Raw genomic sequence first — 115,343 nt, 5'->3', positions numbered from 1 at the left:
TTTTCTTTTAAGTATAGGAGTATTTGAATTGGCCGGTCAATGTAGTATTTTCTCAGCTTTTAACGGAAGAGAAATTATTATTGGTCGTAATTATGATATGCTCTTTAATCTGAAGAATTTTACAGAGTCCTCACTAGTTTGTTATGGAGGCAAAAATAAATATGTAGGTCATTCAGATTGTTTTATTGGAAAAGTTGATGGTATAAATCAACATGGTTTATTTGTAGGAATTACATCAGTTCCTCATGAGGGAATCAAGCCAGGATTGAATTTTTATTTTGCTGTTAAATATATTTTAGAAAATTGTTGTACTGTGGGAGAAGGAATAGAAGTTTTAAAAAGATTTCCAAGTTCGGTAGCTAATAACTACTTGTTAGCAGATCCCTTAGGGAATATGGCTGTTGTAGAAGTTACCCCTAATGACTATCAAGTACGACTTCCTACCAATAATTATATTCATTGTACCAATCACCATGAAAGTACATCAGTATCTGAAAGCTGGAATTGGAGCAAATCAAAAGAGCGTTTTGAAACATTAGATATACGTCTTAAAGAAAACGTCAATAAAATGACTCTTTCCATTGCACAATCAATTATGTCAGAAACCAAGGGACATGTTTGTTTAAATTTAAAAGAATATAATTTTGGTACGCTCTTCTCTGTTATAGCAAACTTAAATACATTAGATATACTTAGAGCCGAAGGTCAACCAAACAAAGCAAAATATAAATCAGATAGACGATTGACAGATGCTGTTTTAAAATAAATCCCTCTTGTAAAATAATGACATTAATCAAAAATTCGAACTGGAGAGAGACAAATATGAATTCAATTCAAGCTTCTTTTTCTTATCTTGAAGGTAACAGTTATGAAATTGGTAGACGGCAAGGAGAGGAAATAAAAAAGAATCCTAATGCAATGAATGTAATTTTATCATCTGAATCAATAGATGAAACAAAATTTAAGGATACAAAAAGACTAATTGACCAATACTGTCCTGGTTTAAATGAAGAGCTACAAGGATTTGCAGATTCATTAAATGTAAAGCCTAGTTATCTTAACTTTTTTGATGAAACTTTGCTACAACCAGGGGGATGTAGTTTAGGCGCTGTATTGCCATCTAAAACAAGTGATGGTAAAACCTATGTCCTTAGAAATTACGATTTGTCACCAGCTATATCTGATATGAGACTCTGTACAACCAAGGTAAAAGGGAAATACAGTCATACCGGGTTCTCTGTTTCTTACTTTGGTCGAAGTGAAGGTTTAAATGAAGAGGGATTCTGTGTAGCTTTTGCCTCATGTGGTATTCCAGTTGGAAAACATCCGGGAATGAAAAAGCCCATCATAAAAGGACTTCAGTTTATGGTAATAGTAAGAGCTTTACTTGAAAATTGTAAAGATGTTGAGGAAGGAATTACTTATTTAGAAAATATGCCTATTGGAACAAATATGAATTTGCTACTGGCAGATGCCGGAGGTAATGTAGCTTTAGTAGAAACTTATGATGGAGAAAAGGTTGTAGAAAGGGGCAATCCCAAATCAGGATTTTTGATTGCAACCAATCACGCTGTAATGCCAGAAATAATTAAGTTAGAAAACAGAAAACTAGAGCAATCTGAGATACGTTATAATTTTTTGAAGAATAACTTAGAAAGTAATAATTTTTTAACAAAAAAAAAATTACAACAATTAATGTTTAATGAATACCCTAATGGTATAACAGTACACAATTTCGAAGAAAATTTCGGAACGGTTCATTCTATCCTATTTAATCTTAACGACAAACAATTAGATATTTCTTTTGGTTCCCCTATAAATAATAAAATCTATAAATTAAAAGTAGGAGAAACCTTATCCTTTAATGAATTAGAAGTTTTCATTGAGAACTCAAACTATGGGCCAAACTTTTGGACGTTAATCAAATAATACTATGGTCAAAAGAAAAACACTTTCAGCTGCATGATTTGAGCTGAGAGTGTTTTCTTGTTTATTCTTTATTCGATTTTACATGAGAGATTATATCCTCTACCTCGCACTCTAAGTAATCACATAATTTGTCTACCACACTCATGGAGACATTTTCCCCTTTTGCTAACTTAGCCATTGTTGCTGGAGACAATTGAAGATCCTTTTTTATTTGTTCTCTTGTTACTTCTTTATCGATAAGTGTCTTAAAAAATGGTTTGTAATCGAATGACATAACATAATCCCCTTTCTATATACATTATAAACTAAAAGTTCATAAAGTTAAACTTTTTATTCATAAATAGTTGACTTGATATTCATTAAGTTGTATTATTAGTTCACAAAGTTGAACTTATAGTTTAGAGACATTTAGTAACCATCAATGGTTAGTCGGTGAATGGACTAGAAATAGCCGACATGCTGTAAAAAAAGGAAGGAGAGATGAACCATGCGAGAACAAGCATTGAAAACCATCTCACAACGCAATGAGTACATTCACAACAAAATTAAGCAACTGGATCAGGTGAAAGATGCTCACAAGTATACACGCCGTTTAGCGCGCATTATTATGTACCACAAGCTGTTAACCGATGTTGAAGTGGCTTACATTCACCATCGCTTGCATGATGTGTTTGGAAATTTAAATTTGAAAGGAAGTGATAAGACTTGAAAGTAACAGGTAAAGAGTGGGGGACTATGTCAGATCGCAACAAGCAATTACTTTTAAATGCAGTAGCAACTAAATAAAAATTGTATAGATAGTGAATGCATGAAGCAACTAACAGACCAGGAGCACCAGCAATTAGCACGAGCAATGATAAAAGGCTATATGAAGCAACTAATACAGCAAATTAAATAGCAATAGAAAGCGAGGAATATAAGTAATGGCAACGAAAAAACCTAACTACTTTATTCGTAGCAAGTACGCAGACGGACATGTACTACTGGAAGCGGTGCACGTTGAAACTGATATAGTTTTTCATAACTATCAAATTATTGCCGAAAATGAGCAAGATGCGAATCTCACAATAGAAGCCTACAAGCGTTTTATGTCTAAAAACGACAATGCTTTACGCTTTATGGCGTTGCATTTGGTGGATATTTTAGAAGTGGATTATAAAGGAAAATCTGCTAATGAAGTAGCATTTTTAATAGTAGCTAAAATAAAAGAATCCGATATACGAGGGGAGCAATGATAATGAAATTACGGCAGTTCGTGGTAGAAAATTATCGTGTTTCGTTACATTACAAAGCTGGTATAGCAAAGGTGGCTTTAGGAAGTACGGATAACCACTTTGCGGTGCATTGCTATTGTATACAAGTAGAAGATATGCGTGAAGCGTTTATTTTGTATCAGGCATATAGTCGATTCATAGAAAGTCATTATGTTTATGTTTTACTAAATTTTGCGATACGTGAGCATTATGGGGCGGAAATAGTTGGATGTTATTTGGATGTACTAACTTCTGAAATCCAGACAGTAGTACAACAAATGAAAGAGGTGCAAGCAGATGAGAAATATTAAAAATATTGATTTTATGGAAGGTTCAAACATAGCCATTTTAGAGGAATATTGTACAGATCGTTGGAACGCGTTGGCTGAACGTACTAACACAAAGTCATTCATTCGTATGACTGGTAGACAACCGGTGAACTATGAAGAAGTGCAAATGTGGGTGAATGGATTATCAGAAGGGAAAGAAAAAGCCGCAGCGTTGGCAGACGCTACAGCTCAGAATTGATTATGCCTTTCGATAGTAAGTCGGTAAGTTTATTGTATCAATAACAAGTACTTAAATTGGAGCGTGGCGAAATGCTACGCTTTTTGTAATGGTAATTGGTGATAAAAAGTGGTAGATTTTAAAAAAGTAAATGTAGAGACTTAGATTAAATTTCTAATGATTAATAATGTGAGAAAAATAAATGCAATAAGGAAACAGTGTATACTGTATAAAATTCGACCGCTCCTATATGTTAATCATTTAGTTTGTTTTTTATTGCTTTCATGATTTGATCATAAGATATATTATTTGTTTTACATAAATTCAATAAATTATCCAATTCTACTTCAATATCTTTAGGAAGTTGTATTGAATTATAATTTATAAATTGTTCGGGTACTTCAACATCGAATTCTTTTGCTTTTTGTTTAATAGCATTAATAATTATTTCATAGTCTTGGGGACCGTTTATAACAAGAGCTCTATTAAAATCAATTAATTGATAAATCCCCTGAGTTGCTTTTATAGATTCTGATTCCTGAGGAGACGGACAAAAAAGTACACGATTTTGATTTATAGAAAATTTAATTGTATGTTGTGTACCACCTTCGATTGGAGTTTGTACTGGACAAACTGCTAAAGAAAGACCGCTTTGAATTCGGTCTCGTTGTACAAATGCTGACTTAAATGCTCTGGCACCCAGAGGATATTCAGATAATAACAAACCATTATTAGTTAGTATTTGTTGAGCAAGATGTTTGTTTTCTGCAGGGTAAATACTATCAAGCCCACTTGCTAATACGGCGATAGTTTTTCCATTAGTAGCTTCTAACGCACCTTCATGTCCAGCGGTATCAATTCCAACTGCCAAGCCACTTACTATTGTATATCCATTATTAGCAAATAATCTTGCTAATTTCTTGGCAGCCAAATATCCTTTCTTTGTAGGTTCGCGCGTTCCTATAAAAGCTACCCTTGCATTGTCCTTTAGTAATTCTTTATTCCCTTTTGCATATAAAACAATAGGGGGATCATCTATATTTCTTAAAATAACAGGGTAATAATCTGAACTTATATCAATAGGATAGATATTATTATTTAAATGATTTTCAATCATTTTTTTTGTGTTTATTTTATTTAGTTCTATTTGTTCATTGTTGAAAATTGCATCTAAAATACTACTCTTTTTAATAATTTTAGTTAAATTATCTTGGTATGAATTTATATTTTCTAAAGTTAAATCTGGACATTCTTTATATATTTTGAAAAGGGTTTTATTACCCAGTCCCTTTATATTATTCAAGATAAACCAAACTATGTTTTCCACAATATCACTCTCTTTCTACAGTTTGTCCTATAGCTAATTTAACTACATGATTAGCCCCTGCATCTAGTAATAATTGTTTACATGCATCTAAAGAGCTTCCACTAGTTGTAACATCATCTATTAATAATACTGAAGTATCCTTTATTATATCAGCATTTATTACTTTTATAGACTTAAGATGAACAGCAACATTTCTAGGTCCGCCTTCTGTAGCTTTTGGGATAGTGACAGTTCTTTTTAAACAAGAAGTTGCATCTATCCTATTATTAGCAAGTTTTTTAGCAAGAAAACGTATCCCTGTATCGATATTTTCCTTATCTGAGGAAGGAACGACACATATTGATATTTTTTTTTCTAATTTTGGATTTAATATATCATAAAAATCTTGTATTGCATTCGGCTTACCTTGTTTTAAATCCAATATTGGACCACAACCATGTTTCTTGAATTCGGGATTCACAGTACCATCGTCAAGTCTATAAGGGTAATACTTTTTTAAATGCCATCTCCTATTTAGTTTATCATTATTTTTTTTAAAAACGGCATCATAATTAGTATTTAACAAATTATCTAAGTGGTTGTTTAAAGTAGTGACATTATTAGCAGTCAATTCCGCCCCATTTTCTATATGTTGTGATTCTGAACTATCTCCCCAAGTAACCCCAATCGAAAATATTTCAGCGCGTGCTGCTGCATAAGTATCATTATAGTTATCTCCTATACAGATTGTCTCTGTAATATCTTTATCTAAAATTTCTAAACATTTCAGTAGAGGTTCTGACTCAGGCTTATGTTTAGTAGTATCGTGAAAAGCTACTAAGGCATCGTAATTAATAGAATGATATTTTAACAACTTTTCTGCATAAGATCTTGGAGAATTGGTTACTACACCAATATAATAACTATCGTGTAAATCATTAGGATTAAATATTATATCTGTTTTATCGAGGTTTTGATAACAGCTTTGCCAATCTTTTTTGTTTCTGTATTGCCTTAAATCTTCTGTGTCAATTAAGGTATTATCTAAGTCGAAAATTATAGTGCTAAAATTAGTCATAATTTACCTCCGGATATTGTTTATAACCATTTTAGTAAATTAGACTCAAAATTGGAATGATAAGTATGTGATAGATGAGATAATAAATTGCTTTTAAATAACATTTAAAAGTGGTCCTAAAGTTGAAAAGATATGATTAAGACTCATTATGACTGGATTAAGGAGTTTATAATGTAATTTATTCTTTTGTGAATGAAAGCAAAAAGTTATTGAGGTTTTGTACAGTGCTTATGGCTTATGATTAGGTGAGAGGTGAATATATTGTTATTCAAAGAATATAGACGTTCACGAATAGAAGCTTACAGTTATAACATTTTATTAAAAACACTTCAGGATTTATATGATAATGAGTTAGATGATATGTTAGTCTACCCTAAGGATATTCCGAATGAAGAATATGAGAACGGGAGATTGCTATTGATTTTTAGTGAAAAGAATCTAATTAAAGTAACTTTTAATGAAGATACTATTGAAGTAAGACCTATTAATTATGTAGATGTGAAGTATTCATTTCGTATGAATTCTGGGTTATCAAAACATGAGGAACTGGCGCTAAATATTGAAAATGAGGAAATTTTATTAAATCCATCAATTGATTTTTCACCTTATCTTCAGTCTAATCATCCTAATATTGTCATTTTAATCTACAAGTTTTTATCAACTATATAATAAATTAAAAAATTAGGTTAGGTTCAAAAATATACTTCTTTTGAGGAATTGTCCCTACTTAAGATCATATTTAATTATTTTTAGCAATAACTTATAATTTTATTAGGAATCATAAATAATTCGAAGCAGGCGGATTGATGAATAGGTTAGAATTGTATAAAGAACTATACTTTAAAGAATTAGAGCGTAAGGAACAAATATCAGCAAGGTTACAATGGATAATAAGTTTTTGGTTAATAGTAATGGGTGGAATACTGTTTAGCTTAAACAATATTCATAAAATAGCTTCAGATATGAAAATATACTTTTTTGTATTAATATTTGTTTCTTTACTGGCTATGCTAAGATCAACTTTGTACATAGGCTTTTGTCTGTGGGGCAAAACAATAGATTATTTACCCAGCCCTAAAAGTATAGAAAGAGAATACGAGAACCTGGTAACGCATTATGCCGGTTATCCAGAATATCAGGGTGAAATAGAAAAAGTGTTTGAAAAACGGATGATGGAAATATTTAATGAATGTTCAACACTTATTACTAGAGTCAACGATACGACAATTACTAAGTTAGTAAAATCCACTCAATCCATGCTTATAGCTGCTATATTACTATTGTTAAGTTTCAGTTTTATGCTACCAGACTTTTTAAAAGGTGAAGAGCCTATAAACAAAGTTGAGATAATTAATGGTTCTGATTTAAAAAGTGATGAATGGATTAAATTAAGAATAAAAAGCGAGGAATAGATTATGTCGAATAATGAAAATCGTAGCACACCACCACCACCGCCACCGCCTTCAAGTTTAAGACCAAGGCCGTTACATGAGAACGCTACAAGAGGCAGTGATAAACCAACCGGAAAGAGTCAATCTAACAAATAATTGGTTAAAAGTATATTAAAAAGCTTTTTTTAAAATAAAAGGTACCCCATAAGATAGAAACTTAAAAAAATCTATCCTATAGGGTACCTTTTATTTTAAATGGGAAAAATATTCTCAAGAGAAATTATTGAAGATGCTTGTTTAGATGTTAAATATAGCTATAAAAATAATGGAATTTATATAATAAACTGGTGAGTGTAGAAGGTTTACAACATACATGTAAACAATTTCAGGAAGACCTTCTGAATGTGAATGGTGGTCATTGTAAGAGAAATTGAAGAGATTGGAGGTAAAAAACGTTTATCTAATGCATTCACAATCTAATTGAAGGGCATTTTATGATGTATCACATTCATTAACTAGAGAAATGGCATTTGATAAAGTTGCCGCCTGCAAAGTACAAATAGTAGCTTTAACAAGTTACTTAGCTTTTATAAAATGTCCTTTACAAAATGTACTGTTTAAAAAAGAGGTTGCTTTTTAAATTTTGAATCCCATACCATCCATAGGCGTTCCCACCAGATCCTAATTTAAAGTTATGCAACATTTTAGTATCAGAAAAACTAAAGTTACTTTTGTATCAAATAATTGTCACATGTCCTTGTAAATAGACGGTATAATTTTACAAATTAGAAAATATTATAGTTCATGAAACATAAATGTATGGTATTTTCTGTGAATAAATTATTCATTAAAAAGGGGTTAGTAATTATGTCTGTAATTATTAAAGAGAGATATTTAGAAATATTAGAATTATTAGAGGGAAGGGCATTAAAATCTTTTTTAAATAAATTTAATATCAGTTGTCCAAATAGTAAAGCCGACAGAAGAAAAAAGTTGATTGAAAGTTTAGCAGAAGAAACAATTGATGGGAAAATATCACTAACAGCTTTTGAAAGTTGGATTAAAAGATGGTACATACCTGGAAACAAAAATGTATTTGTATATAGTTTAAACAATGATACGGTTAAAGCATTGAAGAGTATTGAAAATACTAAATTAATATCTGATAAATATAGAGAAAATATGGGTTCAATCGAAGATACTGAAAGACCTGAGGACCCGAAATTAATAATGTTGGAAAAACACTGTGTTGATGGTCAAGTAAATAAAATTGAATTAGGTTTTGTTCAGCTTGGGCAACTTAGAGATATTGATGAAGATAATGATACTATTAAATGGACTCCTATAAGTTATTATGTTTATGCAGAAATAAATTTACTGGAAGAACAGTTGTATATTTGGATTGAGCCAACGAAAAAACTACATAAATTAGGTCAATTAAAAAAAGGTTCTTTTCAAGAAGTTTCAGAAACATACAAGCAAATAATTGCTGCTATGTTTAATCTAAGATTTATCGATAATAATTGGATTTCAAGAGCGCTTTATTTAATGTGGGAAAAAGATGTAAAAGTGATTGATGAAAATATTCAAAGTAAATTGGAAGAATGTAGACCTGAAATTAAAAAATTGGTAGATTCTCATCTGAAAAAACTCTCAATTGATAAATTTACTGTGGAAGAAGTAGTTGAAAAAATAAGTTCTTTATATGAAGGATTATTAATTAGACAAGTTGGTTATAGTACAGATAATAAGGATGGGTTTGTCAGAAGACATAAAGTATTTGATGGAACTGCGACTGTAGAAACTTTTAATGATTTACCACTGTACAATTCCTCTTCCCATTATGGTTTACAAGTAATTGTAAACGAAGTGGGAGAAGTAAATAAACTTGAGTATGCTTGGATTAAAATGGTTGATGATACTGCAGAAGAAGTAATAACAACAATCACTGTTTTAAGAGGGTGTTTTGTTGTTAACTTTTCAGGTTATAAAGATGAGGAGGAAATTAGGCATGTATTATCCGGAATTAATGAGTATAAATCTCAATCTATCTCACGAATTTCTGGAGAAATTTGACTCTTGGATTGGGAATCGAGATTTTACAAAAAAAAGAGGATTGAAAGCTAGTCAACTTATAAGAGACTTGAAAATTGATGAGCAAACCGCTCAGGTTTTATTAATAGAGGCAACAAAATTAGGGATTTTGAAAAAAGTATTTCTTTGGAATTGTCCTTTTTGTTTGGAATTTAAACGATACAATTCATTAACTGATATACCAACTTATTTGGAATGCAATGAAACTGGTAATGAGTTTGAACTAAAAAGTTATCTAAATCAAATTTCAATTATTTTTGATATTGATGAAGGCCGAAAATAAGGGGGATTATAAGTATGGGTATTGATGAGCTTCAATCATATTTAGCAAACCCACTATTGAAGGATGAAGTGGATGGTTGGTTTTGTGATAAGTTTGATGATGAATTAGATTCTTTAATTGATTTGGTAAATGAATCATTTGATTTTTCTGGAGATAGGAATGCTGAAAAAGGAAAACGGCTTGAGAAACTTGCAACCTATATATTAAAAAAGATAAAAGTGGTTGAAGTAACTGAAGATTTAAGAACAGAAAGTAACCAAATTGACCAAAAAGTTACATTAACTGCACTTGCACCGTTGCATCCTTTTTTAAATGAGATTGGGCTTAATTTTATATCTGAATGTAAAAATCAAAAAACTAAGGTAGATGTAGGACAGGTTCAAAAAGTTGCTAATTTAATTGATGATCACGGTTTAAAGTTTGGCATATTTTTTTCTAGAGAACCAATAGCAGGAAAAGGATGGAAAGATGCAGAAGGTAAGAGACGCAAAATATTTTGCAAAAATCGATGGGCTATAATCTCCTTTACTTTCGATGAATTAGTGGAAATAAAGGACAAAAATTTAAATATAATAACTGAAATGAGAAAAAAATATGAGAGTTTAAAATTTGAAGTTGATATAGATCATGTTAGTATAGAGGAATTTGAATGGTATGAGGATGCTGAAAGATTAAAAGCAGTTATATATATATTACATAAGAAAGGAATTTTAACTGAAGAAGAAATGAATACAAAAATACAATTAATTAATTAACTTACTATGTAAAGAAATAGATTTATTCTTAACAAGAACTATTTTTAATAGAATCGCTTATTTCTATACACCCGCCGCCAAGCGATATTTATTAGCCCGCAAACTCGCCCCATTTAGCCCCAATACAATGTTATTATATGCAATATCTTGCATTGTAAAAATTGGGCAAGGTTATTTAATATATTGATACATCAACGGTTCATTAATATTTCTTATTCACCTTGCAAACCTGCCATATTAGGCTGGGTAAAATAAATAAGATTGGTTGAATGGGGTTTAGCTATGAGCTAGCCCCATTTTATATTTTTGAAATGAAGAATGAGCCTTAGCATAAAATTGAAACTTATTTTACTTTGTAGCGTAGATAAGTTAGGTAAAATGTATGTTTCTTCAATTTTAATAAAGGGAGGAGGAGTATTATGATTTGGTCACTTCTCATGAATGATTTATTCATTTTTGTCAGTACAATGGAATACTTTTGGCTATTAGCATCTTTGGTTTTAACTGTATTAAGTGTTCATTTGCATCTGTATCTCGTCAATAAAATAACCGTTCAAGATGTGAAAGACGAGGAGTTTGAAGTTGACTATACTATCACGAATACTTGGACTCCACCTATGCTAACGTGGTTTGTTCTGTGTATTAGAATGTCCGAAGACAATGAGGAAGAAAGTGTATCTCCTAGTTTGATTTAAACTTTAAAACTAGGAGGACAACCATTGTTAACATTTTTAGCACAACCTATTATTAACCTCATTCATTTCATCCATTCTTTTACAGGTAGCTACGCACTTAGTGTCATTGGTATTACGATTGCAGTCAGATTAATTCTTATGCCGTTATTTATTCGATCGGCAAAACACCAAAAGCACTCAAAAGAATTAATGACTACCATTAAGCCTGAATTAGATGCGCTTACAGATAAATATAAGAATAGTCAAAGCGAATCTGAAAAAAGAATGGTACAGCAACAAATCCAAGAGCTAACTTCAGATTCATTGAAAAGCTCTTTACTAGGTTGTTTACCAATCATTATTCAATTACCGATATTATTTTCACTGTACTACGCGATTAAGCTAGATTCAGTGATTGCCAGTGAAAATTTCCTTTGGATGAATTTAGGGACGATTGATATTGGGGTTTCGATGATTGCTTGTTTGATTTATTTCATTCAAAGTTGTATAGCCCTAGAGAAAAGTCAACCATTAAATATGAAGATAATGGTATTTATTAATCCTCTCATGATCCTCATTTTTAGTCTGTTCAATCCAGCGATTATCCCGATCTATTGGACTGTTAGTGCTTTATTGTTAATAGTTCAACAATTGATTATAAAAAAATGGTATAGATAAAATGAAATCCTCTCTTTCCGTTATTGGAAGGAGAGGGTTTTTATTTTCTCGAATAAACTTGTTGAGGAGCTTTACATCACTTCTATCTTGAAAAACCATAAGTATTCATCCTATAATAAAAAGGTTATAGTAAAAGACTAAAAAGGGGCATCCGTTATGGCGAACGAAGTAAGATCGCATGTGAACATAAAGCTCATTTCTACCATTCGTCCAAGTGATGGGGAGTCCGAAAGTTATGAAATGTGGCTCAAAGGGCAGCTACTTGAAAAGGCAGGAAGCTTGTATTTGAAATATGATGAGGTGCAGGAGGATAAAATCGTCCGCACAACGATGAAGTTAGGTCATGAGAAGGCACTAATTATGCGTGCTGGAGCGGTTAATATGCGATTACCGCTGAACATAATCGAACAACAAAAAGGGCATTATGAAAGTGAGTTCGGTTCTATGCCCCTCGTGATTGATACGAAAAATATGACGTTTACAAAACTGGCAACAAGCGGAGATTTCCATGTACAGTACGATTTACTAATGGGTGGGCAATCCGTTGGCAACTATACATTAGATATTACATTTACGGAGGTACAATGATGAACGCAGTAGAACAAGTACAACAGGCTATTAAAGCAGCGATCGTGCAGGCTGTTGAAAAAGCTGGTCTCGTTGAGGCTGGCACAGAATTATCGATTCACCTAGAAACACCAAAGGATAAAGCAAATGGTGACTATGCAACAAACATTGCGATGCAATTAACGAAGTTAGCTAAAAAGCCACCACGTGCTATCGCCGAAGCTATTTTAGAAAATCTTGATCCATCAGGCACTGATATTGAAAAGATTGATATTGCTGGCCCAGGCTTCATGAATATCACAGTGCGTAAAGATTTCCTAACAGAGGTAGTGACACAGGTGCTTGAGCAAGGTACGGACTATGGCCGCTCAAATGCAGGTGCTGGGGAAAAGATTCAAGTGGAGTTCGTTTCAGCAAATCCTACTGGAGATCTTCACCTAGGTCATGCTCGTGGCGCTTCTGTTGGTGATTCCTTATGTAATGTGTTGGATATGGCTGGTTACAGTGTCTCTCGTGAATATTATATTAATGATGCAGGTAATCAAATTAATAACTTAGCTTATTCATTAGAAGCTCGTTATAAACAAGCATTAGGAATGGAAGCTGAAATGCCAGAAGACGGCTATCATGGGCAAGATATTATTGATATTGCGGGTAAATTAGCAAAAGAGCATGGGGATGCAATTTTAGCAAAATCAGATGATGAGCGTTTTGCCTTCTTCCGTCAGCACGGTTTAGCTTTAGAATTAGATAAATTAAAAACAGACCTAGCAAACTTCCGTGTAAATTTTGATGTCTGGTATTCTGAAACGTCTCTATATGAAAACGGGAAAATCGAAGTAGCTTTAGATAAATTAAAAGCTAATGGACATGTGTTTGAAGAGGATGGTGCTACTTGGTTCCGCTCTACAACATTTGGTGATGATAAAGATCGTGTGCTAATTAAAAATGATGGGTCATTCACGTATTTAACACCAGATATTGCTTATCACGAAGACAAAATTGTCCGTGGCTTCGATAAATTAATCAATATTTGGGGAGCTGATCATCACGGATATATTCCACGTATGAAAGCAGCGATTCAAGCACTTGGTTATGATCGAGATACGTTAGAAGTGGAAGTTATTCAAATGGTTCAGCTTTATAAAAACGGTGAAAAATTCAAGATGTCTAAGCGTACAGGGAATGCAGTAACTATGCGTGAGCTTGTAGAAGAGGTTGGTCTTGACGCAGTTCGTTACTTCTTTGTAAAAACAGCTGGCGATTCTCATATGGACTTTGATCTTGACCTTGCAGTATCACAATCTAATGAAAACCCTGTGTACTATGCACAATATGCGCATGCACGTATTTCATCTATTTTACGTTCAGCAAATGAACAAGGCTTTGCTGCTACAACAGAACATCTCAATTTATTAACAGCAGAAAAGGAAATTGATTTACTGAAAAAGATTGGTGATTTCCCGAAAGTGGTAGCGGAAGCAGCGAAACACCGCACACCGCACCGTATCGCAAACTATATTCAAGAAACAGCAGCTGCATTCCACAGCTTCTATAATGCAGAAAAAGTATTAGATGCTTCAAATAAAGAGTTAACAGAGGCTCGTTTAGCATTAATTACGGCTGTCCGCACAACAATTGCGAACGCATTACGTTTAATCGGCGTATCTGCACCTGAAAAAATGTAATTAAACTTTAGGCTCCTAACATGAAAAGTGTTAGGGGCTTTTTTTAATGGATAGAAGGCTAAATATGAGAGATAAAGTTCCGAATGTGTTGGATAGAAAGACAAAAGAAACGGATAAACCGTGGGAAATTAGCTGTCCCAAACTTTATTTTTCTGTTAATTCCGAAAATTTTGTTGAAGTTTACGTTAACGTCAATGGTATACTGTTGCCAATTAGGAAAGGGGAGATGGTTTTGAAGACGATTCAGGAGGTAGCAAAGGAGTTTAATGTGTCTACGCGGACAATACGTTATTATGAGGAACTTGGGCTTCTTTGCCCCCATCGTTCATCTACCAACCAACGAACCTTTTCCAAAAAAGAATTGGCGAAACTCAAGCTTATTTTCAGAGGCAAGCGGTACGGATTTTCTTTAGAGGAAATCAAAGAGATGGTTTTACTATTTGATTTTGATCGCTCAGGAATTCAGCAATTAGAGCGAACGGTTGAATACGGGGAACAAAAAATTCAAGAGATTGACAGTAAAATAGCTGAGCTGACGCAGATGAAGCATGAGTTACAACAAATGCATGGCATGTTTAGCGAAAAATTAGCGACTTTAAAGGGAGAGATGCAAGATGAATAGTTCCAATTTATTAGCACGTAATGCCCGTAAGTATCCGAAAAATGAAGCCGTTATTTGTCATGGCAGAAGAGTAACCTACCAAGATTTAGATAAGCAGGTGACATGTTTTAGTCATGCTTTACTAGAGCAGGGAGTAAAGCAGGGGGATAAGGTTTTAATTTTTATGCCAAACGTTTTAGAGTTTGTTGTCAGTTACTTTGCTATTCAGCGTATTGGAGCGATCGTTGTGCCAGTCAATGCGAAGTTTACATTGCAAGAAGTAGAGTACGTGGCGCAGCATGCCGAGGCGAAGGCAATTGTCGTACATGAGGCTATTTTTGCAGCAGTTGAACAGCTAGCCGGTATTCCGTTAAAAATTAAAACAGGTCAAGAAAAAGTGGGATGGCATCAGTATGAATCAATGCTTCAAAATGCTAGTACACAAACAATTGATTGTCAGTTACAAGAGGATGACCCTTCCACGATTTTATATACATCTGGCACGACAGGAAAACCAAAGGGTGTGTTATTTAGCTACCGTAATATTTTAACAGTGGCGCAAATGATAGCTGTTGAAATGGAGGTAAAGCCTGAGAGCCGTATTTTGCTTATGATGCCATTAACACACTCTGCACCATTACATTTATTTTTAATGGCGGGTGTATTGGTAGGCTCAACAAATGTATTAACACCAACTTTTACACCCGATTTATTCATTGATTCCATTGAAAAGGAGAAAACAACACATTTCTTTGGTGCACCTGTTGCTTATTTATTAACGGCACAACTGCCAAGGCTACATTCGGCAGATTTGTCTTCTATGAAATGGTGGGTCTATGGTGGGGCACCGTTATCTCAAAGTGAGGTTCGGTTCATTCAGCAGGCATTCCGCACAAATAATTTGACTTGTGTATATGGATTAACAGAGGCAGGTCCAAGTGGCTCATTATTATTTGGCAAGGAGCATGAAGCAAAGGCAGGAAGTATTGGTCAGCGGGCGCCACTTGGTACAGAGTTGCGTATTGTGAATGACAGTGGAGAAGATGTAAATGTAGGCGAAGTGGGGGAAATTGTCTTGTTGGGTGAGGGCAACATGCTTGGCTACTATAAGGATGAAGTAGCTACTAATGAAGCCTTTATTGATGGTTGGTTAAAAACCGGAGATCTAGCTCGCAAGGATGAAGATGGTTTTATTTGGATCGTAGATCGTAAAAAGGATGTCATTATTTCGGGAGGTGTCAACATTTATCCGAAAGAAATTGAAGATTGTTTATTGAGCTTTGAAGGTATATTCGAGGTTGCGGTAATTGGTGTACCACATCCGCAATGGGGGGAAACTGTAAAGGCGGTGTATTCTGCTAAACAAGACATCCATGAGGAAGCTTTGAAAGCTTATTTAGAGGAGCATCTTGCAAAGTTTAAAATACCACGTATTTTTGAAAAAGTAGAAGCGCTACCACGCAATGCATCAGGCAAAATATTAAAACAAAATTTAAAGGGGCAAGAGGTGAGATAGCATGAAAGTATTACAACAAGAAGCAATGCGTACTACGAACTTTTTTACTGAAGATGACACGCTTCAAAAAATAGTGGAAATGATGTTAGATAAAGAGTTTTTATCCTATGCCCAACGAGAGTTAACAGATTTTGGTGAGCTATGTGCAGGTGATATTGATGCGAGGGCAAAGCATACAGATCGACAGGGTGAGCCTCGCCTTCAAAGATATGATGCCTATGGTGAAGAGATATCAGAGGTTTGGGTTAATGATGGCTATAAAAAAACGATTGAAGAGACATATAATACTGGGATTGTAGGTTATGTACACAAGCATATTCCGCAGCTAGGACACAAGGGGAATTATGTTTATAGCTTTGCACAAGGTTATTTGCTATCACATGCAGAGCCCGGTTTTTATTGTCCAGTAACATTGACAATGGCAACTGCCTATCTATTAGATCATTATGCAGATGAAGAGGTAAAGCAGCGTTTTTTACCACATGTGTGTGCAACAGGTGACACAGATTTATATGAAGGTGCGACCTTTTTAACAGAACGTCAAGGGGGCTCTGACGTAGGTGCAAATGTGGTGGAGGCGAGAAAGGATGGCACTGCTTATCGTCTATATGGTGAAAAATATTTTGCATCCAATGCGGGCATGTGTGGTGTAGCGATGGTATTAGCACGACTAGAAGGTGCGCCAGCAGGTTCCAAAGGCTTAACATTGTTTGCAGTTCCTTGGCGCAAAGAAGATGGAACAACAAATCATTTACGTATTCGCCGACTGAAAGATAAGCTAGGCGTTCGGGCAGTTCCCTCTGGTGAGGTAGAATTTGATGGTGCACTTGCCTATGTTGTAGGGGAGCAAAATAAAGGGATTTATTATATGCTAGAAGCACTAAATCTCTCTAGAATTTGTAATGCAGTCGCTTCAATTGGTATTATGCGTCGCGGCTTCTTAGAGGCAAAACATTATGTAAGCAATCGACATGCATTTGGCAAGCCCTTAACACAGTACCCTATGATTCAGGATACTTTAGGGAAATTTGCAGCTAAGTTGCACGTGGAAGTAGCGACAGTTTTTGATCTTATCCAATTATACGATAAAGTGACAAGTGGACAGGGAACTCAGCAAGATCTTATTATGAATCGTTTATATATTGCCATTATGAAAAAGGAAACAGCAGAGCAAGCTGTTCATTATGCTAGTGAGGCAATTGAATTACACGGAGGTAATGGCTATATAGAAGACTTTGTAACGCCCCGCTTATTAAGAGACGCCCAAGTGTTAACGGTGTGGGAGGGTACGGCTAATATTTTGGCCTTAGAACTCATTCGTTTAGTAGATAAGTTTCATGCTCATGAACTGTTTGTACAGGAGATGGAGGAACGATTAGACAAATTAGCTGACAGCTCACTAGTACAAATCGTTAAAGAACAATTGGCGAATATGTCTGTGAAACTGCAAATTTTTAGCGCTTTAGACGAGGCAACGAAAACTTTTGAATCTAAGGGTATGGCGGAAAAAATGGCTCACCTTTATGAAAGTGTCATAGCGGTTGAGTGGGCACATAAATTTGGTGGGAAATATGAAAAACTAGCGGACGTTTATTTAGAACAGACATGGTCATTAAGAGAAATGGGTGCTCAAATGAAAACAGTCCAATACTTTTCTGAAATTGTATAATGGCCGGGGAGTCGTCTTGAATGGAGGCGACTTTTTTCATTTTCATGTATAATGAAATCAACTGAATATTATAAAGGTTCTTTACTTAAGTAAAGTGAAAAGGGAAATCGGTGTAATTCCGATGCGGTCCCGCCACTGTAAGTGTGAGTTTTTTCAAATGATGCCACTGAAGATTTCGGGAAGGCTTGAAAAATCGCAAGTAGCACTAGCCAGGAGACCTGCCTTTATAACGACATGACAACCTACGAGGATAGGGTGGTGGATTTTGTATCAGTTTTTTTGGTGCGATTTTGCCCCCTCATCGATCAAAGATGAGGGGTTTTATTTTGATGTAGAATAAAGCGAAATGTCGCACGGATCAACGAAGGAGGATTCACATGAAGAAATTTTGGAAAATAGGATTATCAGCATTTTTAGCAGTAGGCTTGCTAGCTGCTTGTGGGCAGGAAGCAAAAGATAACAAGCCATCTAACGAGCAGCAAACACAGCAAGAAACAGCACAGGTGGATGAAGCAACATTCCCAATGACGATAACAGATGCCCTTGGTAAGGACATTACACTTGAAGCACCTCCTGAGAAAATTGTTTCACTTATTCCAAGTAATACTGAAATCCTTTTTGGACTAGGTTTAAATGATGAAATAGTTGGTGTTACGGACAACGACGATTATCCGCCAGAGGCAGCTGAGAAGGATAAGGTTGGCGGTATGGAATACGATATTGAAAAAATTATTGCCTTAAAACCAGATATCGTTTTTTCACACGAATCTAGCATGTCTCTTTCAGAAGAGGCTATTGCACAGCTTGAATCAGCAGGTTTGAAAGTATTTGTTGTAAAAAATGCACAAGACTTTAATGAAACATATACAACAATTGAGCAACTTGGACGTGCTACAGGGAAATTACCAGAGGCAGAAAAAATTGTCGCTAATATGAAGGCAAAAGTAGAAGAAGTTTTGTCTAAAGTCAAGGATGTTGAACCCAAAAAAGTGTTAGTTGAAGCATCAGATGAGCCAGATATTTATACAGCTGGCAATGGTACATTTATGAACGCTATGCTTGAAATGATCAATGCAGAGAATGTAGCTGTAGATGGCGATAATTGGTATAAAATTGATGCAGAACAAATTATCGCAAAAAATCCAGATGTCATCGTGGTGACATATCATTATGTACCAGATATTTTAACGAAAATACCAAAACGTGCGGGCTTTGATACGATTAATGCCGTAAAAAATAATGCGATTGTGCAGGTAGATGAAAGTACGACAAGTCGTCAAGGGCCACGTTTAGCTGAAGGTCTAGAAGAATTAGCAAAAGCAATCTATCCTGAGGTATTTAAGTGAAAAAAATAGCACTAGCCTATACATTAACATGTACGCTTCTTCTTATTAGCATCTGGTGTGGCGTAGCGATAGGCTCGGTTCATATTCCATTAGAAGTATTGTGGAATAAGGCGGTTGATGAAACAGCCGCCAATATCTTTTGGAAAATTCGTTTGCCTCGCGTGTTATTAGCGGGACTAGTAGGCGCATCTCTAGCTATTGCTGGAGCAGCTTTCCAAGGTTTATTAAAAAATCCATTAGCAGATCCATATACACTAGGGGTTTCATCAGGGGCTTCTGTTGGTGCTGTTTTAACGATCTTTTTTAGTATTTCTATACCTGTTGTCGGTTTGTATGCGCTGCCAATTTTCAGTATGATTGGTGCTATCATCACGATGGTAGTTGTTATGAGCTTTGCTAGACTCGTAGACCGCTCATTAAAAATGGAAACGTTGATATTAACAGGTGTTATTTTTAGTTCATTTTTAGGTTCCCTTATTTCATTAATGATTGCCTTATCTGGTGAAGAATTACGTCAGGTAATAGGCTGGCTACTTGGTTCTGTTTCGATGCGTGGTTGGCCATATGTCCAAATGATCATTCCATTTGTGATTGTAGGTTCAATTATGCTATGGACACAAAGACGAGAACTAAATGTTTTGTTGTATGGTGAAGAGCGAGCAAAACATTTAGGTGTTAATGTGAAGCGCAGTAAATATTTGATATTAGCAGGTGGCTCCATGCTAACTGGAGCAGCTGTAGCGGTTTCTGGCACAATTGGCTTTGTAGGATTAGTGGTGCCGCATATGACAAGGATGATTTGGGGTTCTGATCATCGCCACTTATTACCATTATCTTTTTTCAATGGTGCAACATTACTCATTATTTGCGACTTAGTAGCACGAACAATCATTGTGCCAAGAGAGCTACCAATTGGTGTTATTACGGCATTTATTGGAGCACCTGTTTTCTCCTATATTTTTTATAAGCAGCGAAGAAGCAAGGGGGTACGGGCATGATTGTTGTTGAACATCTATCAGGTGGCTATGAAGATGTACCAATCGTCAGGGACATTAGTTTTACTGTTGAAAAAGGAAAAATTCTTGGCATTCTAGGGCCGAATGGTAGCGGGAAATCCACATTATTAAAAGTAATGAGTGGTATTTTACCAGCTACTGCTGGAACCATTTCGATTGATGGACAAAATATTCTTTCTTATAATGCTCGTGCTTTGGCGAAAAAAATGGCTGTATTACCACAGCTACATGCAAATGCTTTCTCGAACAGTGTGAGAGAGGCAGTTTCACTGGGGCGCTACCCGCATCAAACAGGCTTTTTCTCGAGTTGGTCTGCACAAGATGAGAAGGCAGTTCAACATGCAATGCTTCAAACAGGTGTAAAGCGATATGAGCATACACCGATGGAATTTTTATCTGGTGGTGAACAACAAAGAGTATTTGTAGCACAAGCCTTAGCTCAAACTGCAGAAATACTATTACTGGATGAACCAACTAATCATTTAGATATTGCCCACCAACGTCAAATTTTAGATATGGTGCGGAAGGAAGCCATGGAGTGCGGTTTAACAGTTGTTATGGTACTACACGATATGAATTTAGCCTCTCTTTATTGTGATGAATTATTGCTAATGGAAAGCGGACAAATGAGAGCACTTGGTGCACCACATGAAGTATTAATTGCCTCCCAAATTGAAGAAGTTTATCAAGCACGGGTGACTACATATGCTCACCCTGAAATACCAAAACCTCAAATTACAATGATGCCCGCAGCTACAGACTATCAACAGCGAGCTGTCATCAAAAAAGAGCACTTTACGATAACTGAACAATATATCCAACTTCAATCAGAGCTTCCTCTGAAGACCGTATCTTCTGCAGTTCATAACCCAGGTATTGGCTGGCATAATTGCTTATTAAATCGCTCAGTTCCTGGTGATTATGTCATCAGCGATGTGAAACGAGAAGTTAAAGAATTTTTAAAAAGGGGAAATTTTTCACCTACAAATACTGTTGTTATGCTAACAGCAGTACCAACAGCTCTAGTGGCCATCAATGAATTTTCAGCACCTTTTGGCAGTATAATCGTAGCTGTAACTGCTGGCGTAGGCAATGCAGTTGATGTATCTCGAGTACATGAAAGACAAGATGAACCATATATTGGTACTATTAATACATGGGTTATCATTAATGGTTGTTTATCGGAAGAGGCATTTTTTCAGGCATTGATGACAGCAACTGAGGCAAAAACAAAGGCGTTGCAATCAGAAAATATTCGTGATGAGCGGAGTGGAACAATTGCAACAGGTACTGCTACAGATAGTCTGTTAATTGCTGCAACTCAAAAAGGGGAAGAAATGCTGTATGGTGGCCCAATTACGGAAGTTGGTAAAATGATTGCAAAGGGTGTCTATGAAACAACAGTTCAGGCGATTAGGAATTATAAAAACCAGTTTTAGGAGATGAGAGAAATGAAGCTTTACACGAAAACAGGCGATACGGGGAAAACAAGTCTTATTGGAGGACGGGTTGATAAAGATAGTTTACGTGTGGAAACATATGGGGCAATTGATGAATTAAATTCCTTTATTGGGAAGGCTGTAAGTGAATTAGATCAAGCGCTTTTCAAGGATATTTTAACAGACCTAGAGACAATTCAGCATGAGCTGTTCGATGCTGGTGGAGACCTTGCTAATGTAATGAAAGAACGTCATTATAAATTAACAGAGCAACCGATTGAAGTACTTGAAGCTCGTATAGATGCTTTATCAGACGAAGCGCCACCTTTACAACGTTTTATTTTACCAGGAGGTGCACCAGCAGCGGCAACTTTACACATTGCACGCACGGTTGCACGTCGAGCAGAGCGTGAAATGGTGACACTTATGAAAGAAGTCGAAGATGTACCAAAGGTTGTGCAAAAATATTTAAATCGCTTATCGGATTATTTATTTGCAGCTGCACGTGTTGTAAATGCTCGCTTAAACGTTGCAGATGTTGAATATATCCGCAGTGGGAATGTTTTTAAAAAATAAAGTTTGATTTAATAAATGTTTTTGTACAAAAAATGAATTGCCAGATATTAAGCTACGGGGCGGTATAGGTTTGTATGCAATTTTAGCAGATGTTCAAAAGTCTACTGAATATGCGACATCCCAATAAGTAAAATAGTTAAGGAAAGTAAAAAATTGCTACTTTGAAAAAATTCAGGGTGGCTTTTTTTCTTGTAAAATGTAAGAATATAAAATTATCAGAAATATTTCCGTTTTATGTTGACTGAATGCTCACTCATTTATTAGAATAGGAATATAATGATAAAGTGAAGTACATTTCTGTTTGAACTAGCAAATTCGTCACAAAGAGAGAAAATTACGACAAACTAAAGGGGGGACCAACCATGAGTCCATTATTAATTGCTAACATTGTCTTAACAGTCGTGGTTGTGCTTTATGCAGTAGGATTGTTCTTCTACCTGTTGAAAACACGCTATAAGTATGTGCAATTGGGGAAAAAGGTTGAGTTTGATGAAAGTGTTAAAGAACGACTTCGTTATATTATGGTCAATGTATTTGGTCAAAATAAGCTATTAAAGGATCCAAAGAGTGGTTTAATACATGTTATGTTTTTCTATGGATTTTTGATGGTACAGTTAGGGGCCATTGATTTAATTTGGAAAGGACTAGCACCAGAGTCACATCTGCCACTAGGCATTTTCTATGGTGTCTTTACATTCTTCCAAGAACTGGTGGTTTTAATGATTTTAATCGCGGTAGTGTGGGCATTTTACCGCCGCTATGTTGAAAAGCTAGTGCGTCTAAAACGAGGATGGAAAAACGGCCTTGTATTAATTTTCATTGGTGGGTTAATGGTATCTACATTAATCGCTAATGGTATGGGATTAATTTGGCATGGTGAGGGATTAACTTATACGGAGCCAGTTGCTTCAAGTATTGCTGCTATTTTTGGCTTCCTACCTACATCAGTTGCCGCTGGTGTGTTTTATGTAATGTGGTGGGCACACCTTTTAATTCTATTAACATTCCTGGTATACGTACCGCAGTCTAAACATTTCCACTTAATTGTCAGTCCACTTAATGTTTACATGAATCGTTTAGATCGTACGGGTACATTAACACCAATTGATTTTGAGGCCTTGGAAGAAGCTGGAGAAAATGCTGAAAGCGAAGAGGATATGCCTTCTATTGGGGTAGGACGCATACAGGACTTCACACAAAAGCAAATGCTTGATCTATATTCTTGTGTAGAATGCGGACGTTGTACAAACATGTGTCCAGCAACAGGAACAGGAAAAATGCTGTCTCCTATGGATTTAATCGTAAAATTGCGTGACCATTTAACATTTACGGGCGCAGTCGTAACAAAACAAAAACCATGGGTGCCTTATCAATTCTTTGCCAATACAAAGGGTAACCAGCTTGCAATTGCAGCTGGTGCTGAAGGTGCTGTAATTGAGGATATCTACAGCCCATCTTTAATTGGCGATGTCATTACAGAAGAGGAAATTTGGGCTTGTACGACATGTCGTAACTGTGAGGATCAATGCCCTGTAATGAATGAGCATGTTGATAAAATTATTGATCTACGTCGTTATCTAACAATGACTGAAGGGAAAGTAAATCCTGATGCTCAACGTGCAATGACGAATATCGAACGACAAGGTAATCCTTGGGGCTTAAACCGCAAGGAAAAAGAAAATTGGCGTGATCTAGATCCAACAATCCAAATTCCAACTGTAAAAGAGCTGAAAAAATCTGGCGAGGAAATGGAGTATTTATTCTGGGTTGGTTCGATGGGAGCTTTCGACAACCGCTCTCAAAAAATCGCTTTAGCATTCTGTCGTCTATTAAACGAGGCTGGTGTGAAGTTTGCAATCTTAGGTAATAAAGAGAAAAACTCTGGGGATACACCTCGTCGTTTAGGTAATGAATTCTTATTCCAAGAGCTAGCTACAGCAAATATTGATGAGTTTGAGAAAAATGACGTGAAGAAAATTGTAACAATCGATCCTCATGCCTACAATATCTTTAAAAATGAATATCAAGACTTTGGTTGGAAAGGTGAAGTGTATCATCACACTGAGTTATTAAATCAGTTGATTGAGGAAAATCGTCTAGCGCTAAACTATGAGGTTCATGAAACGATTGTTTTCCATGATTCCTGTTATTTAGGCCGCTACAATGATGTGTACGATGCCCCACGTGAGATCCTTCGAGGAATCCCTGGCGTGAAGCTTGTTGAAATGGAACGTAACCGCGAAACAGCGATGTGCTGTGGTGCTGGTGGTGGATTAATGTGGATGGAAGAGCATGTAGGAAATCGCATAAACGTAGCGCGAACAGAACAGGCTCTTGCAACAAATGCATCAGTTATTTCATCAGGCTGTCCTTACTGCCTAACAATGCTAGAGGATGGTACAAAGGCTAAAGAGGTTGAAGACTCTATTGGAACATTTGATGTTGCAGAATTACTAGAACGTTCTGTGTTCGGTGAAAAAGTAAAGGCAGTTAATCCTTCTTCCGAAGAAACAGAAGAAACATACGAAGAAGTGGTAGCGTCTATAGAAAATGTTCAACAAGACGAGAATACGGAAGCGAACGCAGAAAAATGATTGCTATTGCAGAAATATTTTAGTTATCTGAAAAATATAAATTGCACAATAAAAAATTGTTTTGTAGAATAAGATTAAATGGGAATGGGAGTTGAGATAGTAAACTCCCATTTTTCCTCGATAGAAGTCGAGCGAGCGTTCAGTCAATAATGCTTTGCAGCTTCATCGAGAACGTAAAACAAAAGGGGTGTTTTACTTGAATAGAGCTGTAATTTTAGCAGGAGCAAGAACTGCGTTTGGTAAATTTGGAGGTTCATTATCAGCATTACATGCAAGTGATTTAGGTGCGATTGCCATTAAAGGGGCATTAGAGAAGGCAAATCTTGCACCTGAGCAAGTGGATGAGGTAATTTTAGGTTCTGTTTTACAAGGGGGACAGGGGCAAATTCCTTCTCGACAGGCTGCGCTGAAGGCCAATTTACCAACAGCAGTAAAAACAGAAACAATCAATAAAGTTTGTGCTTCAGGGATGCGTGCGGTGTCATTAGCAGATCAATTGATTCGTTTAGGGGACGAAGAAGTGATTATTGCGGGTGGCATGGAATCTATGTCCAATGCACCATATTATCTTCTGAATGGTCGAAATGGTTTGCGTATGGGAGATTCTACAATGGTAGATGGCATGCTATATGACGGCTTAACATGTGCTTTCGATAAAGCAAGACCGCATATGGGAAGCTATGGTAATGCAACAGCTAAAGAGTTCTCGCTAAGCCGAGAAGAACAGGACACTTGGTCAGTACGCAGTCATGAACGCGCGTTAGCCGCAATTGAAAAAGGTTACTTTGCTGAAGAAATCGTACCAGTGGAGATTCCTCAACGAAAAGGTGCACCACTTATTGTAGATACAGATGAGGCACCAAGAGCAGGGACGTCTTTGGAAGTACTGGCGAAGCTAAAACCAGCCTTTGACAAGGATGGCACGATTACAGCAGGTAATGCACCTGGGGTTAACGACGGTGCATGTGCACTTGTCGTTATGAGTGAAGAACGTGCAAAACGTGAAGGTAGAGAACCATTGGCAATAATCATTGGTCACGAAGAACTTGCGCTTGAGCCAGAAAACTTCCCGCAAACACCAGGTCTTGTTATTAATAAATTACTGAAAAAGACTAACAAATCATTAGCAGATATTGATTTAATTGAAATCAATGAAGCCTTTGCAGCGGTAGCTTTAGTCAGCAAGCAGTTGGCAGATTTAGATGCAGAAAAAGTGAATGTTAATGGCGGTGCAGTTGCTTTAGGTCATCCGATTGGGGCATCTGGTGCACGTATAATATTAACACTTGCACAGGAATTGAAGCGTCGTGGCGGTGGCATTGGCATTGCCGCAATTTGTTCAGGCGGCGGCCAAGGTGATGCAATTATGATTGAAGTACCAAAACAGGGGGACTGAACTAATGGGAATTCAAAAGGTAATGGTTATTGGTGCAGGGCAAATGGGCTCTGGTATTGCCCAAGTTTGTGCACAAGCAGGCTTTGATGTGAAATTGAACGATATCAAACAAGAATTTTTCGAGCGTGGATTAGGGGTTATTACGAAAAATTTATCACGTGATGTAGAAAAGGGTCGTAAAACTGAAGATGAGAAGGCTGCTGTTCTAAGTCGAATTAGTATGTCGCTAGATTTACAAGATGCTAGTGATGTAGATATTATCATTGAAGCAGCTGTGGAAAATATGGAAATTAAGCAATCCATCTTTAAGCAAATTGATGGCATTGCGCCAGCACATGCTATTTTAGCTACGAATACATCTTCACTGCCTATTACAGAAATTGCAGCAGTAACAAAGCGTCCAGAGCAAGTAATTGGTATGCATTTTATGAACCCTGTACCAGTTATGAAACTTGTTGAAATCATTCGAGGCTTAGCAACAACAGATGAAGTGTACAAAGCTGTCGAAGAGATGACGGTTAAATTATCGAAAACACCAGTAGAAGTGAATGATTTCCCAGGATTTATTTCAAATCGAATCCTACTACCGATGATTAATGAAGCGATTTATGCACTTTACGAAGGTGTGGCAACAAAAGAAGCAATTGATGATGTGATGAAGCTTGGTATGAATCATCCGATGGGGCCATTAACATTGGCAGACTTCATTGGTTTAGATACTTGCCTTTACATCATGGAAATTTTACATGAGGGTCTTGGAGACAGTAAATATCGCCCTTGCCCACTGCTACGTAAATACGTTGCAGCTGGCTGGTTAGGTAAGAAATCAGGAAGAGGTTTTTACGTTTACGAATAATCCTATGGGGATGGGGTTATTTAGATGTTTCGGGACAACTTAGAGGGGTGACATTATAGATGCATTTGCAATTTACAGATGAGCAAATTATGATGCGCGATATGGTTCGTCAATTTGCTCAGGAAAAAATTCAACCATGGGTGGAGCGAATGGAAGCGGGAGAATTTCCACGTGAGCTTCTACAGCAAATGGGTGAACTTGGCTTAATGGGGATTACGACTCCAGAAGACTTAGGTGGCTCTGGTATGGATTTTACATCTTATATTATTGCGATTAATGAACTATCAAAAGTAAGCGCTGTAATGGGTGTTATTTTATCCGTCCATACTTCAGTTGGAACGAATCCAATTATTTACTTTGGGAATGACGAACAAAAGAAACGTTATGTACCAAAGCTTGCAACAGGCGAATATTTAGGCGCATTTTGTTTAACAGAACCAAGTGCAGGCTCAGACGCTGGTTCTTTACAGTCAAAGGCAGTGCGTGATGGCGATGAATATGTGATTAACGGCTCCAAAGTATTTATTACAAATGGTGGAGAAGCTGATGTGTATATTGTATTCGCATCTACTAACCCAGCTGAAAAAACAAAGGGTATCTCAGCATTTATTGTTGAAAAGGGAACACCTGGTTTAATCATCGGAAAAGATGAGCATAAGATGGGCTTACACGGCTCACGTACAGTTCAGCTGACATTCGATAATTGTCGCATTCCAGCCGACAACCTACTTGGGGAAGAGGGAGAAGGCTTTAAAATTGCGATGGCCAATTTAGATGTTGGACGAATCGGCATTGCGGCACAGGCGTTAGGAATTGCTGAGGCGGCACTAGAGGCGTCTACTGCTTATGCTAAAGAGCGCATTCAATTTGGTAAGCCGATCGCCGCACAACAAGGTGTTGGCTTTAAGCTTGCGGATATGGCAACGGCTGTTGAATCTGCAAAACTTTTAGTCTATCGTGCAGCCGATTTACGTGCAAAAGGTTTACCATGTGGAGCAGAAGCTTCAATGGCTAAACTTCTCTCATCACGAACAGCGGTACAAACGGCAATAGAGGCTGTTCAAATATTTGGCGGCTACGGCTATACGGAAGATTATCCAGTAGAGCGCTATTTCCGCGATGCAAAGGTGACAGAAATCTATGAAGGTACAAGTGAAATTCAACGACTAGTCATTAGTAAACATTTACTGAAATAAAGCCTGATATTGCGAATGGTACAAAGTGATGGAAACCGTTCAAGAGTGAGGGAAAAACGTTTATAAAGGGTGTAGAACTGCTCTGAAATAAGGCAAAACCGCTCAATCCAACCTAACAATAATCAGGTAACACAAAACAGAGTCTAACTAAAAAGGGGAAATGGACAATGAACTTTCAGTTAACAGAAGAGCATGAACAATTACGTGAAATGATTCGCGATTTTGCTATAAATGAAGTGGCGCCAACAGCTGCTGAACGTGACGAAAATGAAGAATTTGACCGTGCGATTTTCGACAAAATGGCGGAGCTTGGGCTTACTGGTATTCCATGGCCTGAGGAATATGGTGGTGCAGGATTTGATTACCTTGCATATGTCATAGCTGTTGAGGAACTTTCACGTGTTTGTGCTTCGACTGGTGTAACTTTATCTGCACATACTTCACTGGCAGGTTGGCCACTTTACAAGTTCGGTACAGAAGAACAAAAACAAAAATACCTTCGTCCAATGGCTGAAGGCAAACAGATTGGTGCATATGGTTTAACAGAACCTGGCTCTGGCTCTGATGCGGGTGGCATGAAAACTTATGCAAAACGTGATGGCGATGATTATATTTTAAATGGCTCAAAAATCTTTATTACGAACGGTGGAGTAGCAGATACATATATTGTATTTGCAGTAACAGATCCTGAAGCAAAACATGGCACATCCGCATTTATCGTGGAAGCTGGATTTGAAGGTTTCTCTGTAGGGAAGAAAGAAAAAAAATTAGGAATTCGTTCATCTCCAACAACAGAGATTATTTTTGATAACTGTCGTGTTCCAAAGGAAAATCTATTAGGGGCTGAAGGGGAAGGCTTTAAGATTGCCATGACGACACTAGATGGTGGACGTAATGGTATTGCGGCTCAAGCAGTAGGAATTGCACAAGGAGCACTCGATGCAGCAGTTGACTATGCCAAAGAACGTGTGCAATTTGGTAAACCGATCACTGCAAATCAAGGCATTTCCTTTAAATTAGCCGATATGGCAACTCAAATTGAGGCTTCTCGACTTCTTACATACCAAGCGGCATGGTTAGAATCTAATAACCTACCATATGGTAAGGCATCTGCAATGGCGAAATTAATGGCTGGCGATACAGCAATGAGTGTAACGACAGAGGCGGTTCAAGTTTTTGGTGGCTATGGTTATACAAAAGATTACCCTGTAGAACGCTTTATGCGTGATGCTAAAATTACACAAATTTACGAAGGTACGCAGGAGATTCAACGTCTTGTTATCTCGCGTATGCTAACGAAATAATTGATGACTGATAAAGATAAAAGGCCCCAAGTACAGTCAACCGTAAAAGATGAAAATCTAATCGCCATTCGTCGTGAACAAATGATTCAAGGAGCTATTAAGCTATTTAAAGAAAAAGGTTTTCACCGTGCCACGACGAGAGAAATTGCAAAAGCTGCTGGCTTTAGTATCGGTACTTTGTATGAATACATCCGAACGAAGGAAGATGTTCTATACCTTGTTTGTGACAGTATCTATCACCATGCAATGGAGCGTCTTTCAAGTTATGAGATTAAAGCAGGAACTATTGATGAGTTAAAAGAAATGATTCGGGAATACTTCCTGCAAATCGATAGTATGGTTGATGAGCTAACAATCATGTATCAAGAAACAAAATCATTGTCAAAAGAAGCACAACGCTATGTTTTTAGTAAAGAGTTTGAAATGGTTGCCACATTTGAACGCTTGTTACAGCGATGTGTCCAGTCTGGCGAACTAACTATGACAGAGAAGCAAATCCATTTAGCAGCCAATAACTTAGTTGTTTCAGGACAAAGCTGGGCGTTTCGCAAATGGGCTTTACATCGTCAGCATTCAATAGACGAATTCATTGACATGCAAATCACCTTGTTCATTTCAGGCATAAAGGGGTTTTAATATTTGTAAGGGGTTTGTCGGCAATTGCATATAGCGATATTGCAATGCCGGCTTTTTTTATTCAATAAGGGGAGAAAGTGGGGATTTCATATGACAAAGGTAGAAGTATATCGTCCAAAAAATCACGTACGTTTTGTGACAGCATCGAGTCTTTTTGATGGACATGATGCTTCAGTCAATATTATGCGACGCATTTTACAATCGAGCGGTGTAGAAGTAATCCATTTAGGTCATAATCGTTCTGTTGAAGAAGTCGTGAATGCTGCGATACAAGAAGATGCACAAGGGATTGCGGTTTCTTCTTATCAAGGCGGACATATGGAATACTTTAAATATATGTATGATTTACTGCGTGAAAAAGGAGCACCACATATTAAAATTTATGGCGGTGGTGGAGGAGTTATTTTACCTCGTGAAATTAAAGAGCTTCATACGTATGGCATTGCAGGGATATTCTCACCAGAGGATGGCCGTGTTTTAGGGCTACAGGGAATGATTAATGAACAAATTAAAGGTACAGATTTTCCTACTGCAACAGGTAATTATTTAGAGAAATTAAAGTCTTTAACGACAGAGACGCCTGAAATTTTAGCCAATCTAATAACAGCAGCTGAGTCAAATGACGATGAAGCTACGAAAGAAATGCTAGCAGAGGCAAGAAAGCTTTCAAAAGGTACGCCAGTAATGGGGATTACGGGAACAGGTGGTGCAGGGAAATCATCCTTAACGGATGAACTGATTCGCCGCTTCCTAAAAGAATTCCCAGATAAACGTGTAGCCATTCTATCAGTCGATCCAACAAAGCAAAAAACGGGTGGAGCATTGCTTGGGGATCGTATTCGCATGAACGCTATTTTTAATAACCGTGTTTATATGCGTAGTTTAGCAACACGTGGCTCACGTACAGAATTATCTGCATCAATTGGTGATGTGCTAGATGTAGTACGTGTAGCAGGTTATGACTTAATCATCGTAGAAACAAGTGGAATTGGTCAAGGTGATGCCGAAATTACTAAATACACGGATCTATCTATGTATGTCATGACAAGCGAATTCGGTGCACCTACACAACTTGAGAAAATTGATATGATTGACTTTGCAGATGTTATTGCGATCAATAAATTTGAGCGAAAAGGCTCAGAGGACGCCCTTCGACAAGTACAAAAACAATATCAACGTTCCCGCGAGCTTTGGGATGAATCACTTGATAACATGCCAGTCTACGGTACAATAGCTAGCCAATTTAATGATAAAGGCACAAATGCGTTATTCGCCGCCCTCGTTAAAATAATTAACGAAAAAACAGGTTTTAATTGGGAAACAAGCTATGAGCAATTTGCGAAAACGCAAAAGCAAGATGTTATCATTCCAAACGATCGCCGTTATTATTTACGTGAGATTACGGACACTGTCCGTGGCTATCATAAAAAAACTGAGCAGCAGGTGGCATTTGCTCGTCGACTATTCCAATTAGAAGGTGCTATTGCAGCTGTCCAAGAAAAAGCTCCAGATGATGTGCTTGTGGCATCGCTTACTTCTTTAGCAGAAGGTGTTAGAGATGAATTAACAGCAGAATCCAAGCGTATATTGGATAATTGGCAGGCATTAAAAGAAGCGTATGCTGGCGATGAGTTTGTGACTAAAGTTCGCGATAAAGAAATTCGTACCATCTTAAAAACAACTAGTCTTTCTGGCACTAAAATTCCAAAAGTAGCATTACCGAAGTTTGAAGACTATGGGGAAATCTTGCGTTGGGTTTATAAAGAAAATGTTCCTGGCGAATTCCCATATACGGCGGGTGTATTCCAATTCAAACGTGAGGGTGAAGATCCGAAGCGTCAATTTGCTGGCGAGGGAACACCAGAACGTACAAATAAACGATTCCATTATTTATCAAAAGATGATGATGCAAAACGTTTATCTACAGCTTTTGATTCTGTAACCTTGTATGGGGAAGACCCAGATTACCGTCCAGATATTTACGGTAAGGTTGGAGAATCAGGTGTATCGATCTGTACACTAGAAGATATGAAAAAACTTTACGCAGGCTTTGATTTATGTGCACCGTCTACATCTGTATCAATGACTATTAATGGACCAGCACCTATTATTTTAGCAATGTTTATGAATACAGCAATCGATCAACAAGTTCAATTACGTGAGCAAGAGCTAGGACGAACTTTGACAGTTGAAGAGTTTACCGAGACACGTGAAAAAACATTGCAAGTCGTACGTGGAACAGTACAAGCTGATATTTTAAAAGAAGATCAGGGCCAGAATACATGCATTTTCTCAACAGAGTTTGCTTTGCGTATGATGGGCGATATTCAGCAATACTTTATAGACCATAAAGTACGTAACTATTATTCTGTTTCCATTTCTGGTTATCATATTGCGGAAGCTGGAGCAAACCCAATTTCTCAATTAGCCTTCACCTTAGCTAATGGCTTTACGTATGTAGAGTATTATTTAAGTCGTGGCATGAATATCAATGACTTTGCACCAAATTTATCATTCTTCTTCTCAAATGGACTAGATCCAGAGTATACAGTAATCGGCCGTGTGGCACGACGTATTTGGGCTATTGTAATGCGTGATAAATACGGTGCTAATGAGCGCGCTCAAAAGCTAAAGTATCACATTCAAACGTCTGGGCGTAGTTTACACGCACAAGAGATTGATTTTAATGATATTCGTACAACATTACAGGCTTTAATGGCATTACAAGATAACTGTAATTCATTGCATACAAACGCCTACGATGAGGCCATTACTACACCTACGGAGGAATCTGTAAGACGTGCTATGGCAATTCAAATGATTATTACAAAAGAGCATGGTTTAGCAAAAAATGAAAACCCACTACAAGGCGCGTTTATTGTTGAAGAATTAACAGATCTTGTGGAAGAAGCGGTTCTTGAAGAGTTTGATCGTATTAATGATCGTGGCGGTGTGTTAGGTGCTATGGAAACACAATACCAACGTGGGAAAATTCAAGAAGAATCTATGTACTACGAAATGTTAAAACATTCAGGGGAGTTACCAATCATTGGTGTTAATACTTACTTGAACCCAAATCCACCTTCAGATGCTGATATAGATAATATGGAAATCGCACGTGCATCGACAGAAGAAAAAGAGACACAAATTCGTAATTTACAAGCTTTTTGGAAAGCCCATGAAGAGGAAAGTGAAGCTGCGATTGCACGTCTACAAGAAGTGGCTGTCAATAATGGTAATATTTTTGCTGAGCTGATGGAGTCAGTAAAAGTAGCAAGTTTAGGACAAATTACAAAAGCTTTATATGAAGTTGGCGGACAATATCGTCGTAATATGTAAGCAAGGTTGATCAAAACTTCTTGTTTTCTATTCAAGTATCATGCTTCTCTAATTTCTAGTGTCTAGTCTTAAGATTAGGCACTTCTTTTTATTTTCGTTATAATAGAAATGTAAAAAAAGGGGAGGCGCAGTAGAGGATGAAATCAGCTATTCACTACATAATTATATTAGCTTTAGTATTGGGAGCCTTTTTCCTGTATAATAAGCAAATTGGCGCTATTCCTTTACTACTATTATCTGTCTATTTGTTTTATCTTGGAATAAAAAAAATGCGTAATATAAAAAACAGTAATTGAAGCTAGCAAAGGGGCTAAAACTTTGTATATAATGGGTATTATGCTTATTGTATGGAAAGAACCTTTTGCGTGGCCTTTTTTGCTGCGCTTGGAGAATAAAGCACCATGTAATTTTAAAACGTCCATTGTGATGAGGGAAAGGAAGTGCACGAATTGAATTTTCGTGAAATGACAAAGGAACAATTAACAGAAGAATCGTTAATTAACTTAGCTTATGCAATTTTAAATGAAAAACGTGCCTCAGTGTCTTTTAATGATTTATTAAAATTAATTCAAGAGCTTGTGGGCTATAGTGATGCAGAAATGAAATCCCGTCTGTTACAATTTTATACAGATATCAATATTGATGGTCGCTTCTTATATAATCAAGAAGCAGGCTGGGGCTTACGTGAATGGTTTAAAGTTGAGCAAATCGAAGAAGAAACAGCTCCTTCTGTTAAGACTCAAAAGAAAAAATCTAAAGCTGCCTTTGATGATGAAGATCTTGATGAAGATGTAGACTTAGATGAAGAAGATATCGACTTTGATGAAGACTTTGAAGAGTTCATTGATGAAGAAGAACTTGATGAAGAAGATGATGAAAAAGAAGATATCGACTTTGACGATGAAGAACTAGAAGAAATTGATGAAGAAATCGATGAAGAGTTTATTGATGAAGAGGAAGAAGAATTTGAGGAAGAAGAGGAAGAGATCTAATACAGTACACTTAGAATTTTCTTTCTTTTAAGCTAGAAGCAAAAAATCTTGACTTCTATCACGGTTACGTTTAATCTTTTACTTGGGCTCCTTAAAAGAAGGAGAAAGACCGTGTATATAATACGCTCCCCCTGCAAACCTATGCAGGAGGAGCGTTTTTTTGTTTTTAACTTTAATCATTTTAGTTCTCCCATACTTTTAATACCGATATGAATATAAATGTTTTTAATTATTCATGATGTATAGTAAACGGTGACTGAAAAGTTATTAGAGTTTTATGGTTTAAAGGAAAGTGGAAAAGAGATAGAACCGATTACAGCTTCGAATCGACTACATTTTGTAGACATTCTCGGCTTTTCTTTTTTTAGGGTATTAGAATGTAAATGGTTCTGATCCCCCCTAAACGCACTAATATTTTAGAACATCATAAGGAGGAATTTATTCATGACGAAGTATATTTTTGTAACAGGTGGGGTTGTATCATCACTTGGAAAAGGGATTGTTGCAGCATCTTTAGGCCGTTTATTAAAAAATCGTGGGTTAGAAGTGACGATTCAAAAATTTGACCCATATATCAATATTGACCCAGGTACGATGAGTCCTTATCAACATGGTGAGGTTTTTGTAACAGATGATGGTGCTGAGGCTGATTTAGACTTAGGACACTATGAACGTTTTATTGATATTAACCTAGGGAAACATTCTACAGTAACTTCAGGTCGTGTTTACCAATCTGTATTACAGAAAGAACGTCGTGGAGATTATAATGGTGGAACAGTCCAAGTAATTCCTCATATTACAAACGAAATCAAAGATCGTATCCAACGTGCTGGTCGTGAAACAAATGCAGATGTTGTGATCACAGAGGTTGGTGGAACAGTAGGTGATATTGAATCATTGCCATTCCTAGAAGCCATTCGCCAAATGAAAACAAATTTAGGGCATAACAATGTAATGTATATTCACTGTACACTTATTCCTTATATTAAAGCAGCTGGTGAACTTAAAACAAAACCTACACAGCATTCTGTTAAAGAATTACGCTCTTTAGGTATTCAGCCAAATATTATCGTAGTTCGAACTGAACAAGAAGTACCACAAGAGATGAAAGAGAAATTAGCATTATTCTGTGATGTTCAACCACATGAAATTATTGAATCTCGTGATGCTGAGCATTTATATGAAGTACCATTAAACCTACATGCGCAAGATATAGATGATATCGTTTTGGATCATTTTGGTATGGAAGCTCCAGAAGCAGATATGGAAGAATGGCGTGACCTTGTAGAAAAAGTGAAGAACTTACCAAATAAAAGAAAGGTAGCATTAGTAGGGAAATACGTAGAACTACAAGATGCTTACATTTCTGTAGTTGAGGCATTAAAGCATGCTGGATATGCATTTAATTCTGATATTGAAATTGACTGGATTAATGCAGAACACGTTGATGCTAACAATGTGGCCTCGCTATTAAAAGGTGCTGACGCTATTTTAGTACCAGGCGGCTTTGGTGATCGTGGTGTTGAAGGTAAAATCTTAGCCACACAATATGCACGTGAAAATAATGTTCCTTTCCTAGGCATTTGTTTAGGTATGCAATTAGCAACAGTAGAATTTGCACGTAATGTACTTGGCCTAAAAGGTGCTCATTCTACAGAGCTTGATGCAAATACGGAGTATCCAATTATCGACTTCCTACCAGATCAAAATGATACTGTAGATATCGGTGGTACTTTACGTTTAGGTTTATACCCATGTAAATTAAAGGATGGTTCAAAAGCTAGCCAAGCCTATGGTAAAGAGCTTGTTTATGAGCGTCATCGTCACCGCTATGAATTTAACAATGAATATCGTGAGGCAATGGAAGCAGCTGGCCTTGTCTTCTCAGGTACAAGTCCTGATGGCAAATTGGTTGAAATTATTGAGCTACCAGAAAACAACTTCTTTGTAGCATGTCAATTCCACCCAGAGCTAGTGTCACGTCCAAATCGTCCACAACCATTGTTCCGCGATTTTATCGGCTCAACATTTAAATAATCAAAAAGAGTTGTCTCGTTAAATACGAGACAACTCTTTTTAATTTGCTGACTACAATTCTTCTTCATCCAACCCAAGCATTTCATCATAAGCAATTTTGACAGCTTCATATACAAAGAGTCCTGCAAGCGCATGTGGTACAACAATACGTTGACCTAGATCATTTGGTATTAAACCGCCTTTAATGCGTGTAGAAACATACGTATAGGCTAAATCAGCAAGAGGGTTATCTACACTAGCTGCTTCACTAGCTATAGCAGCAAAGGGAATAAATTGCGTATTTAATTTTTGTGCTAAGACGAGTGCTTCTTCATCATATGCACTACGAGTAAAAATGCAAACCCGATCAGCTTCTGTTAAGCTTGTGTCTGTAGTCCAAGGTGCTAACTTGCTAAAGGGTTCGACTGCTTGAAGTGCATTTAATGCCACAACCTGCATTTCTCCAAAGCAAGCAAAATAGACATTTCCTTCGCCGATTGCGGCTTGTGCTAATAACCTTGCTGTTTCCTCGATAGCATCTTCTTCATTTTGTATAATTCTTTGTAATAATCCACTTAATTGTGTTGTTAGAATTTTTGACATGTTCCCACCTCTATTCATATTATAGGGGGTAAAAGGTAGAAAGCAAAAGCAGATAATTTATAATACTAGAAGGTATTAAGCTGAAAAAGGAGAATTATACATAATAAAGAAAGTTTTTGTGTAAGAATAAAACTAAAAAGGGCGGAATGCGATGTGAAACGATTACTAATTGTCGATGATCAGCAGGGAATTCGTTTACTTTTAAATGAAGTGCTGAAAAAGGAAGGATATATTACATATTTAGCAGCGAATGGTTCAGAGGCATTAAAGTATGCAGACGAACAAGAGATGGATTGTGTTTTACTGGACATGAAAATTCCAGGAATGGATGGTATTGAAATTTTGAGACGTTTAAAAAAGAAGTTTCCGAAGCTGCCTGTTTTTATGATGACAGCATACGGAGAATTGGATGTTGTGCAAGAAGCGTTAGAATTAGGAGCCATTCGTTACTTTACAAAACCGTTTGATATTTTCGAAGTGCGTGATGAAGTAAATAAAGCTTTACAAGTTTAAAAAGCAGGCAGTGGACACACGGCCTGTTTTTTTATGTTGATTAATAGCTCCTGCTTTTCAGGTGAGAGGACTTCGTTACGTAACACTTCACTTTCGGGTAGAAAATAATAGCCCCTGCTTTTCAGGTGAGAGGACTTCGTTGCGTTACACTTCACTTCGTCACCCCTGCCGCTACGTTACACTCCGCTTTCGGGTAGAAAATAATAGCCCCTGCTTTTCAGGTGCGATGACTTCGTTGCGTTACACTTCACTTCGTCACCCCTGCCGCTACGTTATACTTCGCTTTCGGGTAGAAAATAATAGCCCCTGCTTTTCAGGGGCTATGACTTCGTTACGTAACCCTTCACTTCGTCACCCCTGCCGCTACGTTACACTCCGCTTTCGGGTAGAAAATAATAGCCCCTGCTTTTCAGGGGCTATGCAGACTGTAGACAAACTCAATGAATTTTGAGTTTGCCTACAGTCTTTTTTCTTTTACAATAAAATAAAGTAAAGCCGTTGATTTCCACTACGGGCGGACGCTTTCCGCGGGCGGGGTCGAGCTGCTTCCCTCGCTTCGCTCAGTCCAGGATCTCGACTTTCCCGCTTTTCCCGCAGGAGTCGCCACCCTTCGTTCCAATCAACTTCTACATAAATAATTCCTTATTCATCTATTGATAAAAAGTACACTTTCGAGGTGATCAACCATGATGACGAAAAATCAAATCAATGAACGTGAACAATTAGAAATGCTAACGATTGATCAATTAGTTCCCCAAGATCATTTAGTACGAAAACTAGAGGCGGCTATTGATTTTTCATTTATCTATCCTTTAGTAGAAAACCTCTACTCTGCCAAAGGACGCCCTAGTATTGATCCTGTTGTTCTCTTTAAAATGACGTTTATTCAGTACGTTTTTGGTATACGGTCCATGCGTCAAACCATCAAAGAAATTGAAACGAATATGGCGTATCGTTGGTTTTTAGGATTTGGCTTCCAGACAGAAGTCCCGCATTTCTCTACCTTCGGTAAAAATTATGTCCGTCGCTTTCAAGACACTGATATATTTGAGCAGATATTCTATCGTATATTAAAAGAGATTATGCATCAAGGACTCCTCCATGCAGACCATTTATTTATCGATTCTACGCATGTGAAAGCGAGTGCGAATAAACGAAAGTATGATAAAAAAGTTGTGCGAAAAGAAACACGGGCTTATGAAGAGAAACTTCAATTAGAGTTAAATATTGATCGTGAGGAACACGGAAAAAAGCCCTTTTCCCCGGAGAAATTTGAAAAAGAAGAATGGAAAGAAATAAAGGAAAGCACGACAGATCCTGAAAGTGGATATTACGTGAAGGATGAACGTACGAAACAGTTTGCGTATTCTTTTCATGCAGCGACAGATGAAAAGGGCTTTGTCTTAGGTGCCATTGTGACTCCGGGAAATGTGCACGATAGCCATGTATTGCAGCCACTTGTTGAAAGAGTCATTCAAAACGTTCAAAAACCAATCGCTGTTGCGGCAGATGCAGCCTATAAAACACCAGCGATTACGAACTTTTTATTAGAGAATCAAATGTTGCCTGTTCTTCCGTATACACGACCTAAAACAAAAGATGGATTCTTCCGAAAGCATGAGTATATATATGACGAGCATTATAATTGTTATCTTTGCCCACAAGGGCAGATATTGAAGTATGCAACTACGACGAAAGAAGGATATCGGCAATATAAATCGAATCCTTTGATTTGTGCGAAGTGTCCAAGCCTTTCCCAATGTACAGAAAGTAAGCATCATCAAAAACTCATTCAACGCCATATCTGGGAGTCGTATGTGGAGGAAGCTGAACATTTACGCCATTCCTATGACATCAAACAAATTTATGCAAAGCGCAAAGAAACGATTGAGCGTGTCTTTGCCGATGCAAAAGAAAAGCATGGTATGCGATGGACAACCTTAAGAGGTCTGAAAAAATTGTCCATGCAGGCGATGCTTACTTTTGCTGCCATGAATTTAAAGAAACTGGCTACTTGGACGTGGCAGGCAGCTTAAGAAGGTATCTATGCTCGAAGAGTATGTTGAATTTGGTAGTATATTACCAAATGTTAAAGATAAAATAGGAAGAAAAATGACAAAAGCCCATCGAAAGTGAACTTCTCGATGGGCTTTTGTCTACAGTCTGAATAGCCCCTGCTTTTCAGGGGCTATGACTTCGTTACGTTACACTTCACTTCGTCACCCCTGCCGCTACGTTACACTCCGCTTTCGGGTAGAAAATAATAGCCCCTGCTTTTCAGGGGCTATTATTTTTGCTATGATTGAGGAGCATGTTTATGTAGAAAGAATAGTCCTATGAGGAGGATTTTTAGTATGGCATTAGTATCTATGAAAGAGATGTTAATTAAAGCAAAAGCAGAAGGTTATGCTGTTGGTCAATTCAACATTAATAACCTTGAATGGACTCAGGCAATTTTACAAGCAGCTGAAGAAGAAAAGTCTCCAGTGATTCTTGGTGTTTCTGAAGGCGCAGGTAAATATATGGGCGGATTTATTTCTGTTGTTCATATGGTAAAAGGTTTAATGGAATCTTACGGTACTACAGTTCCTGTAGCAATTCACCTTGACCATGGTTCTAGCTTTGCAAAATGTAAAGAAGCAATTGATGCAGGCTTTACTTCCGTGATGATTGATGCATCACATCACCCATTTGAGGAAAATGTGAAAATTACTTCAGAAGTAGTAGAATACGCACATGCTAAAGGTGTTTCTGTGGAAGCAGAATTAGGAACTGTTGGTGGAGATGAAGATGGCGTAATCGGTGGTATTATTTACGCTGATCCAGAAGAATGTCGCAAAATGGTTGAACTAACTGACATTGACTGCTTAGCGCCAGCACTTGGCTCTGTACACGGTCCTTACAAAGGAGAGCCAAACTTAGGCTTTAAAGAAATGGAGGAGATCTCTAAATTGGCAGACCTTCCACTTGTTTTACATGGTGGTACAGGTATCCCAACAAAAGATATCCAACGTTCTATTTCGTTAGGTACGGCAAAAATTAACGTCAATACTGAAAATCAAATTGAAGCAACAAAAGTAATTCGTGAAATTCTGGACAACGACAAAGTTGTTTACGACCCACGTAAATTCCTTGGTCCAGCACGTGAAGCCATCAAAGCTACGGTTATTGGTAAAATTCGTGAATTTGGAAGTGCACAAAAAGCATAATTTTTGCATTTAATATGTTACAAAAGCATAGATAAATACACATAATAAGAGAAGTGTTGATGCTTTCAATCGACCTTCTCTTGTTTTTGAAATAAAGAAATTTTGGAAAATATTTAATAATATAAGAAAAATGATCAGGAGGAAATAATATGAAATTTTTCATTGATACAGCAAACTTTGAAGAGATTAAAGAGGCACATGCATGGGGTATTTTATCAGGAGTAACGACAAACCCATCGTTAGTGGCTAAAGAAGAGAATGTTTCTTTCCATGATCGTCTTCGCGAAATCGCTGAGCTTGTTGATGGCTCTGTAAGTGGGGAAGTTATTGCACTTGATGCAGAAGGTATGATTAAAGAAGGTTTGGAATTAGCTGCGATTGCGCCAAACATCACAGTAAAGCTTCCTATGACACCAGCTGGATTAGAGGCATGCCGATTCTTTGCAAACAAAGGAATTAAAACAAACGTGACATTAATTTTTAGTGCTAACCAAGCATTAATGGCTGCGCGTGCAGGTGCTACATACGTATCACCATTTATCGGCCGTTTAGATGACATTGGTCAAAATGGTGTTGAGTTAATTGAAACAATTGCAGATATTTTTACAATCCATAATATCGATACACAAATTATCGCTGCCTCTGTCCGTCACCCGCAACACGTTACAGCAGCGGCTTTAGCAGGTGCACATATTTCAACTACTCCGTTTAAAGTATTAAAGCAGCTTTTCCACCATCCATTAACTGAAAAAGGAATTGAAGGATTTTTAGCGGATTGGAATAAGAGAAAAGGCGAATAATAAGATTATAAAGTGTGCAAATTGCAAAAATACTACTTTCCAATCATGAGGGAGAACGCAAAATGGATGTTTATAAAATTACTGGCGAAAATCGTCTACAAGGTACAATTAAAGTTAGTGGCGCAAAAAATAGTGCAGTCGCCTTAATTCCTGCATCAATTTTGGCGAACTCTCCAGTGACTATTGGAGGGATACCCGAAATTTCAGATGCTTGGACGTTAAAGGCTCTACTAGAGGAAATTGGTGGAGAAGTTTCATTTGAGAATGGGAAAATGACAATCGATCCAACAGAGATGATTGCATTGCCCTTACCAAACGGCAACGTTAAAAAGTTACGTGCTTCTTATTATTTAATGGGGGCTATGCTTGGACGTTTCAAAAAAGCAGTTATTGGTTTACCTGGAGGCTGTTTTTTAGGACCTCGACCTATTGATCAACATATAAAGGGCTTTGAGGCTTTAGGAGCTAAAATTACTAATGAACACGGAGCCATTTATTTACGTGCAGATGAATTGATAGGGGCAAAAATTTATTTAGATGTGGCAAGTGTTGGGGCTACGATTAATATCATGCTTGCTGCTGTCCTTGCTAAGGGACGTACTGTCATTGAAAATGCTGCAAAAGAACCTGAGATAATTGATGTGGCGACACTTCTAACAAATATGGGTGCCAATATTAAAGGTGCAGGTACAAGTGTCATTCGTATCGAAGGCGTAGAAGAGCTACATGGTACTGAACATACGATTATACCTGATCGCATTGAGGCCTCTACATTTTTGATTATGGCTGCAGCAGTTGGTGATGGTATAACAATCGATAACGTTATTCCACTTCACTTAGAAGCAATTATCGCCAAGCTTCGTGAAATGGGTGTGAAAATTGAGATTGGTGAAGAAAGTATTTATGTACCAAAAACAGACCTCTCAACATTACAGGCAGTGGATGTCAAAACATTGGTATACCCTGGATTCCCAACGGATATTCAACAACCGCTTGCCGTGTTAATGTCACAAGCATTCGGTTCCTCAAAAGTAACAGATACTATTTACACAGCTCGTTTCAAGCATATTGATGAGCTTCGTCGTATGAATGCAGATGCTCGTGTAGAAGGAAACACAGCAATTATTAAAGGGCCGAGTAGATTACATGGCTCAACTGTCACAGCTACAGATCTTCGTGCTGGAGCAGCTTTAGTGTTAGCTGGACTCTTAGCAGAAGGAGAAACTGAGATTCAGGATATCTATCATATCGAACGTGGCTATAGCTCACTTATTGAGAAATTACGTGATTTAGGCGCTGATATTCGACGTGAAACAATTGTGGCACGTGTAGCTGAGACAAAGGAATAATGAGAGCTAAAAGTTTTCAACCAATTATGTTACAATAGAGGTAATTTGAATGTTTTGGCACGAAAAGGTGCCCATAACGGGAGGCAAAGCAACAATGGAACGTAGTTTATCGATGGAAGTAGTACGAGTAACAGAAGCAGCAGCAATCGCATCCGGGAAATGGATGGGGCGCGGTTTGAAAATTGAGGCAGACGATGCAGCAACAACAGCGATGCGCAAAATGTTCGATACAATTCCAATGCATGCTACAGTAGTAATTGGTGAAGGCGAAATGGATGAAGCACCAATGCTTTATATTGGTGAAGAACTTGGTTTACGAAATGGTGGTCCTAAAGTAGATATTGCAGTAGATCCTTTAGAAGGTACAAACATTGTAGCAAAAGGTACAAATGGTGCTATGACAGTTCTTGCTATTGCAGATAAAGGGAATCTGTTAAATGCACCAGATATGTACATGGAGAAAATTGCTGTAGGACCAGAAGCGGCGGGCAAAGTGGATATCAATGCTTCCGTCACTTATAACTTATTACAAGTAGCAAAAGCTAAAAATAAAGATATTTCTGATGTTGTAGCTACTCTTTTAGATCGACCACGTCACCAAGCGATTGTTGATGAAATTCGTGAGGCTGGTGCACGTATTAAATTTATCCAAGATGGCGATGTTGGTGCAGCAATCAATACGGCTTTTGATGAAACAGGCATTGATATTATGTTTGGAACAGGTGGTGCACCTGAGGGTGTTATAGCAGCAGTAGCTTTAAAATGCCTTGGTGGTGACTTCCAAGCAAAACTAGTACCAGAAGATGAAGAGCAATTAGAACGCTGCACAAAAATGGGTGTGGATGTTGAAAAAGTTCTTTATTTAGATGACCTAGTAAAAGGTGACGATGCTATTTTTGCAGCGACAGCAGTAACAGATTGCGAGCTTTTAAAGGGTGTTCAATATAAAGGTGCTTATGCCTTAACTCATTCAGTAGTTATGCGTGCTAAATCTGGTACGGTTCGCTTTGTTGAAGGCCGTCACGCTCTTGAGAAAAAACCTAGATATTAATGTTATTTTCTTCTAAAATATACCTAGTACATCTATTGTGCTAGGTACCTTCTTCTTTAAATAACCATCCCATATTTTTAAGGCAATGTTTAGTTATATGGTGGAAGTATTTCAATAGATATTATTAAAGGCAACCATATAAGCGTTAGCAGAGCCAATCGTAAACTTCAATGATAACCCCATTAAATTGAATTATATTTTGAAAAAGACTGGAGTTGTGCATATGTCTGCATTGACAATCGCTCAATTAGAAAACATGACGTTAAAAGAGCTTTACGCCCTTGCACGCCAATATAAAATTTCTTATTATAGCAAGCTAACGAAAAAAGAATTGATATTTGCTATTTTGAAAACGCGTTCAGAGCAAGAGGGCTATTTCTTTATGGAAGGCGTACTAGAAATTGTTTCGCAAGAGGGCTTCGGCTTCCTTCGACCAATCAACTACTCACCAAGTAAAGAAGATATTTATATTTCTGCATCCCAAATCCGTCGCTTTGATTTGCGTAATGGGGACAAGGTGTCAGGAAAGGTGCGTCCACCGAAGGAAAATGAGCGCTATTATGGCCTATTACAAGTAGATGCTGTCAATGGCGAAGATCCTGAAGTAGCGAAAGAACGAGTTCATTTCCCAGCACTAACACCTTTATATCCAAATCGACAAATTAAATTAGAAACAACACAACGCAATTTATCCACACGTATAATGGATTTAGTGGCACCAGTAGGCTTTGGACAACGTGGATTAATTGTAGCTCCGCCAAAGGCAGGGAAAACGTCTTTATTAAAAGAGATTGCGAACGCTATTACAACCAATCATCCGCAAGCGGAGTTAATTGTCCTATTGATTGATGAACGACCTGAGGAAGTGACAGATATTGAACGTTCTGTCAATGCAGATGTTGTCAGCTCAACATTTGATGAAGTACCTGAGAACCACGTCAAAGTGGCTGAAATAGTATTAGAACGCGCACGACGTTTAGTGGAACATAAACGTGATGTAATTATTTTAATGGACTCTATTACACGTTTAGCTCGTGCTTATAACTTAGTAATTCCACCAAGTGGACGTACACTATCTGGTGGTATTGATCCTGCTGCATTCCATAGACCGAAACGTTTCTTTGGTTCGGCTCGTAATATTGAAGAAGGCGGCAGTTTAACAATTTTAGCAACGGCTTTAGTAGATACAGGTTCTCGTATGGATGAAGTTATCTATGAAGAATTTAAGGGAACAGGGAACTTAGAGCTTCATCTTGATCGTCAGTTAGCGGAACGCCGTATATTCCCTGCGCTTGACATTCGTCGTTCGGGTACACGTAAAGAAGAGCTTCTTCTGGAACCAGAACAACTTGAAAAGCTATGGGCAATTCGTAAAACGTTTTCTGATGCACCTGATTTTGCAGAGCGCTTCCTGAAAAAAATACGTACAACAAAATCAAATGAAGAATTTTTTGAAAAGCTAAACGAAGATATGAAAAAAGCAACAAAGGGTAAGGGACTTTTATAAAGGGCATCACCATTGACAATCAAATTGTCAGTGGTGATTTTTTTTTGTATATGTTTATTTTATAAATGTATATTGAAATTGATAATCATTATCAATATAATGGTAAGTAAATATGTGTTCTGAAGGAGACGAAGATGAATTATGATGCCTATATGCTTCTTTGGCAAAATGCATTTATCCAGTTGAAGCAAATCGATTACATAAATAAATCAGACATTCATGTGTCAAAGGTTTTAACATATAGCTCGTTTCTTATCGTCACAGCAGGCGGTGCACAGATTGTCATTGATGATCAATCTTATCATGTGCAGCGCTTCAGTATTTTTCATCTAGGTAAATCTCAATCTCTTCACATTAGGGCACAGCAGAGTGTTAGCTATTTTCTCATTAGCTATAAAGGAGATGTCATGTACAAAGATGCCTTTATGCAGCATTTGCACATGCACTATCAACCATTCCAAACACATTTCTCTTGTGTACCCGCAAATCCGATAGTCATTCACAGCATCCTTCAGGATATGTATAGCAAATGGCAATCTGGCTCTATACAGGAGCATTTATCTGTAAGGGCATCCTTCTATGAGCTTATCTATCATGTCTTTCGAGAATTAGCAGAAGGACAAGGGAAACCACATGAAATTGATAAGGCAGAAGCCGCACGATTATTTATAAAGCAACACATTCATCAACCATTATCTATCCAGACATTAGCAGATATGCTTCAGATTAGTACACGACATTTATTACGCATCTTTAAAGCTCGCTATGAAATAGGTCCACAAATATATTTACAACAATTAAGAATAGAGCAGGCTAAGCAGTATTTATTAACCAATCAATATGGCATAAAAGAAATTGCCATATCTCTTGGATTTGAAGATGAATATTATTTTAGCCGTGCTTTTAAAAAAGCAACAAAACTGGCTCCAAGTAGCTTTAGGCTGAAATATGCATCTAATATGTCCGAAATTGCCATTACAAATGAGAATCATTTTCAATACAATAATAATCAGCTCGCGCAAGCAAAACGATTTGAGAATGGAGAAAATGAAATCATGATGAAGAAGATGATTCACCATATAAAGCTACCTTTTTTATTAAGCCTGTTCGTTTTACTGACAGCTTGTAATGAAGAGACAAGCCAATCTAAGGTTGATGAACCAACTTCGCCCGAGAAGGCAGAGACTAGAACCGTAACAGATGATAGTGGACGCGAAGTAGAAATTCCAATGCAGGCAGAGAGAGTCGTAACTGATTGGTATCTGGGGCAAATTTTAGCGTTAGATGTTGTACCAGTTGGAGGCGTAACGGCTAACCTTGATTATGCTGCTTTCTTAAAGCAACACTATAAGGATGGTGAAATTACGAATATTGGTACAGATGGTAAGGTGTCATTAGAAAAAGTTTTAGAGTTAAAGCCTGACTTGATTATTACTTGGAATATTGAAGATGTAGCGAAATATGAAAAAATTGCCCCGACAATTGTCTTCGCTGAAGATACCCATCAATCAGCGATTGAGGAGATTAAGGCAATGGGGAATTACTTAGGAAGACAAGAAGAGGCTAAGGCCTTTACAAAAGAATTTGAAGATCGGATCGCAAAAGCTAAAGAAAAAATCATGGATGTGATTCCAAAAGGATCTACATTTACTATTTATGAAATGTTTGAAAAAAATGCAACGATTATAGGGAAATCTAGTGTATCGGGCGGTAGAGCGCTCTATCAAATTTTGGGCATGAAACCTCAAGAAAAGGTGCAGGAGATTTTTGATACAAAGGAAGCAAGTAATGGACGTTATGAGATTTCCTATGAGGTAGTAGGTAACTATGTAGGTGACTATAACTTCATGATTAATTTCTTTAACAAAGATGGCCAGTTGCCAGCAACATGGACAAACTTAGATGTCGTTAAAAGTAATCAAGTATTAGAGCTTCCATCTGAATATTATTTTGCTTCTGATCCGCTCTCTGGCTTACACCAAGCTGAAGAACTAGCTGATAAAATAGTTGAATTTACAAAGGCTCATCAACAATAACTGAGATAACAGGAGAGCTATTGTAGATAGCTCATTTATAGATACGTAAAACGAGATCACGATAGGAGGCTACACCATGTTATTACGGCGATTTTTTTCATATTATAAGCCCTATAAAGGCTTATTTATTTTAGATTTTAGCTGTGCCATATTAGTGGCACTAATAGAGCTTGCGTTTCCGATTGTTTTAAATAAAGTAATTGATGATATTCTACCAGATGGGGAATTGAAATGGATTATTATGGCGAGTTTATTGCTGTTTGGATTATATATTTTTAACTCCATTCTTCATTTTATCGTTTCATATTGGGGACATATGCTGGGCATTAATATTGAGACGGATATGAGAAAAGAATCCTTCAGCCATGTACAAAAGCTATCCTTTAGATATTTTGATAACAACAAAACAGGGCATCTTGTTTCTCGTTTAACAAATGATTTGATGGATATTGGTGAACTTGCTCACCATGGTCCAGAGGATATCTTTATTGCAGCGATGACGATTATTGGAACATTTGGTGTCATGTACTATATTGATCCAACCTTTACGATTCTTATTTTCTTACTTGTTCCGATTATCTTAATCTTAACCATTATTTTCGGGAAATTAATGTCCAAGGCATTCCGTCAAATGTTTGGAGATATTGCAGATTTTAATGCACGTGTTGAAAACAATGTAAGTGGTATTCGTGTTGTACAAGCTTTTACAAATGAAGATCATGAGATTAAACGCTTTAAAGTAAATAATGAAAGATTCCGTATGACAAAGCTGTTTTCCTATAAAGTAATGGCTTGGAATGAAGCTATTTCAGGCATACTCACGAAGGTATTATCACTCTTTACTTTATTTGTTGGGGCTTATTTTGTATTAAATGGGCATTTAACAAATGGCGATTTTATCGCATTTATTTTACTTTCAGGTATTCTCTTAGGCCCAATTAACAAAATCAATATGTTTATAGAAAGCTATCCGAAGGGCATGGCAGGATTTAGGCGCTATATTGAATTCCTCGAAACGGAGCCCGAAATTGCGGACCGTCCAGAAGCGAAAACAATCGATGAAATTGATGGTGAAATTACTTTTTCTAATGTATCGTTTGGCTACGCTGCCAATAATCATGCCTTACATCAAATTAATTTAAAGGTACGTCCTGGTGAAACGGTTGCCTTAGTAGGCCCTTCAGGTGCAGGGAAATCTACCATCTGTAGCCTATTGCCACGTTTTTATGAGGTGAATGAGGGTTCCATTAAGATTGATGGTGTTGATATACGAGATTTTAAACTACAATCTTTACGTTCGCATATCGGGATTGTCCAGCAAGATGTCTTTTTATTCGATGGTACCATTCGTGAAAACATAGCCTATGGTGATTTAAATGCCAGTGAAGAAGATATTTGGTATGCCGCACAACGAGCACAACTGACAGATGTAATTAATGCTTTACCAGAAGGCATGGATACTCTCATAGGTGAACGGGGTGTCAAATTATCAGGTGGACAAAAACAAAGATTATCAATTGCGCGTATTTTCTTGAAAAATCCAAAAATCTTAATACTAGATGAAGCAACATCTGCATTGGATACAGAAACAGAACAAGCTATCCAGCAAGCCTTAAACGAGCTTTCTATCGGTCGTACTACATTAGTGATTGCCCACCGTTTAGCAACGATTAAGGATGCAGACAGAATTGTTGTGGTATCGAAAAAGGGCATTATTGAAGAAGGCACACATGAGCAATTAATGGAACGCCAAAATGCTTACTATGGCTTGTATACAGCCCAATTTGGTTTACAAATTTAAAAGTAATAGCATTCTCAAAAGTGAAAGGAAGTTAAAGATGTCAGTACTTGAAATAGATCATGTTGCGATTGGTTACTCTTCAGCGCTCATCGTCAATGATTTAAGTGTGGAGATTCCGAAAGGGGAGATCTCCACGATTATTGGTCCAAATGGTTGTGGCAAGTCTACTTTATTAAAGGCTGTAGCACGTGTATTACGCACACAAAATGGAGCTGTCTATTTAGATGGCAAAGCTATACATCAATTAAAAACAAAGGAAGTGGCCAAAAGAATGGCTATTTTACCTCAAACAGCAACAGCACCAGGAGGATTAACGGTTTTTGAACTGGTATCCTATGGTCGTTTTCCTCATCAAGTAGGGTTTGGTACATTGCAAAAGGAAGACTATGAATATATCCATTGGGCTATTGATGTTACGGGGCTAAGAGAATTTAGTGATCGACCAATCGAAGCATTATCAGGTGGTCAGCGTCAGAGAGTATGGATTGCTATGGCATTGGCGCAAGGCACGGATATTTTAGTACTGGATGAACCAACAACTTATTTAGATTTAGCACATCAGCTCGATATTTTATTGTTGCTACAAAAATTAAATAAGGAAGAAGGACGAACAATTATCATGGTTTTACATGATTTAAACCATGCATCACGGTTCTCTCATTTTATGATGGCCATGAGAGACGGCAATTTAATGGTGAATGGCAGTCCAAAAGAAGTGATGACAAAAGAAAATTTACAAAGGGTATTTAATATCGATGCAGAAATGGCTGTATGTCCCTATAGTGAAAATCCAATCTGCCTATCTTATCAGTTGTACGATATGAAAAAATAAAAGCTAGTTGGAAGTTATGAGGAGGAAATAAAATGACTACGTCGACAGGAGTAGGAGAGCTCCACGATTTAGAAGATCTACAGAAGCGATCTCATCCGATCCGTGGAGTAGTGGCTTTAATCGTAGGAGTAATTGGATTAATAGTTGCCATTGGCTTATCAATTTCTTTTGGTGCAGCAGATATTTCATTGGGTACTGTTTGGACAGCAATTACCCATTTTTCACCAGAATTAACAACACATCAAATTATCCATGATATTCGCTTACCACGGGTACTTGGAGCAGCATTAGTCGGTGCAAGCTTTGCGGTAGCGGGTGCGATTATGCAGGGGATGACACGTAACCCTTTAGCAGACTCAGGGTTATTAGGCTTGAACTCAGGAGCTGCCTTTATGTTAGCCGTATGTTTTGCCTTCTTCCCTGGGTTGCCTTATATGTATTTAATTTTATGGTCCTTTGTAGGTGCAGGTCTTGGTGTGGCCATCGTTTATGGTATTGGCTCGCTTTCTAAAGGTGGCTTAACACCTATGCGACTAGTTTTAGCAGGAGCTGCTGTTAGTGCGTTACTTGGGGCGCTCGGAGAAGGAATTGCTCTTTATTTTCGTATCGGACAAGACCTCGCATTTTGGTATGCGGGTGGGGTTTCAGGCACAAAATGGAGCCATCTACAAATCTTATCTCCATGGATACTTGTTGCGATGATAGGAGCTCTTATCCTATCACGCTCCATCACCGTACTGAGCTTAGGTGAAGAAATTGCAGTCGGGCTAGGGCAACGTACTGCTGTGGTAAAAGTATGGGGAATGATCATTGTTTTAGTTTTAGCGGGTGCAGCAGTTTCTGTTGTCGGTGCAGTTGGTTTTGTAGGGTTAATTATCCCTCATTTAACCAGATACATAGTTGGTCATGATTATCGCTGGATCATCGCTTGTTCCTTGGTATATGGAGCATTGCTTGTTGTGTTAGCTGATTTAGTAGCACGTGTTATTAATCCACCTTATGAAACACCCATTGGTGCGCTCATAGCCTTTATTGGAGTACCATTCTTCCTTTATTTAGCTCGAAAAGGAGGGAAAGAACTATGAGTAACAGCTATTTAACACCAAGTCAGCTAAAGGCGAAAAGGAAACATTTTTCCATCCTTGCTACGCTCATTGTGTTAATCGTTATTACCTTTGTCATAAGTATGAATACAGGTGTCATTAAACTGACACCAATGGAGGTTCTTCGGACTCTTTTTGGTCAAGGTGATGCACAACAGCAGCTTATCTTATATGAATTCAGACTTCCAAGAATTGTGATTGCTGTATTAGTAGGTATGGGGTTAGCTATATCAGGCGCTATTTTACAGGGCATTTCTAAAAATGCCTTAGCAGACCCAGGAATCTTAGGGATTAATGCGGGAGCAGGACTAGCGGTTATGCTCTATGTGTCATTTTTTCCAACTACGAAAGCAGCACCTGTTTATTTACTGCCTATACTGGCTTTTGTAGGAGCAGGTTTGACAGCTGTACTGATTTATTCACTTTCTTATCGACGCCATGAGGGGATTACACCAATGCGTTTAATCTTAACTGGGGTAGCTGTGGCAGCAGGGATTAGCTCGGCTATGATTGTGCTAACACTACGTCTATCGCCAGAGAATTATCAATTTGTAGCAACATGGCTAGCAGGTAGTATTTGGGGCTCAAATTGGAGATTTGTTCTGTCGTTATTACCATGGTTAGTTATCTTATTGCCATTCGTCTATTCAAAATCACGTGTATTAAACATATTGAATTTAGGCGAATTAACAGCAGTAGGACTAGGTGCCTCGATAGAAAAAGAGCGACGCTGGTTGTTGGCTGCTGCTGTTGGTTTGGCTGGAGCTAGTGTTTCAGTAAGTGGTGGAATTGGTTTCGTTGGCCTTGTTGCGCCACACTTAGCTCGACAGCTTGTTGGGGCTAAACACCAGTTTTTATTGCCAACCGCAGCATTATTAGGAGGTTTCTTAGTGTTAATGGCTGATACAATCGGTCGTTCCATTTTAGAACCTTCAGAAATTCCAGCAGGGATTGTGGTAGCAGTTTTAGGAGCACCTTATTTCTTGTATTTACTAGCACGATTAAAAGAGTAAATGGCACTTTTTCCTTTGTGTGTGAATAGTATTACCATGAGGGGAAAGAATAGACGGTTATTAGATTAATTCTTGTCAAATAATTTACGTTTGAATAGATTAGAAGGGGATGGAGAAGAGGAAATGTCAGAGGAACTATATGATGTAACGATTGTTGGCGGTGGTCCAGCAGGGCTTTATACTGCCTTTTATAGTGGAATGCGAGATTTAAAAACGAAAATTATCGAGTATAGCTCACAACTAGGTGGTCGTATGTTAATATATCCTGAAAAAATGATTTGGGATGTAGGTGGAGTAACACCTATTTTAGGTGGTCAGCTTATTAAACAACTTGTGGAGCAAGCTGAAACCTTTGATCCAACGATTGTCTTAAATCAAAAAGTGGAAAAGTTAGATAAGCAACAGGATGGAACATTTATTTTAACATCCTCTACAGGAGAAAAGCATTATTCCAAAACGGTTATTTTAGCAGTAGGCTATGGCGTCCTTTCTATGCAAAAGCTTGAAATTGAAGGAGCGGATCGCTACGAAGTAACGAATTTACATTATACAGTTCAGGAATTAGAAATCTTCCGAGACAAGCATGTGTTAATTTCAGGTGGTGGTAATTCTGCGGTTGATTGGGCTAATGAGCTAGAGTCAATTGCCGCAAGCGTCACGATTGTTCATCGGCGAGATGATTTTGGTGGACATGAAAAAAATGTCTTACGTATGAAAGAATCCTTAGTTCATGTAAAAACGCCCTATGAAGTGGTTCAATTGCATGGGGACGGTGATTTAATTCAATATGTATCTATTGTTAATAAAGATACCGATGAATTGGAACGAGTAAAGGTAGATGCTGTCATTGTAAATCATGGTTTAAAATGCGATTACGGTGCGCTTGAAGAATGGGGATTAAATATTCAGGATGGCGTAGCAATTGTTAATGAGAATCGGGAAACGAACGTAGCGGGTATCTATGGAGCTGGTGATTTTATTGATCATCCTAGTAAAGTTAGATTAATAGCTGGTGCATTTACTGATGGAATACTAGCATTAAATAGTGCAAAACTATACTTGGAGCCAGATGCACCGAAAGTAGCCTATGTATCTTCACATAATATTCGCTTTAAAGAACGAAATGAGAAAATTGGGTTAGTAGACAATGATTATCGTGAAGTTCGCGGTTAGGTATTAGGGATGGTTTGCTTTTAATATTTTTTACTTGAAAATGATAAAATGTCTATGCTATACTTCAAAAGTATGCAACGTGTACATATGTAGCTGACGTTCCACTTCGACACAACTTTTGTAGTCGACATATTCGGGCTATGTAAGGTACAGTTCGATAATACTCTGTTCCAGATGGTTCAGGGCGAGAGGAGAAAACGAATATGAAACAAGGAATTCATCCAGACTACAAAGAAGCAACAGTAACTTGCTCTTGTGGGAACACTTTCAAAACTGGTTCAGTAAAAGAAAACATCGTTGTCGAGTTCTGCAACGAATGTCACCCATTCTACACTGGCCGTCAAAAATTCGCGTCTGCTGATGGTCGCGTGGATCGTTTCAACAAAAAATACGGTCTTAAAAACTAATGTTAGTTTAATACCTGCCAAGCATGCGCTTGGCAGGTATTTTTTTCAGTAAATAATACACGTTGATGCAAGTCTTTTCAAAATCCAGATTGACACAAAGAAAGGGAGAAGACAAAATGGCACAGCTATATTTTAAACATGGTGCAATGAATAGTGGAAAGTCAATAGAAATTCTAAAAGTTGCCCATAATTATGAAGAACAACAAAAACCTGTAATGATGTTTACTTCAGGTCTAGATACGCGTGATGAGGTGGGCTTCGTTTCCAGTCGAGTAGGTTTACGACAACAAGCCATTCCTGTTTATGAAGATACAAATATTTTTGAAATAGTGAAAACTAATGCTGTCAAACCTTATTGTGTGCTTGTGGATGAAGTTCAATTTCTAAAAAAAGCACATGTTTTACAGCTAGCTAACATTGTGGATAAATTGGACATTCCCGTAATGGGCTTTGGTTTAAAAAATGATTTTCAAAATGAGCTATTTGAAGGTAGCCAGTACATGCTTACATATGCAGATAAAATTGAGGAAATGAAAACAATTTGCTGGTTCTGTCATAAAAAAGCAACAATGAATTTGCGAGTAGATGAAAGTGGAAAGCCAGTTTACACAGGAGATCAAATTCAAATCGGTGGCAATGATTCGTATTATCCTGTTTGCCGAAAATGTCATGCAAATCCACCGCTTTAAAGCTAAGTAGCTTGTTAAAGCGCTAAGAAAAAGTAGCATACATGTGAAAATTTCCTTATACTAAGTAGTGGAAATAAGAAATGAAAAAACGATTACGCCTTAGCGTAATTTTGATGAAAGCGGCTTCTCTGTAAAAAAGGAGCAATTTAAAAAACTAAATAGAGGTGAAATCCATGTTTGATCGATTACAAGCAGTGGAAGATCGTTATGAAAGGCTTACTGAGCTTTTGAGCGATCCGGATATTGTTAATGATAGTAAGAAATTACGCGAATATTCTAAGGAACAATCAGATATCCAAGAGACAGTAGATACTTATCGTGAATATAAAAGTGTTAAAGAACAGCTAGTAGATACACGAGAAATGTTAGATAGCGAAAAAGATCCTGATATGCACGAAATGGTAAAGGAAGAATTTAACCTATTAAAAGTACAGCAGGAAGAGCTAGAAGAGCGATTACGTATTTTATTAATTCCAAAAGATCCGAATGATAATAAAAACGTTATTATGGAAATCCGTGGGGCAGCTGGTGGTGACGAGGCTAATATTTTTGCAGGTGACTTGTTCCGTATGTATTCTCGCTATGCAGAAACGCAAGGCTGGAAAATTGATATTATGGAAGCTACACCAAACCCAATGGGCGGCTATAAAGAGGTAATCTTTATGATTAATGGACAAGGAGCCTATTCAAAATTCAAATTTGAAAATGGTGCACACCGTGTACAACGTGTCCCTGCTACAGAATCACAAGGCCGAATTCATACATCAACAGCAACAGTTGCTTGCTTACCTGAGGTTGAGGAAGTAGATGTTGAAATCCATGAAAAAGATATCCGTGTAGATACATTCGCATCTTCTGGTGCGGGTGGTCAATCTGTAAATACAACAATGTCTGCTGTTCGTATGACCCATTTACCGACAGGTGTTGTGGTTTCGATGCAGGATGAACGTTCACAAATTAAAAACCGTGAAAAAGCAATGAAAATTCTTCGTGCTCGTGTTGCAGATATGTATATGCAGGAAGCGCAAAAAGAGATTGATGCTACACGTAAATCAGCTGTTGGATCTGGTGACCGCTCTGAGCGAATTCGCACATACAATTATCCACAAAACCGCGTAACCGACCACCGTATCGGCTTAACGATTCAAAAGCTAGATCAAATCGTTGAAGGCAGACTAGACGAGATTATCGATGCTCTTATTTTAGAAGAACAAGCATCGAAGTTAGAGCGTTTAAATGATGACTTATAAAAATGTGATGGAGGCCCTTGAGTGGGCTTCTTCTTTTTTAGTGGATAATGGTTGTGAACAAACAGCAGCACGGATTGTTATGCAACATGTGCTTGGTACTAGTTATGGAGAAGTTATGTTGCATTTGCAAGATGAATTAACAGCAGCGCAGCAAATGAGATTTAATGAGCTCATAGAAGAACATGTCAATGGACGCCCTGTCCAATACTGTGTTGGGTATGAGGAGTTTTATGGCCGTTTATTCTTAGTCGATGAATCGGTCTTAATACCACGACCTGAAACAGAGGAATTGGTGCTTGGAACAATTAATCGACTACCTAAATTATTTACAAAGCAAACATTGAAGCTGGCTGATATCGGTACAGGTAGTGGAGCCATTGCTATTTCAATGAAGCTGGAATGCCCAGCATTAACGGTCATAGCTACCGATTTATCAGAAGCTGCACTAGCAACTGCTCAAAAAAATGCAAAGCAATTAGAGGCAGATATTGATTTTAGATTGGGAGATTTAGCTGCTCCACTTGCAGGAGAAAAATTTGATATTGTTTTATCGAACCCACCGTATATCGCATTTGATGAGGCACAAGCAATGTCAAGCGTTGTGCTAGAGCATGAGCCGCATAGTGCCCTCTTTGCCGAGGAAGATGGTCTTATTTTATATAGAAAATTAGCCGAACAATTACCAGCTTATATGAATAGGCCAGCGTTGATTGGATTAGAAATCGGTTATACACAGGGGGAGAAAGTAGCCAAATTCTTTCAAGATAGTTTTCCACAGGCGACAGTTTCAGTAGAAAAAGATATTAACGGTAAACCTCGAATGATTTTTTGTGAGCTACATGTATAAAGTTTCTTATTCTTGCCAACAATGTTGAGCAAGGAGGGATTTTTATGTTGAACGAATACAAGATTATTAGATTACCTAAACAAAATATCTTTCTAGCTTTTGCTAGACTAGTATTAATTGCGATTGTTTTACAGTTATGTGTTTTATATATCCCAACATTAGTAGGTTTGGCGAAGGAATCTTCCGGTGATGTGCAAGAAAAAGATTTTCGTATACGTGTTATTGCAAACAGTAATACTGCACAAGATCAGCTAGAGAAACAGCAGCTTGTCCAAGATTTAAAGCCATACTTTCTACAACTGGGTACGGCTGGATTTGCGGGGAATGAGCAAATTCTTTCGTTAAAACAACAAATTGAAGCTGAACTGAGCGAAAATTATCCACAATTGGATGCACAGGTTGTTGTTGGGGATAATTTATTCCCACCAAAAAGACAAGGTGCTGTACTTTATCCACAAAATGTCTATCAATCAATTGTTGTAAAGATTGGTGATGCCCGTGGAGATAACTGGTGGTGCAGTATCTTCCCATCGATATGTGAGCCTGATAAAGAAGAGGTAAAAGAAGAAGTAGAAGTAGAAGAAAAAGAACAAGTTACATTCTTTATATGGGAATGGATTAAAGGACTTTTTGAATGAATTGTGCACAAATTCAGACAACTTATACACATTTTTTATTAAGTTATAAACAATATGTGGATAATTCAGTAAAAACGAATAATTGAAGGTAGGTATTAATCATGAAAACTGTTTGTAAGGTTGTGGACAGTAATGTGAATAGTCAGATTAATTATACACAAGCTGTGGATATCTTAAATGCAGGAGAGGTAGTCGCATTTCCAACAGAGACGGTTTATGGCTTAGGAGCGATTGCCACAAATGATCTGGCAGTTAAAAAGATATTTGAAGCAAAAGGTCGACCTTCAGATAATCCTTTAATTGTCCATGTTGGTACAAAAGAGGAAGTAGCGATCTATATCGAACATATTTCTGACATAGCTAAACAATGCATGGATTTATTTTGGCCAGGACCATTAACACTGGTGATGCCAGCGAAGCCAGATGTATTAGCAAAAAGTGTCACAGCTGGGTTATCAACAGTTGGCATTCGAATGCCTGATCATCCAGTAGCGCTCGCCTTACTACAACAGCTCCAAAAACCGCTTGCTGCACCGAGCGCTAATCGTAGTGGAAAGCCAAGTCCTACAGAAGCCGTTCATGTTTTAGATGATTTAGAAGGGTACATACCTTATATTTTAGATGGAGGTTCTACAGGCATAGGGCTTGAGTCTACTGTACTAGATGTGACACATGAACCTCCAGTAATTTTACGTCCAGGTGGCATTACGAAGGAAATGCTTGAGGCTAAGATTGGTCCAGTGATTCAACCAACTAAAATAGAACAGAAGCTAGACGCAACGCCTAAGGCACCGGGAATGAAATATACGCATTATGCACCAAATGCTCCCGTGTATTTAATAGACTGTGATGTTGAGAAAGTCAACGAAGCTGTTCTGCATTTACAGAGACAAGGACATAGTGTAGCACTACTTGCACCTGAGAACTTTGAAGAAATTAAAGTGGATTTTTACTTCTCTATTGGTGAAGCAGGAAGTAAAGAAGAAATGGGTGCGGCCTTATATAATGCACTTAGAGCATGTGATAAAACTACCGCTACCGTAATATTAGCAACAACTACTTCAATAGAAGGAGTAGGTGCAGCTATTATGAATAGACTTGAAAAAGCCTCTGGAGGTAAATGGTATTCATTGTAAATAATAATAGAACAATTATAGGCAAAAGACATTGAAAAACCACATGTTTTTTGTCTTTTTTTGTCCAATTATTATATGTTAAAAATGAAAAACAATAGTAAACAGTTATGATAATAATGTATTTTCGAGCATAAAATGATAAAATATTAGGGAGCGAAGGAGTGCGTTCTTGCAGGGAATTCTTGCAGGTATATTAACGTCTGTTGATGTGATTGGTCTATATGTTTTGCTGCCAAATGTTAGATATCGATTATTTTTATCATTATGGACGGCTGCATTACATATGCTTTTTCCTTTATTAGGGTTTGAATTAGGAAGCTATTTAGTTCGATTTCTATTAGAATGGGGACAATGGATTTCAAGTATTTTATTATTTTGTATCGGGATGCATTTATTATTATTTTCTCACAGAGATGAAAAAGTAACGATTTCACCTGTACTTTTAGCAGTGACTGCAAGCCTAGACACCTTTTCAGTTAGTGTTTCTTTTGGTATGCTTAACTTAGAAAAAACGATTTTTATTATGAGTGCAGGCTTAAGTGCATTAATTTGTGCTTATGGGTCATTAGTTATAGCACGTAGGAGCCAAGTCTTTTTTGGCAATAAAATTCAAATCATTGCTGGCATTATATTTATAATCATGAGTATTCTAGCTATTCAACAATAGATAAAATTGGAGAGTGATAAGTGTGAAAATATTATTTGTTTGTACAGGCAATACTTGTCGCAGTCCGATGGCAGAAGCTATTTTAAAACATAAACAAATAAACAATGTAGAAGTGCGCTCAGCGGGTATTTATGCGATGCCTAATGCACAAATGTCAGCACATGCACAACAAGTGTTAAATGAAGCCCAAATGTCCCATCAACATTTTGCGACGCAATTATCACAAGCTGAAATGGCATGGGCAGACTTAGTTTTAACGATGACGACTGCTCACAAAGATACCGTCATTTCCAATTATCCAGAAGCTGAGCATAAAGTATTTACATTGAAAGAGTATACAAATGAGGGCAGTTTAGAAAATGTAGTGGATCCTTATGGTGGTAATAGAGCAATTTATGAAGCAACATTTGCAGAATTAAAAGAACTGGTTGATCAATTAATACAAAAACTAGAAAAGAATTGAGGGGTCCTATGAAAAAACAATTTGGTTTACGCCTAAAGTTGGTGTTATTTGTTAGTGTTCTTGCACTAATCACCTACAGTGTCAGTTTTATATTCATTGAGTTTTTACAACCTACCTTCTTCCCTGACACAAATCGAAAAGTTTTTGAAGTGATTACGTATGCGTTAGGCATAACTTGGTCAGGGATATTAGCTGCCTTTTTAAGTGTAATCCTCATCAAGCCGTTACAGCAGCTTGAACACTCAGCAACACTTGTGGCAGAAGGAAAAATAGGACAGGATGTACAAATGCCTAATACAAATGATGAGATTCGATCTGTTGCAGAGGCATTCCAACAAATGGTGTTAAACTTACGTCAAATGGTGGAAAGTATTGATCATAACTTCCAACAAACGAATCAATCGATTATCCAGCTTTCAGATGAAGCAGGAGTGGCAACAAGAAAGGCAGAAGGCATTGCATCTACCGTAAAGCATATTTCTACAGGAGCAGAAGCATCTGCAACTGCTGTACAAGATACTGCTGAAGCGATTGAAGATGTAAGAACGCTTGCAACAGAGGTAAATAGTAGGGCAGAAGCATCAGCATCACAAACTAAAGAGATTCTACATAATTTATCGACAACAACAAAAGCCATTGAAACATTAGTGAATAGTATTCAACAAATTGCGACAGGCAATAATGAGGCATTAAAAAGCATTCATGCGCTAGAAGAGAATGCTGGACAGGTAGAACGAATAATTAGCTTAGTTGGTGACATTGCAGCACAAACCAATCTGTTGGCACTAAACGCCTCTATAGAAGCTGCTCGTGCAGGAGAACATGGAAAAGGCTTTGCAGTAGTAGCTGAAGAAGTCCGTGGTTTGGCTGATGAAAGTGCAAAAGCAGTGCAAGGAATTACAGCTTTAATTCAAACCATGCAGCAAAACGTAGAGGTAGTTGTGAAACAAATGAACGAACAAGTTGCCTTTGCAACAAAGGAAGCTGATCGAGTTTCTGAAACAACGACAGCAGTAGAAAATATGGCTTCGAATGTACATGAAATGGCAACATCAATTGTTGAGATTTCTTCTTTAATTGAACAGCAAATGCATAATATTGAAACGACAGCTCGACAATCACAGGAAGTTGCTGCCATTGCGGAACAAACGTCAGCAGGTGCACAGGAAGTTCGTAGTGCTGCTGAAGAGCAAGCCTATGCAATTGAACAAGTCGAGCATCTGGCTCAAAGTTTGAAAAAGCAATCGGAAGCATTGCATAAAATGATCCAACAATTTGATAGACAAGCATAGTCCTGAAGGTTATACATAAATCCCATGAAAAATCGGATTTATGTATAACCTTTTTTATTAAAGGACAATTTATGTCCACTGTAAGTAAAAAGCTAAAAAAACTTCAGTAGATGGAATATTACAACAAAAGACCATTATCCGAACTTATTAACATGATATTCACATTATCCACAAAAAAATAAGTTTAAAAGTGAATGATTTTGTGTTAACATACAATTAATGTTCGTCTTTCGGGAAAAATCAACGTAAAAACATAAGAAAAATCGTGTTATTCTTCAGAAAGAAGTGGTACACTAAGGTTGACTATAATTCGAAAAGAGGGAACCCAGTGAGAATAGCAATTTCTTCTGATCACGGAGGCAATAACTTACGTCGTGAGATTATGCAGCTATTAGATGAACTTCAAATTAGCTACGAAGATTTTGGTCCACAATCTGCGGATTCAGTAGACTATCCAGACTATGCAAAACCTGTATCTGAGGGTGTTGCTAACGGAGAATTTGATAAAGGCATTTTAATTTGTGGCACAGGAATTGGTATGTCCATTGCCGCTAATAAGGTCAAGGGCATACGTTGTGCATTAGTACATGATGTATTTAGTGCCAAGGCAACGCGTTGCCATAATGATTCAAATATTTTAGCAATGGGCGAACGTGTAATTGGCCCTGGCCTTGCACGTGAAATCGTACAAGCATGGCTAGAAACCGATTTTGAAGGTGGCCGCCATGTACGCCGTATTGAAAAAATTACTGAACTAGAGCAATAATAGTTTTGTTATTCCATATATGGCATTCGTATAGGATGTCATATATGGCATGATTTTAATGGATATAGATGAAGGAGCTGAGCTTAATGGTTGTAAAACAAATACGAACACATTTGACTCAGTTACTCAGTGAATTTGAAGAGCAAGTAACATTACGACCCCATACAATTTTTGTAATAGGGTGCTCTACATCTGAAGTGATTGGTCAGAAAATTGGCACAGCGGGAGCATTGGAGATAGCAGAAGCCATTTTTGAGCCGTTACAAGAATTTGCAGCAAAGCATCAATTGCTTTTAGCATTCCAAGGTTGTGAGCATATAAATCGCGCCATTACTATGGAAGCATCCACAGCTGAAAAATTTGGCTATGATCCAGTAGCGGTTGTTCCAGTACGTACGGCAGGCGGCTCAATGTCAGCATATGCCTATACGCAATTTGATAATCCAGTGATTGTTGAAACAATACAGGCACATGCAGGTATTGATATTGGACAAACATTAATCGGTATGCATTTGAAAGCAGTAGCTGTACCTGTTCGAACATCGGTAAAAATGGTAGGAGAAGCTGTTGTGACGATTGCAACAACACGTCCTAAGCTAATTGGCGGAGAACGTGCAGTATATAAATAATTACCACCCTATTTAGTGGTAGAGATGAATAACGATACTTTAGGAGGCTTTTTCAAACATGGCATATGAAAAATTAGCAGTACAAGACAAAGCAGTACTAGATGGAATTCTTGCAGAAAAAACACGTCAGCAAGCAAATATTGAATTGATTGCATCAGAAAACTTTGTATCCGAAGCAGTGATGGAAGCGCAAGGATCAGTACTGACAAATAAATACGCTGAAGGTTATCCTGGTAAACGCTATTATGGTGGCTGTGAGCATGTAGACGTAGTAGAAGACATTGCACGTGATCGTGTAAAAGAACTCTTCGGAGCAGAATATGCAAATGTGCAACCACACTCAGGTGCACAAGCAAACATGGCTGTTTACCATACGATTCTAGAACCAGGTGACACAGTTCTGGGTATGAACCTTTCACATGGTGGTCACTTAACACATGGTTCTCCAGTAAACTTCTCTGGTATTCTATATAATTTTGTAGAGTATGGTGTAACACAAGATACACAAGTGATTGATTATGAAGATGTACGACAAAAGGCTTTAGAGCATAAACCGAAACTGATTGTTGCTGGTGCATCTGCTTATCCACGTGAAATTGACTTCTCTAAATTCCGTGAAATTGCAGACGAAGTTGGAGCCTATTTCATGGTGGATATGGCACACATTGCTGGCCTTGTAGCTGCTGGCGAACATCAATCACCAGTGCCATATGCTGATTTTGTTACATCAACTACACATAAAACATTACGTGGACCACGTGGTGGATTAATTCTTGCTTCAAAAGAATGGGAGCAAAAACTAAATAAATCTGTATTCCCAGGCATTCAAGGTGGCCCATTAATGCATGTTATTGCTGCAAAAGCTGTAGCATTTGGAGAAGCTTTACAACCAGAATTTAAAGACTATGCAAAACAAATTAAAGCCAATGCAAAGGCATTAGCTGAAGTATTAATTGCTGAGGGTGTTGAAATTGTTTCTGGTGGTACAGATAACCATTTATTACTGCTAAATGTTAAATCTCTTGGTTTAACAGGTAAAGTAGCAGAGCACGCACTAGATGAAGTAGGTATTACAACAAATAAAAATACAATCCCTTACGATACTGAATCTCCATTTGTCACTTCTGGAATTCGTATTGGTACTCCAGCGGTCACTTCTCGTGGCTTTAAAGAGGAAGATATGAAAGAAGTAGGAGCAATTATAGCAGCTGTTCTTAAAAGCCCTGAAGATGAGGCAGTTAAAGTAGATGCAAAAGATCGTGTGAAGGCATTAACTGATAAGCATCCACTATATGTATAATCAATAGAATAATAGCTGTATTTAAAGTACAAAATTTACTTTAAATACAGCTTTTTATTTTGGGAATGGAGGATTAAACTGTAAAAAACATCTTTTTTCTAATAAAGTAGAATAATCCTCTTATTTTTGAATAAATTTACATAAAAACGGTATAAAGGGATATATTATAGTAGTCAGAGGACAGATAGTGTCCTAGAAAAGAAGTTTTTTTTAATAAAAGTGAAAATTTAATTAAATTTTATGTACAATGGAAATGAGATGAAGTGATAGAAAAGGAGGGGTTGGATGGTCACTAAATCGTTAAACACAGATTATGATGTATTATTAAACAGCATTCGCAAATTAGGTAATAATTCGAAAGAAAGCTACGTTATTTTTGATGCGACGAAGCATCATTACATAGTAGAGTGTAATGATTCTTTTTGTATGCTTACTAATGCTGCACGTTCACAAATTCTAAATACTGATTATTTTTCATGGCTATCAATGGACGAAAAAATGACAACCATTGAAATGATTAAAGAAAAAATACATAACGGCATAATGGTGCAGGCGAAGCTATATCATAATGGCATCGATAAACCTCCCTTTTGGGCAGAAATACAAGCATTACCTTTTTGCAATGAGGCAAATGTAACCCAATTTGTTTTAGTATTTGTGAAGGATGTTACATATTATCATACGGAAGACTTCTTAATACGTTTAGAAAATGATATGTACAGGGCAATTGAGAAGGAGTTTACTTTTGAGCAAAAGATGAAGCTTATTTGTCAAGGCCTCGATGAATTTTTCATGCCAAATATTGCAAGTATGGTGCTTATAAAAACAGAAGTAAACCAATTACAAGTTTTCATAGGAGATAATCAAACAGAGAGCGTACCAAAATGTTGTACAAACAATGATTTCTTTAATAAGGTCATGCAATCAGAAACGACTACTTTCATAGAAAATTTAGATGAAGTGAATATTCCTAAAGAACATAAGCAATATGCTTCGCTAGCTAAAAAGCCGCATGGATGGTTTATCCCTATACGTAATCAACAGCGGCAAGTAATAGGTGTTTTCTCGATATTTAGCCAAAAAACACAAAGTGACCAAATGCTTAAAAATATGTTTCGAAAAATGGGTGCTCTTGTTGCATTGGCTTATTCATATGCAAGGACGCAGAAAAAAATTTGGGATTTAGCCTATACAGACATTACAACAGGTCTGCCTAATCGTCACAGCTTTGTTAATACGATTGAAAGGGAAGTCCAGCAGGGGCAAAGTGGCTTTATTAAAATATTAAAACCTAGTGAATTTCATCAAGTAGTTGAATTATATGGCCGTGAAATTGGTGATGAACTTTTAAGACAACTTGCCAAACGTCTTGAGCAAGACAAGTCAGAAAGTAATGAGTATGTTGCTAGATTCACTAGCTCTAGTTTGATTATGACTACAATGTCACTTCATGAAGATTTGAATGATTATGAGATGAGAATAAAAGAAACGATTCGCCAGCCTTTTATTATAGGAGGAAAGCAAATCTATATTACATTAAAAACAGGCATTGCTTCCTATAATGATGACATAAATATTAATGATGCGATTCGTTTTGCAGATAATGCGTTATCCTTTGCAATCGATAGGCCAGGCACACATACTGAAATATTTACAACAGAGAAAAATGATGTGCTTGTACAGAAGATGACGGTTTTAAATCATTTGTCAGAAGCCATCAAAAATAAAGAAATAACAGTCCACTTACAGCCTAAAGTAGATTTACGCAATGGGGAAATTCAAAGTATTGAAGCACTTGCAAGATGGATTTCTCCAAAATTGGGTTTTGTTTCACCGGCAGTCTTTATTCCAGTAGCTGAGAGTGCTGGTAAGGTTCGAGAAATTGATGTGCTTATTTTAGAGACGGTACTCTCATGGCTTTCAGAACGACAACGCCTGGGAAGGAAATTAGTGAAAATAGCTGTCAATATTTCACCTGATCATTTTTACTACACGCACTTTGTTCAGGATACACTGAAACTTGTGCGGAAGTATAATATTGACCCTAGCTATATTATCTTAGAGGTGACAGAAAATATTGGTTTAGTAGATTTCCAATCAGCCTATAAGATCATTCAAGAGCTGAAGAGCTATGGCTTTAAAACATCCGTAGATGATTTTGGAACAGGCTTTTCTTCATTAAGCTATTTACAACAATTACCGTTTGCTGAACTAAAGATTGATCGAAGCTTCATCAATGCTATTGAAGATCCAGCAACACTTGCTATTGTTCGCTCTATCATTCAGTTAGCATTAAATTTAGGGATGATTTCAGTGGCAGAGGGTATAGAGACAGAGGAACAGGTTGAGATTCTACGTGCGCTAGGATGCACAGTAGGACAAGGATACTTCTATTTCAAGCCAATGCCAATTGAACAATTAGATATAATCCTTGATCAATAACTTAGTTTTGACAAAAGAATAGATGATAAATGGAGTTGTCCTAAATTTATTTTTGAGGCGACTCCTTTTTTCTGTTATACTAGTTGAGATAAAAATGAATCCGAACGGTGAGGAGAGAATCCCTTTGAGCAAAGTCTATGTATTTGATCATCCACTAATCCAACACAAATTAACTTATATTCGCGACAAGAATACAGGAACAAAAGAATTTCGTGAGCTAGTAGACGAAGTGGCAACACTAATGGCATTTGAAATTACACGTGATATGCCAGTAGAGGAAATTGAAATTGAAACACCTGTAACAATTGCAAAAACAAAAGTACTTTCTGGTAAAAAACTTGCAATCGTACCGATTTTACGTGCAGGTATCGGTATGGTAGATGGCGTATTAAAGCTTATCCCTGCTGCAAAAGTTGGTCATATTGGTCTTTACCGTGATCCAGAGACATTAAAACCAGTTGAATATTACGCAAAACTTCCTGCAGATGTTGAAGAACGTGATTTCATCATTGTAGATCCAATGCTTGCAACTGGTGGTTCTGCAGTGGAGGCAATTCATTCACTGAAAAAACGTGGAGCTAAAAACATTAAATTCATGTGCTTAATCGCTGCACCAGAGGGTGTGAAAGCTATTCAAGAAGAACATTCGGATGTAGATATTTACATTGCTGCACTTGATGAAAAATTAAACGACCATGGTTATATTGTACCAGGCTTAGGTGATGCCGGAGACCGTCTATTCGGTACAAAATAAAAATCCATACATGAAATTTCCTCATTTAGGAAACTAATAATTTGTGAAAGCGTCCTTCAAATTGAAGGGCGTTTCATAGTATGTGTAGGTAAGTAATCCCTCATCAACAGGAGATTGATCTTACTATACAATAACAAAAAGGACGGTGCAGATCGTTTTGACAAAGAAATGGAAAGTAATGACGATTTTTGGTACAAGACCAGAAGCAATTAAAATGGCTCCTCTTGTTTTGGAGTTACAAAAGTATCCTAAGCAAATAGAATCTATTGTAACTGTAACAGCACAGCATCGCCAAATGCTCGATCAAGTATTAGAGACGTTTAGTATTACACCAAACTATGACTTAAATATAATGAAGGATCGCCAAACATTAATTGATGTAACGACAAACGCATTACAGGGTTTAGATAAAGTAATGAAGGAAGCACAACCAGATATCGTTTTGGTACATGGTGATACAGCAACGACTTTCATTGCAAGCCTCGCTGCGTTCTATAACCAAATTGCTATAGGACATGTAGAAGCGGGACTTCGAACATGGAACAAATATTCACCATATCCAGAGGAAATGAATCGCCAACTAACAGGCGTGATGGCAGATTTACATTTTGCGCCAACTGAAGTATCTAAAAAGAATCTTTTAGATGAGAACAAAAATCCAGCGACGATTTTTGTTACAGGTAATACAGCAATAGACGCATTAGCAACAACAGTCAGTGAACACTACACGCATCCTGTATTAGATAAAATTGGCGAGGATCGCATGATTTTATTAACGGCACATCGTCGCGAAAATCTTGGTGAACCAATGCGCCATATGTTTAAAGCGATCACTAGAATACTCGCAGAACATGAGGATGTTCAAGTAGTTTATCCAGTTCATATGAATCCGGCTGTAAGAGAAATTGCTAATGAAATTTTAGGGAATAATAAACGAGTGCATTTAATTGAGCCTCTTGAAGTATTTGATTTCCATAACTTTGCGGCAAATTCATATATGATCTTAACGGATTCAGGCGGTGTACAAGAAGAGGCACCTTCATTAGGGAAGCCAGTGCTTGTTCTTAGAGATACGACAGAACGTCCAGAGGGGATTGCAGCAGGAACATTAAAGCTAGCAGGAACAGAAGAGGAAACAATTTACGCCTTAGCAAAGGAATTACTAACAGATAATAATGCCTATGAAGCAATGGCTAAAGCATCAAATCCATATGGAGACGGACATGCATCTAAGCGTATTGTTGAAGCATTGCTAGGATTTTTGCAAAAAACTAATTAAAATACTATATTTTATATTAAAAATAAGTCTAATGTACCTATTGAAATGGGTAAGCTAATTTACGAGCATAATCTTGTCGTAAATTAGCTTTTTTTATGCGTGAGAAGGTTGAGAAATTTTGAAACTATGAAATTTCATACACAAATTTGTCAACAATTTGACAAGAGTATAGAGGCTGTGAAGTTTTTCTCCTTTACCAATTGACTTCAAATATCACCTATTGTATGCTTACAAAGGGTAAGAATGATAAGGGTTTCTGTTCATAAATAGGACGTTGAAACACTTGTTATATCAACTTTCTACTAAATTGACAGTTCAAAATAAGACTGTCGATTTGCAACGTTTTGTGCGTTTCGGTTTTTACCGAGTCGGTAAGGGGTGTAAGTTATTTTTTTGGGCATTTACACCTGTAATTGAAATGACTCTCCCATTACTATTCCGCTGTGAGTAGTGCTTTTCACTGCTCTTTTCTGATTTCACATAGTGGTCAGCAAACGTTTTCATTACTCGAAAAAATGATTCAGGAGATTACAACCAATGCTAGATTTGCATCACATTTTTGCTGTGCAGAAGAGGGCGTTATTTTTTTTGCTTGCACTCTGCGCATTAGGCTGGGGATTTACCCCCTATCAAACTGTTTTTGCGGGCATCGCAGTCGGTGCATTCTTTGGTACGTATAATTTTTGGATTTTAGTTCGGCGTATGGAGAAGTTTGACAGATCCATTAGTGAAGGGAAGAAAATAGGCTCACTTGGTACAGCGCTTCGCTTTGGATCAGGTGTTGCGGCAGTCGCAATAGCCATTTCGTTGCCAAACTATTTTCACTTAATTAGCACGGTTATAGGGCTAATGATTCCGTACGTTTTTCTCTTTGTCGAGAGAATTGTGTCACATGTAAGGAACCGCTAATGTGCTTTAAATTAGAAAGAGAGGTGAAAAATAACAATGAATCATGAAGCTCCGTTACTAGAAGTCGGTTTTTTAACATTTAACTTATCAACAGTTATGATGTTACTAGTTGCAGCAATTATCGTATTTTTAATTGCCTTTATTTCAACTAGAAGCCTAAAGTTAAAACCTACTGGTATGCAAAACTTTATGGAATGGATTATGGATTTCGTTAAGAATATCATTAAAAGCAACATGGATTGGAAAACTGGTGGTCGATTCCACGTTCTAGGTATCACACTAATTATGTTTATCGCAGTATCTAACTTACTAGGTCTTCCTTTCTCAATTGTCTATGGGCATGAGCTATGGTGGAAATCACCAACAGCTGACCCTACAGTAACGATGACATTAGCAGCAATGATATTAGTCTTAACGCATTTCTATGGTGTAAAAATGAAGGGTACAGGTCATTATGTTGGTACGTTCTTCAAACCAATGTCATTCATGTTCCCACTTAAAATAGTAGAAGAATTTGCAAACACATTAACATTAGGTTTACGTCTTTACGGTAACATTTACGCGGGTGAGATTTTACTTGGCTTACTTGCAGGTTTAGCATCATCAGGTGCTGTGGGATTCATCGGGGCAATCGTTCCAATGATGGCATGGCAAGGTTTCTCAATTTTCATCGGCTTTATCCAAGCCTTTATCTTCACAATGTTAACAATGGTTTACATGGCTCATAAAGTGAGCGATGACCATTAATATAAAGCATATACCCTATGCTTGAACAACAAAAACAAACAATTCCAAGGAGGAAATTTTCAAATGACAGGTTCATTAGGTTTATTAGCAGCAGCAATCGCAATCGGTTTAGGTGCACTTGGTGCAGGTATTGGTAACGGTCTTATTGTATCAAAAACAGTAGAAGGTATCGCTCGTCAACCAGAAGCTCGTGGCGTTCTTCAAACTACAATGTTCATCGGGGTTGCATTAGTTGAGGCCCTACCGATCATCGCAGTAGTAGTAGCATTCATCGTAATGAACAAATAATTCAGTTGAACACTGAATTTTACTAGTGGCGAAGCAGGATTCTCCAGATGAAACTTCGCCCTTCATTTTGGAACTGATAAAAGCTATGTGTAAATATAGCTTTTTAAAATAGGTAGTTTTTTAGTCATTAAATTATGTTGAAGTTAAAGCTCTTGAAGGGAGTGAAACAATCGTGTTTTTAGATAATCTTGTACTAGGTGCAGGCGGTGCTTCGTTAAATAGTGGAGATATCATCGCAACATTAGTTATTTTCATCGTATTAATGTTACTACTTAAGAAATTCGCTTGGGGTCCACTTATGGGCATTATGCAACAACGTGAAGAATTAGTAGCGAGTGAAATCGAAGCAGCTGAAAAAGCGCGCAAAGAATCGCACCAATTTTTAGAAGAACAAAAGAGCCTTCTTAAGGAAGCTCGTACAGAAGCACAATCGATTGTTGAAGGCGCTAAGAAGCAAGGCGAATTACAAAAAGAAGAAATTCTTACTGTAGCTCGTAATGAAGCAAATCGCTTAAAAGAATCGGCTTTACGTGAAATTGAGTCTGAAAAAGAAAAAGCTATTGCAGCTGTACGTGATGAAGTCGTTTCATTATCTGTACTTGCAGCATCTAAAGTCCTTAGCAAAGAGATTTCTGAGGCAGACAACCGTGCTCTAATTGAAGAGACGATTGCGAAGGCAGGGGAAGCTCGATGAGTAATTCAACTGTAGCAAAACGTTACGCTCAAGCGCTTTTTGAATTGGCGCAACAAAAAAATATTCTTACTGAAGTAGGAGCAGACTTAAGTGAACTAACAAAAGTAGTAAAAGAATCGCCTGATTTTTTAACGCTTTTAAATGCACCTAAGTTCTCCGTTGAACGAAAAAAACAAATGGTAGCTGATATCTTTAATGGTGCAACACCAGAAGTTTTACACACTGTTCAACTTCTAGTTGAGAAAAAACGTGTAAACGAGATGACACAAATTGCTAAGGCATATGCTGAACTTGCTGCGCAAGCACAAGGCACTGCAGATGCAACAGTATTTTCAACACGTGCACTTTCTGCAGAAGAAAGCGCTAATATTTCAGCAGCGTTCGCGAAACTTGTTGGAAAACAATCATTAAATATTACAAACGAAGTTGATCCATCTTTACTTGGTGGTATTCGTGTTCAAATCGGTAACCATATTTATGATAGCTCAGTAGCTAATAAACTAGAGCGTCTAAAACGTGAATTAATCGGTTAATAATTTAGAAATGTGAGAGGTGACATACATGGGCATCAAGGCTGAAGAAATCAGCAGTCTGATTAAACAACAGATTGAGAATTATGAATCTGAACTTAAAGTAAGCGAAGTTGGTACAGTTATCCGTATTGGTGACGGTATTGCTCTTGCTCATGGCCTCGACAACGCCATGGCTGGAGAACTACTAGAGTTCTCTAATGGTGTTATGGGTATGGCTCAAAACCTAGAAGAAGGTAACGTTGGTATCGTAATCTTAGGTCCATACACTGACATCAAAGAAGGCGATGAAGTTCGTCGTACAGGTCGTATCATGGAAGTACCAGTTGGTGAAGAACTAATTGGTCGTGTTGTAAACCCACTTGGACAACCAGTGGATGGACAAGGTCCTATCAACACTACAAAATCTCGTCCAATCGAAAGTCCAGCTTTCGGTGTAATGGCTCGTAAATCAGTACACGAACCACTACAAACTGGTATTAAAGCGATTGACGCATTAGTACCAATCGGTCGTGGTCAACGTGAGTTAATCATCGGTGACCGTCAAACTGGTAAAACATCTGTAGCTATTGATACAATTCTTAACCAAAATGACCAAAATATGATTTGTATCTACGTAGCAATCGGTCAAAAAGAATCTACTGTACGTGGTGTTGTAGAAACTCTTCGTAAACATGGCGCTTTAGATTACACAATCGTTGTGACAGCTTCTGCTTCTCAACCAGCTCCATTATTATTCTTAGCACCATTTGCTGGTGTATCTATGGCTGAAGAATTCATGTTACAAGGTAAACACGTATTAATCGTGTATGATGATCTTTCTAAACAAGCATCAGCTTACCGTGAACTTTCACTTCTTCTTCGCCGTCCTCCAGGTCGTGAAGCATATCCTGGTGACGTTTTCTACTTACACAGCCGCTTACTTGAACGTGCTGCGAAGTTAAATGAAACATATCAAAATGGTTCAATTACAGCTCTTCCATTCGTTGAGACACAAGCTGGGGATATCTCTGCATACATCCCAACTAACGTAATCTCAATTACTGATGGACAAATATTCTTACAATCTGACTTATTCAACTCAGGTGTACGTCCAGCGATTAACGCCGGTCTTTCTGTATCACGTGTAGGTGGATCTGCTCAAATTAAAGCGATGAAAAAGGTTGCGGGTACACTTCGTCTTGACTTAGCTGCATTCCGTGAGCTTGAATCATTTGCTCAATTTGGTTCAGATTTAGATAAAGTAACACTTGCTAAACTGGAGCGTGGTAAACGTACGGTTGAAGTTCTTAAACAAGACCTTAACAAACCACTAAAAGTTGAAAAACAAGTTGCAATCCTTTACGCATTAACTAAAGGTCATTTAGATGATATTCCAGTACAAGATATCGTTCGCTTCGAATCAGAATTCTTAAGCTGGTTAGATTCAAACCACACAAACGTTTTAGATCATGTTCGTACTACTAAAGAGCTTGCTCCTGATGCGGATTATGAAGCAGCAATCAATGCATTCAAAAAAACTTTCGCTAAATCAGAATAAGTCTTAGCTAGTCACTTGATTAAAAAACAGAAGGTGGTGAAATACCAGTGGTAAACTTACGCGAAATTAAAGGTCGTATTACTTCAACAAAGAGTACGAAGCAAATTACAAAAGCAATGCAGATGGTTTCTTCTTCTAAGTTACGTCGTGCAGAGCAAAATGCTAAAGCTTACGTTCCTTACATGGAAAAAATTCAGGACGTAGTAGGCGCGATCGCTTCAGGGACAAAAGACAGCGGACATCCAATGTTAACTGCTCGTCCTGTTAAGAAAACGGCTTACTTAGTCATTGGTTCTGACCGTGGTCTTGCAGGTGCTTACAATTCAAGTATCCTACGTCAAGTACAACGTACGATTAACGAGCGTCATAAATCAAAAGACGAATACGTTATTTTAGCAGTAGGTCGTGTTGTTCGTGACTACTTTGTGAAACGTGATCATAATGTCATCAGTAATGTTGTCGGTCTACCTGACCAACCAACATTTGCTGATATTAAAGAAATCGCTCGTAATGCTGTTGGTATGTTCATTGATGGTACGTATGACGAACTTTATATGTACTATAATCACTTTGTCAGCGCTATTGCTAGCGAAGTGACAGAGAAAAAACTTCTTCCATTAACAGATATTGCCCCTGCAAGCGGTACTGCTTCTTATGAATTCGAGCCATCTGGTGAAGCAATTCTAGAAGTGTTACTTCCACAATATGCGGAAAGCTTAGTTTATGGCGCATTATTAGATGGAAAAGCAAGTGAACATGCTTCTCGTATGACGGCTATGAAAAATGCAACAGATAATGCAACTGATCTTATTTCAGACCTTTCTTTGCAATATAACCGTGCACGTCAAGCGGCGATTACACAAGAAATTACAGAAATCGTTGGTGGAGCTGCAGCCTTAGAATAGGCAAGCAGCTTCCCAATGTCGTATAAGAATACGATAGGAGGGTACACAGTAATGAATAAAGGACATGTTATTCAAGTAATGGGTCCAGTTGTTGACGTTAAATTCGACAATGGCCAATTACCAGCAATCTATAACGCTTTAACAGTTAAGATTGAACGTCCTAATGAAGAACCAACAATTCTTGCATTAGAAGTTGCGCTTCATTTAGGTGATGATTCTGTTCGTACAATTGCGATGTCATCTACTGATGGCTTACAACGTGGAGCAGAAGTAACAGACTTAGGAAAAGCTATCTCAGTACCAGTTGGTGAAGTTACACTAGGTCGTGTATTCAACGTACTTGGAGAAGTAATTGACTTAGGTGAAGAGATTCCAGCAGACGCACGTCGTGATTCAATTCACCGTGAAGCACCAACTTTCGAGAATCTTTCAACTACAGTTGAAATTCTTGAAACAGGTATCAAAGTAGTAGACTTACTTGCACCATATATCAAAGGTGGTAAAATCGGTCTATTCGGTGGTGCCGGTGTAGGTAAAACTGTATTAATCCAAGAATTAATCAACAATATCGCACAAGAGCACTCTGGTATCTCTGTATTTGCTGGTGTAGGTGAGCGTACTCGTGAAGGGAACGACTTATTCTTCGAAATGAGCGATTCAGGCGTTATCAAGCAAACAGCGATGGTATTCGGTCAAATGAACGAACCACCTGGTGCACGTATGCGTGTTGCTTTAACTGGTCTTACAATGGCGGAATACTTCCGTGATGAGCAAGGTCAAGACGTACTTTTATTCATCGACAATATCTTCCGTTTCACACAAGCAGGTTCTGAGGTTTCTGCCCTATTAGGTCGTATGCCTTCTGCGGTAGGTTACCAACCAACACTTGCAACTGAAATGGGTAAACTACAAGAGCGTATCACATCTACGAACAAAGGATCTGTAACTTCTATTCAAGCGATTTATGTACCAGCCGATGACTATACTGACCCGGCTCCAGCTACAACTTTCGCCCACTTAGATGCAACAACTAACCTTGAGCGTAAATTATCTGAAATGGGTATCTACCCTGCGGTTGACCCATTAGCTTCGACTTCTCGTGCATTATCACCTGAAATCGTAGGCGCTGAGCACTACGCAATTGCTACTGGTGTACAACGTACAATCCAACGTTACCGTGAATTACAAGATATCATTGCAATCTTAGGTATGGATGAGTTATCTGATGAAGATAAACAAACAGTAGAACGTGCTCGTCGTATTCAATTCTTCTTATCACAAAACTTCCACGTAGCGGAACAATTCACTGGTCAAAAAGGTTCTTATGTACCTGTAAAAGAAACTGTTCGTTCATTCAAGGAAATCCTTGATGGCAAATGGGATCACCTACCAGAAGATGCTTTCCGTCTAGTTGGTTCAATTGATGAAGTAGTTGAAAAAGCGAAAAGCATGGGCGTAGAGGTTTAATACTAGGGACGAGGAGGAAAAAATATGAAGACAGTTCTAGTCAATATTGTCACTCCCGACGGCCCAGTATACGATTCTGAAGTATCAATGGTAATCGCTAAAACAACTTCAGGAGAAATCGGTGTTCTTGCAGGCCATATTCCAATGGTTGCTCCACTTGCAATTGGTGCAGTGAAGCTTAAAAAAGAAAACGGTTCGACTGATATTGTTGCAGTAAGCGGTGGTTTCATTGAAGTTCGTCCAGAAAAAATCTCAATTTTAGCGCCGTCTGCTGAAATTGCTGAAAGCATCGATGTTCAACGTGCTAAAGAAGCCGTTAAACGTGCTGAAGGACGTCTTCAAAGTAAACAAGACAACATTGATTTCAAACGTGCTGACCTAGCATTAAAACGTGCGTTGAATCGTATCAACGTTCATGAGGGTAATATCTAATTCATTTTTAACGGGCAGATATCGCATCTGCCCGTTTTTTAAGGTGAATAAACATATTGAAGGAGAAATGGAGGATGTTACATGGAAATATATGAAGCGATCGGACAAGAAGCTTTATTGGGTATTTTGTCTCACCTATTTTTTATTGCTATTACTTTTTACGCATTACAAGCTTTTATGATCGAAAAACTATTTAAAAAGAATCGAGTTTTTCAAATTCAGCTCATTTATATTTTACTTAGTATTGCGATAGGCTCAGCAGTATCTAATTTCTTTCTTCAAATATCTAGCTGGTCAGGCAAACTTCCTTATTTATTTTAAAGAATTCGTTGCTTTCTTTCATAAATTTATAGGTCTACATACTTCAAAGGACTTTATAATACCATTTGTGTGGCCCTTTGAACTATGTAAAAAGACGCTAATACATTAAATTCTTATGAATTTTACGCTATTAGCTACCAAGATACCCATTGATAAATGTACGATAATAGGGCCTGCCACTTCATTTTTTATAGAAAAAAGTGAAAAGTTGTTTTTTATTCATATATCTTTGGGTATGTATTAGAAGCGAACGGGTTATTGGTCATTCACAAAAAAAATTTAGCAGCGTACAATAAATAAATAGCAAAAAATCTAATAATGGCTTAAAATAGTGATTTGGACGCTTGAACGAGCGTTAGAAAAGTTGTACTATAGAGTTGTTTGTTTACTGATTATGACATTATACTTCTTTATTAAAATAAAAATTTGGTAGGTTAATAGATTGAATTCGGAGGGACATAGGGTGGATAAAATAATAGTGACTGGCGGCCAAAAACTACAGGGAAAAGTACGTGTAGAGGGCGCAAAAAATGCAGTGTTACCAATCCTTGCAGCAGCTTTACTTGCTTCAAAAGGAGAAAATGTAATTAAAGAAGTCCCTAATTTAGCAGACGTCTTTACAATAAATGAAGTACTTAAAAGTTTAAACGCAGCAGTTACATATATACCTGAAGATAATGCCGTATATATAGATGCAACAAAAGAACTTTCAAGTGAAGCTCAATTTGAATTTGTTAGTAAAATGCGTGCATCTATTTTAGTAATGGGATCTCTACTTGCTCGTAATGGCTATGCTCGTGTAGCACTTCCTGGAGGCTGTGCAATTGGATCACGTCCGATTGAATTACACTTAAAAGGTTTTGAAGCAATGGGTGCAAAAATTTCATTTGGCCATGGCTATGTTGAGGCGAAGACAGAGGGTCGCTTAAAAGGGGCTAATGTGTATTTGGATTTCCCAAGTGTTGGGGCAACTGAAAATATTATGACAGCTGCATCTTTAGCTGAAGGGACAACTGTAATTGAAAATGCAGCGAAAGAGCCTGAAATCGTGGATCTTGCAAACTTTATTAATAGTATGGGTGGCCGTGTAATCGGAGCGGGGACAAATACGATTCGTATCGAAGGAGTCGATACATTATATGGAGTAGAGCATCATATTATTCCTGACCGTATTGAAGCTGGTACATTTATGGTGGCAGCAGCTATTACGAGAGGAGATGTGGTGATTGAAAACGCAGTTCCTGAGCATATGACTGCTTTAATAGCTAAAATGCGTGAGATGGGCGTAGAAATTACTGAGTTGGATGAAGGAATCCGTGTACGAGTTCCCAAAACACTAAAAGCAGTTGATATCAAAACAATGCCACATCCTGGTTTCCCAACAGATATGCAATCACAAATGATGGCGTTAATGCTTACTGCTGAAGGTACGAGTATTATTACAGAAACGGTATTCGAAAATCGTTTTATGCATGTTGAGGAATTCCGTCGCATGAATGCTGGTGCTAAAATAGAGGGACGTTCTGTGTTTATCGAGGGGCCTGTGGATCTTCAGGGAGCTGAGGTAATGGCAACGGATTTACGAGCTGCGGCTGCATTAATTTTAGCGGGTCTTGTATCAGAAGGAATGACACGTGTCACAAAACTTCATCATTTAGATCGTGGTTATGTTGATTTCCATGGAAAATTAGCATCTCTTGGTGCTAATATTGAACGTATTACAGAAGAAGTAGTGACAATTGAAGATGTAACAGTTGAATTGCCTACAAACTAAATAAATTTTAAAACCCTTTGCTTTTTATGCAGAGGGTTTTTGTTTTCTCATAACTACAAGAAATCTAGCATATTATTCCTTATGAAAAAATGGATGATTAGTATAGGTGTCATTTGCTTGATTGGGGCATTATATATGCTTCCTATAGTAGGGTTTAGTGAAAGACAAGAGGCTATCATACCTCAAACTAGTGATAAGAATGCTTGTGAAATATTTATAGAAGTGGAGGGGCAAGAAGAAAAAATCCCTTTGGAAACGTATATTACAGGAGTAGTTGCTGCAGAAATGCCCGTTTCTTTTAAAAAAGAGGCACTGAAGGCACAAGCTATTGCAGCACGCACATATGCGTTGAAAACGACAAATTACGGAAAAATTGCGATCGCCCCAACTGTGGCAAAGCAAGTCTTCTATGATGAAGAACAAAGAAAGGCGAATTGGGCTAGCAATTTCCTGGGAAATGAAAAGAAAATTGTCGAAGCTATCAATGAAACACAAGGACAAGTTATTCTTTATAATAATGAATTGATTACAGCCATGTTTCATTCAACAAGCAATGGTAAAACAGAAAGTGCTTATGGATATGGTGGAAATGATATTCCATATTTGCAAAGTGTTGCAAGTATATCTGATCAAACATCTCCTAAGTTTGAGGCTGAGCAAGAATGGACTTTAGCTCAATGGAATAAGCTCTGGCCTATACAATGGCAACCTAGTGATTTTAATCGTATCCAGTTATTTTATAATGATTCTGGACGAGTAGAACGTTTACAGCTAGGGAATAACGTCTGGACAGGGAGAGAGGTAAGAACGCTCCTTGGTATACCATCAACTGATTTCACAATCATCTTTAATGCCAATAAAAGAAAAGTTCAAGTGAAAACTCAAGGTTATGGGCATGGAGTGGGCATGAGTCAATATGGAGCTGAGGCAATGGCAAATGAAGGGAAAACAGCTGCCGAAATTTTACACTATTATTATCAAGATATTGAAATAAAAAAAATAGATGCATGTTTAAAATAACTTCTAGTTGTTCACACTGCAACTAGAGGTGATGAAAATGAGAGAGGATAAAAATAACAAAGCTTCTCAAAACCAAGATCCAAATCAAAAGGAAAATGGCCAATTACAAAAGAAACCGTGGTTTTGGCCAGTAGTTTACACAGGTGGTGCACTTGTTCTAGCAGGATTGTTATTTGGTTACAATAGTCTCGTATCAAAAGTAGAAGAGGCTCCTTTACCAGATTTAGCTGAAGTAGATCCAGGTCCTGTAGTGGAAACTAATGCACGAACTGAAAACATGAAGTATCCATTCAAAGAAGAGAATTTTAGTAAAGTACAAGTCTTACAAGAATTTTACGAGTTAGAGGCAAATGAAGAGTCTCGTGAAAATGCACTAATGGTATTTAATCAAACATTTACTACATCTTCAGGAATCTCTATTGCTATGAATGGTGAAGAGTTTGAAGTACTAGCTGCTATGAGTGGTAAAGTACTAGAGGTAAAACTAGACGCATTTACAGGCAATAAGATCGTGATCGAGCATCCAAATGGTATGCAGACACATTATAGTTCTGTGAAGGATATCGCTGTTAAAGAAGGCGATGAGGTTACACAAGGTCAAGCATTAGGAAAAGCGACTGACAACGAGTGGAATCAAGCGGCTGGCGTCCACATGCATTTCGAAATTCTTGAAAACGGAAAATATATCAATCCGAAAAAATTACTAGCTTTTTAATGAGAAAAGCTAGTAACGCATAAAAAGTCAGCATTTTATCAAGAAAATGCAAAACGTGTTCTGAATAGCTTTGTCCTCACATAAGGTGAAGAAATGCGCAAATGTGCATCTGATTGCCAAAGCATTTTGTGAAATTGTGTGGAAAGGACGAAGAACGTGCATGAGCACATTCGGAAGCGCTGCATACGCCTCGGTGAATTACTGATTGAGACGCGTGAGACTGTGCGTGTCCTCGCGAAAATGACTGGTTATTCAAAAAGTACGGTGCACAAGGATTTAACAGAGCGATTACCAACAATTCATGAAGGATTAGCTGACCAAGTGAAAGAAATACTCGCCTACCATAAGGCCGTACGTCATATTCGCGGAGGAGAAGCAACGAAAAACAAGTGGAAAGAAAGAGCGAGTCAAGAATGATTCGTTCTTTTTTGCTGTGTTGGACAAGCATAAGTGATGATTTTCTAAGAATAGTAATTCTATATTATAGCCGTTCACTGCCTAAAAAGAAAACAGTCTTATTCACTAAATTTAGGTGAAATTACCAATAGAATATGATAAAATATTCTAGATAAAGAGATAAAATGAACGTTATGTAGTTGGAACTGGCGGGAAGGAGAAATTATAAAATGTTTTCGAAAGATATTGGCATTGACTTAGGGACTGCGAACGTATTAATCCACGTTAAGGGGAAAGGGATCGTCCTCAATGAACCATCTGTTGTGGCGATCGATAAAAAGACAAATAAAGTATTAGCGGTTGGGGAAGAAGCCCGCCAAATGGTAGGGAGAACGCCAGGTAATATCACAGCTATTCGTCCACTAAGAGACGGAGTCATTGCAGATTTTGATGTGACAGAGGCGATGTTAAGACATTTCATCAATAAATTAAACGTAAAAGGATTTTTGGCGAAGCCACGCATATTAATTTGTTGTCCAACGAATATTACAAGTGTTGAACAAAAGGCAATTCGTGAAGCTGCTGAAAAATCCGGTGGTAAAAAAGTATATTTAGAGGAAGAGCCAAAAGTTGCAGCAATAGGTGCTGGAATGGATATCTTCCAACCAAGTGGAAATATGGTAGTCGATATCGGGGGCGGAACGACAGATATCGCAGTTCTATCAATGGGTGATATCGTAACAAGTGAATCCATTAAAGTAGCAGGCGATGTGTTTGATAACGATATTTTGCAATATATTAAAAAGGAATATAAATTGCTGATTGGAGAACGTACTGCAGAGGCAATCAAAATGACAATTGGTACAGTTTTCAAAGGTAGTCGCAATGATACAATGGATATTCGTGGCCGTGATATGGTAACAGGTTTACCACGTACAATTACAATTGAGTCTGAAGAAATTGAACGTGCACTACATGAGTCAGTAGCCATGATTGTCCAGTCAGCTAAAAATGTCTTAGAAAAAACACCACCTGAACTATCAGCCGATATCATTGATCGTGGAGTGATTATAACTGGTGGTGGTGCATTGTTACATGGAATGGACCAGCTATTAATAGAAGAGTTGAAGGTACCTGTTTTCATTGCAGAGAGACCTATGGATTGTGTAGCCATTGGTACAGGTATCATGCTTGAAAATATTGATCGTGTGCCAGCATCCTTATAAAAATAAAATGAGGTGATTTCTTTGTTTAAAGGATTTTATACAGTTGCAACAGGTATGATCACGCAACAAAGAAGAACAGAATTACTTACCAATAATTTATCAAATGCGAATACACCAGGATTTAAGGCAGATCAATCTACAATTCGCTCATTTCCAGATATGCTAATGTCTAGCATTGGAAAAACAAATGCTCCTGCTCACCAACAAGCCGGCGCTGAATATATGAGTCAAGTAGGAGCTTTAAATACAGGGACATATTTACAAGAAACATTGCCAAATTACATACAAGGCCAAATCTATAATACTGATTTTACAACAGATATTGCATTGATTAATGGAAACTTACCACAAAATGAAGATGGGGTTACGGGTTCAATTTTCTTCCGACTAGAACATCCTGCTGGTGGTGAGGCTTACACACGTAATGGTAATTTCACTTTAGATGGGCAAGGCTATTTAGTTAACGGTCAAGGATTATATGTACTAAATGATGCTGGGCAACGTATCCAGCTACCAAATGATGATTTCCGATTAGATGAAAGTGGCGCTATCTTTGTAAATAATCAACAAGTAGCTCGTGTTGGTGTATCATTTGCTGCAAACCCGAACATGCTACAAAAACAAGATAATGGTCTTATTCGTACAGAAAATGGTGAGAACTTGCCAACAGCTTATGGAGCGAATGGTGTTTCCTTTACACTACGTCAAAACTTTTTAGAAGGGTCAAACGTAGATTCTGGTCGCACAATGACAGATTTAATGACTGCCTACCGTGCATTTGAAGCAAATCAAAAAGTATTACAAGCTTATGATCGTAGCATGGAAAAGGCTGTAAATGAAATCGGAAAAATTTAATGGGCGAACAGGAGGCTTTTATCAATGCTACGTACAATGATTACAGCTACAAACACAATGGGGCAATTACAAAACAAACTGGATACCATTAGTAATAACATTGCTAACAGTAATACAACAGGCTATAAAACAAAGGAAGCATCCTTTAATGAATTACTTTATCAGCAATTTAATAATGATAAGCAGGATCGTGCAGAACGACAAACACCTGTTGGTATTCGCTATGGATCTGGCGCAATGATTGGGCAAATTAAATCCAATGAAAAGCAAGGTTCATTACAAACAACTAATCGTGATTTAGACTTAGCTTTCACAAAAGCGAAACAATATTTCAATATTTTGATGCCAGATGGTGAAAATGGAACTGAAACAGTGTATACTCGACAAGGTGACTTTTATTTATCTCCATTGAATAATGGAACAGTTATGCTTGTAACAGCAGAGGGTTATCCAGTAGCTAATGCTGCAGGACAAGCTATTACATTACCAGACACGGTTCAAAAGTTTGCTGTTCGAGATAGTGGGGTATTAGAAGCATCTTATCCAAATGGGGATATTATTCGTACGGATTTAGCTGTAACAGAATTCCAAAAGCCGCAATTAATGGAGCATGTTGCCGGTTCTTATATAGGATTACCTAATAATTTAGCTGAACTTGGCTATACGCAGGCAGAAGTTTTGACAGAGCTTGTGGGAGCCAACCGTCAGCAAATTGGCATGCAAAGTGGTACACTAGAAATGTCCAATGTTAACCTCTCGAAAGAAATGACAGAACTTATTCAAACACAACGTTCTTATCAATTCAACGCAAGAGCGGTGACATTAGCAGATCAAATGCTAGGACTAATTAATGGCATTCGATAGGAAGTTATCCAAAAACGCATAGTAAGGAATGAAGAGGAGTACAATCTATGACAAACGATTCACGTCGACGTTCTGTGCCGACACAAGAAACCGATACGCAACCGCAACCAGAAAAGAAAGAACGCCGCTCGACTGGAGAGCAACGCGAGGTTCGATGGGTGCAAATCCGACTGATTCCGATTTGGTTACGCATTGTAATTATTCTCATTTTAGTCGTTGTTGCCGCAGCATTAGGCGCAATGTTTGGCTTTAGCGTTATTGGAGAAGGCAATGCTATGGATATTTTTAAACGAGAAACATGGCAGCATATATTTGATATTATGAATGGTAAAGAATAACATTATTCTTTACCTTACTTTGTGTATACATACTTTATTTTTGAGGGGGAAATGACATGTTAACTGCAGAACAAATTCAAGCAATTTTACCACACCGCTATCCTTTTTTATTCGTCGATCGCATCATTGAATTAGAAGAAGGGAAACGTGCAGTAGGATTAAAAAACGTTTCAATTAACGAAGATTTTTTTAATGGGCACTTCCCAGGTTATCCAGTTATGCCAGGTGTGTTAATTGTGGAAGCTTTAGCTCAAGTAGGTGGAGTGGCTTTATTAAATGCTGAAGAATTTAAGGGTCGTTTAGCGTTTTTAACGGGTATTGATAATTGTCGTTTCAAGCGTCAAGTCGTACCTGGCGACCAACTTAAATTGGAAGTAGAATTTGTAAAACTTCGTGGCGCAATGGGTAAAGGTCATGGTGTAGCAACTGTAGATGGAGAACTTGTATGTGAAGCCGATATTCTATTTGCAATTGGGCCTGAACAGCCTAAACAAGCTTAATTTGCATTTGTAGACCAAAAGATATAAAATAGATAAAGTCAAGTCAAAAATTGATTAGTAGGTTCTTAAATTGCGATGGTAAATAAGCGATTGTGAATTGAAATAGATGTAATTTTTAGGTTTTACAAACGTAGGAGGATTATTAAGATGTATAAGGAATTGTCTTCAGGTATTAAAATTAGCATTACTCGTTCGATTTCAACATCTTTTGAAACATACTTAGCAAGTATTGGTTGGGATGAAGAGCGCTTTTCCATGGAAGACTTCATTGCAAACTGGCAGACTTATTTTCAGGAGAATGCCGCGTGGATCGAAAAAATCCCTGCTGATACATTGATGAGCGCACAGTTTCATGAAGAAATGGCACAAAAAATCGATGAGGTTATTGCCAAAATTTTAAATGAAGAACCAACAGCACAGCAAGTCGAAACAATCGAGGCATTGCAAAAAGAGCTAGGCACAAACTATAGCTACGACTGTAAAGCAGAGGCAGCATATATTGAACAGTTATTAAAAGAAAAACAAAAATAGTTTGTACAAAAATCGGATAGTTCCCTCCTTTCTCGGGCAATCTATGTAGGATCACAAATACAGTAGATGTATTTGATGACATAGTACCAAGAAAGGAGGTTTTTTACTATGTGGAAAATGTCATTTTTAACCATCATTCTTGCAACTGCATTCCTTGGAGGTTGTAACTGGGGAAATAATGCAGTAGAAGATCACCCTGTTCGAGAAGTCGAGAATGACGTACGTCGAGGAGTCGACGATGTCGAGGACGCATTAGATCCGAATAATCGTGACGATGCATACGATCGCAATAATGTAAATGGGAATGGTGTAGATCGAGGTACTGTTAACGATAATACAACATTACCTGAAGCAACAACACCTGGTTCAAATGCCGATATCAACAGCACAAACGGCTATGACAACACACCAAATGCAAACGGTGTAAATGGTGTTGAACGTAATGACAACATGAACGGTAACAATAATAATGATGTTGTCGACGATAAAGTAAACAACACTGAAAAATACCGTGATGGTATGAATAACCGATAACATAAAAAGAGTGTTTCCTCTGCGGAAAACACTCTTTTTTATACCCATGTAAGCGGGAAATGCCAGAAGCAGAATACTCATGAAGAGTAACTAATCACTAATCAAGCATGGCCCTGAGAAAATTCCTATACTCCTATAATGACAAAACGAACATCTCCAACAGCCTTAAAGGCCTCCCCCTCATAGCAACCACCAAATGAAACCCTCCTTTTTCAAATTGTATTGTACAAAAAAATTACTGCTTGTCCAATAAAAAAAACGATGCAAAAATTCGCATCGTCAGTCATTTTTTAATTTTGGTCGCTTTTTCATATCTTGTGTAAAGCGATCCAGTAAATCCTCTAAAGAAACACCCTCAGAAAGTAGCTCAGAAAGTAATTGTTCTGCATATTTTGATCGTTTAATTTTAAGCGTACCTTTTAATAGGACTGAAACATGATTACCGATTTCTTCAACAGTATGTACGATCACCTGAAAAGGAGCGGGTTCATTATCTGGAAATGAAATAACTGCACGTACATTGAAGACTGTAGCATTTGCTAAGAGCTCATCAAAGGTTGAGCGATATTGTTTTTCCATAAACAATTCAAGTACCCAAGATTGATGGCTATTTTCCTGATTAATAATGATGCCATCGATTAAAGGGAATGGTTGCACGCCATCTTTTGTGACAAGGTCAAAGGAAAGCATTTTAAAGGTTTTCAATATGTATATTCCTCCTAAGTCTGTCATTCTTTTAGTATAACACATGAGGCAGCAGTTGTTTGTGATGCGCACTTGTGACGGTTTTTCAAAAACTGCGAAATTGCAGATTTCATGAAATAGCATTTGCCATTACAGCCTAAAGCATTCAGCTAGAAAATTAACAAAAAATAGAAAAATAAAAATGCTAATTTACCTAATTTATGCACAAAAACTGAAGGAAATTAACAATATCGATTTTTGCGAATGTCGGAATCATTTTGTAAGATGAGAGCAATCAAAAGCAAAGGAGGTGAATGAATGAATCAAGTCGGATTGGTTGGAAGGTTTACAAAAGACCCGGTATTACGTTACTTATCTGGAAATCGTGTGCAAACTCATTTCTCACTAGCCATTAATCGTAATTTTAAAAACAATCAAGGGGAAGTAGATACAGATTTTGTATTCTGTACAGCTTGGGGAAGGCTTGCAGAGAATATCGTTAAATATTGCGGTAAAGGTTCATTAATCGGTGCCACTGGCCGTATTCAAACAAGGTCATTTGTAAATGAGGAAAGCACTAAGATTTTTATGACAGAGATAGTGGTTGAGGATGTTAGATTTTATCAACTTAAACAAAGAGATAGTGACGAAGCAGTTACTATACCGCCACAGCCACCGAATGAACAGGAACACTTAAAGGATTTTGTTTTACCTTAGCAAGTATAGCTTACATACGGGGCAAGAGAACATTCATTGTCTGATCCGCCATTCTCCTTATATTTCTTGCACCGTAACAAACAGAAAGGAATGATGTGGAACACAAATAAAAAACATTGCTGAAGACCGCACAGCAATGGAATTTTCAATACAACTAAATACAAATGATGAAGTAAGTAGGGAAAAGAAGTAGCAAGTTCCACTAAAAGAGCGCCAAGAACTATTTGCTCTTGGCGCATCTCATTATTATATATCTAATGTTATTAAATCGCGGAGTTCTTGATCTTCTAACTCGGTCAACCACTGGCTTGATTGAATAAGCTCTTCGGATAATGCAGATTTCTGCACCAGCATCTTATCAATTTTTTCCTCGATCGTGCCAATTGTCACAAACTTATGGACCTGCACAAATTGTGTCTGTCCGATTCGATATGCTCGATCGGTCGCTTGGTTTTCAACAGCAGGATTCCACCAGCGATCTGCATGTAAAACATGATTAGCTGCTGTTAAATTAAGTCCTGTTCCACCAGCTTTCAAAGAAAGGATAAATATAGGGAAATCTCCTGCCTGGAAAGCCTCTACTAAGCGGTCTCGCTGCTGCTTAGGCATGGCACCAGTTAAAAACGGTGCATCTACATTATATATTTCACTAAAGCAATGTTGTAGCAATTGTCCCATTCCAATATATTGTGTAAAGATGAGACATTGCTCTCCATTGTCCACAATCTCAGCTGCCATTTGTACAATGCGCTCTAGTTTAGTCGAACGCGCAAGCATTGTTTCGGCATCCTCGAAAGGTTCCTTTAAATATAAGGCAGGATGATTACATAGTTGCTTTAATTTACTGAGCATCTTTAAGACGCGTCCCTTTTTTTGAAAGCCTGTTAACTGCTCCAGCTGATCAAGCGTTTCTAAAATATAGCCCTCATAGAGTGAAGCTTGCTCTGTTGTTAATGGACAATATTCATTCGATTCTAGCTTATCTGGTAAGTTAAGCTGTAAATGTGGATCTCGCTTTGTACGACGCAATAAGAATGGCTGAATTTTAGCTCGAAGCTTCTGCTTATGCGACTCTGATTCGTCTCGTTCAATAGGCAAAATAAATTCTTCATTGAAGCGACCAAAACTACCTAGATAGCCCTTATGAATGAAATCAAAAATAGCCCATAACTCAGATAAACGATTTTCTACAGGTGTCCCAGTAAGAGCTATGTGATGGTCACCTAGCAATTTACGAATGGCTTTCGATTGTAATGTTTGCATATTTTTAATGTTTTGTGCTTCATCAAGTACTACCGTTGCCCATTCGATATCCTGTAAAAATTCAGTATCCTGTGACACAGTACCATAGGTTGATAAAATGACATGTGGCCTTTCTGCTGTCACTAGCTTTTTAAACTCTTCATCCTTTGCTCGATTTGCTTGATAATGTGTATGCACAATCAGGGACGGGGCAAATCGAGCAAGTTCTTTTTGCCAGTTCCCAAGTACTGAAGTGGGACAAATAATGATGGATGGCTTTGTGTAAGTTGATGACTCATAAATATGGAGCAAATAGGTAATCAATTGAACCGTTTTTCCAAGTCCCATATCATCAGCTAGACATGCACCGAAACCTTGTTGGCGCATAAAGACTAACCATTCAAAGCCTTCTAATTGATAAGGGCGTAATTCGGTTTGTAGGGACAATGGAATCGAGACGGCAGGTAAGCCTTTCTTCTCCAAAAGTTGCTCCATGTATGCTTTTAATGATTGTTGCATTTCCAATGCAAAGATTGGATCATCTCTCAGTGCATCATCTGCATCTTCTTCCTCAAGAGGGGCAGACAGGTCTTCTGGTAACTCCCTAAATAATAATTCTCGAACAGTCCAACTTTCATCTTCTGCCTGTTGCATCAATTCACGCATTTCTTGCATCCAATTAGCATCTACTCGGAACCATTCAGTACCAATACGAATAAATTCACGTTTCTCATCCACAAGTTTTTTAAATTGCTCAGCTGAAATCGTTTGTCCGTTCATAGAAAACTGCCATTTAAACGTTAAAATATCATCTAAACCTGCTACCTTCCTTGTTGAAACATTGCTAGTTGTAACGCGTACTCGGATTTTGGATTGTTTTAAATCCTTTAGCCATGCTGGCAGCACAACATCAAAACCAAGTGCCTGCAATCTAGCAAGATCTTCCCGTAAAAAAGAGCGAACTTCTAAATCTTCCAGTGTCACACGAATAAAGATATCACTATTGATCGTATCGGTGGATAGAAGTTCTACAATTTGCTGTTGTTGCTGCTTAATTTCAGTCGCAAACATTCGCCACTTTGTAGGTAGTGCTTCTTCAATAGGTAAGGATTGTTTACGAATAGCAGGTGTCCAGTAGTTTTTCGTTGTAGCAGTGCTTAGCACCGTTTCTAATAACCATACATCGGCATCTTCTTCTGGCTCACTTAACCGTAAAGAAACGGAAACAGCTCCAGCTTGACGAGCTTGATCCAATGGCCAGCCTCCACGTAGGAAAAAGGGTAATAACTTTGGTAAATCAGTTAGTATTAGCCCAACCTGTGAAAGCTTCTGCTGTACAGCTGTTTCCAATAATGCTGAATCTATATGATCAATAGGGAAAGTTAATGATGAAAAATCATCTGCAATCACGGCATGTGACCAAAGTGATGGCTCTTGCCAGTATGCTTGTAATGCGTAAACTTTTTTTAACCATTCTATACTTTCTTCATTTACACCACTCCAATTGATGAAAGGGTGCTGGAAGCTTGTTGAAAAAATATCGAGTAACTCAGCTGTAGAAACTTGAATTGTAAAATCTGCTCGATTTGTTAATAATCCATAAACGTTTGCCTCATAAGTAAAGAATAGCGAAGAAATTAATGTATCAACATCGATTGTTGTACCATTTGCAGTAAAACCCTGCAACGTAAAATATCCTTCCCGAGCTACTTCAATACGGAGCTGTTGTGTTTTGGAAAAAGGGGAAGGAGCATTTATTGTCATCATACTAAGTTTCCTTTCTCAATTTCTTCTTGTAACGCACGTAGTCGTTTATATTCTGCACGAATGGTTTGCATATATGTTTCAAAATAAGCTGCTTTACCAGCTCGCTTTGCAGCGCTACGCATACTTTTCCAAATACGCACAGCCTGTTTATAATTTAAGCGTGATTTTTGCGCAATTTCAGCCATTGCATAGACATGATATAAAGGTAAAACAGTTGCAGGTTCAACCTGTAATACATCCTTTAATCCACACATTTCTAAGTAAGAGAGGGATGATGGGTTTAGTTGATGCAGAGCTGCCCATTCCCGATAGCGACCTTTTTTAATTAAAAAACTTGAGAACGGCTGTAGTCCATACACACCAAAGGCACTATACAGCGTTGCTTCCTCTTCCTCCGAAAGCTGAATCTCGTCAAATAAAAGTTGGAATTGCCTTACGTATTGGGCACGCTGAACGACTGGAACGACCTCCTGTAGAAACACTTCAGTCAAAGGTAAAATTGCTCGTAAAATGACTGCTAATGAATTGGACTCTCCAGCACGTTGGGCAAAAGTAGCTAGTTCAAACAAATCCTGCATTTGTGGTAAATCAACCTGTGCCAACTTTTCAAGCAGTAAATCCTCTTTCTGTAATAGCACATAAAATAATAATTTTAGTGATTGTAGAGAAATTTCTGCTGAAGAGTGAACAAGATTATTTATAAATGCCAATTCCTGTTCACGACGAGGCTTCTCATAAAAAAGTACTGCCCATAGTAGCATATATAGACGAAGGCGATTGGCAAAAAGCCCTTGTCTTTCTAATAAAAATTCTCTTACTAGCTCTTGGATGGCATCATAAAATGGATCTGTCGCAAATAGTCGTGATCGATTAGAAAGCTCTGTAAGAATGCTCTCAAAAGATTGCGTGCTTTGTTCGATAAAATATTTCATATAAGGTGAATCTAACGAATGTCCAGGTGTTTCATTTAAATGTCGCCATATCGAATTAAAAATGGTTAGCTCCATATAGAGCTTATAAAGAGGTTGCCATTCACGCTCAAAGGGCATATGTCGACGAAGACGCTCCAAAGCATCAGTTCTTACAGCGGAAAGCCCATAACCTTCTAGTATGCGCCCAGGTGGTAATAATCGTTTCATCACCTCATCCACCATCATCGACCAGCTTTGTGGGCTGCGCTCATCTGCTAAAGATTTTAATTGAACAGATTTTTGTGCACGCCAAGCACTCGACCAATTTTGAACAGAATCAAAATATTGGTAGAGAGCGAGTAAAGCACCTATTTGATGTCGACACCATTTTGCTTGAGGACAGCTACAATGTAGCTCTTCCTTTGAAAAATCAATTTCAACAGAAGCGGGTCTGACATCTTGAACACTTGCATATAATATAGAACTTGCTCCATTAAATCGTTCAAAAACAATGGACTTATTCCTTACTGAAAAGACAGCACGGCGCACTAGTTCCTCATCTTCGGTAGAGGAAGGATGTAACCCTTGTTCAGCTTCTTTTAATTTAGTCAGCACAAATGCTTGATGTTCCTTAGCTAATTGCGATATAGACAATGCCATAACCTCACTCCTTTCATCATGTATGGCTATAGTTAACATTGTTAATTGTAAAAAGGAAAAAAAGACTGTCCTTCCATTATACGATTAAAATGCAGTAATGATAAGCTGAATGATCAGAAAGAAAAAAATGAGGTAAAGATAGTTAACAAGGCTTTTGATTTGTGTTAAAATCTGAATAATCAGATAACTAGGGAGGGATGAAGGATGATGCAAGTTCAATACATGAAGCCGTTTTACACAAAAGTTACTGGAGATAAATTACGTCTCGTATTTGCTTATCAATATTTCTCTATTTTAAAAGAGAATGAGATTTTCCATTTCATTCCCATAGAAGGTAAAGAGATGATCATCAACATGAAGACACAGCAGATTGAAAACTTATCTGAGGTTTTTGTTTTCCAAAAAGGAAATCGCTTTATTCGGTTACCACTTTATCAACTATTGCTTATTACTAATGTTCATGAGCATCTAGCACCAATACTTGAAAGCGCTACACCAAAGCAACAAATTCCGATGGTTTCTACTGTGACGGTTGGTGAAATCGATCAGCTTATTGCAGAGTTAGAGGAGAAAAATTTGGATCATTTGATTGATCAGGCATTACTAGAGAATGATAAAGAACTCTTTTTCGAATTGCTACAGCAAAAGAGCCATCAACTTGGGGGTTTCAAAATTGAATAGATGGAATGTCCAGTAAGCACCTACTTATCATAAATGACAAGCAGGTGCTTTTATTATGTAGTTAATCAACTATAAAATGTTAAAAACACATAAAAAATTAGAAACCATTTCCAATATTAAGGTCAATAGATGAGATGTTGGACCGATATAAAAACAAGAAGGTGGTGAAATTATGCTTGGTAAGTGGTCAGCAACAGGGATGGCAATCCTGAATAATATGAATCGTCATTATGGGGCGATGAGTAAAGCCATGCTACGAATTTCTTCCGGATATCGAATTAATAGTGCAACGGATGATCCAGCTGGACTGGCGATTTCTGAAAAAATGCGTGCTCAAATTCGTGGCTTGAATATGGCAGCTAAGAATATACAGGATGGTATTTCGCTTGTGCAGACGGCAGAGGGGGCACTGAATGAGACACATGCCATGATTCAGCGTATGCGTGAGTTAGCAGTGGAGGCAGCCAATGATACATTAACAGATGATGATCGTAAAAAATTAGATTTGGAATTTCAAGAATTAAAAAAGGAAATCCAGCGGACATCAACCGATACAGAATTTAATACGAAGACATTACTTAATGGGGATTATGAAACAAATGGCATCAAGATTCAAGCAGGCGCCAATGCAGGACAGAGTATCGAATTATTTATCAATGGGATGGGGTCCGAGGAGCTTGGGTTGAAGTATGCTTCTATTGCTACTCGTGAGGATGCGGAAAAAGCTATGTCTTCAATGGATGAAGCCTTAAAACGTGTTTCCAATGAACGCTCACGTCTTGGTGCCTATCAGAACCGCTTGGAACATGCCTATAATGCTAATGTGAACACGGCAGAGAATTTACAAGCAGCAGAGTCTCGTATTCGAGATGCAGATATCGCAAAAGAGATGATGAATATGGTGAAGGCGCAAATTTTAATGCAAGCAGGTCAATATGTTTTAGCCATGCATATGCAACAGGCCCAGTCCATTTTAAAATTATTAGAAGTAGGAAAAAAATGATGAATTTCAATGTTAATTGAAATTCATCATTTTTTAATGTTTATTTTGACAAAGCATCAATTGCTAATTTAGCAGTTGCAGTTGCTTCATCTTGCAATGGGATGACAGCCTGGCGCAATTTTTCTTGAACTGTTGTATAGGATTCAAGAATTGCTACAGCTTGTTCAAACAATGTTACACCATTCCAATCATCAACCTCGACATGACCGATGACAGGCTGATCAACGATATCAGCAAACGCATCAATTTTCGGATCATACGAAATGGCAATAAACGGTGTTGCATAGATTGCCGAGAAAATTAAGGAGTGCAGTCGCATACCTATTAATAGTTGAGATTGACCAATCACTGCGATTTTTTCTTCAATAGATAAATCAGCAGGAGCAATCAAGCTCTTTTCCTTCATAAGTGCTGCTACTTCCTGTGAAGTAATAAAATCATGCTCACCATGCATAGGCAGGAAAACGATTTGCTCACCCTGACGTACTAATTCATCTAGGCTGTGTGCAATTTTTTCCTTGTAGGCAACAGCGGATGGCCAATCTCGAACGCTTACAGAGATATAGCTATCGGCTGACAAAGAGATATTTTCTAGCCACTCACAATGAAAATCATTACCGTTAAGTCCCATAACAGGATCTGGTACGATCTTTGTTTCTTTTCGCACACCGATCTCTGTTAAAAGAGCTAGAGAGGCTCTATCTCTGACTGTTATTTGTTCGACCTTATTAAAAACTGTACGAACAATAAATTTACTAAGTGGGTGATTAATCGGGCCCATACCTTGGGCGTAAACAAATACTGGCTTCTTCAACCATTTTGCGATTTGAATAACGCCCGCATAGTAAGGAATCGTTTTCATGCCTGTTTGATCCTGCATGAGACTACCGCCACCACTAATCAGTCCATCTGCTGTTTTAAGTAATTGACGAATTTCTTTCATTTTCCAACGGTTAATGGCTTTGACACCATATGTTTGCTCAGTAGCTGCTGGATTATTAGATAATACCGTGATTTCTATATCACTTTGCCACTTTTTTAAAGATTGGATAATGGACAGTAGAATGGCATCATCTCCGACATTATCAAATCCATAATAGCCAGATAAAACAACGTGCATTATGACCACCTCGCGATTGCCTTAGAAACCCAACGATAACCGATTTTGAAGATTAGGATAAACACAAGTCCTACTACAAGACCTAGAGATACACTGTATAGTGTACGTAATACAGAAACAGCTACTGGGATGTGTAGATGGGTAAATGTATTCATGATGGATAAGAAACCGATAACACCTGGTACTAGGAGAATACTTCCCCATTTTCGATTAATACCCATTACATATAGCGCTAAAATGAAGAATGGGAAACCAATTAAAAATTCCTTTGTTCTTGGTCGAACATACAATGTATTTTCTAGCCATTGTCTAAAGGCTAATTCCATATCACTTACAGAGCCAGAGTTACCTGTTCGGCTAATGTAAAATAATCCGACACCTGCCAACACAACGAGTAGTAGCACATGCCAATATTTTAATTCTTTATTTAACAATGTTACCGTATTTGATAAAGAGTTCTTAATGTTTTGTTCAGCTAGTCGGTTTATCTCAATCACTGTAAATAGTAAAACACCCATAATGGGAATAAGATAAACAAGCTTAACCCCTTTAAATACAGCAAAGCCTGTCATAAAGGCATTACCATTCAATAAGCCAATGACAATAACAATGCCAATTACACTAATTGCTACTGCCTTTAAGTATTGGATCAATATGTTAGACACCTTCGTAGAACCTTGCGCTGATTTGATGACTGCATAGGTTGGTGCAAGGACTGCAATAATGAGTGCAAATGCTTGTAAAAACAGAGTACTTTTCAGGATAAAGTACGCAATTGCTAGTACAGCCATAAAGCCAGCTGCTGCGATACGAAGAGGCATCCATTTTACTAATTCTGAAATGATAAAGGTAAATAAAATACCTGCTACTAATACGGCTGCTGTGACCCAAGCTGGCACTACTACTTTATCAAATAGCTTTGGTTCACCTGCTTTGAAATGATCTGGCATTGTGTCATGCACACCATTTAAATAATCAATCGTTTCTTCTACATTTTCTTTGGCATTACCTGTTGTTTTAATATGATAGAAAATAGAGCGAATATTACGCTCTTTGACAGCTCGTGTTGTACGGTCAATACTTGCATTTAGCTTTAATTTAGTCTCTCTATTGACATTGATGCTATGCAAACGAATCATATTGTAATCCGTCATTTGAGCGATTTTACTTTCGCCTTTAAGTGGGTTACTTTCAATTGTGTAGAAGTAATAGCCAGCATCATTTAATTTTTCAACTAATTGATTGCCGTCTTCTTGTCCAAAACCAATAGCTTCATCACCTTGACCAAGTAAGCGGCCTGCTGAAGCCTCTTTTAAATCGACTAATTGATTGACCAACTTTTCGTTAGCTACTTCATTATCTGCATTTTCCACCTTAAAGATGTGAGCTAGTCCATGCTTACTAATCATGTCAATAGCAGGCTGATCATAGCCAATTGGAGTTTTTAAATCAAAATTGTGGTTAGAAGCAGGAAGGAAATAGAAAGCTTCTTCTCCTATTTGTACTTCCTCTGGTTCAACGCTCTCCATGATCAGTTTTTGGTAGCTTTCGTTTTCAGGCACTCGAATATAATAGCCGCTATTAGTGATATCAACAGCATCTTTATAAGGTGTAAACAATAATTGGGCTGCTAACTCACTTTCTTTATAAACGGTAATTAGGTTTTGCTTTTCCATTTCCTTTAATGTTAAGGGCTCTAGACTCACAGTATTCAGCCCAGCATCCTTTAAGGAGGAAAGAATTTCATCCATTGTTAGGTCGCTATTTTTTTCTGCGGTTTGTATTTCATCATAGGGAATAACAATCTCATAAGCATCATTCGATTGCTCCGCATTCCACCTCTTCATAATACCTGTAGAGGAAACGACGAGTAAAAGAACAATGATTCCCCAAAGCCATTTCTGTTTTGACATAAGTGTCCTACCTCTCTTATTTATGAAAATCTTTTTCCGATAACAGGGATTTTCTTTAAATCTTGTTTATGAATAGCTTTCATCAGCCATAGTAGAAGGAAGTAAAGAGCTCCACCAACTACGATTGCGACAGTTAGATAGCCCATTGCCGACATTCTTGACCAATGTGTAAAGTCAAGCCAAAGTGTTGGTAATCCAACTGCTGCTCCCATTACAATTGAAGACACAATCATTTTCACCGTATCTTTTCTAAGGACAGTAAAGCGAATCGTACGATAAATAAAGACAGAATTCACAATAAATAACACAAAATACACTAGCAAAGTTGCATAGGCAGCACCATCTAAACCAAATGCTTGAATAAGGAAGATGTTAGAAAAGACCTTAAGGACAACACCGCTCAAAATAATGAGAGCTCCTGTTTTGGCAGCATTCATGCCCTGTAGAATACCTGTTCCTAGCAAAGTTAGTGATGTAAAGACAGAGCTGAGATTGATGATGGCTAACATTAAGCTTCCCTCTAAGTCTTTAAAAAGAGCTAGATTTAAAGGCAAGGTTAAGGCTAGTAGCCCAATCGCAGCTGGCCATGAAATAAGATGTGTCATACGATGAGTTTGCTCAATAATAGTGCGTGTTTCATCCAATTTACGCTCAGCTAGCTTCGTTGTAATCAAAGGCACAAGCGGCAAGATAATTGAAGAAGCAAAAACAGTCGTAATTTGAACTAATGTTAGTCCTCGACCATAAATACCATAAAGGTAGCTAATCTCACTCGCATCTGCACCAGCACTTCTTAAGCCATATGTAACCGTAAAGGAATCAACAAAGTTAAAGAGTGCCATTGTCACAGAACCGATCGCAATGGGAATAGAAATCTTTAAAATGGTTTTACTGTATTTAGAGAAATCCTTACCAGAATATTTCTCCTTACTCGTCACTTTTACCGAAGAACGGAAATATTTAAAGAGTAAATAGAAAAGTGAACCGAGGGCTCCTAATACAGAGCCTGCCATAATTCCACCAGCTACGATATCATTTGAATAATCCATTGCTACTAGGAAATACGCAACAATTAAAATTAATGCAACACGTACTAACTGCTCAATCACTTGAGAAATGGCAGTAGGTCGCATATCCCCAAAACCTTGGAAAAATCCACGATAGACAGCCATATAGGGGGCTACCAGTAATGTAAGGGCAACAATAATTAAGGCAATCTCTGTTGAAGGTCCACCAAGTGCATTCGCTATCTGCTCTGAAAAGCCGTAAATGATTGTAAAACTAATGACGCCAAAGGATAATGCAAGGATTCTTGCAGTCACATAAATTTTCTTAATTTTAGCAGTATCATGACTCGTCCTAGCTTCGGCTATTAGCTTAGAAATAGCGATAGGGATACCCGCAACGGATAAATAAAGTGCTACCATATAAACAGGATAGACAAGACTAAAAATACCAAGTACTTCATCACCAGCAATATTTTGAAGTGGTATACGGAAGATACTTCCGATTACTTTGGAAAGTAAGGTGGCAATCGTCAGGATGAGTGTACTTTTAACAAATGTTGACTGACTCATTTTGTTTTGCCCTGACCTTTAAGCTTTAATGCAAATACCTTTAAAGCAAAGCGAGGGAGTACAAGCATTCTTCCAAACCGACTCGGCTGGCGTAACAGTCGATAGAGCCATTCAAGATTTAACTTTTGCCAAATTACTGGTGCACGTTTTACAGTACCAGCGATGACATCGAAGGAGCCACCTACACCGATAAATACACCCTTTGAAAATTTTTCAAGGTTTTCTGTTATCCATTTTTCCTGTCTTGGTACACCTAATGCCACAAATACAAGATCAGGCTGTAAAGTTGCAATTTCTTTTGCAAAATCATTATTATTCCAGTCGAAGTAGCCATCATGATAGCCAACGACATCAACGTTTGGATAGTTCTTATGAATATTGGCAACCGTCTTTTCGATAGTTTCCTTTTGAGCACCTAGTAAATAGATTTTAAAATGCTTTTGCTGACCAACCTCTAACAGACGTACCATCGTATCATAGCCAGTTACGCGCTCTGGAAGTGAATCTCCAAGGATTTGTGCAGCCTTAACGACACCAATGCCATCTGCACAAATGTATGTTGCCTGCTTTAAGTAATTCATGACAGTTGGATTTTCATTTGCCTGCATGACAACTTCAGGATTGGCTGTCACAACGAAAGTTTTTTCTTGCTGTTCAATACGATTAACGAGTAAATCAACAAACCCTTGTTGACTAATATGTAAAAAGGGTACGCCCATAATCGTTACATGCCTCATATAGTGTTCAAACCTTTCTGTAATTCCATTTTCACTGCAATCTATCATACCACAAAAGCAATATTGACAGGAAATTTTCGATAATGGGTTTAACGATGATTACCTAGAGTATAGCTCTTATTAGTAACGATTTTTACATGGTATAGCAATCGTCCTATTAAGCTTTTTTAGGACACTATTTTGACGTAGAATTTACTAAATTTTAGGGGAATAGTATGAAAATTATATCCTGAAATTTCGAGTTTCTTCTATTATATAGCGCTTTCATCTCGGCGATAAAAAATGACTAACAAAAAGAGTGCGAATCATCATCGCACTCTTCTTTTGCGCATCCTATTAAAATCATTTTTTTACAATATAATCGCCATGTACCCAGCCTGTTTTTCCGTTGTAAAGCACCTGATACCAGGCATCATTTTTTATGAATTCACCTTTATCGTCTACAACACCGATAATAAAGCCATTCGGTTTAACAGTACCTAAAATAGCACTTGTCGTAGATGGTTCACTTCGAACATTAAGTGTAATGTTCATATTAACAATTTGTAAGCCATTTTCAAGACTCACATAATCATCAATCACCCAGCCCTCTTGTCCATTGACACTTACTTTCAACCAACCACCATTTTCACCAAGAACTTTAAAGGAGGTATCCTTTGGCAAATTCGTAATAATCGAAGCATTATCTGCTGTATTCGGATACGTTCTCATATTGAGATTAATCGTCGTCTTCCCAGTTGCTCCAGCTAACCCTAAGTCCAATGCGTATTGCTTCGATGGACTCGGTAATGAAGGAGCGGAAGATTGACTTTGGTAGGCAGGCACATCAAACACTAGGTTTGTTGTCGTATGAGCACCAATTAATTCATAAATATCATAGATCTTTTTCGCTTGAATGACAGCCCACATCACATGTGTTGCATACTGGTGGACTGTCGGATTATCAGGATTCCAACGCATTTTATAGAGCGTATCCTGCCCCCTGCTAATATACTGATCCTTTACAAATTGGGCACCGCCGATAATGGCATCCTGAACAGTAAACCAGCCATTTGTATAAGCGCGCTCCGCACCATACTTATTAGCATCGGCATCTATAGCGCCAATACCGTAAGCATTGTAGGTTGTCTTAATAGCAGTTAATTTATCCCGATTTTCTGGTGTTGCTACCATTGGCTTGCCATTTGTATCTAAGCCAACCTCGATCCCTTTAATTAGTGCAGAACCTCCATTGGCTGTTTCATGCAAGGCATGCGAGACTAAATAAATAGCATTAATTTTATTGTCTACACCAGCTTGAATGAAGGCATCCGCTGTACCTGCTAAGCTTCCTTTATTGGCAAGTACTTTATCATTTAGCTCTTTTGCACTCAGATTATTGACAACAGTAGATAATTTTAGGAATTGATAATAAGATGGGCTATCCTGCATAAAGCTTTTTGGGTGTACATAGTATGACACTAGTGCCTCGCTAGCCGTGAAAATGCCAGCACCATCGACCTTTGGATTATTCATTGTTTGTTTACTCACTACAGAGGAGTAATCATGTGAGTAATTCGTCGTCATGTATTGCTTACCACCTGTCCCAGGCGCCTCTAGATGGATTAAACGATAGAGCACGGTAGCTGCCTCAGCACGAGTTGTTTGAGCAAGAGGTGCAAATTGATTATTTGGCTTCCCAACAAGTAGTCCTGTTGTGACGACAGCTTGTACATCTGCATAGGCCCATTTGGCAATGCGCGCATTATCACTAAAAGCAATAGGGGAAGAAGATGTATTGATGTTTTGATAAGTAAGAGCTCTTTTTAACATAGCCGCCATTTCCTGACGATTAATGTGATTATTCGGATGGAACTTACCTTGCTCGTCACCTTTAATTAACCCGTGATAGCTTGCTTGCTCGACTACTCCGTAATACCAGTCACCTTTTTTAACATCTGTAAAGGTTGCCTGACTAGAAGCTGCTGGTAAGTTCAGTGTTCTAACAAGAAAGGCTGCAAATTCAGCACGAGTGACAGCATCATTCGGACGATATTGGCCGAATTCATCACCCTTCATTAAATCGTTGGTAATAAGATAGTTCATTTCATGGTAGGCCCAGTGCTTCGAAATATCTTCTGCTGAAGCGGTAGTTGGCGCAAGATATAACATGCCTGCTAGCACGGCCCCGTAAAGAGGAAATTTACGTTTCATTTTTTAAGCTCCCTTCAATAGCTGATATGTTCTATCAAACTATCAAAAGTGTAGCATAAAAAGTGGCAATCTATTATTACAACATGGGGACAGATAGATTTAGCTTTTTATTTAATAAAGAAGAAACTCATAAAGTTGGTGGGGAAGAGGCGGAATTCGCTAAGAAACGCCTTCTATATTTCGGTTTCTTTACAATTATAACTAAAATATTACGGGAGTCTTTAATTTTTGACAATTTAGTAACCATTCCAGAAAATGCTTGGTTATTATTGAGAGTAAGGTATAATAGGTAACGGAACTATATGTTACCAATCCAAATGAGGATATAATTAGTTGTAATTTTAATGGTTTCTATTAAATACCATATTAGGTATGGTAAAAAAATCTTCTATAACTAAATTTATGTCCCAATGCTTGAATTTCGGAAAAGATAGTGTTATATTATTGTAGAAAGTGAATAAACTTACTAGAATGGTATTCTACTACGCTTTTTCTAGTAAATTTACTAACAAATTTGCTTTAGTTTTGTATTATTCAAGAAAGCTATAATACATACATTTAGGTAACTAGGCGGTACTATAGTTTTCGTTGGATTAATATCAATTTAAGGAATTTTAGGGAGGAATACATTAATGGCAAAGCAAAACAAAGGCCGTAAGTTCTTCGCGGCATCAGCAACAGCTGCATTAGTTGCATCGGCAATCGTACCTGTAGCATCTGCTGCGCAAGTAAACGACTATAACAAAATCTCTGGATACGCTAAAGAAGCAGTTCAATCTTTAGTTGACGCTGGTGTAATCCAAGGTGACACTAACGGGAACTTCAACCCACTTAACACAGTAACTCGTGCACAAGCTGCAGAAATCTTCACGAAAGCTCTAGAATTAGAAGCTGACGGCGATGTAAACTTCTCAGACGTTAAAAAAGGTGCTTGGTACTACAACTCAATCGCAGCAGTAGTAGCAAACGGCATTTTTGAAGGCGTAAGTGCAAACGAATTCGCTCCAAACAAATCTTTAACTCGTTCTGAAGCAGCTAAAGTTCTTGTAGATGCTTTCGGTTTAGAAGGTAGCGAAAGCCTAAGCCAATTCGCTGACGCTTCTCAAGTTAAACCATGGGCTAAAGATGCTCTAGAAACTGCTGTAGCAAACGGAATCTTCACTGGTTCTGAAGAAAACGGCAAATTAAACCTTAAACCAAACGCAGCAATTACTCGCCAAGACTTCGCAGTAGTATTCGCTCGTACGCTTGATCTAGCTGTTGAAACAGTTGACGCTTCAATCAAAGCTATCAACAACACAACTGTTGAAGTAACATTCGACGAAGAAGTAAACGTTGATGATGTAAAAGCAGCTAACTTCAAAATCGATGGTTTAGAAGTGAAAAATGCTTCTGTTAAACAAACTAACAAAAAAGTTGTTGTATTAACAACTGAAGCTCAAACTGCTGATAAAGACTACGTTCTTTCTTATAAAGACGAAGAAATCGGTAAATTCAAAGGTGTTGCTGCTGTAATCCCAACAGCTGTTAAACTTACAACTTCATCTGTACAAGGTGTAATTGGTAACGAAGTAACACTTAAAGCACAAGTTACTGTTGCTGAAGGTCAATCTAAAGCTGGTATTCCTGTAACTTTCAACATCGTTAATGATAAAACTACTAACGATAAAGTAGAAGTTGAAGCTTTAACTGATGAAAATGGTGTAGCTACTTACTCTTACACTCGTTACTACTCTTCAGTTGATTCTGTAACTGCTTATGCAACAAGCAAATCTTCTGTATACTCAAGTGCAAAAGTTTACTGGGCTAATGCTCTTCAATTAACTGTTAAAGACATTACTGAAGCTACAACTTTAGTAAACGGCGCTAAAAAAGTATATGAAATCAACTCTAAAGACAACGCTAATGGTTATGTATTCGTAGCATTCGAAGAAAACCTTGATGTTGCTCCTAACAAAGCTGTAACAGGTGCTAAAGTTGAAGGCCTAAACACTTATGTTTTAGATTCAGCTGGTAAATTAACTGCAACTACAAATGTAAATGGATACCCATATGCATACACTACAGGCGGTAAAGCTGTAACTGCTGTTAAATTAGATGGCAATGGTAAAGCAAACTTAGTTGTAACTGGTAGCAATGCTGCAGTAACTCCAATCGTTTACTCTAAAGGTTTTGTAGATGCTACTAAAACTTTAGTAGGTGTAGATGCTGATTACTCTGCAACAGCATTACAAACTAAAGCTTCAACAGTTAAATTCGAACTTAAACATGAGTTAGGCTTAACTATTCAAGCTGAAGGCGTTCAAAATTCTGCAACTTACTTAAATGATACTGAAACTGGTGGTCGTGATTACACAGTAACTTACACTGATAAAAATGGTAAAGTTGCTGCACCAGGTACAAAAGTGAAAGTTGCTATCGATACTAAAGGTGTTAACGGTACATTACATGTATTAGATGCTGACAAAAAAGAGCTTACTTATACAACTTCTGCTACTACTCCAGGTACTCGTTACTATGAAGTAACTGTAGAAAAAGAAGGTAAAGCTAAGTTCACTGTATCTAGCACAAACGTTAATGACTATGTAACTCCAGTTGTATTCATTGACAACGGTAAATCAACAGCAGCTGGTGCATTAGATGCTGACGATTTACAAGCTCAAGGCGAAATCACTTACTTCGTAGCTGATGTAACATATGCGGCTAAATTATCTGCTGTAGATGCAGCTGGTAAAGAAGTAAAAGCTGTAGTAGCAAACGGTGTTGAGTATGCTGACTTTGTTTACTCTTTAGTTGACCAAAATGGTAAACCACGTCGTTCTAAAGATGGTAATGCTACAACTGTATCATTTGAAGTTAAAGCTGGTACGGGTACTGTAACTGTTGATGGTACTACTGTAATTCAACCAGGTGGAACTAAAACAGTTAATGCTACTATTCCATCAAATGGAACAAAAGCAAGCGTACGTGTAGTAGCTCAAAACCCATCTTCAGTAACTGTAAGCGCAACTGGTTCTCGTGCGGGTGTAGTACTTCCATCTACAAACCCAGCATCAGTAGCTGTTGACTTCTCACAATACGGTACTGCTGAAGTAACTGGTTATGCTAAAGCTGTTAACACTTCATTAGATGTTCTATCTGTTAACAATGTAGTTTATAACTATGCAAATGCAGTATATAAACAAAATGGTAACGTGATTGACCTTGCAGCATTTGAGTCTCTTATCGTAGGAAACAATGCATATGTTTCTATTACTAAAGATTCAGCTGACAAATTTACATTTAACGTAATTCCAGCTCCAGGTCAAACAGTAGTTAATACTGCAAAAGCAACAACTGCTACTAATTTGGACATTACATTCACAAGTACACCAGCAGTTACAGATGGAACACAATTCTGGGTAGATCACGACGATGATACTTCAACTCCAATGGTACCAGGTACTGTTGCTGCTGTAGTTGGTAAAGTTGTAAGTGTGACATTCGGTGCTGGTACATTTACAAAGGCTGACATTGGCGAAGTGCAATATATTCCTTCTGCAACTCTTGCTAATCGTTTAACATTAGATGGCGTACGTGCTGATAGTACAATTACAATTTCTGATGCAAACACTACATCTGCAATTGTAGTAGCGGGTAACCAATCAACATTTGGAGCAGGTGCAGTTACACCATTTGTTTTAGGTGCAAAAGCTGTTAAACAAACAGAAGTATTAACAATCGGTGCACAACCAACTGCTTCTGGTAACTTACGTGTTAACTTAACTGATAAAGATGGTACTGTATTTAACGGCCTAATCAATGGTGTAGTAAATGCTGATTCTGAAGCAAGCGTTGCTACTAAAGTTGCTACTTTATTACAAAACACTTTAGCAGTTACAAACAAATATGATGTAACTTTAGGTACAGGTACAGATGCAGCTAAAGTAACTTTAACTGCTAAGAATGCTGCTGCTAATGATCCAGCACTAGTATTAACAGTTGAAGATGATACAGCTACAATTGGTACTCAAACTTCTGTAGATGGTCTTGCGGGTGTGGCTACTAGTGTTGCTCAAATCGTAGATGTTGCTGTAACTGGTGCAACAAATGCTACTTCACCAGTAGAACCAGTAACTGTAGCAATTAACCAAGTTTCTGCTGATTTAGGTAACTTCTCATTAACTAAAACAGTAAATGTAACTAATACATCTACAACAGCTACTTTAGCAAGTAGCATTGTATCTGCATTAAACAATGATGCATCATTTAGTGCTCGTTTTGTAGCAAGTGTATCTCCAATTGATGCTACACTTTCTACTGTTCGTATTACTAATAAAGATACTGGTGTAGTAACTAGCACAACATTCACAATTACTCCTTAATAAACTAGTTTACTAGTGAAATAAGTTGAGTTTGACCGACCCTATGGATATAACTTTAATTAGTTAAACTCCATAGGGTCTTTTTTATCTTTTGTTCATCAGAGACTTCTGATGCGTGAGGAACTATTCCATTGGCTCGCTGCACTGGGTAAGTCATAACCGTAGCACTCACTTCAAATATATTATTGATCCAGAAATTTATGATCCTTTATTCTTTCTACAGGAGTAAAGGCTTTTTACATTTGTGGAGGAATTTAAAAGGATAGAAATATAATGTAAATTTTTTATAACTAAAAATCCAGATTTAATTTACTTATTTGAACTAATGCCAATGCTAAGAGGAATCTGAAGATTATAAATAAATGATATAAGTTAGGACCTTTTTCGAAAAAGGTTGAAGTTGTTGTAACCTTTTTATAAGATAACAAGTCTACTTATAAAGAATAGTTTCTAATAGAATGTATATAAACAATAAGTTAAATCTTTTCCAAATTATTCATCCATAGATTAATTTGAATTGATAAAAAGCCAACTTACCTTACGTTAAAGATCAAACAATTAGAGCTGTATAAAAGAATTTATCAAGCTGGAATAATTTTGATAGAAAATGTCCACGGTATTTTGGAATATCATTTACTTTATATGAAGCTTTCGAAGGAGAAAGGCTAGCACTCTAGTACCGAATTCTACTCTTTTCGATAAAAATCCCACATTTTAGGGGTTTTTCGTGTTAAGATGATAAAGACTATTGTAAGAGGAAAAAGGAGATTAAGATGTTTAAGAAACTTAGGACTACATGTATTGTATCAGCAGTTGCGTTGGCTACGATTTTGCCAGGACAAGCGTCTGCATCAGCTACTAGTAACAAGGGAATTCAGATAAAAAACAATGTTTCGATTACGATTAATGGAGAGACGATTCAAGTCAATGATCCTATTTTAAATAAATCGGATTTCTTATTATTACCAATGCGTGCATTGTATGAAGCAGTTGGTGCAAGTGTGGATTGGGATAAGGAAACGTTGACGGCATCGGCAATTCGCAATGGTAAAATGGTTGATTTAACGATCGATTCGAATACGGCTTTAGTAGATGGTCAAGAGGTTGCAATGGATGTTGCACCGTTTATGTATAAAGATCGTACCTACATGCCATTACGTTTCGTCAGCGAAAACTTTGATGGTGTTGTTAATTGGGATGAGGCTACTCAATCGGTGGATATTACATTATCAGATGAAACAACAGCACCACCGCAGGAAGACCCATATATCTTACATATCAATAACAAACGTATTGTCATGAAAGATCCGATTGTTTCAAAGGATGGAAGAACCTATTTACCTGCTAGCTATATTTATGATTATTTAGATGATTCATCTGGTACTTGGCAGCCTGATGGTTCCTTTGAATTGTTAATTGGTGGGATGAGCTTTATTTTCAATGATAATAGCAATCAGGCTTTGGTAAACAATGAAGCAGTGACAATGATCGAAAAGCCATTTATACAAAAAGGTAAAATGTACATTCCTACCAAGTTTCTTGTGGACGCATTAGGCGGGAATTTACGTTATATCACAGAGAAAAAAGAAATGTATATTTATGTTTACCGTTATATGTTCACAAGCCCCTTCCTAGATAAATCATATGGCACGACGTCATCACCCGAGGCTGTTCCTTCTGCTCGTTTAGAGGGGGATCGTGACTTATTTATTAGTGATAATCCAGAAACGTTAACACGTAAGCTTGTACCAATGAATAATGCGACGCTCGCCCAATATGATGTCAAACCAACTGCGGCAACGAATAAGCATCGTGTCTTTGGCTGGCATTACAACACATTAGGTACGGATGTCACTCTTGGCATTACCGTTCAAAACAAGTCTACGACAGAGAGCATTAAAGTGACTGACTCGAAGGGCATTAGCCAAAAAACAGGTAATAGCTGGGTAGGTCATGACCTAGGTTTGTCAATTGCGGACGCTACTTTAAATAACAAGCTTCAAAAATCAGAAAGTAGTGGTATTGTCATTGCACCAGGGGAAACAAAGGTCATTGAAACATACGATTTACACTATGATTATATTATCGGCTTTTTACATGATTTAGATATTCAAGCAGTCAATGGTGGAAAGCCAGAGTATACGATTCGTACTGTGCTTTCAAAAGATAATACAGATTTAACAACAATCCAATCAGAACAGGTTGCCGTGGATGAGTATGCGAAACATCCAAGGGGTGCGTGGCCAAGTGCGACAATTCTAGCAGAGCTACCAGCCTATACAGTAGATACTCCAGAGGTAGGCTATAACATTTCCAATGGCCGTACAGACCATTTACAAACAGCTGAAAATTCATTTTCTCAAATCAATGGTGCTGTAGGAAACCCAGGTCACTTCGGTATGAACTATAAAGTATCCATTCCTGTTGTCAATCCAACAGGCTCTACAAAAACGATTAAGCTGAAGTTGGCTGGTCGAGGAGGATTATACAGCGGAGCGATTAAGGTGAATGGCAAAGTGTATTTAGTGCCTTCTTTAAGAGTAGGGGCAGAGTATGTTGAATTACCAGATTTCAAAATGAAGGGTTCAAAAGATACGATTGAATTAGAGCTAATGCATGCTGGTGGTGTCAACCTTCCAGTAGCGATCTATGTAGAAACAAAATAAAAAAGTCACTGGCACGGGTCATGTGACATGGTACGTGCCATACTTTGAATTAATTCGGAGTGAAAAATGGCAAGAAAACTAATAACGATTATTGTAGTCCTATTCATGCTTACACTAACAGTTAGCCCCATCAATGGACAAGCCGCTGGTTTAGGCAATAAAGTCAGTGAAGTTAAAATAGAGGTTTCACCACAGGTAATACATTCACAGCAAAACTATACGTCAGGTTCGATACGTCAGTTTGTAAATGTTTTAGATGTCAATTTAAATAATACATATACAAAACTAGAAATTGGTATGCCAAATCCTATTAATTCATTAAAAACAACATCAGCGATGGCCAAGCAAAACACATATGATGGGCATCGTGTGGTTGGGGCTGTCAATGCCTCTTACTTTTTAGGAAATGGTATGCCTGCGAACTTGTTAGCAGAAAACAATGAAATTGTGAACTATGGTATTTTGGGAGATACATATGATAGCCCAACACAAAAGCCAGTTGCATTTGGTTTATCGAAATCAGGGAAAGCTATTGCAGATTATTATTCTACGAATCTAACTTTCCAAGTGAATGGCAAAAGCTATCCTATTGATCTTATTAATAGTGAACGAGGAACAAATAAAAACGTTTTATATACACCTGAAAAAAAATCAACAGGGACAAATACATGGGGGGTAGAACTCGTTGTGTCAGGCGCTAGCCAAGATACAAGCACCTTGCATTTTGGTGATCAGTTCTCAGGTACAGTATCTCATGTAACAGCTTACGGAGCAGAAGGTAACTCTTCTGTACCAGCAGATGGCTTTGTTATCTCTGTCCAAAATAAAGAGTTAGCCGCTGAATTAAGTAACATTACAGCAGGTACAAGCGTGGATGTCAGCTTATCAATCGATCAAAAATGGATGGATGCACAGTTCATCTTAGCTGCTGGACCAATGCTTGTGCGTAACGGCAAAGTGGATATTTCTATGCCAACGAATTCAGGGTTTGCTTCTACACGTAGTCCACGTACAGCAGTAGCTATAGATGCTACAGGTACAAAGGTATCTCTTGTCACGATTGATGGACGCATAAGTGGTCATAGTAATGGTGTTAATTTATCAGATTTAGCTGCTCATTTAATTTCAGTGGGTGCTTCTTCGGCTATTAACCTAGATGGAGGCGGCTCTACAGCAATGGTGGCGCGTAACCCAGGAGGTTATTTCGCCAACCTAGTGAATAGACCGTCAGAGGGTAGTGAACGTCGTGTATCTGCCATTTTACAGGTAGTGAATACAGCGCCACCAGGGAAAGTAAAATCAATTACGTTAAGTAGTGTTGGTCAAGTAATGAAAGGTTCTTCTGTAGATATGCAGGTTGTAAGTGCCTATGATCAATACTTGAATCCAATGACCATCAACCCAGCAAATATGAACTGGACAGTTGAAGGCAATATCGGCAAAATGGATGGTGCAACCTTCACAGCAACACAAAAGGGTGAAGGGAAAATTATTGGAGAGTATGAAGGAATTCGTACGTCTACAGCTGTGAAAGTAGTAGATCTAGCAGAAAAACCTATTGTACTAGATAGCTTTGATAATACGTCATCTTGGACAACAGAAGTGGCGAAAGCTAATGCTTCATTAGCAAGCTCTAAAGAGTATGCAAGACAGGGAACGGCTAGCTTACAATTAAACTATGATTTCACAACTAGTGGCACGGGCACAAAAGCTGCCTATATGGTTGCGAAAACACCAATTGCTATTTCAGGGCAGCCTAAAAATATCGGTCTTTGGGTATTTGGCGATGCTGGTAAGCATTGGCTAAGAGGCGTTGTCATTGATGGTGCTGGAGCTAAGCATACAATTGATTTTACAAGCCAGGGTGGTTTAGACTGGAGTGGTTGGAAGTACGTGACGGCGAATATTCCGAGTGACTTACCACAGCCATTGAAATTCGAGCGTTTGTATGTTGCTCAGCCAACAGCATCTCTTCAGAAGAAAGGACAGCTGTATTTCGATCAATTACAAGCCGTTTATAAAGATAATCATGAGGAATTAGTTTATACAGATGTAACAAAAGGACATTGGGCATTTTCCGAAATCCAAAGTCTATACGAGCAATCCCTTATTAAAGGATACTCAAATGGAACGTTCAAACCAGAGGCATCCATTACACGTGCTGAGGCAGCTACGATCATTGCCAGAGCTTTAAATCTAACTACAACGAAGGATTCTAGCTTTAAAGATGTGAGTAAGAGCCATTATGCATACAGTGCCATTGCCGCAGTTGAGCAGGCTGGCATTATTAAAGGGCAAGAGGCAGGGAAGTTTAATCCAAACGGACAGCTTTCACGTGCAGAAATGGCAGCGATTTTAACAAGAGCGTACAAATTAACTGGTACAAGCAAGGTAAACTTCACAGATATTAAATCAACACACTGGGCGTACAGCAATATCCAAGCGCTTGTGGCGAATGATTTAACAGGAGGCTTCCCAGATAATACGTTTAGACCTGACGCACAAATTACGCGTGCTCAATTCGCAAGCTTCTTAAATAGATGCTTATCTTTAAAATAAACATGAATCCTCTGTAGCTTCTACAGAGGATTTTTTGTGTTGTTTAAAAAGGAATGTTTGCGTTAAAGCGAGAGTTGATTTCCGTTCCAGGGCTACTTGCTTCATTGTGGGCGAGCTTCGAGCCTTCGTGCAGGGTCTTGCCAGTCTTGCTATCACACTGAGTCAAGTAGCATTCCACTCCAACGTACAATTTAGCAAAGGTTTTTAAATAATGTGAAGGTGTACACTACTCATTTTATTTTGATTGCTACGGCTAGTAGGAAAGATAAGTAAATGCCACTTTTTTGCAGAATGGTTGATTGGAGTGGAGCCAGCGTAACTCCTAGGGGATTAGCGTCACAGATGAGACCCTGGAGCGAACGTAGTGAGTGAAGCGGCTCATCGGACGCCCCCTGGAAAGGACGCTGGCGGAACGGAAATCAATCCCTTGCTCGCTTTTCCAAAAAGATCTTTAATTTTGTTTTTAATAATAAAAAATCCGCCTAGCCCCAAAAAAAGGCGAAGCGGATTTAGATTAGAAAACGATGTATTTCACATATTGTTTCCACGTTAAATCTTTAAAGTGGTTCCATTGTATTTTTTCAACGGGTAATGTTCTGAAGGTATAGGCTTCAATATTACGTTTCTCATTAGTGAGCATTGGCGTTCCTTCATCTATATAGTCCATAAAAATAGCTGACTTAGCAGTATTAAATTGTACATTGATATCGATCAGCTGAATTTTGCCATCCTTATTGATAATATACAGCTTTTTATTGCCCTTTTTAGTCGTTGCTAGCCACGATTTATCAACTTTATAGGAATCGAACGCTTCATTGACAATAATAGAGGCCTTGCCCGTTGTTGAAAATGGGATGTCCTCTAAAGGAGCGTCTTGTTGTAGTTTGACTTCATAATTTGTTGGTTGTGGCAATGCTGCTGTTTTGGCTAGTTCATTTGCCCAAAATGTATCATCATCAGTCGCAATCATTTGTTTTTCTAATACGACGCCAGATAATGCATCTTTGACATGCTTCACCTTAAAATCAACAGTTTGGCCTTCTTCAACCTTTTGCCATTCTCTTTCGGATAAATAAGCATACATAGCTTTTTCATTTGAATAGATTTCAAACGTCAGTGCACCTGCATCTTCTTTAATCGCTGACACAACACCATCGATTGGACTGACAATACCTTGACGGGACTGTATTTGTGTAATCTGTGCCTCAATTAGCGCAATTTGACGATTGGTTTCAGCAATATGTCGATTTAACAGGGCAACTGCTGTTGATGGTGAATTTTGCTGAGCAAGCTCTAATTTTAGCGTAACAGAAAGCTTATCATTCATTTGATCTGTATTAATCGAGCTTTTTGGATCAGAGCCATCGCCGTATTCATCCTCAATTTGATCAAGTGCATCCTGTAAATCGCTTAATTCAGTTTCATAGGCTGTACGTTCCGATTCAAGCTTTGTTAGCTCCTCGTCCACTTCATCCGTTTGATAGGTAGCAAGTAAATCATTCATCATGACTTTCTGGCCACGCTTTACATTTACTGCTGATAAGCTTGTTGCATCAGCGGTAATAGTATATATTTCAGCAGGTGCTACAATCGTTTCCTTGTTAACACGTTCTTTATTTGTTCCGATGTGAGCCTTTTGAAATTCGTCGATAAAGTAGGATCGTGTCACGCTGCTATCATCTTTGAATACGAAATAAGCATTGATACCGATTACTAGCATCGCTAACACAATGGTCAAACTTGTCCATGGTCTTGCTTTAATCCATGCCATCATCCTAACCCCCTAGCAATCCATTCTTTAATTGGTAGAACACTTATCATGCCAACAAATAGAGCCATAAATAGCTGTATACCAATCAATTTGACTACTAACATCTTTCTACTAGCTTCTTCCTCCCATTTGGACAGGAATAAATACTGCACAATAATGATTAAAACGGTTGTTACCGTCAATTGGTTAACAGTGAATAACACGAAATCTGTTTCAATCAGTTGTAAGGCAGCGGGAGCTAAAGAAAAGAACGAAAACATCGTTGTATAGCCTACAGCGTAGAAAACAGCAAAGAGAATCGCTTTTTCAATTAGTAGAAAGACAACAACATAGAGTTGGACTCTTTTTATCCAAGTATAAGGAATATCCGTTAATAAATGTAATAAATAAGTAACCCCATAATAATGGAAGCAAAAATAGAGGGTCGCCCACAAAATGGCACCGAGCATTGACAGTATACGTGCTACAAAGTATTCATTTTGTAAATCTGAAGCGAATAAGGTCGTTAAATTTTCTGTCCCCATTCCCCAATATTCGCGAGCAGCGAATAGGGCGATGAATAGGATAAACACCGTTAATGCGCGTTTTTTATATCCAGTTACTTCGCCTTCCTCTACGACGTTTGTAAAGTATGTAGGATTTTTTAAGCTATGCCAGAACTTATAGTGGTAAAACATAAACAGCGTCCTTTCTTCCAAATTAGGCTATCAAAGTTGTAGTATACACCTTGTAAAGACATTATGACATATGAAAATAGCTGTTTTTTTTCATGAATTTCGTTGAAAAAAGCATATTTCGTTAGTGTATGTCACTTGATGCAGAACCCACATCCATTACGTCTCGGCATACTATGTCCTGATTTTTTTCGTGCTTGTCGAAAATCAGTGACAACTCCCGAAGACTTTTTCTTAATTCAATAAATGTTCAAACCTTTTGCTGAATCTACATAAATCTATTGTATAGTATAATTGAAATAACTTCCTGTTTTTCTAGCTAGTAATTTAGAAAAAATTCTTTTCATGCTCAAAAATTTGTAAATGTAGTAGAAAGGCTTGAAAACATTTGATTTACACCGATACTAAAGTCATGATTTCTAAATGAAAATGAGCACAATCATTTTTACTATAGATAAACTATGAAAGGGTGGTTCGATTGAATCGAAAATTGACAGCAGGTGTCTTAACAAGTCTATTATTAGCACCTACAGCTATAGCAAATGCACAAGAAAATGATGCCCAATCTCGCGTTACAACACAATCAGAGCAGGTTGCCTATACGAATGAGGTAGCAGCTGCAACGACAAGAGAACAGCTTATTGCTCAATTTGGTAAGTTGTCGGAGAACTCTACGGGAGATGAGATGTCGTTAGCAAAAGGGGATATAATAGTTGTACAAAAATCAGCTGATTTTTTTCCGGAAGAGAAGGCTATTATACAAGCGAAGTATGATTATGTAGTAGAACAACGTAAGCTATTAACGAGGCTTAAAGAAATTGGTACTAGAATTGGAGAAATATCATATTTAAGTAAAACATTCTTTGAAGATGTTAAAAGTGCAAAAGATGACTATGATCTATTTTTAGGGAATGAAGAAGAACCAAAAGCGCCGTCTTATTTATACGTACAACTTCAATTTAAAAATTCCCTTGAGGAAGCACTTATTAATGCAAATAGTGTAGCTTCTACCATGAGGAGTACAGTTTTACAATATGATTATGAAAAGTCTGACCGTAATGCTTACTTCAAAGGCAAAGGAGCAGATATCGACAAACTGAATAAATTGATTAGTGACTCAAAAGCAGCGAAATCTGCTACAGATCAATTAGACGATTTAGATTTACAAAATCCTACTGCAATAAATAACTTTACAACTACCTATAATTCACTAACAGCAGATCAAAAGAAAGTAGTTGAGGCCTATAATCCGAAAAATGAAGCATTAACACCTTTTAAAAAATATAAAGATGCTTTAACAGGCCTATCAGCAGCGGATAAAGTTTCTTCAAGTATTGCTCAGCTAATAACGAAACAACCTACTGATTTCTCATCAGCAACAAGTTTTATTAGTGCTGTAGCTGCTATTGAAAAATCCTATAATAGCCTAGATGCAACCCAGAAAAATTTAGTGTCAAACTATGATGAATTTAAACCATTTATACAAGCGGCAGATGTTTCCAAGCGAATCTCATCCCTACGAATTTCAAGTGATAAGGCTTATCGTGCTTCTGTCACTACATTGAAAGCATTGTATGATAATTTAGATAAAATAAAAGGGTATGTAAAAAACGGAGTAGACTTAGAAACTGCGGATGCAAATATTAAATCTGCAGAAAAGATTGAGGAACTGATCAATGCTATAAAAGATGCAGAAAATAAAGTTTCTGCTATTAAATCTGCACGTGAAGCCTATAATACGCCTCTGGGAACAGATATTAACCCAGCAAATGTTAAAAAAATCGTCAATAATTTAGCAGAGTTAACAACGTGGGAGAAAAAGTTAAGTGCAACATTAAAGGTAGATAAGTTAATTGATAGCTTAGATCCAGCCGCCAAAACATTTGAAAGTAAAACTTTATCTGCATGGACTGCCTTTAATAAGTTGAGTGTTAATGATCAAATTCTGGTGCAGGGAGCGACAAAGCTAACGCTGTTTCAAACATACGCAGAAGCATCGAAAACAATTAGTACATTAAAGCCTACAGCTGACTATGGCACACAGCTTAGCAAGTTGAAAGAGACAGTGGAGAAATTAGATACGACATTGCAAGGATATGAAACAGCTCTTACTAATTTGAAAACACAGCTGCAAAACAAAGTAGAGGCTTTGGTTAAAGAGGAAGAAGCGGTACAGGCCGTTATAAAGGAAATTGGTCTGCTAGATAAAAATATAGCGGTTGAAAAAATATTGGCTGCACGAGCAAATTATGATGCGTTATCAGCAACTGCTAAAAAGCGCGTGACAAATATTAAAGTGTTAACAGATTTAGAGAAATCCTATAAATCGGTTGTTAATGTCATCTCTCAATTTGAAAAATTGGATCCTTCCTCTAAAAGCTATATTTCTAAAGCAAAATCAGCTTATACGGCTTACTCCAAACTAGATAATGCTAATCAGGAGTTTGTTTTAAATTATAAGGGCTTGAGTAAAAAAGTACCTGTTATAGATGTTATTGTTCAAATTGATGCTTTAAATACTTCAAAAAAGACCTATAAAGATGATGTGCAAAAGGCAACGGGTGCTTATAACGCATTAAATAATATAGAGCCAAAACTTCAAGACGAGGTCATCAATTATGTACACCTAACAAACGCACAAGGCTATATCAATACGGCCAAAGCATTTGATGACCGTATTATAGCATTAGCAAATGAAGGCCCTGACACATTTGTCAAAAAGGTAGCCGAACTTACATTAGAATATAAAGCAATGGATAAGAACGCGCAGAAGCTAGTGGAGCAAGCCAAAATGTTAAGCTCCTACGAAAAGGATAACAAGGCAGTAATCAAGGTGATTCAAATGATTGATGCCTTAAACCCAACAAATAAGGATTATACAAAAAAGGTTCTTGATGCACGTAAAGCCTATAATGCACTTGATCAAGTTTCCCAAAAGCGAGTGACAAACTATGCTAATCTCACTGCTGTAGAGGATGTTGCTTCCTTGATTGGTCTCATTGCGTCGTTAAAGCCAACAAGTAAAACTTTCTATCAAGATATGAAAACAGCGCGTGAGCTTTATGATTCCTTGCCAGCAGAGAAGCAGCAAGCGATCGTAAACTATGATGCACTGGTAGCAGCAGAGAATGAACAGGGATTAGCACAGAGTGTAGTCGAGCTAATTAAATTAACAGAAGTGCAAGATGCTGACTATTTAACGAAGCTGATGAATGCGCGTGTAGCATACGATAAGCTGTCATCGGACCAAAAGAAATTAGTGACGAATATTAAA

101 protein-coding genes and 1 riboswitch (2 of these 102 running past the window's edge) are annotated in these 115,343 nt (G+C 37.7%); of the genes, 87 read left to right on the top strand and 14 right to left on the bottom strand.

Annotation, left to right across the window (positions count from 1 at the left end; genetic code table 11):
- Together ACMGGO_RS20015 and ACMGGO_RS20010 are read left to right on the top strand one after the other, a co-directional pair.
- A protein-coding gene (locus tag ACMGGO_RS20015) for a C45 family autoproteolytic acyltransferase/hydolase (protein WP_008179078.1) crosses the window boundary here: on the top strand, positions 1-766 show its 3' portion. The gene continues 218 nt to the left of window position 1, outside the view; only the last 766 of its 984 coding nucleotides appear in the window; its start codon lies beyond the left edge, outside the window; its stop codon occupies positions 764-766.
- Positions 767-822: 56 nt separating this feature from the next.
- A complete protein-coding gene (locus tag ACMGGO_RS20010) occupies positions 823-1,929 on the top strand; it encodes a C45 family autoproteolytic acyltransferase/hydolase (protein WP_420282162.1) in 1,107 nt (368 codons plus the stop codon).
- Between the two features lie 61 nt (positions 1,930-1,990).
- Here the strand turns inward: ACMGGO_RS20010 and ACMGGO_RS20005 are convergent, their stop codons facing one another.
- Complete coding sequence (locus ACMGGO_RS20005; protein WP_008179076.1) at positions 1,991-2,203, bottom strand: helix-turn-helix domain-containing protein; 213 nt, start codon at positions 2,201-2,203, stop codon at positions 1,991-1,993.
- A 213-nt stretch (positions 2,204-2,416) separates the two neighbouring features.
- Here ACMGGO_RS20005 and ACMGGO_RS20000 point away from each other — a divergent pair, with 213 nt between their 5' ends.
- The 4 genes from ACMGGO_RS20000 (at position 2,417) to ACMGGO_RS19985 (ending at position 3,710) form a co-directional block, all read left to right on the top strand.
- Positions 2,417-2,638 carry a hypothetical protein gene (locus ACMGGO_RS20000; RefSeq protein ID WP_420282161.1) on the top strand — a complete coding sequence of 74 codons (222 nt, stop codon included), beginning with the start codon at positions 2,417-2,419 and terminating at the stop codon, positions 2,636-2,638.
- Between the two features lie 214 nt (positions 2,639-2,852).
- A complete protein-coding gene (locus ACMGGO_RS19995; protein WP_420282160.1) occupies positions 2,853-3,164 on the top strand; it encodes a hypothetical protein in 312 nt (103 codons plus the stop codon).
- Positions 3,165-3,166: 2 nt separating this feature from the next.
- The gene (locus ACMGGO_RS19990; protein WP_420282159.1) at positions 3,167-3,493 is read left to right on the top strand and encodes a hypothetical protein; all 327 of its coding nucleotides are present in this window, start codon (positions 3,167-3,169) and stop codon (positions 3,491-3,493) included.
- A complete protein-coding gene (locus tag ACMGGO_RS19985) occupies positions 3,480-3,710 on the top strand; it encodes a hypothetical protein (protein WP_420282158.1) in 231 nt (76 codons plus the stop codon). The genes ACMGGO_RS19990 and ACMGGO_RS19985 overlap by 14 nt, the downstream gene beginning before the upstream one ends.
- A 232-nt stretch (positions 3,711-3,942) precedes the next feature.
- Here ACMGGO_RS19985 and ACMGGO_RS19980 read toward each other — a convergent pair whose 3' ends face one another.
- Positions 3,943-5,016: a DNA-processing protein DprA gene (locus tag ACMGGO_RS19980; RefSeq protein WP_420282157.1), complete on the bottom strand. Its 1,074-nt coding sequence runs from the start codon at positions 5,014-5,016 to the stop codon at positions 3,943-3,945.
- 4 nt (positions 5,017-5,020) lie between these two features.
- A complete protein-coding gene (locus ACMGGO_RS19975; protein ID WP_420282156.1) occupies positions 5,021-6,073 on the bottom strand; it encodes an HAD-IA family hydrolase in 1,053 nt (350 codons plus the stop codon).
- A gap of 261 nt (positions 6,074-6,334) precedes the next feature.
- On the opposite strand from ACMGGO_RS19975, the gene ACMGGO_RS19970 reads away from it, so the two are divergent.
- The 25 genes from ACMGGO_RS19970 (at position 6,335) to ACMGGO_RS19850 (ending at position 36,716) form a co-directional block, all read left to right on the top strand.
- A complete protein-coding gene (locus ACMGGO_RS19970) occupies positions 6,335-6,742 on the top strand; it encodes a hypothetical protein (protein WP_420282155.1) in 408 nt (135 codons plus the stop codon).
- Between the two features lie 137 nt (positions 6,743-6,879).
- Positions 6,880-7,485: a hypothetical protein gene (locus ACMGGO_RS19965; RefSeq protein WP_420282154.1), complete on the top strand. Its 606-nt coding sequence runs from the start codon at positions 6,880-6,882 to the stop codon at positions 7,483-7,485.
- Positions 7,486-8,331: 846 nt separating this feature from the next.
- The gene (locus ACMGGO_RS19960) at positions 8,332-9,540 is read left to right on the top strand and encodes a hypothetical protein (RefSeq protein ID WP_420282153.1); all 1,209 of its coding nucleotides are present in this window, start codon (positions 8,332-8,334) and stop codon (positions 9,538-9,540) included.
- A complete protein-coding gene (locus ACMGGO_RS19955; protein ID WP_420282152.1) occupies positions 9,476-9,841 on the top strand; it encodes a hypothetical protein in 366 nt (121 codons plus the stop codon). Before ACMGGO_RS19960 ends, ACMGGO_RS19955 begins: the two co-directional genes overlap by 65 nt.
- A gap of 14 nt (positions 9,842-9,855) precedes the next feature.
- On the top strand, positions 9,856-10,596 hold the full coding sequence (locus tag ACMGGO_RS19950) for a hypothetical protein (protein WP_337976295.1): 741 nt from the start codon (positions 9,856-9,858) through the stop codon (positions 10,594-10,596).
- A 419-nt stretch (positions 10,597-11,015) separates the two neighbouring features.
- Positions 11,016-11,291 carry a hypothetical protein gene (locus tag ACMGGO_RS19945; protein WP_004231520.1) on the top strand — a complete coding sequence of 92 codons (276 nt, stop codon included), beginning with the start codon at positions 11,016-11,018 and terminating at the stop codon, positions 11,289-11,291.
- 24 nt (positions 11,292-11,315) lie between these two features.
- Positions 11,316-11,948, top strand: coding sequence for a membrane protein insertase YidC (yidC, locus tag ACMGGO_RS19940; RefSeq protein WP_054548573.1), 633 nt, complete (start codon positions 11,316-11,318; stop codon positions 11,946-11,948).
- Between the two features lie 156 nt (positions 11,949-12,104).
- Positions 12,105-12,536 carry a DUF1934 domain-containing protein gene (locus ACMGGO_RS19935; protein WP_048393761.1) on the top strand — a complete coding sequence of 144 codons (432 nt, stop codon included), beginning with the start codon at positions 12,105-12,107 and terminating at the stop codon, positions 12,534-12,536.
- The gene (argS, locus tag ACMGGO_RS19930; protein ID WP_048393759.1) at positions 12,536-14,203 is read left to right on the top strand and encodes an arginine--tRNA ligase; all 1,668 of its coding nucleotides are present in this window, start codon (positions 12,536-12,538) and stop codon (positions 14,201-14,203) included. The genes ACMGGO_RS19935 and argS overlap by 1 nt, the downstream gene beginning before the upstream one ends.
- Positions 14,204-14,435: 232 nt before the next feature.
- Complete coding sequence (locus ACMGGO_RS19925) at positions 14,436-14,825, top strand: MerR family transcriptional regulator (protein ID WP_066037054.1); 390 nt, start codon at positions 14,436-14,438, stop codon at positions 14,823-14,825.
- Positions 14,818-16,320, top strand: coding sequence for a long-chain-fatty-acid--CoA ligase (locus ACMGGO_RS19920; protein WP_342557401.1), 1,503 nt, complete (start codon positions 14,818-14,820; stop codon positions 16,318-16,320). Before ACMGGO_RS19925 ends, ACMGGO_RS19920 begins: the two co-directional genes overlap by 8 nt.
- 1 nt (position 16,321) lies before the next feature.
- Positions 16,322-17,989: an acyl-CoA dehydrogenase family protein gene (locus tag ACMGGO_RS19915; RefSeq protein ID WP_066036950.1), complete on the top strand. Its 1,668-nt coding sequence runs from the start codon at positions 16,322-16,324 to the stop codon at positions 17,987-17,989.
- A 57-nt stretch (positions 17,990-18,046) separates the two neighbouring features.
- A riboswitch (cobalamin riboswitch) is annotated at positions 18,047-18,230 on the top strand.
- 136 nt (positions 18,231-18,366) lie between these two features.
- Positions 18,367-19,335: an ABC transporter substrate-binding protein gene (locus tag ACMGGO_RS19910; RefSeq protein ID WP_066036949.1), complete on the top strand. Its 969-nt coding sequence runs from the start codon at positions 18,367-18,369 to the stop codon at positions 19,333-19,335.
- Positions 19,332-20,333 (top strand): FecCD family ABC transporter permease, encoded by a 1,002-nt coding sequence (locus tag ACMGGO_RS19905; protein WP_066036948.1) that lies wholly within the window; start codon positions 19,332-19,334, stop codon positions 20,331-20,333. Before ACMGGO_RS19910 ends, ACMGGO_RS19905 begins: the two co-directional genes overlap by 4 nt.
- Positions 20,330-21,790, top strand: coding sequence for an adenosylcobinamide amidohydrolase (locus tag ACMGGO_RS19900; protein WP_420282151.1), 1,461 nt, complete (start codon positions 20,330-20,332; stop codon positions 21,788-21,790). Before ACMGGO_RS19905 ends, ACMGGO_RS19900 begins: the two co-directional genes overlap by 4 nt.
- 12 nt (positions 21,791-21,802) lie before the next feature.
- Positions 21,803-22,366 carry a cob(I)yrinic acid a,c-diamide adenosyltransferase gene (locus ACMGGO_RS19895; RefSeq protein ID WP_004231536.1) on the top strand — a complete coding sequence of 188 codons (564 nt, stop codon included), beginning with the start codon at positions 21,803-21,805 and terminating at the stop codon, positions 22,364-22,366.
- Between the two features lie 362 nt (positions 22,367-22,728).
- The gene (locus ACMGGO_RS19890; protein WP_259949436.1) at positions 22,729-24,960 is read left to right on the top strand and encodes a heterodisulfide reductase-related iron-sulfur binding cluster; all 2,232 of its coding nucleotides are present in this window, start codon (positions 22,729-22,731) and stop codon (positions 24,958-24,960) included.
- Positions 24,961-25,156: 196 nt separating this feature from the next.
- Positions 25,157-26,356 (top strand): acetyl-CoA C-acetyltransferase, encoded by a 1,200-nt coding sequence (locus ACMGGO_RS19885; protein ID WP_347723277.1) that lies wholly within the window; start codon positions 25,157-25,159, stop codon positions 26,354-26,356.
- A gap of 4 nt (positions 26,357-26,360) precedes the next feature.
- Entirely contained in the window at positions 26,361-27,212 is an 852-nt protein-coding gene (locus ACMGGO_RS19880) for a 3-hydroxybutyryl-CoA dehydrogenase (protein WP_112117315.1), read from the top strand.
- Positions 27,213-27,271: 59 nt separating this feature from the next.
- Positions 27,272-28,408 (top strand): acyl-CoA dehydrogenase, encoded by a 1,137-nt coding sequence (locus ACMGGO_RS19875; RefSeq protein ID WP_420282150.1) that lies wholly within the window; start codon positions 27,272-27,274, stop codon positions 28,406-28,408.
- A 167-nt stretch (positions 28,409-28,575) separates the two neighbouring features.
- A complete protein-coding gene (locus tag ACMGGO_RS19870) occupies positions 28,576-29,712 on the top strand; it encodes an acyl-CoA dehydrogenase (RefSeq protein ID WP_420282149.1) in 1,137 nt (378 codons plus the stop codon).
- A 3-nt stretch (positions 29,713-29,715) separates the two neighbouring features.
- On the top strand, positions 29,716-30,348 hold the full coding sequence (locus tag ACMGGO_RS19865; RefSeq protein ID WP_048393737.1) for a TetR/AcrR family transcriptional regulator: 633 nt from the start codon (positions 29,716-29,718) through the stop codon (positions 30,346-30,348).
- A 90-nt stretch (positions 30,349-30,438) separates the two neighbouring features.
- Positions 30,439-33,687: a fused isobutyryl-CoA mutase/GTPase IcmF gene (gene icmF, locus ACMGGO_RS19860; RefSeq protein ID WP_048393735.1), complete on the top strand. Its 3,249-nt coding sequence runs from the start codon at positions 30,439-30,441 to the stop codon at positions 33,685-33,687.
- 449 nt (positions 33,688-34,136) lie between these two features.
- A complete protein-coding gene (rpoE, locus tag ACMGGO_RS19855) occupies positions 34,137-34,679 on the top strand; it encodes a DNA-directed RNA polymerase subunit delta (protein WP_103117419.1) in 543 nt (180 codons plus the stop codon).
- Positions 34,680-35,123: 444 nt separating this feature from the next.
- Complete coding sequence (locus tag ACMGGO_RS19850; RefSeq protein WP_048393729.1) at positions 35,124-36,716, top strand: CTP synthase; 1,593 nt, start codon at positions 35,124-35,126, stop codon at positions 36,714-36,716.
- Positions 36,717-36,767: 51 nt separating this feature from the next.
- Here ACMGGO_RS19850 and ACMGGO_RS19845 read toward each other — a convergent pair whose 3' ends face one another.
- Positions 36,768-37,298 (bottom strand): DUF2529 family protein, encoded by a 531-nt coding sequence (locus ACMGGO_RS19845; protein ID WP_054548562.1) that lies wholly within the window; start codon positions 37,296-37,298, stop codon positions 36,768-36,770.
- Between the two features lie 153 nt (positions 37,299-37,451).
- Here ACMGGO_RS19845 and ACMGGO_RS19840 point away from each other — a divergent pair, with 153 nt between their 5' ends.
- The 49 genes from ACMGGO_RS19840 to ACMGGO_RS19600 all read left to right on the top strand — a co-directional run bounded on the left by ACMGGO_RS19840 (position 37,452) and on the right by ACMGGO_RS19600 (position 84,830).
- A complete protein-coding gene (locus ACMGGO_RS19840) occupies positions 37,452-37,811 on the top strand; it encodes a response regulator (RefSeq protein WP_004269444.1) in 360 nt (119 codons plus the stop codon).
- A 686-nt stretch (positions 37,812-38,497) separates the two neighbouring features.
- A complete protein-coding gene (locus ACMGGO_RS19835) occupies positions 38,498-39,847 on the top strand; it encodes an IS1182 family transposase (RefSeq protein WP_279494186.1) in 1,350 nt (449 codons plus the stop codon).
- Between the two features lie 318 nt (positions 39,848-40,165).
- Positions 40,166-41,020 (top strand): class II fructose-bisphosphate aldolase, encoded by an 855-nt coding sequence (locus ACMGGO_RS19830; RefSeq protein WP_004269446.1) that lies wholly within the window; start codon positions 40,166-40,168, stop codon positions 41,018-41,020.
- A 149-nt stretch (positions 41,021-41,169) separates the two neighbouring features.
- Entirely contained in the window at positions 41,170-41,820 is a 651-nt protein-coding gene (gene fsa / locus ACMGGO_RS19825; protein WP_004269447.1) for a fructose-6-phosphate aldolase, read from the top strand.
- 62 nt (positions 41,821-41,882) lie between these two features.
- Positions 41,883-43,169 carry a UDP-N-acetylglucosamine 1-carboxyvinyltransferase gene (locus tag ACMGGO_RS19820; RefSeq protein ID WP_048395599.1) on the top strand — a complete coding sequence of 429 codons (1,287 nt, stop codon included), beginning with the start codon at positions 41,883-41,885 and terminating at the stop codon, positions 43,167-43,169.
- A gap of 94 nt (positions 43,170-43,263) precedes the next feature.
- Positions 43,264-44,220 carry a class II fructose-bisphosphatase gene (gene glpX, locus ACMGGO_RS19815; RefSeq protein WP_004269449.1) on the top strand — a complete coding sequence of 319 codons (957 nt, stop codon included), beginning with the start codon at positions 43,264-43,266 and terminating at the stop codon, positions 44,218-44,220.
- A 223-nt stretch (positions 44,221-44,443) separates the two neighbouring features.
- Positions 44,444-45,727 carry a transcription termination factor Rho gene (gene rho, locus ACMGGO_RS19810; RefSeq protein ID WP_016992739.1) on the top strand — a complete coding sequence of 428 codons (1,284 nt, stop codon included), beginning with the start codon at positions 44,444-44,446 and terminating at the stop codon, positions 45,725-45,727.
- 134 nt (positions 45,728-45,861) lie between these two features.
- Positions 45,862-47,763 carry a helix-turn-helix domain-containing protein gene (locus ACMGGO_RS19805; RefSeq protein WP_319839905.1) on the top strand — a complete coding sequence of 634 codons (1,902 nt, stop codon included), beginning with the start codon at positions 45,862-45,864 and terminating at the stop codon, positions 47,761-47,763.
- 76 nt (positions 47,764-47,839) lie between these two features.
- Entirely contained in the window at positions 47,840-49,564 is a 1,725-nt protein-coding gene (locus tag ACMGGO_RS19800; RefSeq protein WP_103117424.1) for an ABC transporter ATP-binding protein, read from the top strand.
- Between the two features lie 37 nt (positions 49,565-49,601).
- Entirely contained in the window at positions 49,602-50,396 is a 795-nt protein-coding gene (locus ACMGGO_RS19795) for an ABC transporter ATP-binding protein (protein WP_048395606.1), read from the top strand.
- Between the two features lie 32 nt (positions 50,397-50,428).
- Positions 50,429-51,481: an iron ABC transporter permease gene (locus ACMGGO_RS19790; protein WP_319839906.1), complete on the top strand. Its 1,053-nt coding sequence runs from the start codon at positions 50,429-50,431 to the stop codon at positions 51,479-51,481.
- Positions 51,478-52,512, top strand: coding sequence for a FecCD family ABC transporter permease (locus tag ACMGGO_RS19785; RefSeq protein ID WP_009371943.1), 1,035 nt, complete (start codon positions 51,478-51,480; stop codon positions 52,510-52,512). Before ACMGGO_RS19790 ends, ACMGGO_RS19785 begins: the two co-directional genes overlap by 4 nt.
- A gap of 123 nt (positions 52,513-52,635) precedes the next feature.
- Positions 52,636-53,685 carry an NAD(P)/FAD-dependent oxidoreductase gene (locus tag ACMGGO_RS19780; RefSeq protein WP_054548733.1) on the top strand — a complete coding sequence of 350 codons (1,050 nt, stop codon included), beginning with the start codon at positions 52,636-52,638 and terminating at the stop codon, positions 53,683-53,685.
- A gap of 203 nt (positions 53,686-53,888) precedes the next feature.
- Positions 53,889-54,092: a 50S ribosomal protein L31 gene (rpmE, locus tag ACMGGO_RS19775; RefSeq protein WP_004269457.1), complete on the top strand. Its 204-nt coding sequence runs from the start codon at positions 53,889-53,891 to the stop codon at positions 54,090-54,092.
- Positions 54,093-54,208: 116 nt separating this feature from the next.
- On the top strand, positions 54,209-54,781 hold the full coding sequence (locus ACMGGO_RS19770; RefSeq protein ID WP_048395608.1) for a thymidine kinase: 573 nt from the start codon (positions 54,209-54,211) through the stop codon (positions 54,779-54,781).
- Between the two features lie 173 nt (positions 54,782-54,954).
- Positions 54,955-56,031 carry a peptide chain release factor 1 gene (gene prfA / locus ACMGGO_RS19765; protein ID WP_066036939.1) on the top strand — a complete coding sequence of 359 codons (1,077 nt, stop codon included), beginning with the start codon at positions 54,955-54,957 and terminating at the stop codon, positions 56,029-56,031.
- Complete coding sequence (prmC, locus tag ACMGGO_RS19760; RefSeq protein ID WP_319839907.1) at positions 56,018-56,878, top strand: peptide chain release factor N(5)-glutamine methyltransferase; 861 nt, start codon at positions 56,018-56,020, stop codon at positions 56,876-56,878. The genes prfA and prmC overlap by 14 nt, the downstream gene beginning before the upstream one ends.
- Before the next feature lie 44 nt (positions 56,879-56,922).
- Complete coding sequence (locus ACMGGO_RS19755; RefSeq protein ID WP_066036937.1) at positions 56,923-57,516, top strand: stage II sporulation protein R; 594 nt, start codon at positions 56,923-56,925, stop codon at positions 57,514-57,516.
- Between the two features lie 101 nt (positions 57,517-57,617).
- The gene (locus tag ACMGGO_RS19750) at positions 57,618-58,652 is read left to right on the top strand and encodes an L-threonylcarbamoyladenylate synthase (RefSeq protein WP_315062385.1); all 1,035 of its coding nucleotides are present in this window, start codon (positions 57,618-57,620) and stop codon (positions 58,650-58,652) included.
- 169 nt (positions 58,653-58,821) lie between these two features.
- The gene (locus ACMGGO_RS19745; protein ID WP_048395616.1) at positions 58,822-59,319 is read left to right on the top strand and encodes a manganese efflux pump; all 498 of its coding nucleotides are present in this window, start codon (positions 58,822-58,824) and stop codon (positions 59,317-59,319) included.
- A 22-nt stretch (positions 59,320-59,341) separates the two neighbouring features.
- Positions 59,342-59,782: a low molecular weight protein arginine phosphatase gene (locus ACMGGO_RS19740; protein WP_054548714.1), complete on the top strand. Its 441-nt coding sequence runs from the start codon at positions 59,342-59,344 to the stop codon at positions 59,780-59,782.
- A gap of 8 nt (positions 59,783-59,790) precedes the next feature.
- On the top strand, positions 59,791-61,074 hold the full coding sequence (locus ACMGGO_RS19735) for a methyl-accepting chemotaxis protein (RefSeq protein WP_004269465.1): 1,284 nt from the start codon (positions 59,791-59,793) through the stop codon (positions 61,072-61,074).
- Positions 61,075-61,402: 328 nt separating this feature from the next.
- On the top strand, positions 61,403-61,840 hold the full coding sequence (gene rpiB / locus ACMGGO_RS19730; protein ID WP_004269466.1) for a ribose 5-phosphate isomerase B: 438 nt from the start codon (positions 61,403-61,405) through the stop codon (positions 61,838-61,840).
- 86 nt (positions 61,841-61,926) lie between these two features.
- Positions 61,927-62,469 carry a TIGR01440 family protein gene (locus ACMGGO_RS19725; RefSeq protein WP_315062391.1) on the top strand — a complete coding sequence of 181 codons (543 nt, stop codon included), beginning with the start codon at positions 61,927-61,929 and terminating at the stop codon, positions 62,467-62,469.
- Between the two features lie 58 nt (positions 62,470-62,527).
- Positions 62,528-63,769, top strand: a complete 1,242-nt coding sequence (glyA, locus tag ACMGGO_RS19720) for a serine hydroxymethyltransferase (protein ID WP_319839908.1) — start codon at positions 62,528-62,530, stop codon at positions 63,767-63,769.
- Between the two features lie 285 nt (positions 63,770-64,054).
- On the top strand, positions 64,055-66,211 hold the full coding sequence (locus ACMGGO_RS19715; RefSeq protein WP_420282148.1) for an EAL domain-containing protein: 2,157 nt from the start codon (positions 64,055-64,057) through the stop codon (positions 66,209-66,211).
- 124 nt (positions 66,212-66,335) lie between these two features.
- The gene (gene upp / locus ACMGGO_RS19710; protein WP_004269470.1) at positions 66,336-66,965 is read left to right on the top strand and encodes a uracil phosphoribosyltransferase; all 630 of its coding nucleotides are present in this window, start codon (positions 66,336-66,338) and stop codon (positions 66,963-66,965) included.
- A 157-nt stretch (positions 66,966-67,122) separates the two neighbouring features.
- Positions 67,123-68,244, top strand: coding sequence for a non-hydrolyzing UDP-N-acetylglucosamine 2-epimerase (gene wecB, locus ACMGGO_RS19705; protein WP_004269471.1), 1,122 nt, complete (start codon positions 67,123-67,125; stop codon positions 68,242-68,244).
- Positions 68,245-68,781: 537 nt separating this feature from the next.
- Positions 68,782-69,153 (top strand): ATP synthase subunit I, encoded by a 372-nt coding sequence (locus ACMGGO_RS19700; protein ID WP_004269472.1) that lies wholly within the window; start codon positions 68,782-68,784, stop codon positions 69,151-69,153.
- Between the two features lie 36 nt (positions 69,154-69,189).
- Complete coding sequence (atpB, locus tag ACMGGO_RS19695) at positions 69,190-69,900, top strand: F0F1 ATP synthase subunit A (protein WP_004269473.1); 711 nt, start codon at positions 69,190-69,192, stop codon at positions 69,898-69,900.
- Between the two features lie 63 nt (positions 69,901-69,963).
- Positions 69,964-70,188 carry a F0F1 ATP synthase subunit C gene (atpE, locus tag ACMGGO_RS19690; protein WP_004269474.1) on the top strand — a complete coding sequence of 75 codons (225 nt, stop codon included), beginning with the start codon at positions 69,964-69,966 and terminating at the stop codon, positions 70,186-70,188.
- 172 nt (positions 70,189-70,360) lie between these two features.
- Positions 70,361-70,882, top strand: coding sequence for a F0F1 ATP synthase subunit B (atpF, locus tag ACMGGO_RS19685; protein WP_016992759.1), 522 nt, complete (start codon positions 70,361-70,363; stop codon positions 70,880-70,882).
- Entirely contained in the window at positions 70,879-71,415 is a 537-nt protein-coding gene (locus tag ACMGGO_RS19680) for a F0F1 ATP synthase subunit delta (RefSeq protein ID WP_036076089.1), read from the top strand. Before atpF ends, ACMGGO_RS19680 begins: the two co-directional genes overlap by 4 nt.
- A 28-nt stretch (positions 71,416-71,443) precedes the next feature.
- Entirely contained in the window at positions 71,444-72,952 is a 1,509-nt protein-coding gene (atpA, locus tag ACMGGO_RS19675) for a F0F1 ATP synthase subunit alpha (RefSeq protein ID WP_004269477.1), read from the top strand.
- 47 nt (positions 72,953-72,999) lie between these two features.
- The gene (gene atpG, locus ACMGGO_RS19670) at positions 73,000-73,857 is read left to right on the top strand and encodes an ATP synthase F1 subunit gamma (RefSeq protein WP_004269478.1); all 858 of its coding nucleotides are present in this window, start codon (positions 73,000-73,002) and stop codon (positions 73,855-73,857) included.
- 51 nt (positions 73,858-73,908) lie between these two features.
- Positions 73,909-75,324 (top strand): F0F1 ATP synthase subunit beta, encoded by a 1,416-nt coding sequence (gene atpD / locus ACMGGO_RS19665; RefSeq protein WP_004269479.1) that lies wholly within the window; start codon positions 73,909-73,911, stop codon positions 75,322-75,324.
- Positions 75,325-75,348: 24 nt separating this feature from the next.
- On the top strand, positions 75,349-75,756 hold the full coding sequence (locus ACMGGO_RS19660; protein WP_004269480.1) for a F0F1 ATP synthase subunit epsilon: 408 nt from the start codon (positions 75,349-75,351) through the stop codon (positions 75,754-75,756).
- Positions 75,757-75,837: 81 nt separating this feature from the next.
- The gene (locus ACMGGO_RS19655; protein WP_004269481.1) at positions 75,838-76,077 is read left to right on the top strand and encodes a DUF1146 family protein; all 240 of its coding nucleotides are present in this window, start codon (positions 75,838-75,840) and stop codon (positions 76,075-76,077) included.
- 463 nt (positions 76,078-76,540) lie between these two features.
- Positions 76,541-77,851, top strand: coding sequence for a UDP-N-acetylglucosamine 1-carboxyvinyltransferase (gene murA, locus ACMGGO_RS19650; RefSeq protein WP_048395622.1), 1,311 nt, complete (start codon positions 76,541-76,543; stop codon positions 77,849-77,851).
- 81 nt (positions 77,852-77,932) lie between these two features.
- A complete protein-coding gene (gene spoIID / locus ACMGGO_RS19645) occupies positions 77,933-78,871 on the top strand; it encodes a stage II sporulation protein D (RefSeq protein WP_048395630.1) in 939 nt (312 codons plus the stop codon).
- Between the two features lie 37 nt (positions 78,872-78,908).
- Positions 78,909-79,586 (top strand): M23 family metallopeptidase, encoded by a 678-nt coding sequence (locus tag ACMGGO_RS19640; protein WP_048395635.1) that lies wholly within the window; start codon positions 78,909-78,911, stop codon positions 79,584-79,586.
- A gap of 156 nt (positions 79,587-79,742) precedes the next feature.
- Positions 79,743-80,003, top strand: coding sequence for a sporulation transcriptional regulator SpoIIID (locus ACMGGO_RS19635; RefSeq protein ID WP_004269485.1), 261 nt, complete (start codon positions 79,743-79,745; stop codon positions 80,001-80,003).
- Positions 80,004-80,212: 209 nt separating this feature from the next.
- Positions 80,213-81,208, top strand: coding sequence for a rod shape-determining protein (locus ACMGGO_RS19630; RefSeq protein WP_004269486.1), 996 nt, complete (start codon positions 80,213-80,215; stop codon positions 81,206-81,208).
- Positions 81,209-81,229: 21 nt separating this feature from the next.
- Positions 81,230-82,063, top strand: a complete 834-nt coding sequence (locus tag ACMGGO_RS19625; protein ID WP_420282147.1) for a flagellar hook-basal body protein — start codon at positions 81,230-81,232, stop codon at positions 82,061-82,063.
- Between the two features lie 24 nt (positions 82,064-82,087).
- Positions 82,088-82,927 (top strand): flagellar hook-basal body protein, encoded by an 840-nt coding sequence (locus ACMGGO_RS19620; protein WP_420282146.1) that lies wholly within the window; start codon positions 82,088-82,090, stop codon positions 82,925-82,927.
- A gap of 47 nt (positions 82,928-82,974) precedes the next feature.
- On the top strand, positions 82,975-83,265 hold the full coding sequence (locus ACMGGO_RS19615) for a DNA-directed RNA polymerase subunit beta (protein ID WP_420282145.1): 291 nt from the start codon (positions 82,975-82,977) through the stop codon (positions 83,263-83,265).
- A gap of 56 nt (positions 83,266-83,321) precedes the next feature.
- Entirely contained in the window at positions 83,322-83,765 is a 444-nt protein-coding gene (fabZ, locus tag ACMGGO_RS19610) for a 3-hydroxyacyl-ACP dehydratase FabZ (RefSeq protein ID WP_420282144.1), read from the top strand.
- Positions 83,766-83,912: 147 nt separating this feature from the next.
- A complete protein-coding gene (locus tag ACMGGO_RS19605; protein WP_048395640.1) occupies positions 83,913-84,296 on the top strand; it encodes a hypothetical protein in 384 nt (127 codons plus the stop codon).
- 108 nt (positions 84,297-84,404) lie between these two features.
- Positions 84,405-84,830 (top strand): hypothetical protein, encoded by a 426-nt coding sequence (locus ACMGGO_RS19600; RefSeq protein ID WP_048395642.1) that lies wholly within the window; start codon positions 84,405-84,407, stop codon positions 84,828-84,830.
- A 279-nt stretch (positions 84,831-85,109) separates the two neighbouring features.
- Here ACMGGO_RS19600 and ACMGGO_RS19595 read toward each other — a convergent pair whose 3' ends face one another.
- On the bottom strand, positions 85,110-85,535 hold the full coding sequence (locus ACMGGO_RS19595) for a YwpF family protein (RefSeq protein WP_369579435.1): 426 nt from the start codon (positions 85,533-85,535) through the stop codon (positions 85,110-85,112).
- 297 nt (positions 85,536-85,832) lie between these two features.
- On the opposite strand from ACMGGO_RS19595, the gene ACMGGO_RS19590 reads away from it, so the two are divergent.
- A complete protein-coding gene (locus ACMGGO_RS19590; RefSeq protein WP_004269495.1) occupies positions 85,833-86,231 on the top strand; it encodes a single-stranded DNA-binding protein in 399 nt (132 codons plus the stop codon).
- Positions 86,232-86,477: 246 nt separating this feature from the next.
- On the opposite strand, the gene ACMGGO_RS19585 is transcribed toward ACMGGO_RS19590, so the two are convergent.
- Both ACMGGO_RS19585 and ACMGGO_RS19580 read right to left on the bottom strand, forming a co-directional pair.
- Positions 86,478-89,240: a DEAD/DEAH box helicase gene (locus tag ACMGGO_RS19585; protein ID WP_288582623.1), complete on the bottom strand. Its 2,763-nt coding sequence runs from the start codon at positions 89,238-89,240 to the stop codon at positions 86,478-86,480.
- Entirely contained in the window at positions 89,237-90,811 is a 1,575-nt protein-coding gene (locus ACMGGO_RS19580; protein ID WP_288582625.1) for a hypothetical protein, read from the bottom strand. Before ACMGGO_RS19580 ends, ACMGGO_RS19585 begins: the two co-directional genes overlap by 4 nt.
- A gap of 204 nt (positions 90,812-91,015) precedes the next feature.
- Here ACMGGO_RS19580 and ACMGGO_RS19575 point away from each other — a divergent pair, with 204 nt between their 5' ends.
- Together ACMGGO_RS19575 and ACMGGO_RS19570 are read left to right on the top strand one after the other, a co-directional pair.
- Positions 91,016-91,492 (top strand): IDEAL domain-containing protein, encoded by a 477-nt coding sequence (locus tag ACMGGO_RS19575; RefSeq protein ID WP_004269498.1) that lies wholly within the window; start codon positions 91,016-91,018, stop codon positions 91,490-91,492.
- A gap of 172 nt (positions 91,493-91,664) precedes the next feature.
- Positions 91,665-92,495: a flagellin gene (locus ACMGGO_RS19570; protein WP_387255774.1), complete on the top strand. Its 831-nt coding sequence runs from the start codon at positions 91,665-91,667 to the stop codon at positions 92,493-92,495.
- A 40-nt stretch (positions 92,496-92,535) separates the two neighbouring features.
- Here ACMGGO_RS19570 and csaB read toward each other — a convergent pair whose 3' ends face one another.
- The 5 genes from csaB to ACMGGO_RS19545 form a co-directional block, all read right to left on the bottom strand.
- Positions 92,536-93,615 carry a polysaccharide pyruvyl transferase CsaB gene (gene csaB / locus ACMGGO_RS19565; protein WP_387255772.1) on the bottom strand — a complete coding sequence of 360 codons (1,080 nt, stop codon included), beginning with the start codon at positions 93,613-93,615 and terminating at the stop codon, positions 92,536-92,538.
- Positions 93,615-95,528 (bottom strand): DUF5693 family protein, encoded by a 1,914-nt coding sequence (locus ACMGGO_RS19560; RefSeq protein ID WP_054548721.1) that lies wholly within the window; start codon positions 95,526-95,528, stop codon positions 93,615-93,617. The genes csaB and ACMGGO_RS19560 overlap by 1 nt, the downstream gene beginning before the upstream one ends.
- Positions 95,529-95,548: 20 nt before the next feature.
- A complete protein-coding gene (locus tag ACMGGO_RS19555; RefSeq protein WP_387255768.1) occupies positions 95,549-97,105 on the bottom strand; it encodes a putative polysaccharide biosynthesis protein in 1,557 nt (518 codons plus the stop codon).
- Complete coding sequence (locus ACMGGO_RS19550; protein ID WP_279493895.1) at positions 97,102-97,842, bottom strand: WecB/TagA/CpsF family glycosyltransferase; 741 nt, start codon at positions 97,840-97,842, stop codon at positions 97,102-97,104. Before ACMGGO_RS19550 ends, ACMGGO_RS19555 begins: the two co-directional genes overlap by 4 nt.
- Positions 97,843-98,184: 342 nt before the next feature.
- Positions 98,185-100,035: an S-layer homology domain-containing protein gene (locus ACMGGO_RS19545; RefSeq protein WP_387255766.1), complete on the bottom strand. Its 1,851-nt coding sequence runs from the start codon at positions 100,033-100,035 to the stop codon at positions 98,185-98,187.
- 632 nt (positions 100,036-100,667) lie between these two features.
- Between ACMGGO_RS19545 and ACMGGO_RS19540 the strand changes: the two genes are divergently transcribed.
- The 3 genes from ACMGGO_RS19540 to ACMGGO_RS19530 all read left to right on the top strand — a co-directional run bounded on the left by ACMGGO_RS19540 (position 100,668) and on the right by ACMGGO_RS19530 (position 109,624).
- Positions 100,668-104,399 carry an S-layer homology domain-containing protein gene (locus ACMGGO_RS19540; protein WP_387255764.1) on the top strand — a complete coding sequence of 1,244 codons (3,732 nt, stop codon included), beginning with the start codon at positions 100,668-100,670 and terminating at the stop codon, positions 104,397-104,399.
- Positions 104,400-105,172: 773 nt separating this feature from the next.
- Positions 105,173-107,065 carry a stalk domain-containing protein gene (locus ACMGGO_RS19535; RefSeq protein ID WP_420282143.1) on the top strand — a complete coding sequence of 631 codons (1,893 nt, stop codon included), beginning with the start codon at positions 105,173-105,175 and terminating at the stop codon, positions 107,063-107,065.
- 66 nt (positions 107,066-107,131) lie between these two features.
- Positions 107,132-109,624, top strand: a complete 2,493-nt coding sequence (locus ACMGGO_RS19530) for an S-layer homology domain-containing protein (RefSeq protein WP_387255760.1) — start codon at positions 107,132-107,134, stop codon at positions 109,622-109,624.
- Between the two features lie 514 nt (positions 109,625-110,138).
- Here ACMGGO_RS19530 and ACMGGO_RS19525 read toward each other — a convergent pair.
- Complete coding sequence (locus tag ACMGGO_RS19525; RefSeq protein ID WP_279493915.1) at positions 110,139-111,395, bottom strand: HlyD family secretion protein; 1,257 nt, start codon at positions 111,393-111,395, stop codon at positions 110,139-110,141.
- Positions 111,395-112,072, bottom strand: a complete 678-nt coding sequence (locus ACMGGO_RS19520; RefSeq protein WP_279493917.1) for a hypothetical protein — start codon at positions 112,070-112,072, stop codon at positions 111,395-111,397. The genes ACMGGO_RS19525 and ACMGGO_RS19520 overlap by 1 nt, the downstream gene beginning before the upstream one ends.
- A gap of 475 nt (positions 112,073-112,547) precedes the next feature.
- Between ACMGGO_RS19520 and ACMGGO_RS19515 the strand changes: the two genes are divergently transcribed.
- Positions 112,548-115,343 carry the 5' portion of a cell wall-binding protein gene (locus ACMGGO_RS19515; protein ID WP_387255757.1) on the top strand. Its footprint extends 1,164 nt past the window's final position, so 2,796 of the gene's 3,960 nt are visible here — the first part of the coding sequence; it begins with the start codon at positions 112,548-112,550; its stop codon lies beyond the right edge, outside the window.

The organism is Lysinibacillus sp. BNK-21, assembly GCF_048684915.1.
Lineage (GTDB): Bacteria > Bacillota > Bacilli > Bacillales_A > Planococcaceae > Lysinibacillus > Lysinibacillus capsici.
The sequence above is the reverse complement of the archived record's forward strand: the minus strand, read 5'-3'. Positions and strand labels throughout refer to the sequence as shown.

Bases quoted from the DNA above. Each gene is read 5' to 3' on its own strand.
- ACMGGO_RS19585 (WP_288582623.1), bottom strand. From the start codon at position 89,240: ATGATGACAATAAATGCTCCTTCCCCTTTTTCCAAAACACAACAGCTC.
- prfA (WP_066036939.1), top strand. From the start codon at position 54,955: ATGTTTGATCGATTACAAGCAGTGGAAGATCGTTATGAAAGGCTTACT.
- ACMGGO_RS19895 (WP_004231536.1), top strand. From the start codon at position 21,803: ATGAAGCTTTACACGAAAACAGGCGATACGGGGAAAACAAGTCTTATT.
- ACMGGO_RS19845 (WP_054548562.1), bottom strand. From the start codon at position 37,298: ATGTCAAAAATTCTAACAACACAATTAAGTGGATTATTACAAAGAATT.
- ACMGGO_RS19600 (WP_048395642.1), top strand. From the start codon at position 84,405: ATGTGGAAAATGTCATTTTTAACCATCATTCTTGCAACTGCATTCCTT.
- ACMGGO_RS19830 (WP_004269446.1), top strand. From the start codon at position 40,166: ATGGCATTAGTATCTATGAAAGAGATGTTAATTAAAGCAAAAGCAGAA.
- ACMGGO_RS19680 (WP_036076089.1), top strand. From the start codon at position 70,879: ATGAGTAATTCAACTGTAGCAAAACGTTACGCTCAAGCGCTTTTTGAA.
- ACMGGO_RS19985 (WP_420282158.1), top strand. From the start codon at position 3,480: ATGAGAAATATTAAAAATATTGATTTTATGGAAGGTTCAAACATAGCC.
- ACMGGO_RS19555 (WP_387255768.1), bottom strand. From the start codon at position 97,105: ATGAGTCAGTCAACATTTGTTAAAAGTACACTCATCCTGACGATTGCC.
- ACMGGO_RS19660 (WP_004269480.1), top strand. From the start codon at position 75,349: ATGAAGACAGTTCTAGTCAATATTGTCACTCCCGACGGCCCAGTATAC.
- atpD (WP_004269479.1), top strand. From the start codon at position 73,909: ATGAATAAAGGACATGTTATTCAAGTAATGGGTCCAGTTGTTGACGTT.
- ACMGGO_RS19785 (WP_009371943.1), top strand. From the start codon at position 51,478: ATGAGTAACAGCTATTTAACACCAAGTCAGCTAAAGGCGAAAAGGAAA.
- ACMGGO_RS19880 (WP_112117315.1), top strand. From the start codon at position 26,361: ATGGGAATTCAAAAGGTAATGGTTATTGGTGCAGGGCAAATGGGCTCT.
- ACMGGO_RS19755 (WP_066036937.1), top strand. From the start codon at position 56,923: ATGTTGAACGAATACAAGATTATTAGATTACCTAAACAAAATATCTTT.
- fsa (WP_004269447.1), top strand. From the start codon at position 41,170: ATGAAATTTTTCATTGATACAGCAAACTTTGAAGAGATTAAAGAGGCA.
- ACMGGO_RS19655 (WP_004269481.1), top strand. From the start codon at position 75,838: ATGGAAATATATGAAGCGATCGGACAAGAAGCTTTATTGGGTATTTTG.
- ACMGGO_RS19865 (WP_048393737.1), top strand. From the start codon at position 29,716: ATGACTGATAAAGATAAAAGGCCCCAAGTACAGTCAACCGTAAAAGAT.
- ACMGGO_RS19820 (WP_048395599.1), top strand. From the start codon at position 41,883: ATGGATGTTTATAAAATTACTGGCGAAAATCGTCTACAAGGTACAATT.
- ACMGGO_RS19535 (WP_420282143.1), top strand. From the start codon at position 105,173: ATGTTTAAGAAACTTAGGACTACATGTATTGTATCAGCAGTTGCGTTG.
- prmC (WP_319839907.1), top strand. From the start codon at position 56,018: ATGATGACTTATAAAAATGTGATGGAGGCCCTTGAGTGGGCTTCTTCT.
- ACMGGO_RS19735 (WP_004269465.1), top strand. From the start codon at position 59,791: ATGAAAAAACAATTTGGTTTACGCCTAAAGTTGGTGTTATTTGTTAGT.
- atpE (WP_004269474.1), top strand. From the start codon at position 69,964: ATGACAGGTTCATTAGGTTTATTAGCAGCAGCAATCGCAATCGGTTTA.
- ACMGGO_RS19920 (WP_342557401.1), top strand. From the start codon at position 14,818: ATGAATAGTTCCAATTTATTAGCACGTAATGCCCGTAAGTATCCGAAA.
- ACMGGO_RS19725 (WP_315062391.1), top strand. From the start codon at position 61,927: ATGGTTGTAAAACAAATACGAACACATTTGACTCAGTTACTCAGTGAA.
- spoIID (WP_048395630.1), top strand. From the start codon at position 77,933: ATGAAAAAATGGATGATTAGTATAGGTGTCATTTGCTTGATTGGGGCA.
- ACMGGO_RS19790 (WP_319839906.1), top strand. From the start codon at position 50,429: ATGACTACGTCGACAGGAGTAGGAGAGCTCCACGATTTAGAAGATCTA.
- ACMGGO_RS19915 (WP_066036950.1), top strand. From the start codon at position 16,322: ATGAAAGTATTACAACAAGAAGCAATGCGTACTACGAACTTTTTTACT.
- ACMGGO_RS19780 (WP_054548733.1), top strand. From the start codon at position 52,636: ATGTCAGAGGAACTATATGATGTAACGATTGTTGGCGGTGGTCCAGCA.
- ACMGGO_RS19605 (WP_048395640.1), top strand. From the start codon at position 83,913: ATGTATAAGGAATTGTCTTCAGGTATTAAAATTAGCATTACTCGTTCG.
- ACMGGO_RS19715 (WP_420282148.1), top strand. From the start codon at position 64,055: ATGGTCACTAAATCGTTAAACACAGATTATGATGTATTATTAAACAGC.
- ACMGGO_RS19805 (WP_319839905.1), top strand. From the start codon at position 45,862: ATGAATTATGATGCCTATATGCTTCTTTGGCAAAATGCATTTATCCAG.
- ACMGGO_RS19995 (WP_420282160.1), top strand. From the start codon at position 2,853: ATGGCAACGAAAAAACCTAACTACTTTATTCGTAGCAAGTACGCAGAC.
- ACMGGO_RS19955 (WP_420282152.1), top strand. From the start codon at position 9,476: ATGTATTATCCGGAATTAATGAGTATAAATCTCAATCTATCTCACGAA.
- ACMGGO_RS19795 (WP_048395606.1), top strand. From the start codon at position 49,602: ATGTCAGTACTTGAAATAGATCATGTTGCGATTGGTTACTCTTCAGCG.
- ACMGGO_RS19750 (WP_315062385.1), top strand. From the start codon at position 57,618: ATGAAAACTGTTTGTAAGGTTGTGGACAGTAATGTGAATAGTCAGATT.
- ACMGGO_RS19615 (WP_420282145.1), top strand. From the start codon at position 82,975: ATGACAAACGATTCACGTCGACGTTCTGTGCCGACACAAGAAACCGAT.
- atpB (WP_004269473.1), top strand. From the start codon at position 69,190: ATGAATCATGAAGCTCCGTTACTAGAAGTCGGTTTTTTAACATTTAAC.
- glyA (WP_319839908.1), top strand. From the start codon at position 62,528: ATGGCATATGAAAAATTAGCAGTACAAGACAAAGCAGTACTAGATGGA.
- ACMGGO_RS19800 (WP_103117424.1), top strand. From the start codon at position 47,840: ATGTTATTACGGCGATTTTTTTCATATTATAAGCCCTATAAAGGCTTA.
- ACMGGO_RS19620 (WP_420282146.1), top strand. From the start codon at position 82,088: ATGCTACGTACAATGATTACAGCTACAAACACAATGGGGCAATTACAA.
- ACMGGO_RS19530 (WP_387255760.1), top strand. From the start codon at position 107,132: ATGGCAAGAAAACTAATAACGATTATTGTAGTCCTATTCATGCTTACA.
- ACMGGO_RS19540 (WP_387255764.1), top strand. From the start codon at position 100,668: ATGGCAAAGCAAAACAAAGGCCGTAAGTTCTTCGCGGCATCAGCAACA.
- fabZ (WP_420282144.1), top strand. From the start codon at position 83,322: ATGTTAACTGCAGAACAAATTCAAGCAATTTTACCACACCGCTATCCT.
- ACMGGO_RS19575 (WP_004269498.1), top strand. From the start codon at position 91,016: ATGATGCAAGTTCAATACATGAAGCCGTTTTACACAAAAGTTACTGGA.
- ACMGGO_RS19630 (WP_004269486.1), top strand. From the start codon at position 80,213: ATGTTTTCGAAAGATATTGGCATTGACTTAGGGACTGCGAACGTATTA.
- ACMGGO_RS19850 (WP_048393729.1), top strand. From the start codon at position 35,124: ATGACGAAGTATATTTTTGTAACAGGTGGGGTTGTATCATCACTTGGA.
- ACMGGO_RS19640 (WP_048395635.1), top strand. From the start codon at position 78,909: ATGAGAGAGGATAAAAATAACAAAGCTTCTCAAAACCAAGATCCAAAT.
- ACMGGO_RS19890 (WP_259949436.1), top strand. From the start codon at position 22,729: ATGAGTCCATTATTAATTGCTAACATTGTCTTAACAGTCGTGGTTGTG.
- ACMGGO_RS19875 (WP_420282150.1), top strand. From the start codon at position 27,272: ATGCATTTGCAATTTACAGATGAGCAAATTATGATGCGCGATATGGTT.
- rpmE (WP_004269457.1), top strand. From the start codon at position 53,889: ATGAAACAAGGAATTCATCCAGACTACAAAGAAGCAACAGTAACTTGC.
- ACMGGO_RS19550 (WP_279493895.1), bottom strand. From the start codon at position 97,842: ATGAGGCATGTAACGATTATGGGCGTACCCTTTTTACATATTAGTCAA.
- ACMGGO_RS19560 (WP_054548721.1), bottom strand. From the start codon at position 95,528: ATGTCAAAACAGAAATGGCTTTGGGGAATCATTGTTCTTTTACTCGTC.
- ACMGGO_RS19520 (WP_279493917.1), bottom strand. From the start codon at position 112,072: ATGTTTTACCACTATAAGTTCTGGCATAGCTTAAAAAATCCTACATAC.
- csaB (WP_387255772.1), bottom strand. From the start codon at position 93,615: ATGCACGTTGTTTTATCTGGCTATTATGGATTTGATAATGTCGGAGAT.
- ACMGGO_RS19700 (WP_004269472.1), top strand. From the start codon at position 68,782: ATGCTAGATTTGCATCACATTTTTGCTGTGCAGAAGAGGGCGTTATTT.
- ACMGGO_RS20000 (WP_420282161.1), top strand. From the start codon at position 2,417: ATGCGAGAACAAGCATTGAAAACCATCTCACAACGCAATGAGTACATT.
- atpA (WP_004269477.1), top strand. From the start codon at position 71,444: ATGGGCATCAAGGCTGAAGAAATCAGCAGTCTGATTAAACAACAGATT.
- ACMGGO_RS19950 (WP_337976295.1), top strand. From the start codon at position 9,856: ATGGGTATTGATGAGCTTCAATCATATTTAGCAAACCCACTATTGAAG.
- ACMGGO_RS19580 (WP_288582625.1), bottom strand. From the start codon at position 90,811: ATGGCATTGTCTATATCGCAATTAGCTAAGGAACATCAAGCATTTGTG.
- icmF (WP_048393735.1), top strand. From the start codon at position 30,439: ATGACAAAGGTAGAAGTATATCGTCCAAAAAATCACGTACGTTTTGTG.
- ACMGGO_RS20010 (WP_420282162.1), top strand. From the start codon at position 823: ATGAATTCAATTCAAGCTTCTTTTTCTTATCTTGAAGGTAACAGTTAT.
- ACMGGO_RS19975 (WP_420282156.1), bottom strand. From the start codon at position 6,073: ATGACTAATTTTAGCACTATAATTTTCGACTTAGATAATACCTTAATT.
- ACMGGO_RS19910 (WP_066036949.1), top strand. From the start codon at position 18,367: ATGAAGAAATTTTGGAAAATAGGATTATCAGCATTTTTAGCAGTAGGC.
- ACMGGO_RS19900 (WP_420282151.1), top strand. From the start codon at position 20,330: ATGATTGTTGTTGAACATCTATCAGGTGGCTATGAAGATGTACCAATC.
- ACMGGO_RS19870 (WP_420282149.1), top strand. From the start codon at position 28,576: ATGAACTTTCAGTTAACAGAAGAGCATGAACAATTACGTGAAATGATT.
- ACMGGO_RS19590 (WP_004269495.1), top strand. From the start codon at position 85,833: ATGAATCAAGTCGGATTGGTTGGAAGGTTTACAAAAGACCCGGTATTA.
- ACMGGO_RS19935 (WP_048393761.1), top strand. From the start codon at position 12,105: ATGGCGAACGAAGTAAGATCGCATGTGAACATAAAGCTCATTTCTACC.
- glpX (WP_004269449.1), top strand. From the start codon at position 43,264: ATGGAACGTAGTTTATCGATGGAAGTAGTACGAGTAACAGAAGCAGCA.
- ACMGGO_RS19570 (WP_387255774.1), top strand. From the start codon at position 91,665: ATGCTTGGTAAGTGGTCAGCAACAGGGATGGCAATCCTGAATAATATG.
- ACMGGO_RS19770 (WP_048395608.1), top strand. From the start codon at position 54,209: ATGGCACAGCTATATTTTAAACATGGTGCAATGAATAGTGGAAAGTCA.
- ACMGGO_RS19960 (WP_420282153.1), top strand. From the start codon at position 8,332: ATGTCTGTAATTATTAAAGAGAGATATTTAGAAATATTAGAATTATTA.
- ACMGGO_RS20005 (WP_008179076.1), bottom strand. From the start codon at position 2,203: ATGTCATTCGATTACAAACCATTTTTTAAGACACTTATCGATAAAGAA.
- ACMGGO_RS19525 (WP_279493915.1), bottom strand. From the start codon at position 111,395: ATGGCATGGATTAAAGCAAGACCATGGACAAGTTTGACCATTGTGTTA.
- ACMGGO_RS19990 (WP_420282159.1), top strand. From the start codon at position 3,167: ATGAAATTACGGCAGTTCGTGGTAGAAAATTATCGTGTTTCGTTACAT.
- ACMGGO_RS19945 (WP_004231520.1), top strand. From the start codon at position 11,016: ATGATTTGGTCACTTCTCATGAATGATTTATTCATTTTTGTCAGTACA.
- rho (WP_016992739.1), top strand. From the start codon at position 44,444: ATGTCTGCATTGACAATCGCTCAATTAGAAAACATGACGTTAAAAGAG.
- ACMGGO_RS19835 (WP_279494186.1), top strand. From the start codon at position 38,498: ATGATGACGAAAAATCAAATCAATGAACGTGAACAATTAGAAATGCTA.
- ACMGGO_RS19965 (WP_420282154.1), top strand. From the start codon at position 6,880: ATGAATAGGTTAGAATTGTATAAAGAACTATACTTTAAAGAATTAGAG.
- argS (WP_048393759.1), top strand. From the start codon at position 12,536: ATGAACGCAGTAGAACAAGTACAACAGGCTATTAAAGCAGCGATCGTG.
- ACMGGO_RS19545 (WP_387255766.1), bottom strand. From the start codon at position 100,035: ATGAAACGTAAATTTCCTCTTTACGGGGCCGTGCTAGCAGGCATGTTA.